Origin of the sequence: Flavihumibacter sp. (assembly GCF_036676075.1) — a bacterium.
GTDB lineage: Bacteria > Bacteroidota > Bacteroidia > Chitinophagales > Chitinophagaceae > Flavihumibacter.
The window spans coordinates 1-115,343 of record NZ_JAKFDQ010000006.1 but is presented as its reverse complement, the minus strand read 5'-3'; the positions used below and the strand labels follow the sequence as shown (position 1 = coordinate 115,343).

The window sequence follows — 115,343 nt, the reverse complement described above, 5'->3', positions numbered from 1 at the left end:
CCCGCAGGAGCTGGAAGAGATGCGAGCTAATTATAAGACCGCAGAAAATCCATCCCCCCAATATGATAACAGGCTGCGAACAAAAATGCGCAACTCCCTTTCACTGGATGCAGCAACCGTGCAGCGGTTGATTGCGGATGGAACGCCTTATGTGATCAGGATAAAGATGCCGGAAAATGAGACCATCAGCTTCACGGATATGATTCGTGGTGAGGTGAGTTTCAATACCGGAAATGTGGATGATAAAGTGCTGTTGAAACATGATGGCATGCCAACCTATCATCTCGCTGTTGTGGTAGATGATCATGCCATGGAGATAACGCATGCATTCAGGGGTGAGGAATGGTTGCCGAGTGCACCGGTACACCTGATGTTATGGCGATGGCTTGGATGGCAAGATAGCATGCCGCAATGGGCGCATCTGCCGCTGATCCTCAAGCCTGATGGAAATGGCAAACTCAGCAAGCGCGATGGAGACCGTTTGGGCTTTCCTGTATTTGCCATGAACTGGACCGACCCGCGCACCAATGAATTCACCCAGGGATTCCGGGAGAGAGGATTTCTACCCGAGGCTTTCGTGAATATGCTGGCGATGCTGGGATGGAATGATGGAACCGAGCAGGAGATCTATTCTATGGATGAGCTGATAAGTGCATTCTCCATGAACAGGGTTCATAAGGGAGGAGCCAAGTTTGATTTCGAGAAGTCGAAGTGGTTCAACCATGAGTGGATAAAGCGATCGGGCGAAGAGAGACTATTACCCGATGTGAAGGCTGTGCTGGAGCGCTCGGGAATTACGGGTGCAGATGACAGTTATATCAAGAAGGTGATCGGCATGGTAAAGGAGCGTTGTACACTGCTGGGCGATTTTGCCGAGCAGGGCAGGTTCTTCTTTATTGCGCCAGCCGTACATGATATAGATGCCATCAGGGCCAAGTGGAATGGCGACAAGGAGAATTTCTTTGCCGAGCTGCAGGGGGTACTGGGCGACCTGGAAGATTGGTCTTCTGCGTCTATTGAAGCAGCGTTTAAAGAGCTTGCAACCACGCTAAGTATTAAGCCAGGCGAGTTGCAATTGCCTTTTAGGATAATGCTGGTTGGTGGGAAGTTCGGTCCTACTGTCTTTGATATAGCCGAGGCGATTGGTAAGGAGGATACGTTGAAGAGGATAGCGGCCTTGCCGGCGGTGGTGTGATTACCTAATCTACTCCCAAGTCGGTTGTAAAGGATTTATCAGGAGTAATTTCATAATAGTCTACGCCTATTTTGTCAACTGTTATTGCAGTTACAATTATATATATTTCGTATAATTCTTTGATCTGCTTTTTATCTATTAGTTCTTCATAATTATTAGCGCAGATGGCTGTTACGAATATTTAAATGCCTTCCAACGATATCAACCAATGCTTGAACTGTATAGGCGTTTTCTGCCTCCCGATCTGGAATAGATATTTGAAAGCAATTCTCTACTTCCATTATTAATTCTACGCTATCAAGCCCCATAATGGTAATCTTTTTTACTCTGATTCTTCCTATTTATGTCGAACGAATTTTATATTTCTACCAATACTTTACCTTTCAAATCAACTTTAAATAATTCTGAACTAAGGGATTGTTTATTGATAGATGTTGCTTCTACTACTTTTAAAACTGGTATATCAATTGTGTACTTTAAAATGATATGTCCGGATAATGGGAAAATAAAATTGGCACCGTACGTTAACCAATATTAACGAACATTTTTAAGCCGGATATTTAATCTGTTATTCCAATTCTGATTATATTCTAATTCAGAGAGAGGGCCAATACGAAATATTTTTTCGTGGGCGAAATCAGAGTCCTTTGTCATATCGATGACATAAAAGGAAGTGCTACTATCATCGGGTTCCAGCGTGTTTGCTACTAAAAATCTATCATTAAAGCCATATTGTAAAAGTTTCCCCGGGGCTTTACCAATGTATTCACCTGATGCCAATTTGTAACTTAATCCTACATCTTCTTTTGTGTCAACACCTACAATGAAATATTTACCAGTTACGTGTTGCACATAAGCAAAGCCGCAGGAATATAAATTAAGTAATAAAAATAGCCCGAATAGCATTAACCCCTTTCCTGCCCTCTTTGTCTTGTTTAACATTTTAGTGCGGGTTTCAATTAGTCCAGTTCTCAATTTTCCAATTGTCTTCAATCCAAATTTCAATATAGATGTCTTCGGAAATAGGCTTCCCTTTATCTTTAAGAATGTCAAACTTCAATGATTTAAATGCATTGAACACTTTATTTATACAATAATTATATTCTTCTGGCTCGTAATAGGCCTGAATCTCTTTCTCAGAATAAAGCATCCTAAATTTTGATACATTTCCATTTTCATCAATCGTTACTGAATACTTTTCACCACAATCATATTCCTGTTTGTTTTTCCATTTAGTCCTTTTTAGCCTTTTGAATAATAGGTCAGGAACTTTATTCTTATCACGTCTGTCTAGTCTATTCGGGTCGTCATAATAATTGCTAACATCTTCCACCTTCCTAATAAGACCATTATAAATTGTAATTACTTTTTCCCGTTCAAATATTTTATAAAAAACGCCGTCCCACCTTAACACATTATTATTTAATGGAAAATTTAAATGCCCATCAAACCAATTAATATGGACTTTTTCATTTTTAATTCGCTCTTTAAAGATTGATTTAATTTTATTGATTGTTTGAACCTTGTCAATTTTGCCAGTTCTTAATTCACCGCAATTAATGATATCGGCAAGAAATAAGCTGTCGTTTTCTATTTTATAAATTGCCTGATAACCTCTCCAACAAGAAAAAGAGGATCCCGTCCTGAAACTTAATCCAAATAATTTATTTGACTCGCTTGAGTCTAGTCTTTGTAAATAACGTTCAAGTATAAGATTGTACGTTGCAATAGTATCTTTACCATAGATCAGATAATCTGGTAGTTGAGGACTTGCGAATAGGCCTGTTGCCCAAACTGTCGATAGAAATATGACTATCCATTTAATGGACTTCAACATAATCAAATTTACTCTGTGTCTGCATGTCATTGTTGCCTTATTACTCTCCCCAAATATGATTAATCCTTAATTCTGTGCCAGCTGAATTTATTAATGCGAAACCATTTTCAAATGTTTCGCGATTATTTCCGGGCTCAACTGCCAGCCAGGTAGTTTTAAATACATACACTTTATAGGATCCAGAATCGATATTTGGTATAATTTCTTGCTTTAATAGCTCAAGTGAATAATCTTCATTTCTTAGCGCAGAAATCCTTTTGAGAGTAACTGTATTTGCTGAAATCGTAATGGTGTCAACTAATTTCCAGTCATTCTTTTTTGCAAACTCAATTAATTCCCTGGCAGTAAAAGTAGGATTGGTGGCAAGCGTCACTCCATTGAAAAGTCAAAATAATACTTTGCTGGATTATTTGAATCTATGAATAAGTCAATGCCCTTTTGGCTATCAATGTAGCGTTTAACATCATAAGCATCCATTGTAGTTGCCTCACTGATAAATTTGTACATCTTGCCATTATATTCTTTCATAAAAAGAATATATGTCTGGATAACCTCTTCTGTTTTGTAGTTTCGATTGCTGTTATTCAATCCCTCAATCAATTCTATGCTTGACGGTAAACCTTCCTTTACGATTTCCTGCAAATAGCTTCTGCTCTTTATCTCTGCATTTTCGAGAGTTACCCTGATTTTATCACCTGTTTCTTTGAGTAGAGCAATTTCTGCCAATCGGGAATTATTTGATATGTTTTGCTGATTGGATCTTTCCTTCAATTTGTACTTCGCAAAGAAGTAAGCACCTCCAATCATCAAAAAGAAGCTCAAAACAAACCAAAGTTCTTTAAAAGGAATAGCTGTTCCATTATAGCTCAAAAAGAAAACAAAACCAAGAAGTCCCACTCCCAAAAAAACATATCCTAAAAGTCTGTCCATTTTATTGCATAGCTGATGTCCCGCTGATCCGGCAGCCTGATTATTTATCATTAAATAAATGTTTTTATTTCCAATTTGAACTGAAACTGTGACAAGCCTGGAGGATTTATTTCCTTGCGTGAATATGTCAGTAGGGCCAAGCTAATGAAAGAAAGTGCAATTATTAACAGTTTCATGTAACCTCGAAATTAGGACGGACCTAATTGGGTTGCTGCCAACGTGAAGGGCTTGGCGAAGGCGGCCGCCAGATACTTTTTGTTCATTTGAGTGTTGACAGCCCAGTTTTACCAATAATGTTATGCATGCTATATTTTAATCTACTCATCTGCAATAAATAAATTGCATAATTCTCAAGTTTTGCCAAGTTAAGAATTCGACTCCATCGAAAAATTATATAAAAAGTTGTAGAGCCTAATATTATCATTGGTAAAGCCTTTCCTATTGGTACTAATAAGAATGAAAACATAATCCAAATGGAAAGTACAGTTATCATAAACCAAATGGAATATTTAGGTAACAAATTGCTTGCTATTTTATAAGTTATTATTGAACTGGTATTAACGCCATTGTCAATAATTTCAATACTTATTGTGCCATTTGGAGCAAATGGATCAAAATTGTGTCTCTTGAATTCTATTGTTGCATGTCCGCTAACAAATGACTTTTTTATAACTTTCTCCAATCTGTCAATTATGTCCGTTGATTTTCCTTCTACCAAAAAGGATTTACACGAGGACTGTTTTACCATTAAAAAATGATTTTTCATCGAGAAGGATGCTGTATTATTTTGTAATTGCACATAACGTGAAGGGATTGGCGATGTGGCGGTATTCTGTGGTCCGTTTACCCGGTGCCGCTGCTGATTTAAGACACAATAGCCTCATTGTTTATTCTGTTGCTTGGCAGTATTCGTCTGCCGAAACCGAAGTTGAGTGGCGATATGCATCCGATTGTTCTTCAGTTGCCCCGCCATATTCGCCAATGCAATGTTAGCGGAAGAGCTTCTTATTGGCTTGTCAGATAGAAGCAATAAAATAATTTATGCTTTATGGGTATGAGGTTATTTTAAAAAAGTGGATGTCTTAAAAGTTTGAAACATCCGCTTTGGATCTTATCGCCGTATACTTAGCAATTTAGCTGACCATGTTTTACCGTCAAACACCTGTATATTATACACATCGGTTCGAAGTAATGAAACGTTGAGTGAAGCTATTTTTGTATTGTCTGGATATTTTGATAAAAATTTTACATTGCCCATTTTATCAATGATACGAATTTCTCGTATACTGGTTTCAGAAATTGATTCTACTCTCAAATCTGAACTGCTTGGATTTGGAGATACAACAAACCATCCGCCAGAACAATCAAAATCTTCTTTATACTTTAGGGAAGTACCGCATCCAGTCTTTATTACTTCTAACTCAATCCTTGTGAAGTTCGTTGGGAAAGTGCCCTGTAATTTATACCCATGAAATGAATTAAGCACTCCATTAATATACCAGTTATACGAAATGCCCGGCCCTGAATTATTAGCACTTGCAATGACTTCATAACTATTGCCTGCACAATATCCATTTGGTGCATAAGTGCTGAATGATGGTGTATTCAAGCCAAGCTGAATTGTTTTGGTTAATATAAGATTCGTGCAGGAGTTAGTTAATGTAACCGAAAGCTGATTTGTTCCAATTGCCTTCTTGGTGATAGTAATAGTCTTTGTTCCCTGTCCCGATGTTATAGCCGCTGTATTATTTTGCAGCGACCAATTCACGATAATTCCATTAGGAAAATCACTTATGGCATATGTTGCGGTTGTGCCGCAAATCATATCAGGTCCGCTTATTGTCGGATTGTAATTGCATAAATTATTGCTGCCACCACATCCAACTGGCTGAGCATTCAAAACATTTCGTTCAATGAAAGTGGCAAATTGAGATGTGATATCAGCGTTATGGTAAATGTTCCAGTCATACGTTGGAACTTCGGTTAATACGCTGTCACGCCAGCGTTCCCGCGTGATGTTCCCGGTATCGATCACTTCCAAATTGTTTTGGCTAAAAGAATTCAGTGTCGCAATGACTGCGACAAGTAGGGTTGTAATTTTCTTCATTAGTAGTATGGGATTAGATTAAGAAATCAATTGCTGCATTTGCAGGCGTTGAATTTGAAATCGAAGCGGCCGTCTTTAAGAGTAATTTCCCGGCCACTGCCGTTTTGTTCAAGAAGAACAAATTCAAATTCGCCGGAGATGATTTGATTTTGATGGTCAATTTTGGTAATAATAAATTTGCTGTTTCTGCCAGGGCGTGAGCCTAAATACTCGCCATCAGTTCCATTGGAATTTTCTCCTGCATATTCAACTCCAATAGAATCAATTTTACTCCCGATCGTTGTAATTGAATTTGTTTGTAAAGTATATATAGTTAACGAAGACGATTTATTATTCCTAAATCGAGCAAACTGGAAACCAATTCCATTTTGTGCTGCAAATGGATAACTATAATTTGCGGATATTTCACCACATGGGTCAGCCCCAAATCTGCATTTTGCATAAGGCATCCAAGCCTCTCCATTAATGGTAAAACCAACGGTGTTTTTGCCTTCCTGGGTGGCTGGTGGCAACACTGCACTTTTTGTGGGGTCGATATTTTTTTTGCATCCGGAAGAAATCCATATAGTTGCTAAAAACAATCCGCTCAGTGCTTTAAATAGTAGTGTCATAGTTAATGGTTAATATTGTTATGTCAAGATTGTAAAAAGTTCGTTTCAAATAAAATCGCTGCAACAATTAAACCTCATTTATTATTAAATCGTTAGCTGTTCGATTTAATAGGGACTGCCGCCATAGCTTTTCCGCTAACGGCCAGGTATTTGCGAAGGCATGGAATTGTTGATTGTCCAGCCGATAATAAATGATCGATTGAAAATATAATATTGAAGTTCATTTTTTAGGTGAAAGTTAAAAGTCAGCGCGAAGAACTGATGATAGCGATAAAAAGCTGAAGCTAAGATTGTCCAGCTATGCTTTTGCAAATACCCATGTTGTAAGCCGCGATGGCTCCTAATCAAGGTATAGATGTCTGTTAAACGTCCTCTCCATGAACTTAAGAAACTTCGTCATTTTAGCATTATAACCAAAGTTGTCATTCTGTAAATTTGGCGAATGATAAGAAATTAATTTGTAGTAGTCCTTAGTCGAAAGTTCAATTGAATAAGAAAAACCATCAGCGACGCGATCAACAAAATCAGGGATATCCTTTTGGGAAGGGATTGCCTTCAATTGATAATGCTTTAGAGTGTCTAAAATATTGGGAAATGGAATTGATGGCACTATTCTGTAGGTATAAGAACTATCAACAATTGTATGCAATCCTTGGTAAGGATATTTTTGATTCATATAACCCTTCTCTCCTCGTTCAGGTACTCTTTGCCAATAATCAATAACAGTCGCAAACCAAGTACTGTCTACACATTTTATAATGTATAAACTCGATGGGTCTATCATTCCACCAAACCATAATCGAAACTCGAAACTGTCAACGCCATTATTTATTCGATATAGGTTTAGTTCATTGTTCAAGTTTAATGCGGCATTATAATAATCGTATCTGGTGGTTGAGGTATCAGGAAGCAGCTTTTGAAATTTTGAAGCCGATGAAATACTCGTTTCGTCACAAGAGCAAAATGAAAGAATAAGAGTGAGGTATAAACAGAGGTGTCTCATAACATTGCTTACGAGAAAGTATGGGCAAAGGAGGGCGCCAGTTACTTATTCATTCATTTGAGAATTGGAACCTCGCATTTGCCAATACAATGTTCGCTGTAACTATTTTATATTAGACCATATTTTTGTCCATACCGCTTCACTGTTTCCAAAAAATGAATATTTGAACAATTCGATAATAAATAGTCATATTCTAATCTGGCATTGTTATTCATTTTTAATTCACCAAATACAATAAGCCTATTTAAAGGTTCAACCAACAATTTATCCGACTGAATAGCATTTACCAAATTCTCTCTTGAAGACAATTATTCGAAAAATGGTAAAATATATTTATTGATATTTATATTCATTTCATTGACAAGGGAAGATTCATCAGTTTCAATATCTACATCATACCAGGTATCATTTTGGTTCCTGAGCCTTCCAATTCTCCTTCTAATCAGGCATTCAATTTCTGGAGGAAAGTTGGGGAGGTCTTTGCCTTGATTATAATATAACCCAAGCCAATGTTCAGGCAGAAAAACGCCTACGTTAATTGTAAAGTGGATATGACTTTTAGAATACCAAATGCTTTTTTGAATATTAATTATCTGCCCTAATTCAGCCTTTTGCAAATAAAAGTTGTTACCTCTCTTTCTGAATCCAATCGGCTTAAGGATTTCATGAAATCCTTTCTTTATTATTCGGTCAAATTTATCTTCGGTAAAAGTTTTCATTCTATTACAGCTAAGGGGCACGGCTTGCTGTAGGGCTGGAATTCATTGCTCGTCTGCCCGGAACCGCTGCTGATTAAAGATATAATAGAAGAGGTTAACAAACTAAATCCTAATAATGTACGTCCAGCCCAGATGAAGCACAAAAGCGATAAAATGACAATTGCTCCAACGTCGAGCCAGACTTGCAGCAAACCTGATGTTAGCGGTTTTTTTTTAGCTCATCAAGAAACTCCCTTGCAGTATCTCTGCCAACTTTACATTGAAATTCGCCAAATCGATTTGCAAACTGAATCTCAGGGTGAGCTTCTTCAACCTTGAAGTATAGGATCTGTCTCTCGTTCTTTGAGAGTTTTTCAGCTGATGAAATTAAGGAGTCACCAATTATTGAAATGGGTTTACTTGCAAAATAATCAAGAAGTTTTTGGTTAATTTTTAGAAAGCCAAACCCAATATCTTTTAAGCTTATATCTCTTGCATATTTAGAATGAAGTTTTAATGCGTTGCTTCTAATGTTTTTTTTGACTGAATCAATCTTAGAGTCAGAATTTAATAAGTGCAACGATTCCGAATATTTTGTATATTGAATTGATTCGGAAATTTCTTGAAATCTTTTAATGTCAGTTTTTATTGCAGTGTAATGTGGTGTGATTCCAGTGGCATTATCTTGAACTGCTTGCTTGAAAAATATTTCGATTGCATGAAAGAGTTCTTTACTTAATCTAGATTCAAGTGAATTGAAATTTTCTCGGGTTGAATACTTAGGGTTGACAAATGGTATACCGGCCTGGCTCGAATAAAAGAAGTCACTAAAGAAATTGAGCAAGCTATTATATTGTGATGCAAGGAATCTTCGATCTTCCTCATGGTCGAAATTATCTTTAAGCAAGTCAAAAGCTTTAGCTAACGACTTAACTGATAAGTCTTCATCAACATCAATGAGTTTTTTATTCCAAAATGGATTGTTTAATATTTTCTCGGGGAGTAGTGATTTGTTAACTTGAATGAAGTCGACACCACTCTGATAAAGTGTTGAAAACACCACAAAGTGATGATCTATCGGTTGTAAATGCTCTAGTATCTTCTCATTGTTACTGAGATTTGAAATTGCATTTATTCCTGAAAGGATGTAATCACCTAGATATATTACTTTGTTCAATGTTAGATTTTTAGAGTTGGAAATAACCGCTCACATGCCGAGGACTGGTGAAGGTGCAATATTTGGAAAACTGCCGCTTCATTCATCCTTCTGCTGATTTTAATTTTGTGATCGAAAGATAGTAGTTCAGCCGCTAGTTTACCAATCCTGTGTTAGCCGATATTACTTCTGGTACTGCGGAAATTCTTTCAATTTTTCTTCCAAGTTGTCAACTGAAAGGAGAGTTTCATAGCAGCTTTGGCACACCCAATCATAGCCGTCGAAAAAGCCCTCTGTTTGCGTGAACTGGTTTTCATGTTCACCAATGCTCACAAAACAAATCTGGCAGTGGTCATGCGTCCAACCGTCTTCTATGAGGTCCGTGTAGGTAGGGTCAAACTTCTGTCCTGTGTAAAGCCTTGTCGTTTTCCCGTTCTTGTCAACCAAAGCAGGTCTTGGTTTCCAATTCATGTGCTGAAAAGTTGTGCCTTTCAGGTCTTCATACATTTCCCTGATGTGGTCAATTTCTATATCTCCAGAAGCAAGTTTGACAAAAGTGTTGCTCATGTTATAGTGAAAGTTGCACTGTTTCGGCTAACGTTAAGGTATTGGCGAAGGCGGGGATTTTTAGCACAGAAGTTCAATCGAAGAAAGAATGTTGAACCTTGCACAAATGCCCAATCGAAGCCGTTCAGCCCCGCTTTTGGCAATACCTTGTTATGCACCTTTTTTATTGTTATTCTAATGGTTTCCAATTTTCTTCTCGTTGTTCGTCTTTTGTTGGTTGTCTTACGTTTTTAATCATCTCTCTTTCGCAAGCACCATATTCAATAAAATTCCTTTGTCCCTGTCTTAGTGAAACTCGGTTTGCTCCTCCTTCATAGTTCGGGTCGTCAAGTTGTATTGGGTCATCTTCCCAAAAGCAGACTTGGCAAATGTCATAAGTTCCATTTGGTTGTTCTCTAAATGTCTTGTAACCGCAACAAGGGCAAGCAAACTTTTCTGTTACCATAATTTCCACCAAGGTTTTTTGTTGTCGTATCTGTGGTAACTACTGCCTGTTAAAACTTTTGCATTAATGTCATAAGAAAAGGGAACCCACTCGTCTGCATCGTGCATTGGGTCATAAGAAAGTCCTGTTATTATACTTTTCTCAACCTTAATTTCTTTAAGTCCGTCCCACGAAATTCTTACTGTATGCCAATGATTTCCGTCTGGTTCAATAATTGTCAAGTCTGTTTGGTCTTGTAAAACAAGTCTGTCATTACTTGCACTAAAAATGTCACTATAACCAACTCCAAAAACTTGAATTGGTTTTGTTTCGTTTTGGTTCATTATGTAACAAGTCCCACAAGCTATAATCAACAAGTTCTGAGTTTTGTCAAACTCTATTATTTTTTTTAAGTCTGTCCAACCCGGTTGAAAGTTAGCAACCCATTCAGTTCCATCTGTCCTGTAAAAGCGAACAGGAAATCCTTCGGAATAGAAGGGTTCTCCATTGTCGGTTACAGGAACATACATCGGTCCATATGTCGGCAAAGCGTTTAATATTTCGTATCGTTTTTTTGTCGTCACTTTGTCTTGCGTAGGGTTGTCCTAAAATGGTGCATAACGATTGTATTTATGAAATATACGTAATCTAGAAATTCTCAAACTACAAATTTCCCTACTGGTAATTACATTACCGGAAGGTGCAAATCCAACAATTCATGGATTAACATATCAGAATTACTCAGGAAGAAAATAAAACCAAGAAGTCATATGCCTAAAAAACATACCCTAAAAGTCTGTACATTTTATTGGGGATTAATAACAATCACTAATCTACTTTATTAATAATATTCAGCATGGTATTTAATTGCTCCTTACGCATGGGAATATAATTTACGTCCCAACGGTTAATTAATACTGGCAATAACTGCCTCTTAATTGCTATTACAACCAGGGATTTAAGTTTTTGATCTAACTCTCCTTCCAATACAAATTGAGCAAAACCAGTTGCTATAATCGCATTATCAATCCCAACAAGAAAGCTGGCACCCATGCTTTGTGAGGATAATATAATTATTTCCCGGAACTGATTATCATTCATTGACTGCATTGAGGTATCACCGGCATTCTTCATGGCCTCTTTCATAGTTTCCATTTGCTGCCGGATTTCCGTCTCAGATTTCAAAGCAGGAGCACTCAAATACAAACTTATTTTTGCAGTATCCAGTTCATCCAACTCAAACTTAGGATAACCCCACCGATCAATCAGCTGGTCAAGATAAACCGTAGGAGAAATATTCTTATTGTAAACCCGCCATAATCTAAATCCATATGCAGCGTCGCTTCCATCATCATTACCGAAGGGAGCGGTTTCCTCTATAGCACTCCATAAAAATTCTTCATTCATCAACGCTTTGGCCTTAACATGGGCATCCTTATACGAAAATCTAAAGGTATCTGGCATATCCGGAAAACTAGTTAGCTGAAAAATATTCCGATTAAAGGAATTTGCATTATCTGCGGAATTGCTGCATCCAAGGGATACAAGAATCACAAATATGCAATTGAAAATACTAAGTCTCATACTCTGGTAAGTATAACATTTATTATTGCAGGCCGGCCCATTTGATTTACCGTATCCTTTAATTTAATCGATTACTTGAGCATAAACTTGACATTAATATTTGACGCTACTTTTATTTTCTCAAACTCTATTTTTGGCAATTCTGCACCCGAATTTTTTTTAATACCATATGCCACTACAACAACTTCATCAAGTCGGCCCCGTAGTTGATTAGAATTACTATATACTTCATTGTCTGCGATATGAATAGCAGGGCCAACTGTTTGCTTTAAAGGTTCTGTCAATGCTATAGCTCTGGTCCTAGCGTTTTCAACGGCCTTTGAGCGTAATAAATTTCTGATGCTCTCTAAATCCGAATGGTCTACCCTTTCTATTGAAGTATTGGAAATGCCAAGATTTTCGAGCTCAATGAATACCTTACTGACAGTAACAGCATCACTTACTCTTAAAATGTACTGTTTGGATTTCATCACATCCTTACTCCTTAATAAATAAAACTTAAAGTTGCTGGACATGTCGCTTGTCGTTAAGTTCTTTTCCACATCAATACCAAGTGATTTTAAAGCATTATACATTTTCAATTCCTGGTCTTCTACTGAAATTCTATCCCTGGTATCTTTTTCTGTTATGATGATTTTGATGTAAATCTCGTTAGGTGTCAGTAAAGTGTCCGCATTTCCTGCTACTTCTAAATAAGGTTGGTCAAGAAAGTTCTTAGTTTGAGACTGACCCGCAAGGAATGTTAGAATAAATAAGGTTGTTAGTTTAAGTCTTCTCATAAAGTGTAAGGTTTTTAGGATTTAAACAGTGCGATTTGATATAACAATGATGATTATTCCAATAAAGGCTCCTCCGATAATTGAATTAAGTATCCAGTCTGTATCCTCTAGTAGACGACTATATGAACCTTTGAATCCTCGAAACAACCATCTTATAAAAGCACCAGGCAACACAAGAAATGTCTTAACCAAAATTTCGAATAACAAATCAGCCATTTAATTTCTTTATTATCCCGCTGCCTTATTCCCCCCGCAGCTTCGCCACCTCACCCACATCGTTTAGGCATGGGGGTAAGTGAAGGGTTAATTTTAACTTTTAACTTTGCGGTGGTAATATATTACCATCCATGTTCTTATGCAATACCACATTCAGGTAATTTATTGGAGACCCTCAAGACGAAACATTGAACTTTAGGGAGCAATCACACATTCAACGGTATTTTTCACTTATGGGTGGTGGTGATTTCTCCGAAACTTGCATTAATTTGAAGTATGCATCCCACCAACCCGCGCTGGAAGATCATATTGCCGCTGGCAATCCTGAAATTTTTATTGCCATTCATCGGTATCCACGCCGTCTATGAACTGCAACGCGATGAATACCTTTATTACCAACAGGGCCTCCATCCCGCCTGGGGCTATCTCGAAAATCCACCCCTGCTTTCGTGGATGGCTACCATCTCATCATGGCTCGGTGGATCGGAATGGAGCATCAAAATATGGCCCGCATTACTGGGCGCACTCACCCTCATCATGGCATGCCTGCTCGCGGCACGATGGGGTGGCAAAGCATGGGCACAAGCTGTTACTGCTCTGGTTTTCATCCTCGCTGCCTTCGCCCGCGTTCACCTGCTTTTCCAACCTAATATCATCGATATCTTCGCGTGGACGGCCTGTATCCTGATGCTCGTGCTTTTTCAGCAGACGGGGCAAAAGCGCTACTGGTACGGCTTCGCAGCAGCGGCCACGGTTGGGTTCTATGGCAAATACACCATCCTCTTTCTCCTCGCTGCCATAGCCATCGGATGGCTCTTCACCAGCCAACGCAAACTGTTTTTATCGCGCCATCTGTATATCGCCCTTGGCATCGCCCTGCTACTGGCACTTCCTAATATTTACTGGCAGTACCAGCAGAACTGGCCCCTGCTTCACCATATGCAGGAACTGCAGGAAACACAACTGAAATTCCTGAGTCCGCTTAACTTCATCGCAGAACAATTTCTTTACCTGCTGCCCTTCCTGCCGATCTGGCTGGCGGGCGCAGCCTGGTTCTTCTTCAACGCCCCCTGGCGATGGATGGGCATCACCTTTATCGCGCTGCTTACCCTACTCATGCTCGGTAGCGCAAAAGGATATTATGCTCTCGGCATCTACCCATCCCTCATTGCGGCCGGCGCTGCATTCTGGCAAAAACGTTCAGCCACCATCAAATGGCTGCAACCCGCTATCCTCACCGTGGTGATCTTACTGAGCCTGCCAATGATCCCCTTCCTCCTACCCTTCGCAGCACCCGCAACCATGGCCAATATTTTCAGGACCATGCAGTTTGAAAAAACCGGACTGCTAAGATGGGAAGACCAGAAAGATCATCCCCTCCCGCAGGACTATGCCGATATGATCGGCTGGAAGGCAATTGCCGATAAGGCAGAGAAAGCATTTCATCAACTTCCCGATTCTGTTAAGCAACATACTGTTGTTTACTGCCGTCATTACGGACAGGCGGGGGCTCTGAAATTTTATAGCCGGGATAAGGATTTCCAGGATCGTGTGATCAGTGATAATGGCAGCTTCCTGCTATGGATAAAACCGGAAATGGATTTTCGCCACTTGCTCTTTATTGGCCGTAACAATCCCGATGCCGACGATGAGGTTTTTAATCATTTCGCCAGCCGGCAGCTCCTTGATTCCGTCAACATGCCACTGAGCAGGCAGCATGGTGATAAGGTGATCCTCTTCAGGGATGCCGATAGTGTGGCCTCCAGTCTGGCGCGGACGGGCCTTGGAGAAATGAAGCGTCGCTTCCAGCGCTAGCTCCCATTTCCCCTATCTTTGTGCAGCCATATGAACACAATCAACAGACCCATACGCGTACTGGTTGCCAAGGTTGGCCTCGATGGTCACGACCGCGGCGCCAAGGTCATAGCATCGGCATTGCGCGATGCAGGCATGGAAGTGATCTATACCGGTCTCCGGCAAACACCAGAAATGGTGGTGAACGCCGCCCTCCAGGAAGATGTTGATGCCATCGGGATCAGCATCCTCAGCGGTGCACACATGACCGTTTTCCCCAAACTCCTGCAACTGATGAAGGAAAAAAAGATGGATGATGTTCTCCTCACCGGCGGCGGTATCATTCCCGATGACGATATGAAACAACTGTCTGACATGGGCGTTGGAAAACTTTTCGCCCCGGGCACAACCACCACCGAGATCTCCGGTTATATAAGCCAGTGGGTGAAGACACACCGGCAGTTCTGATTCATTTCTTCCCAATAAAAATATTCTCACATGTACCAGACCATCCTCACCGAATTAGCTGAAGGCATACTAACGATCACCGTTAACCGTCCCGATAAACTCAATGCTCTCAACCGCATCGTTATCGAAGAGCTGGCAGAGGTGATCGGCACCGTGTATGATAACCCTGAAGTGAAGGGAGCCATCCTAACCGGGGCCGGATCAAAGAGTTTTGTCGCGGGTGCCGATATCAGTGAGTTCCTGGAGCTCGACGGCTACGGCGGAATGGAGCTGGCAAAAAAGGGACAGGATATGGTGTTCAGCCGGATTGAACATTCCAGCAAGCCCATCCTGGCTGCCGTCAACGGATTTGCGCTGGGGGGTGGCTGTGAGCTTGCGATGGCCTGCCATTTCCGACTTGCTTCTGATAACGCCCGCTTCGGACAGCCCGAAGTGAACCTCGGACTGGTTCCCGGCTATGGCGGTACCCAGCGGCTCACGCAACTGGTGGGTAAAGGAAAGGCCATGGAACTGATGATGACAGGCGCCATGCTCAACGCTTCCGAAGCGCTTCAACTGGGTCTTGTAAACCATGTAACCACTGCTGAAGAGCTGATGCCTAAAACGCGGACTATCCTGCAAAGCATTATCACCAAGGCACCTATTGCTATTGCCAAGGTTATTGAGCTTACCAACCTGGCCGCTATCGGCGATCCCAACGGACTCACCAAAGAGATCCATGCCTTCGGCGAGCTCTTCAATACCACCGATGCCAAAGAAGGCGCCAAAGCTTTCCTCGAAAAAAGACCCGCGGTATTCACCGGCAACTAATGGCTGAGGCTGGCTCATAAACTGATAAAAATCATCTGCTTTCCGGCGCCCCGGAATTACCTTTGCGGCAGATTTCTAAATCAACCGAATATGGAATACAGAATAGAGAAAGACACAATGGGTGAAGTGCAGGTGCCTGTTGATGCCTACTATGGAGCACAAACCCAGCGTAGCATTGATAACTTCCGCATCGCGCAGGATATCAACCGGATGCCCAAAGAGATCATCCGTGCTTTTGCCTACCTCAAGAAGGCCGCGGCCCTCACCAACCTCGATGCAGGGATATTGCCGCAGGAAAAATCTGATATGATCGGAAAGGTATGTGATGAGATCCTCGAGGGTAAGCTCGATGAATATTTCCCGCTGGTGGTATGGCAAACCGGTTCGGGAACGCAGAGCAATATGAATGTGAATGAGGTGGTTGCCTACCGCGGACATGTCCTGCATGGTGGCGCCCTGGCCGATAAGGATAAATTCCTCCATCCCAATGATGATGTAAATAAGTCGCAGTCCTCCAACGATACTTTCCCCACCGCCATGCATATTGCTGCCTACAAAATGCTGGTGGAAACAACCATTCCCGGCATTGAAAAACTTCGCAATACACTTGCCGCCAAGAGTAAGGAATTCATGCAGGTGGTGAAGATCGGGAGAACGCATTTTATGGATGCAACGCCGTTAACGGTGGGCCAGGAATTCAGCGGTTATGTGTCGCAGTTAGACCATGGTCTGCGGGCAATAAAAAATTGTCTGCCGCATCTTGCTGAGCTTGCCCTTGGCGGAACAGCTGTGGGTACCGGCATCAACACGCCCGATAATTATGATGTTAATGTGGCGAAGCATATTGCGGCGTTGACGGGACTTCCATTTGTGACTGCCGAAAATAAATTTGAAGCCCTCGCGGCGCATGATGCCATCGTGGAAGCGCATGGTGCATTAAAGACTGTTGCGGTGAGCCTGATGAAGATCGCCAATGATATAAGGATGCTGTCAAGCGGTCCACGGTCAGGTATAGGCGAACTTTTTATTCCTGATAATGAACCCGGATCATCCATCATGCCCGGCAAGGTGAACCCTACGCAATGCGAGGCCCTCACTATGATTGCGGCCCAGGTGTTAGGCAATGATGTGTCCATCAATATTGGCGGTGCAAGCGGACATTTTGAACTGAATGTGTTCAAGCCGATGATGATCTATAATTTTCTTCACAGCGCCCGGCTTATTGGAGATGGCTGTGTGAGCTTCAATGATAAATGTGCGATCGGTATTGCGCCGATTGAGGCCAATATCAAAAAGCATGTGGACAATTCGCTGATGCTGGTTACGGCGCTTAATCCGAAGATCGGATATTATAAGGCGGCGGAAATAGCCCAGAAAGCGCATAAGGAGGGCACTACTTTAAAGGAGATGGCCGTGAAACTTGGCTACCTTACTGCCGATGAATTTGACCAGTGGGTAGACCCCTCCAAAATGGTCGGAAAGATCAACTAAGTGTAATTCTGTAGTTGATAAACAATAATTTAGAAGGGGAACAATTTGTTCCCCTTTGCTGTCGTTAAGACTTCTGTCAAATATATTTCAGCAGACCTGATCATATTCTCATGTTCTGTTTTGGTCCGTGCCTTATATCGATGTGACGACCAATATCCACTGAAAAACCAAAGGCATTTGGTTAAAAGGAAATGTTGTCTATTAGAAAATATAGGGTTTTAACGCCCCCGCCTTTTCAGGTGGGGGTTTTATTTACCGGGTGCCGATTCTATAATGAGCATGGCCTCAGCTTTATTCCGTGGACGATCGAAGGCATTCACGACAATCATCGTGCCCTCATCCATTTTATGATCCTTGAAAATAATATAAGACCATTCCTCATCCCTGACGGTGGGGGTGGCATTTCCTGTTTCGATCTCCACGCCAGTTGGACCAATAATAGTGCAGGTCACTTCCGTAACCCGGATATTGTCGGTTGCCATGATCAGAATTTGCTGGCCGGCGAGGCCGCAGTAGTCGCTTGAATCGATGTATTTAATAACGGGAGAAATCATTTTGTCGGCCTGCGCCAGGAGATATTCCGTCATAACGCCCTCACGATAAGGGGTGTAAAATGCTTTGGCTTCAGGGTTTTTTGTTACCTGGCTGCCATACATCTGGGCCAGCTTAAACCTGTGCTGGTTGGCTGCCTCCGCCTCGGTTTTCTTATGACCCTCCCGGTTGGGGCAGCGGATCATGTACTGCCTTCCGCCATAGTTTTTCAGGTAAACAGAATCACCCAGGTTGCCACTGAACTTGTTCAGTAAGATGTTGCCGCTGTTCTTTGCCATTTTTATGAGGTTTTGGTTTTGAATTTTGGATATAGGCTACCGTCGGCCGCTTTGAAATCGTGTTGATCTCTCCATCCGTGGTCCCCATCTGGTCGCTATCTGGTCCCCATCTGGTCCCCATCAGATATGCATATCCATCTGCGGAAATTCAGGTTTAATATACAGATTTATTTGAATATATGGGAATGGCGGGCGGTATTTTCTGAATTATTCCCGAAAACGAGGTTCATATAAAATGCGTGCCTGTTTACCCGTCTTGCAGAAAGGCAGGTATTGAACGAGGCATGGAGAATAGATTCCAAACGTGAAAGGCCTAAAGCGCAGCGGGTAGTTGTAAAGCGGTTGAAGCAAGGAAAACTAACTTTGAAACTCTAAATGACACTGGCACTAAAATAAGGGGAGATTACACGAGGAATGCATTTAATATAGGTTGCTCAGATTTATTGAAAAAAATCTTATTCCAGGTATATAATTAGAAGACTAAATATTGATATGCTTTATATATTTAATATAAAATATTAGTGTGGTAATTGACAGATATTACAACCAGTTTTTTACTTTATCGCGTTACTCTTGCAAATTCCCTTTTAGACCTTCGGTTGCCCATTAAACTATCATATTCCTTCTTTAAAAGTACGCTTCGTAACAATAAAGCCCAGCTGCACCGGGCTCCATTTTTAGCTTTATTATTTGCAAGGATTAGAAAATGATCGCTCCCCATAAAAGTATTATGGGTAATAGCATTGAGATTAGGAAATAAACAAGAAATAGTTTGCCATTATAATAAGGGTACCTTTTTAAAAGCTTTTCGTACTTTCTTTTTTGGAAAATTAGCAAGTAGTTAATAACAACACATGGCAAAATAAAAAGAACTAAATAGCTTATTACGTTATTTATACGAACTGGTAAAAAGGTTAAGTCAACCTTGTAAAAATAATTTTTAAAAACATGCTCTTCTAAAATTGTCATAGCCAGAATAAAATTAAATGCCATTGGGAGAGTCATAAATATCATGCAGCCAACCTGCCAGCTCTGTCTACTATCGGGCTGTCGCCTTGCTCTTATTATACAATCTACCCAAATTCGATAATACAATCCTATCATATAACTACCTATTTTAACACTCAATATTATATGGTCTATTGGCTAAAGCCAATCATCGGTCAAAATAGCCGGTCCAGTTATAAATTCCGTTATCATATTCATTCTGCATTATTATATCATTTTGAGTATTCCCAGTTGAAGGTCGCCAATTATTTACACCAGTATTATTGTATATAAAGTCAAGCATCATAAAGTAGTTCTGAAAAGCTGCAAGTGCTAAACTACCTCTGCCGGCAATTGTTGAAACTGTAGACATAGTTTGGGGAGCAAATCCAAAATAGGATAGACCGTTTGCTGTTAATCCTGCTGTTCCCATTGTTAATCCTGCCGCATCCACAGGATTTACATTTTTTATTCCGTCTTTCAAATGTTGATCTCGTACTTCAATTGCTGTCAACAAATTTGCTAAGAGTGAAACACCGAAACCTGTACTTTTAACTACATTAGACCGTCGTCTAAACATTTTGGCCTGCTGTGATATATGCTTGCCTGTTGGAAGGAGTCTCACCTGCCCTTTAGTCGTCGTATAATTTTTATGATCATAATTACTTTCCCAAATGCTATAATAAGTATCTATCATGCCTGCCCCTATGAATAACATTCCTGCGAAAGGTTTTGATGACTCGGAGCGAACGGTAACATTTTCCAGCGTTTGAGATTTCACCCATCCGTCTTCAGCATCATAAATAGCCTCTTGACCTTTTTTGTTAATCCAGACGTCCCCGGGTTTCGGATCGTAATCTTTCGGAAGTTTTCCTCTTACTGTATCAAGACCGTAAGGGTCACTAAATAAGATGGGATTATTTTGAGCAAAGGCATACGTTGACCAATTTAAATTTAAATCTGATAAAGGGTCAATTTGATGGAACCGTCCTATTTGTGAATCATAGCTTCGATATGCCGTTTCATATAATTCAAGGCCACTGCCATCCGAAAAATCTTTACTTGATAATTCAACTCCATTAAATTTCCTCTTGTTCTCAGGACCTCCAAAAACAAGTGCTTTACTACTGATTCCCGCCATGATAAGCCCGAACGGATAATAATGCGTTTCCTCCAGCACCGGTCCTCTTTCGTGGGTCAGGTTAAAGTTATCAAAATATACCAGCTCATTGGATTCGTTGCTAAAATATACATAGGCATAACCGTTCTTTTTAACCGTTACTGCATTTGCACCTATCCGGGACAAGGTACCCCAACTGTTGACGGTATAGGGCACTGGGATCACCTTGCTATTAACGGCATCGAACTTGAACTGGTCATTGAACAGCAACACATGCAGGTAGGCCTTGGGGGCCTGGTTGCTGCCGCTGGCAGTGTTGGCCGTATTCAGCAGGTTGGCAAGGGCCGTCTGTGATGAGAGGCTGCTGCCCAGGCTGCTCACCCCGCTCTTGATCACCTCACTGGGCGATACCGAGTTTGCGATCAGTTGGGTGATATTGGCCACCAGGCTGTTGATGCCACTGGCACTGCTGTTGTTGGCATTGGTGGCTGTATAGTGGAACTGTACACTGGTCTGGATCTTATCGCCGCTCATCACCTTCAAGAGCTTGGCGGCCCCGATGGCCCCCAGGTCCTTGCGCGTCAGCATGGCATTGGTACCCGTGCTGTGCATGGTGCGTACCCCCGCTACATTGATGGACTGCCCCGCCTTGTTCTCCCAGTAGCGGTCCTGGTTCTGCAGCTCTACCGAGCCGGCCGCTCCTTCAAAACTCAATGCCGGATAGGTCTCTGAGCTGGCCTCCTCTGTCAGTACCATCCGGGTATTGCCGAGATGGTCTTTCAGGAAGTAATCATAACTAAACCTGGCCGGTACCGCCCCGCTGAGAGGGGTGAAGCGCACCCTGCCCTCTTCATGGGCAATGAACTGCAGCCGGTGGGTATAGTCGGGCTGGTTGGCATCGATTGGTGATGTGGTGCGCGATTCGAAGACCATCCCACCGATATAGTTGGTGGTGGTGGTAATGGTTTTACCGGTAGTGCTAACGTCCACCGTTACCTTGCTCAGCTTTGTTCCGGCAGCATCGTAGGTATAGGTGATGGTGCCTTTACTGGTTGTCGTATTCTTGCGCACCGTGATCTGTGAAGGCAGGTTCAGGTGGTTATAGGTGATGCCGGTACCCCCCGCCGTGGTGGCGATGCCTTTGTTGAGATCCTTGATCATATTGCCATTGGCATCATAGGTATAGTCGATGGTGGCACTGGTTTTTGCCTGGGTGTGCTGGGCCGCTGTTTTAAAATCTCCCAGCAGGCTGGTGGTATCATTGCGGCGGTCGTAGACATTCTGCAGCCGGTTGGTATTGGTGGCGTAGGTGTAGAGCAGGCTGTCCAGCACAAAGCTGGCATCGGGTTTCCAGGCCAGGTGGGTCATGGTAAGGATATTGCCGTTGGCGTCATAGCTGAGCCCACGCGTGGTGAAGTCCAGTGTGGAGGCCTGGTTCTGGCTATAGGTGCCCGTTAGCAGGCGGTTAACCTTATCATAGCTGAAGTTCTGCTTTCTGATCACGTCCTCATCGCCCGCCGTTTTCCAGTTGGTGGCTGCAATATTACCATTGTACTGGTTGGACTGTGGACTAATCCTTTGACTTGAAATTGAGCAGTCATGTTAAAACCAATTCTTATAATGATAGAATATACACACTGATTTCATGGAACAACTTATTCCAATTGAATCAATGGCATTGCATCTGGCGGACATGCATAATCGTTAGTCGAAAATATGCTGATTAGGAATAGAAAAAATACCTCAAAGCGGGTATTCTTAATATCAGAAAATTGCATTATATACAACTATGATCCATAGACTGAGATGAAACTATATTAACATGAAGCGAAATAAAGGTTATTGTCCAATGGATAGTGCGTTCATCAGGGCCGCTTGTATTTTTGCTTAATTACTTCCCAGGCTTGTAGCTCTCCCTTATGCCGCATCACCAGACGTAAGGTTTGAACCGGTTAATAAGTTTACCGCGCAGTTTTAAGCACCATCGCTCAATTCAGACAATCGTTTGCAGATCTTAGTTGGTAATCCTTTTCTTATATTAATAGGATGCAACCAACTGTCAACCCAACCCCACCTGCTTCCCTCCTGCCTTCAAACCGACTTAAGTCGCTGGATGTACTGCGCGGCCTCATCATGCTTCTCCTGGCGGCTGAAAGCTGTCATCTCTATATTGCCATGAACGAAGAGTTTGCAACGGGCATCCCCAATGCTGTTGTTGAACAGTTCTTTCATCACCCATGGCATGGACTCCGGTTCTGGGACCTGGTACAACCTGCTTTCATGACAATGGCAGGGGCCGCATTGTATATCTCCTTTTATAACAAATCCAAAAAAGGCATAACATGGGAAACCAATTTTCGTCATGTTGCTATCCGCTGTTTTAAACTCTTTCTGTTTGGTACTGCCCTTCATTGTATATATGCCGGCAAAATGGTTTGGGAGCTCTGGAACGTGCTTACACAGCTCGCTTTCACCACTTTAATTGCCTATGCCATCATCCGTAAATCATCCCTGTTCCAGATCATATTCTCGGTCGCTTTACTGATACTCACAGAATTGCTGTACCGCTTTGTTCTGATGCCCGGATTCGACAAACCTTTTACCCACTCAGAAAACTTCGGTGCATGGTTCGATACCATCGTGATGGGAAAAATCAACAGCGATGGATGGGTGGCTATCAATATTATCCCAACCGCTGCACATACCATCTGGGGTGTGCTTGCAGGGAAACTGATTATTTCAAAGGAGTCATCCGCTAAAAAGCTGAAGACGCTTGTAATTGCCGGCCTGGTTGCCCTTGCGGCCGGATACGCACTTGATTTGTCTGGTATAACGCCCATAATTAAACGCATCAGCACTTCCTCTTTCACGCTGGCATCAGGGGGATGGATACTGCTGATGATGGCATTACTCTATTATATAATTGATCTGAGAGGCTGGAACCGTTTTGCCTGGGTATTTGAAGTGATGGGCATGAACGCCATCTTTATATATCTCTTCTTTGAAACAGTAGGGGTGCAATGGCTTAATGGTGCAGTAGCCATATTCACCAATGGATTCACCGGATTATTCAATACTCCCGCAGGCATACAGGCAATCTTTGCTGCCCTTATGACCCTTTTTGTAGAATGGTATTTGTGCTATTGGCTATATAAGAGGAGAATCTTTTTAAAACTATGATGCATTCTAAAAAGTCGCCTTAAAACTTCCTTCCGTCACATTGCGATCAACGCCATCTTCTTTAACCAGCCCGGAGAAGGTTCCACTTACAGAGGTAGTGCTGAACTGCGTAATGCCGATGGTGAATCCTGGCGTTGCAGGATCTGTTTCATATTTGAAAGCGCCGTTCTCAATATAGAATAACGCCGATAAGGGAGAGGGATAATTGCCCACCCCTACAGGGTCGCCCACCAGCAGCAGCGCTATATTTCCCTGGGTTCCGGAAGTGGCCGTTCCCTCTATGGTAAGCACCTCAGTGCCATTGATGAGTTCGATAAAGGCAGTGTCTACCACCCCCCTGTATTCTGTTCCCCCTTCCACAAAACGCCAGGAATTGTTCTGGTCTTCAACGATAGGCATCTCTTCAATGCTCTCCTCCTTGGTGCAGCCGGTAAAAGCCAGCACCACCATTGCCAGGATCGGTAAAAGTATCTTACGCATAGAGTAGGTTTTATCAGGATACCTGAACATCGTCATTTACCCTGGTATTTGTTTCAATCGTTTTCCTTGTCGTATCAGCTTCGGGCTCCAGGAATCGTTTCTGGAAGACCAGTAATGCTATCACCCCCGCTGAAATGGAGGCATCGGCGATATTGAAAACCGGACTGAAGAATTCAAAATCATCTCCGCCAACTATCGGAAACCAGCTTGGATAATGCGAGCGGATGATCGGGAAATAGAACATATCCACCACCTTGCCATGCAGGAAGCCGGCATAGCCTTTCTCCGGGAACATCTTTGCCACCGATGTATAGGTACTCTCCTCAAAAATCAGTCCATAGAACATGCTGTCGATCAGGTTGCCAAAGGCCCCGGCAAAGATCAGCGCCACGCAAACGATGAAGCCGGTACTATGCTTCTTCCGAAGTATCTCGCGGATATACCAGACCCCGAAGATCACTGCCAGCATGCGGAAAAGGGTAAGGGCCATCTTGCCCCACTCGCCACCAAACTTCCATCCCCAGGCCATGCCCTCGTTCTCAACGAAATAGATCTGAGCCCACTCGGCATTCTCGCCAAAGGGCCTGATACCGCGGTCGTAGGGGGTAATGGGTACATGTGTGGCATCCCAGTGATAACTCAGGGGCATATTCGTCTTCACCCAGATCTTAAGCACCTGGTCAACTACCAGGATCAGTACAATCAGTAAAATAACATTTCTCGCCTTTGCCATATTCTTTGCTAAAGGGACAAAGATAACCGTTGCCGTGCATCCCGCACAATTGCAGCAGCTAACTAGTCCAGGTAATAAATTCTTTTAACTCTTTGGGAAACCCCCGTCATGATCTCATAGGGGATGGTGCCCGCAGCGGCCGCCAGCTCGGCCACCGGCAAGCCTTTGCCGAATACGATCACCTCATCCCCTTCTTCTATTCCGTCGATGCCCGTGATATCGATCATGGTCATGTCCATACAAATACTGCCTATCACCGGTGCCAGTTGATTGCCCACCAGCATGCTGCCCCTGCCATTGCCCAGCACGCGGGGATAGCCATCGGCATAGCCAATGCGCACCGTGGCTATGCGCGTTTGCGTTTCCGCAACACCTCTCCTGCCATAGCCCACTGTTTCTCCGGGTGCCAGTTCTTTTATCTGCGCGATGGTGGTCCGGAGGGTGGATACTTCTTCCAGCCTCATGGCTGATGATGCAGAAGGATCTACGCCATAAAGGCCGATGCCCAGCCGCACCATATCCATCTGCCATTGGGGGTGACGGAATATGGCTGCCGTGTTTTCTATATGCCTCAGGAAGCTGTGATCCAGCACCGCTGCAATACGTTTTGTGGCTGCCTCAAAGAGCTCCACCTGCCGGCGCGTGAATCCATCATGTTGCGGATCCTCACTGGCGGCGAGGTGACTGAATACGGATTGGATCTTGAACCATGGTTGCACAAGCAGGTTTTCAAGTTCGGCCCTGTCGGCTTCAGCAAATCCAAGCCTGTTCATCCCTGTTTCCATTTCGAGGTGAACGGGATAACGGGTGATGGCCTGCTGGCGGATATAGGCGGCAAATCGCTTGTATAACTGTAATGAGTAGAGTACGGGCTCGAGGTTGAATTCCACCAGCGCATCAAAGGCTGAGGGCGATGCATTCATCACCATGATGGGCATATCGACCCCTGCCTTGCGAAGGGCCACGCCCTCATCGGTATAGGCCACCGCCAGGTAATCGACACCATGGAATTGCAGCAGACTCGCGATCTCATAACTCCCGCTGCCATAACTGAAAGCCTTTACCATGGCCATCAGCCGGGTTGAGGGCTGTAGCAGTTGCTGGTATTGCTTAAGGTTCTGCAGCATGGCATTGAGATTGATCTCCAGGACCGTCTGGTGTACCTGCATCTCCAGCAGCGCAGAGATATCTTCAAAGGAAAACCGCCTCGCACCTTTGATCAGGATGGTCTCATCCCGGAAATGGATCTCAGGTGCATGGGCAATGAAGGAGGCTGTTTCAGGGTAGCTGTGAATGTCTAATGCCGCTGCTTCAAATACCGCTTTATGGGCGCTTATCCTGGGTCCGATCGCAAACAGTCTTTTGACGCCATGATGCTGCAGGAGCATGGCAACTCTCTGATATAATTCTTCTTCCGGCATTCCTGTTTCAGGGATATCGGATAGTATAACGGTTTTGGTCAGGTGCTGTTTCTGCTGTGCTAAGAAATCGAGTGCAATGATCAGTGAACTGAGGTCGGCGGAATAACTGTCATTGATAACCGAACAATGATTGATGCCTTCCTTCATCTCAAGGCGCATACCCACGCTATGTAGTTGCGCTATCCTTTTGGTGATCAGGTCGGCAGGGAGACCCATGTACAGCAGGCAGGCGGTGCATGTGAGTGCATTCTCAATGGAGGCTTCATCGGTAAAGGGAATCTTTAATGCAAAGGTCTGATCGCCATACCTGATGGCACAATCAACACCATTATCATCCGCGCCGGTTCTGCTCACCCGCATGGTTGCATCCCCTTCAAAGGACCAGCTGAAATAGAGGCAGTCATCCCGCCTTATCTCCTTAACATATTCATCTGTTAATCCATGATCGCGCTTGTATATAATGACACCTGCACTATGAAACAGCTTCCATTTTTCTTCCAGCTTTTGGCGGAGGGAGCTAAATCCCTCGTTATGCGCCGCACCTATATTCGTTAAGATACCTATAGTTGGCTGGATGATATTTTGCAGTGCCAACATCTCTCCTGTCCTGGAAATACCGGCTTCGAAAATACCCAGACTATGCAGGCTCTCCATCTGCCAAACGCTGAGTGGAACACCGATCTGCGAGTTGTAGCTGCGTGGACTTCTTACAATATTATGATCTTCTTCCAGCAGCTGGTTCAGCCACTCTTTTACTATGGTCTTGCCATTGCTTCCGGTGATGCCAATTACAGGATAGCTAAACTTTTTGCGATGTGCTGCTGCCAGTGTTTGTAATGCAATGAGTGTATTCTCTACTAAGAGTAAACTCGCGCCGGGAAAGGATTTCGGATCCATCTCTTCACTCACTACAAAACAGCGGACGCCCTGCTGGTACAGCCTCCCGATGAACTGGTGGCCATTCCTGCTTTCTGTTTTCAGGGCAAAAAAAGCAGTGCTCTGTGGGAACAGCAACTTGCGACTATCGATCAGCAAATGTGAAATGGTAGCGCTCTCTGCCTGCTGCTGCCAGCGGGCACCAATTATAGCAGCGATATCAGGGATGGTATACTGCACGGTAGCGTTATTCCTTCTTGTTATCGGCTAACTCATTCTCAAGTGCCTTATTGGCCACACTCATGGAGTAAACGATTGAAGTGCCGATACAAAGCACGATCACCAGTAAGGAAATATATACCGGCACCTTGATATGGAAGATCTCGGCCAGCATTTTAAGTCCGATGAATACAAGCACTACGGCAATTCCCTGCTGCAGGTAAGCGAATTTGTTCACGGCTCCTTTTAGGAGGAAGAAAAGTGATCTTAGTCCAAGTACCGCGAAAATATTAGAGGTATACACCACCAGCCTGTTCTGCGAAATTGCAAATACGGCGGGGATGGAATCGAGTGCGAAGATGATATCGGTGGTGGCCAGCATGATCACCACTACAAACATGCTGGTATAATAGCGTTTGCCATCCTGCACGATGGAATACTTACCCCCACCATCATGCGCTACAAGTGGCAGCACGCGTTGCAGGAACTTGTAAACGGTATTATCAGACATATCGGAGTCTTCATCCTGCTTTGCCGTGAACATCTTGATACCCGTGTATAATAGCAGCGCGCCAAATACATAGAGCAGCCAGTGGAAGCGTTCTATCAGCACGATACCAACGGAAATGAAGATGATCCTGAATACGATTGCCAGGATGATACCGATCAGCAATACCCTTGGCACATATTGTTGCTTCACGCCAAAGAATCCGAAGATGAGAATGAACACGAAGATATTATCGATACTGAGCGACCATTCCATCAGGTAGGCACTAACGTATTCAAGTGCAATGGTCTTGCCGTCCTCAAACCAGAGAAATACAAAAAATCCAAGCGCCAGCGATACCCAGAAGATGGTCTGGTAGAGCGCTTTTTTCATCGTGATCTCGGTGGTGGATTTACTCATCAGTCCCAGGTCAAAAACAAGGGCTATCAACACTACCACGCCAAATACAATGTAACTAATTTGTTCAGGTGTCATTCTTATCGGTTTCTATTCTCTTATCGGATATTCTATTTATGCTGGAACTGTTTTTTGCGCAGCCACTGGAACCCTATCCCGAACAGCAATATTAATACCACCGGAACGATGATATTGATGAGTTGCCATTTTGTTTTGCCGGCTTCCAGTTTCTTTTGATCCAGGAGTCGGAGGGTAAAATCCTTACTCCTTGTTTCCAGTATGCCCGATTCGTCCACAAGATACTCTATACAATTCTGGATGAAGTCACGGTTCGCATATTGTTGTTTTGTATATGCGTTCATGCCCATGGGCAGTGGACCTTCATTTTGTGTAACGGCATTGAGGGCGATATCTCCATCGGAAATAACGATCATTTTATTTTCGGGGGAAGAGGCGCGGATTGGTTGTCCCGCCGCTTCAAATGCCTGCCGCTCTGCTGCGCCCACGCGGTTGGAATAGAGCGAGCTGAAACTCCCTTCCAGCAATACCGCCACGGGTTGGTTTCCCATGTTAAAGGTCTTGAGATCGTTCTCAGTTTCGATGCTCTGCCAGCTTACTTTGGCGGGCGTTGCAAGCAGGCGGGTATCGATGGAACTGGCCAGCAGTATGGTTTTGCGGATGCCTTTGGCTTCCACCGTGTCTATTGAATTCGGGAACTGTGATAGTACATAATCCATGTTGCGGGCGATCGGGTGACCGCTATAATTACTCAGCAGCGGAAAATAGGGCCATGGCAATAACTGTATCTGTGGCTTACCGCCAACCGAACCTATTACGGATGGGATCTTATCGGCGTTAAGGTCCTGCAGCAGGTCCTGGTTGATGCGCACGCCATAACGGAAGAGCTGGTCTTCCAGTTGAAGGCCGCGGTCGAAGGCGATGAATTCATTCTGCACCCGCTGCAGACTATCCATTTCTGCATAGAGGTTATCGATCATCCAGAGCAGCTTACCACCCTGCATCACGTACTGGTCTATTTTTAGTTTCTGCTCGTCGCTGAAGGCTGTTGTTGGCTTGGCGATTATCAGGGCCTGGAATACAGGCGGGATGATGGGTACGCTGTCGACAGGCAGGATGCGGAAGGCATAATTTTTCTTGAGGATATTTTCTATCAAATCATATACCTGGTATGATTCGGGCTGGCCGTTACCAACGAGATATCCGATGAGCGGAACAGTATCCTGTTTGAGTTGTCGGATGGCATTGGCGAATTTATATTCCATCAATGCATCGGCGCGGTTAAGGGTACCGAGCGGGTCGCCCGATGGGTCTGATCCCACTCCCTGCAACAGATCGATCGCTGTACTTCTGCCTTTATGGGTGATAACGGCACCGGGTAGTACGAGCCGCTCTTCCTGTCCCTCCCCTTCTTTCGTTTGCGCCTTGATGTTAGTTGGGTTCAATCCCATTTTACTCAGTGAATCATAGAGCAGGTTTTTCTGTTCATCATTGAGTCCCTCTCCTGGTTTCACGAAACGGAAACGGATATTGCGGCCACCCGCGGCTTTGAATTCCTGAAGCAGGTCGTTGGTGCTGGCGGAAAGTTTCTTGAAGCCTGCGGGCATTTCACCACTGAGGAGAACGTCGATGTTAACGGGCTCTTCAAGGGTGGTGAGGAGTTTGCGCGTGGGCTTGGACAGTGTGTATCGCCCTTCTGATGTGAGGTCTATCCTTACCGGCCAGAGGCCCGCGATGATATTGACGAGCACGAGCAGCAGCAACAGGAATATCCAGTAAAATTTTGATTGCGATAGTTTCTTCATGGGTAATGTTATCGAATGGCGATTTTCCTGTTGGTGATCAGTAAAAAGAAAGCGATGATGCTTCCGAAATAAACGAGGTTGCGGCTATCGAGTACACCGCGACTGATGCTGCGGTAATGAAAATCGATGCCGAGCATCTCGAGTGCATAATCGAGGCTGCCCTGGAAGGCTGGTAATTTGCTGATGGCGCTGAATCCGATATAGAGGAGGAAGCACATGAATGCACTCAGCAGGAAGGCCACCACGCTGTTGGGGGTGAGACTGCTGCACCAGGTTCCGATGGCCGTGAATACCGCCGCCAGCAGGAAGAGCCCGATATAGGAGCCGATGGTGCCGCCCATGTCGATGCCTTTGTCGGCACTGAGTGCCTGCACACTGATGGCGTAGATGATGGTTGGCAGAAGGGCTATAAAAACGATGGCGAGGGCGCCGAGGTATTTACCAGTAACCAGTTGGGAGGCGCTGAGTGGTTTGGTCTGCAGGATCTCGAAGGTGCCGCCTTTGAATTCATCTGACCAGCTGCGCATGGTTATGGCGGGTACGAGGAACATCAGGATCCATGGCGCGAGGTCAAAGAATTTTTCGAGGGTGGCATAGCCGTAGTCGAGGATGCTGGAATCGGGGAACACGAAAAGGAAGAGACCATTCAGCAGCAGGAAGGCGACGATTGCTACCAGTCCGGTTAAGCTGGCAAAAAACTGCCGGAATTCTTTTTTACAAATAGACCACATAGCTTCAAAAATAACGGAAAAACAAATCCCGCCACGAGGCGGGAGAGAAAGATGGGAGTTTAGGTGTCTGACAGATGTACGTGGAGCGTTCGAACGTTTGTTCGAACATGTTGTGAACATATGTCAGACACCTTTCCCGCCGGATTACACAGCAAAGCTTTCACCGCAGGCGCAGGAGCGGCTCGCATTGGGATTGCTGAAGTAGAATCCTTTACCATTCAATCCATCGGAAAAATCGAGGGTTGTATTCACCAGGTAGAGGAAACTCTTGAGATCGGTAACAACCTTGATCCCATTGTCCTCGAATACCTGGTCCATGGGCTTGGGCTCATTGTCGAAGTCGAGCTTGTAGCTCAGTCCTGAGCATCCGCCCCCTACCACACTCACACGGAGGAAGTACTCTGCCTCGTCGCCCACACGGGCTTCCTGCAAAAGCTTTGCAACTTTTTCCCGGGCTTTATCGCTTACATAAATCATTTTCAATCAGTTTTTATTGGTGTTAATGAACACCTTTCTCTTCAAAAACAATCTCCTCTAAACCATTCTTCTTACGGTAATCATTGATGGCGGCCTTGATGGCATCTTCTGCCAGCACAGAGCAATGGATCTTTACCGGGGGGAGCGCCAGTTCTTCCACGATCGCCATATTATCGATCTTGAGCGCGTCGTCTACCGATTTGCCCTTCAGCCATTCTGTTGCCAGTGATGAAGAAGCGATAGCAGATCCGCATCCGAAAGTTTTGAACTTCGCATCAGTGATCATTCCCGTTGCATCATCCACCTCTATCTGAAGACGCATCACATCACCGCATTCCGGTGCGCCAACAAGACCAGTTCCCACGGTCTTCTTTGATTTATCTAGTGTTCCCACGTTCTTGGGATTCTGGTAATGATCAATGAGTTTCTCTGAATATGCCATATATCAATTGTTATTTAAATTTTTACTTCAATTCTTACCTCTTACCTCTTAATTCTTACCTCAGTGATGGGCCCACTCTATACTATCCATATCCACCCCGTCCTTAAACATCTCCCACAGCGGACTCATTTCGCGGAGCTTTAATACTGTCTCCGAAACATGCTTGATAGTATAATCGATCTGCTCTTCTGTGGTGAAACGTCCCAATCCAAAACGAAGCGAAGAATGTGCCAGGTCATCACCCAGTCCGAGTGCCTTCAGCACATAAGACGGTTCCAGGGATGCTGAAGTGCAGGCACTGCCCGAGGAAAGTGCAATATTCTTGTTAAAGCCCATCATGAGACCCTCCCCTTCCACGTATTTGAAAGAGATATTGGCTACATGCGGCAGACGGTGTTCTTTGCTGCCGTTCACATAGGCTTCTTCCAGCTGGAGAAGGGCGGTTTCGAGTTTATCGCGAAGGGCGCTGAGACGAACAGCTTCTGCTTCCATTTCGTTCATTGCGAGTTCACAGGCCTTACCGAAACCCACGATGCCCGTAACGTTGAGGGTGCCGGAACGCATGCCGCGCTCATGACCACCACCATCCATCTGGGCGGTTACTTTCACCCGGGGGTTCTTGCGGCGAACATAAAGAGCGCCCACGCCTTTTGGACCATACATCTTGTGCGCGGTGAAGGTGCAGAGGTCGATGCCATCCTGCAAAACATTCACGGGAACCTTACCAACCGCCTGTGTGGCATCGGTAAAAAACAGCACCCCGTGCTTGCGGGCAATAGCGCTGATCTCTCTCACCGGCATGATGGTGCCGGTTTCATTATTGGCATACATGATGGCGATCAGGATGGTATTGGGCTTGATGGCTGCTTCCAGCTCGGCAAGGTCAATAAGTCCTTCGCCGTTCACGGGGAGGTAGGTAACCTCACCTCCCATTTTCTCGATATGCTTACAGGTATCCAGTACCGCCTTATGCTCGGTTACACAGGTGATGATATGGTTGCCTTTGCTGGCGTACATGTCAAAAACTCCCTTGATTGCCAGGTTATCGCCTTCTGTGGCGCCGGAGGTGAAGATGATCTCCTTGGGATCAGAACCGATGAGTTTGGCTACCTGCTCGCGGGCATAGTCAACCGCTTCTTCTGCTGCCCATCCGAAAGGGTGATTTCTGCTGGCAGCATTTCCGAAATGCTCGGTGAAATAAGGGAGCATGGCCTCTACCACCCGTGGATCACAAGGAGTTGTGGCATTATTATCAAGATAGATGGGAAGTTTCAACATACTAAAAATTGCTATTTAACTAAAACGCAAAATTAGCCCAATTGGTTGAGATTAACCAGCGGCAGAAAATGGGCCCTCTTCATAATTCCGGAAATCGTAAACATGAGTGGAGCCTTTAGTTGCTGGGCTGGGTGGGATGTTCGAATACATGTTCGAACATCCCCTTAACATGTGTCAGACACCTAAAATCGCTAGCTTTGGGGATGCTTAAAATCGAACATATCGGCATAGCGGTGAAGAGCCTGGCGGATTCTATTCCGCTGTTTGAGAAATTGCTGAACAGCGCCTGCTACAAAACGGAGATCGTTGAATCGGAGAAGGTGCGGACGGCTTTCTTCGCGACGGGGGAAAACAAGGTGGAATTGCTGGAAAGCACTGATCCGGAGGGTATTATAGCCAAATATATTGAGCGGAAGGGGGAGGGTATCCACCATATCGCGTTTGATGTTGCCGATATTGAAGCGGAAATGAAAAGATTGCAGGCAGAAGGATTTGAGCTTTTGAATACGATCCCCAAACCGGGGGCTGATAATAAGCGGGTTTGCTTCCTGCACCCGAAGGGTACCAATGGCGTGCTGATCGAGCTTTGTGAAGAGAGGAAATTATAACTCTCCCTCTATCTTCCCTAGCCCGAGTTTATCCACCGCAACCTGCGCGGCTACCTGGCTGGCGTCTTTTTTATTATAGGCCTTACCCTGGGCAATCAGCTCGCCATCCACCACGGCGCCAACCGTGAAGAGTCTTCTTCCCCCTTCAAATTTCTCTTCGAGGGTTTCGAACTCGAGGTTCTTACCGTTTTTATTGGCCCAGCCATAGAGCTTGTTCTTGTGGTTGATCTCCAGCAGTTCGAGGTCGTCCATGAACATATAAGGCAGGATGATCCTTTCCAGCACCCAGGTGCGGGTTTTCTTGAAGCCCTTATCGAGGTACACGGCTCCCACCACGGCCTCCAGGGTATTACCGAAAATCTGGCTCACCTTCAGCGAGTTATCGAACTTATTAAAGTAAACGATCTTCTTGAGACCCATTTTGATGGCCACATCATTGAGGGTAACGCGGTTCACCATTTTGGAGCGCATCTCGGTGAGGAAGCCCTCCTCGCGGTAGGGATATTTTTTAAAGAGGAAATCGGCGACGATGCCACTCAGGATGGCATCCCCCAGGTATTCCAGTCGCTCATTATTATCGGCAGCGCCATCTTTTACAGAGCGGTGGGTGAGCGCTGTTTTATAAAGCTCCGTATTACCGGGCGAAAAGCCCAGCACATTCTTCAATTGCTTTTTGAATGCGACGGTTTCAGGGGAACCTTTTAGAATACTGTCAAATAGACCCACAGGATGATTGGTTGATTATACCTTGGTCAAGTTAAGGGATTGGCCGCAAAATCTGACATCATCCCTGAAATTTCTTCACGATAACACAGGCATTATGTCCACCGAAGCCGAAGGTATTGCTGAGTGCAGCCCTCACGGTTCTTTGTTGCGACTTGTTAAAGGTGAAGTTGAGACGTGGATCCAGTTCAGGGTCATCTGTAAAGTGGTTGATGGTAGGCGGAACCATATCATGCACCACCGCCTTGATGGCTGCGATTGCTTCTATGACGCCGGCAGCTCCCAGGCAGTGACCGGTCATGGATTTGGTTGCAGAAATGTTGAGGTTATAGGCATGCTCTCCAAATACATCGAGGATAGCTTTCACTTCGGCAACATCACCCAGCGGGGTGGAGGTTCCATGGGTATTGATATAATCGATATCGGATGGCTGCATACCCGCATCTTCAAGTGCCGCCAGCATTACATTGCGTGCACCCAGTCCCTCAGGATGCGGCGCGGTAATATGATGTGCATCGGCAGTAGCGCCACCACCGGCGATCTCGCAGATGATTCTTGCTCCACGTGCAAGGGCATGGTCGAGTGATTCGAGGATGAGGGCACCACCAGCTTCTCCCATTACAAAACCATCGCGGTCTTTGTCGTAAGGGCGACTGGCAGTAGCCGGTTCGTCATTGCGCTCGCTCATGGCCTTCATAGCGTTGAATCCGCCCAGGCCGGCTTCGCTGATAACGGCTTCTGATCCACCGCTCACAATGATATCGGCCTTACCGAGTTTGATGAGATTAGCGGCTTCAATGATGGCATTGGTAGAGCTGGCGCAGGCGCTTACCACTGCGAAATTGGGACCGCGGAGATTGTGGCGCATGGAGATATGTCCCGCCGCAATATCAAGGATCATTTTGGGAATGAAGAAGGGACTGAAACGAGGTGTTCCATCGCCCTTGGCAAATTCCATCACCTCATTCTGGAAGGTGATCAATCCACCGATACCGCTTCCCCAAACAACGCCAACACGATCGGGGTTGATATTGTCGGCATTGAGTCCGGCATCCGCCATTGCTTCATCAGATACTACAAGGGCGAACTGTGCAAAGCGGTCGATCTTTCGGGAGTCTTTTTTATCGAGATAGCGGGTAGGGTCGAAATCTTTAACCTCGCAGGCGAAACGCGTCTTGAATTTGGCAGCATCAAATAAGGTAACCGGTACTGCACCGGACACACCATTAATAAGTCCGTTCCAATATTCTTCGACGGTATTGCCCACAGGGGTAAGTGCGCCCATACCTGTTACTACAACTCTTTTAAGTTCCATGTAGATTGCCGGATTTTAAACGTGATAAATCCGCCTTCTTAGGCAAAATTGCTTTCGAAAGGCGGATTGAAAAATATGCCTGTAACGGGGGTTCCGTTTACTTAGCGTGCTCTTCTAAATAAGAAACAGCCTGTCCAACAGTGGTAATGGTCTCAGCCTGCTCATCCGGGATAGAGATATTGAATTCTTTTTCAAATTCCATGATCAGTTCCACTGTATCCAGAGAGTCAGCTCCCAGGTCATTGGTGAATGAAGCCTCGTTGGTTACTTCAGCTTCGTCTACTCCTAATTTGTCAACAATGATCTTTTTAACTCTTGTTGCGATGTCTGACATTGTAGTAAAGTTTAGTTACGGCTGCAAAAATATACTTTTTGGGTAAATAACAATTTTTGCTGCTTTTTTTAATTCCTGAGCCGAATATAGCTATATCCGGCAGTTCTGCTAACAATTGTAAGTAAAACATTCGGAAAGCGTTCGCTGTCAGCCTGATTTTTGTAATTTAGGCATCCTGAACAACCAAATACTAGGCGAATGGCACTGAAAATTATTGATCACGGCTCCCCGGAATACAAGCAAATGGTACAGTTACGCCTCGATATTTTGCGTAAACCCCTTGGCCTTGGCTTTACTCCCGAAGAGTTGGAGAAGGAAAAGAACGAGATCCTGATCGGTGCCTTTGAGGAAGAAAAAATGCTGGCCTGCTGTATGCTCATCAAGGAGGCGCCGGGTGTTGCGCGCTTAAGGCAGATGGCCGTATTGAATAATCTGCAGGGTAAAGGCATTGGCCGAACCATGATGAACTTCGCTGAAAATATTGCGCGCGACAGGGGCTTTAAAAAAGTGACCATGCACGCACGTAAAACCGCTATCGGTTTCTATGAACACCTCGGTTACCAGGTGATAGGTGATGAATTCACCGAAGTAACTATTCCGCATTATGTGATGGAGAAGAAACTTCGCTAACCTCTTCCTTTTCCTTAAGAACATGCTTATGCATGCGCTGCAGGAATTCAAGGATCACTTTCATTCCCTTCATTTCATCCACCACCAGCAGGAAGTTTTTACCTGTCTGTTTCAATCGCGCCTTATTGGTATTTGTTTGCAGGTAAGATAAAATATCATGGAATAATGCCGATTCGAAATAAGGGGAATCATGCTTGTTGACGAAGAAGCATTTCAGGATATTATCCCGCAACAATAGTTTCTCAAATCCAAGATCCACTGCCAGCCGGCGAACCCTTACTGTATCAAAAAGATCTTCCACCTGTGGCGGGATTGGACCAAACCTGTCGGCCATTTCAGTATGAAAATCGAGCAGCTCTTTTTCTGATTCACAGTTATCGAGCCTTGTATATAATGATAATCTTTCTGTGATACTTTCCACATAATCATCGGGTATCATGATCTCAAGATCTGTATCGATCGTACAGTCCTGCACATAATCTTCCTGCTTCGCTATCTCTTCTTTAAACAGATCGCGGAACGATGTTCGTTTCAGTTCACGGATGGCTTCATCCAATATTTTCTGGTACATTTCAAAGCCGATCTCTGCCATGAATCCACTCTGTTCACCACCCAGCATATTACCAGCACCACGTATATCAAGATCACGCATCGCGATCTGGAACCCGCTACCCAGCTCACTATGCTGCTCCAGGGTTTGTAATCTCTTCTTTGAATCGGAGGGCAGCACGCTCAAGGGTGGCGCCAGCAGGTAACAGAATGCTTTCTTGTTACTCCTTCCCACTCTTCCTCTTAACTGGTGCAGATCACTGAGTCCGAACTGGTGTGCATTATTAACGATGATGGTATTCACATTGGCGATGTCAACACCACTCTCAACAATATTGGTACAAACAAGCACATCATATTTTTTGTCGATGAAATCCATGATGCGCTCTTCAAGAATATGCCCTTCCATTTGTCCATGTGCATAGCCAATACTCAAATCCGGGCAATGACTCTGGATGATGGAAGCCATCTCTGCCAGTCCGGCGATCCGGTTATGAATGAAGAACACCTGTCCTCCCCTTTCCGTTTCATAATAGATTGCATCCCGGATAAAATCTTCATTGTACACCTGCACTTCCGTTTGTATGGGCTGGCGGTTTGGCGGTGGTGTATTGATGATGCTGAGATCACGCGCGCCCATCAAACTGAACTGAAGTGTTCTTGGGATAGGCGTTGCAGTTAGGGTGAGACAATCCACATGTGTTCTCAGTGTTTTGATCTTCTCCTTATGCGCCACACCGAACTTCTGTTCTTCATCAATGATCAGTATGCCGAGGTCTTTAAACTTCACTTCCTTACCCAGCAATCCATGGGTACCAATGATGATATCTATCTTTCCCTCCTCCAGTTTCTTCATGGTCTCTTTTTTCTCCTTGCTGCTTTTGAAGCGATTGATATAATCAACCGTTACCGGGAAATCTTTCAAGCGGTCGGAGAATGTCTTGTAGTGCTGGAAGGCGAGGATGGTTGTAGGAACCAGCACGGCGGCCTGTTTGCCATCCACCACTGATTTGAAGGCAGCCCTGATGGCTATCTCTGTTTTACCGAATCCCACATCACCACAAACCAGGCGGTCCATGGGCGATGGTGATTCCATATCTTTCTTTACATCTGCTGCTGCCTTACTCTGGTCGGGCGTATCCTCATAAATAAAGGATGCCTCCAATTCGGTTTGCAGATAGGTATCGGGTGCATGCTGAAAGCCGGTCTGTGCCTTGCGTTGCGCATATAACTTAATAAGATCGAAGGCGATCTCTTTAACCCTTGTCTTGGTTTTTTCTTTCAGCTTAGCCCATGCATCACTACCCAGTTTATTCACTTTGGGTACCGTGCCTTCCTTGCCGGTGTACTTGCTGATCTTGTGCAGCGAGTTGATATTCACATAGAGGATATCGCTATCCTTATAAATAATTCGGACGGCTTCCTGCAGTTTACCATTTACATCAAGTTTCTGCAGACCACTGTAAACACCAACCCCATGGTCGATATGTGAAACAAAATCACCGGGCTGTAACTCACGCAGGGTGCGGAGTGTGAGCGCCTTGTTTTTATTGTAAGCCTGCTTGACCTTGTATTTATGATAACGCTGGAAGATCTGGTGGTCGGTATAGCAAACCAGTTTAAGATCTTCATCAATGAATCCACCATGGATGGCAAGTGGGATAGGCGTAAAATGTATTTCGGCTTTCAGGTCTTCAAAAACGCTGTGCAATCTTTCCAGTTGCTTGGGATTTTCAGCGAACAGGAATAGGCTGAAACCCTTCTTCTCCCACTGCTGGAAATCTTTGATCAGCAGTTCAAACTGTCGGTTGAAAGATGGCTGTGGCTTTGTATGAAAACTGATCTCGTGACTCACTGCCCCGGGGAAACTATGATGACCTTCCAGTTCAACGATATGGTGCTGCTTTAGCTGGCCTTCGAGGTCGGCGGCGCTGATAAATTCAGTAGCGCTCACAGATTTTTTTACGAGCTTATCTTCCTCTTCTTCTTCTTTGTGAACCACGCCCTCATTGCGTTCCAGGAAAAGATGCAGGTCTTCTTCCTGCTGTTCGATACGCTCTTTTACGAACTGCCAGTCGTTCATCCATACAACGGTATTGGGAGGAAGGAAGTCAAAGAGAGATACCGTTGCGTTTTCCGGCATTTCGGTCTGGAGGTTGGGAATGATATTGACCTGCAGCAGCTTTCTTTCACTGAGCTGTGTTTCGGGGTCAAAGAGGCGGATAGAATCCACATCATTGCCAAAGAGTTCAATACGGTAGGGCTTTTCGTTGCCGAAGGAGTAGATATCCACGATACCACCGCGCACGGCGAACTGTCCGGGTTCATAAACAAAATCGGTGCGGGTAAATCCGGCATCGGTTAATTGTTCGTATAGTTTAACGGTGTCGAGTACATCGTTGACCTTTATCCGGATGATATTACCACTGAGGGTTTCGGGCGGTACCATCCTTTCGAATAGGGCTTCGGGATAGGTGACCAGTAATTTTTTATTACCGCCACCGCTAAGCCGGGTAAGGGTTTCGGTACGAAGCATCACGTGGCTGCTGTTGAGCAGTCGGTAGTTCTTCTTGTTTCGGAAAGAGGATGGGAAATAGAAGAGGTCGAGCGCGCCCGAGAGGTTCTCCAGGGTATTATGGAAATAGGCTGCTTCTTCTGCATCGCTCAATACGATAACATGGTTGAGGCTTGCGCTCACCGGGTGTTTAAAAATTGCGGTAACTAAAAACTCCGGGGAGCTGCCAGCAAGATTTTTAAGGACAATATGCTGGGGTTGTGACAATGTGAGCTTGTCCGCCAGTTGAAAAAGGCGGGTATCTTTGAGATATTGCTCCAGTAAATGTTCGAGGTTCATCAGAGGCGCAAAGATACTGGAATTGCTGATTGTTGTATTCTGATTTAAGATAATCGGGTTAACGCAATAATTATTAATTTGTGACAACCAGTATCCCGTCTCATTCGTTTCTATACAATATATGCCCCGTATGAATAAAACTTCGGTGATACTGCCTGTTACCCTGATTTGTCTGGCCCTTGCTGGTTATTTCCTCTATAAAGCTCCACAATCTTCTTCTGTTGCGCTGGAAGTGAATGCTGGTAAAAAGAAAAAAAAGTCGAAAGAAGTGAAGGCCATGTTTCACGACCAGCGTGTTCGCTATGAATATGAAATGATCCGTGATGGTGCAACGGGTAAAATCCCCAAAGGCATTCATGACCGTGAATTGCAGCAGGCATACAGGATCCCTTTGCGTGAGCGGGGGGGTAATCTCTTTCTGTCACCTTTTGTGGATAATAGTTATACGGCGGCGGGACCCAATAATATTGGTGGAAGAACCCGCGCGGTGGTTTTCGATAAAAGATTTGGAACGGGCAGCAATCGCGTGATCATTGCCGGAGCGGTGAGTGGTGGTATATTTCGTTCTGCAGATGGTGGCTCTACCTGGAACCTGGTTACACCGCTGAATAATATTCATAATGTTACTGCTCTTGCCCAGGATCCCAGGCCGGGGAAAGAAAATATCTGGTATGCCGGCGGCGGTGAACCCTATGGTAACTCCGCTTCTGCCATTGGCGCATTTTACCTGGGTTATGGCCTGTTGAAATCAGTGGACAATGGACTTACCTGGAGCCGTGTGAGCAGTACATTCAACGGCGACCTCGAGCGATTTGATGATGCTTATGATATAGTTCATGAGATCATTGTGAACCCAACTAATGGGCATGTATATATTGCAGCGCACAGGCGACTGATCAGGAGTACCGATGAGGGTGCCTCTTTCAGCACCGTCTTTATTGGCAGCCAGCCTTCAGCAGCAGATAATGGCCAGATGGATATTGTTTGCACCAACACCGGGCGGTTATACCTTTCCGTTAATGGCGGATTACCCGACCAGGACAGGCGAGGTGTATGGACCTCCCCCACGGGTAATTCAGGAAGCTGGAGCCGCTTTGCAGGAGGACAAACCATAGGCACCGATTCAATCACCGGCTGGAGAGGAAACTCCTATGGGGCTGGTGGCGCTCTCTCTGATGTATCCAAGAGGATAATCCTTGCATTGGCACCTTCAAATAATAATATTCTCTATGCTTTTTATGAGAACGGACTTTTGGGAGAAGGCAGTAGTGCCAAGCCCGAAGCCGATCTCTTTAAATTTGATTTTGGCGCCAATACAGTGGCTAATCTTTCAGCCAATATGCCCGACTTTAACCTGCAGCAGGATGGCATTGACCCCATCGCATTACAGGGAGGATATAATATGCTGGTGGCGGTGAAGCCCGACAATCCAAATGTTGTATTTGTTGGAGGAACCAATCTTTACCGATCTACCAATGGGTTTACCAGTACCACGGCAACCAGCTGGATCGGGGGTTACCAATACTGGGGAACTGGAGCCTCCAGTGCATCCATCGAGATATACCCTGAGAATCACCCTGATATCCATAACCTGGTTTTTGATCCCACCAATGCAAACCGGGCACTTTGTGCTACTGATGGCGGATTGCACCTCACCGATAATATAATGGCGACAAATAGTACAACCGAACCGGTTGCCTGGAACACCATAAATAATTATCAGACTACACAGTACTACCACGCCAATCTCCAGCATAACACTACACAGTTCAATTTTATTGGTGGTATGCAGGATAACAGTTGCTTCATAAGGGTGAATGATGACAATGAACATATACGCCTGAGTTTTGGAGATGGCGGCTCAACGGCTATCGCCAAACTGAATTCAGGAAGTGATTTCACTTTTTATGTGACCTCGCAGTTGGGAACATTGGTAAGGTCTGTTCCGAATGATGCCATAGAGATAACACCAACCGGCCTCACAGATAATGAAGCAGGAGGTTTTGGCGATTTCGTTACTTATTTCGGAATTGATAATGACAATCCAACTGATCTCTATTATGTGAATTTCAATAGGGTATTCAGGACAACGAATGCGCAAACGGCAACTTCAACAACGGGCTGGACGGAGCTTACCGGCATAGCAAGCCAGGTTAATCCTTCCAATCCATCAGGAGATGATATCAGTATTCGTTCCATTGAACTGAGCAGGGGGCCTTATATTTCTACCCATGCCATGTATTTCGGTACAACCAAGGGCAATGTATTCAGGCTGAATGATCCGCGCAATGCCGCTGCTACAGCCACTCCTGTTGATATTACGCCACCACAGATCAAGACATGGATCGCCGACCAGAATACCTTTCTGAATGTATCAGATATAGCGGTGAACCCCAATAATGATGATGAGATCATGGTGGTGTATTCCAATTACACGGTCACCACTTCGGGAGGAGAGCAAACAGCCTTTAATATATGGTGGACCAATAATGCCAAGAGCGCCACACCTACCTGGAAATTAATTGAAGGGAACCTAACGCTGCCCTCTATACGCAGTTGTGCCATTGTTGCCAGGAAAGATGCTGCGGGCAAAGCCTATTCAGATTATTATGTAGGAACTTCGGTTGGACTTTACAGTTCATTTGGGGTGAAGGATACTCTTGATGCCAACAAACCCATTAACTGGAAGCGCGAAGGCGGTGCCACCCTCAATTATGCAGTGGTGAATTCACTGGCTTACCGTCCACAGGACAATACCCTCCTGCTGGGCACCCATGGTAACGGTATGTACTATACGCAGATACCAACTGCCAATTTCCTTCCCAATGCCAATACGGGTGTTGATGATCCGGTGCGGAATGATAAGAATTTCATCCAGTATTCATGGCCGGGTATCGCCACCAACAGCCTTCAATTCCGCATCGGCAATATGTTTGAAGTAAGAAGGCTGGTTATAATGGTGCATAACCTGAATGGTCAGCTTGTTTACCGCAATGAGACGGGCTACCAGAATGGAACCATTGATGTAAGCAGGTTTGCAAAAGGCGCATACGTGCTAAGCATCAGCAGCGGCGATTACAAGCAGCAGTTTGTGCGGAAGTTTGTGAAGCAATAAATTCACCTTTAAAACCCTGAAATGGTTCCAGCATGGCAAACAGGCAAAGTAATACGCATTGAAGATGAGACCCCCAGTACAAGGCGGTTTTGGATTGAGATACAGGAAACAGCGCGTTTTGATTTTAAGCCCGGACAATTTGTGACACTTGATCTTCCTATTCATGAGCAGCGCAATAAACGGTGGCGAAGTTATTCCATTGCCTCCTGGCCCGATGGTACCAATGTGATAGAACTGATCATCGTTCAATTGGAAGGCGGCCTGGGCACTGAATATCTTTTTAAGGAAGTAAAGGTAGGATCAGCGTTAAGCCTCAGGGGGCCTCAGGGTGTTTTCGTTTTACCGGAAACAATAGACAGGGATCTGTTTTTTATATGCACAGGTACAGGCATTGCTCCATTCAGGTCAATGGTGCATCATATCCTGATCAATAATATCGCTCACAACAATATATACCTGCTGTTTGGGTGTCGGAAAATCGAAGACCTTTTATATGGAGATGAGTTGAGGGAGTTGGAGGAGAAAGTGAGTTCGTTCAGATACCTGCCAACCTTTTCGAGGGAAACACCTGGGGAACATTTGGTTCGCACAGGTTATGTGCATGCTATTTATGAAGAGATCATCAATGCCAGGAAACAGGAAGCCGGCATGCATCTGCACCCGGCAAAGTTTTATTTGTGTGGCTGGAAAAATATGATCGATGAGGCCAAAAGGCGCATCCTTGCGTTTGGTTACGATAAAAAAGACATCCACTTAGAACTCTACGGCTAAGTTTATGCTTTGGCTTTGGCTTTAGGGCTGGCAGATGCTTCTCCTACCGGCATGCTGATTACAGGCACTTTACCTGAACTGGCTTTCTTTTCGGCCTGGTATTTATGCAACCGGAGGATCTCGGCATGGTTGTCAACCATCTCGGTTTCCAGTTCAAGAATACGTCTCTTAGATTTTGAAATCTGTCGGCTCCGGAATGAAAAGCCTATCAGGGTCCCGAATGCAAAGGCTGCTGTGACCCAAAGCAGTACGGCGATATTGATGTTGGCAGACATCATAGAAATTGGTTTGAATGGTAAACGAACCATTCAAAAGAATATTGCACAGGCTGCCCCGAAACGGGTAATTTTAGTGGGAGGCGCGGTAGTTCTTGCCTGCATCAGGCTGACCCGAGTCTTTATCCATAATAGGTACCACGGGAGTTGAGACGGATGGGTTGGAAGGTTTGTTTTGCAGATCGGCCAGCTGCTTCTGGAGCTGGAGGATCTCGGCATGATCATCCATCTTTTCTTTTTCAAGCTCCAGAACCTGTTTCCTGAGGATATTAACCTGTACCATCCTGATCATTAATCCGAGGATAAATGATCCTGCCATGGCCAAAACAATCAATCCAGGGTGTAGCGTAATATGCATGCGTTTATATATATACCCGTTCCATGGGGAACGGGTTGTTCAGGGTGTAAACAAATATATAATTACTATAATTATTGAATAGCTTTTTCTACCAATTCTTTTACATCCCTTATAGAAATTCTTTCCTGTAACATACTGTCGCGGTGACGGATAGTTACAGTACCATCTTCTTTTGACTGGTGGTCGATGGTTACACAGAAAGGTGTGCCGATGGCATCCTGCCTCCTGTAACGCTTACCAATAGTGTCTTTTTCCTCATAGAAGCACCTGAAAGACGCTTTACACTCGTCCATTAGTTGCCTGGCGATCTCGGGAAGGCCATCTTTTTTCATAAGTGGCAGGATGGCCAGCTTCACCGGACTCAGTTTTGGCGGAAACTTTAACACAACCCTGCTATCCTGCTTTTCAGGGCTGCTCAGGTCCTGCTCTTCATAGGCTTCACTCAAAATCATCATCACCGTGCGGTCCAGTCCAATGGATGTTTCAATTACATACGGAATATAGTTGCCATATGGTTTTCCTGCCTCATCCATTTCGTTATCGAAATACTGCATTTTCTTTTTGCTGTATTCCTGGTGGTTCCTGAGGTCAAAATCGGTGCGGGAGTGAATTCCTTCCACTTCCTTGAATCCAATCGGGAAATCATATTCAATATCACAGGCCGCATCGGCATAGTGCGCCAGCTTAACATGGTCATGAAAACGATAGCGGCTGGCCGGGATTCCCAGGCTCAGGTGCCATTTCATACGCTCTTCCTTCCAATATTCATACCACTGCTTTTGTGTGCCGGGACGAATGAAGAACTGCATCTCCATCTGCTCAAATTCCCGCATGCGGAAGATGAACTGCCGGGCCACGATCTCATTGCGGAAGGCCTTTCCTACCTGGGCTATACCAAAGGGGATCTTCATCCTGCCGGTTTTCTGCACATTGAGAAAGTTCACGAATATTCCCTGTGCTGTTTCAGGACGCAGGTATACCATATTGTCATCGCCCTCACCACTTACTGCTCCAAACTCGGTTGAGAACATCAGGTTGAACTGGCGAACATCCGTCCAGTTGCAGGTTCCGCTCACAGAACACTTTATCTTATTCTCTTCAATGAATGATTTAAGTCCGGCGAAATCTTCCTTGGCAAGAAACTGGTCCATCTTTGCCAGCAGGCCCTCCCCTTCTTCTTTAGGAAGAGTTTCCGCATGTGCCTCAATCAGATGGTCAACGCGATAACGTTTCTTACTGTCTTTGTTATCGATCATCGGGTCACTGAAATTATCGACGTGACCACTTGCTTTCCAGGTGGTGGGATGCATGAAGATAGCCGCATCAATACCAACAATATTCTCATGAAGCTGGGTCATCCACTTCCACCAATAATCGCGGATATTCTTCTTCAATTCGCTGCCATACTGGCCATAGTCGTACACGGCGCTGAGACCATCATAGATCTCGCTGGAAGGGAATATAAATCCGTACTCCTTACAATGGGAGATGATCGCCTGGAATTTGTTGCTATCGTTTGCCATAAGTCCGCAAAGATAAGGGCGGGCGGGGAAAGGGCAAGGGCAGGCGGGGCGGGATTAGCCGTCTAATTTTTCATTGTTCCGATGCCGGTCATGGTCACGCATATTCTTCTTCTCCAGGTTCTTTTCAAGGGCTGAACTGAGGTCCACCCCGGTTTGATTGGCCAGGCAGATCAATACCCAAAGCACATCAGCCATCTCATCGGCAATTTCCTTTCCCTTATCGGATTCCTTGAACGATTGTTCGCCGTATTGCCGAACCATGAGCCGGGAAAGCTCACCTACTTCCTCCATCAGGATACCCAGGTTTGTGAGTTCACTGAAATAGCGCACGCCAACAGTGCGGATCCACTGGTCGACAAGTTGCTGTGATTCCCGGATTGTTATATCAGGCATGAGAGATAATTTAAGTTTGTATTTGGAGGTTCCGGGCCGGTATCATTCCTTCACCTTTGAATCAATAAGGATGGTAACCGGACCATCATTTACAAGGGCAACCTGCATATCGGCGCCGAAACTACCGGTCTTCACGGGCTTGCCGAGGTCGGTTTCCACCTGCCGCACAAATGCTTCATACAGCGGGATGGCAATATCCGGTTTGCTGGCCTTTATATAAGAAGGGCGGTTTCCTTTCCGGGTGCTGGCATGAAGGGTGAACTGGCTGATGATAAGGATCTCACCACAGGTATCTTTAACCGAGCAGTTCATCACGCCCGCCTCGTCACCGAAAATCCTCAACTGTACGAGTTTGGAACTGAGCCATTTTATATCCTCTTCCCCATCAGCATCTTCGATACCAACCAAAACCAGCAAACCATCGTCTATTGAAGACTTAACCGAGCCCCCGATACTAACCGAGGCTTGCTTTACACGTTGTATGACCAGTCTCATTTTTAAGTAACTTCCGCTTGTTTCGTCGAAAATAGGGATACCCTGCGTAAACATGAAATATACAAGACAATCTCCGGCAATTATAAGAACATGTTCAGCGTTAGCTATCTCAGTGTGAACTGATGCGAAAGTCCATTTACATATTATCCATACTGGGAGCGGTATTAATAACAGCCACCAACCTTTCCTGTAACCGTAATAACGGTGATCCATCATCGCCGGAACCACTGCAATTTCCGCTGCCGGAAGGCTGGCCGCAGCCTCAATACAATTTCAGTGCAAACCCCTTAACGCAGGAGGGTTTTGAATTAGGGAGGAAACTCTTCTTTGATGGCCGCCTTTCTAAGGATGGCAATTTCCCCTGTGCCAGTTGCCATCAGCCTATTGCTGCCTTTGGAACTTACGACCATGACCTTAGCCATGGATTCGATGACCAGCATACACTTCGCAATGCACCGCCATTATTTAACCTGGCATGGCATCGTGAGATGCAGCATGATGGTGGGATAGCCAATCTTGATGAACAACCACCGGCACATATAACAGCAGCAAATGAGATGGCTGAGACAATTCCGGGTGTGCTCTCCAAACTCAATGCCGACCCAACGTATAAGACTGCTTTCAGAAATGTGTTCGGGAAAGAGGAGATCACCACAGAGATGATGACCAGGGCCTTGTCTCAATACATGCTCATGCTGGTATCATCACAATCAAAATATGACAAGGTGAAACAATCCAAAGATCAGTTTGATGTGAACGAGGCGGCGGGATATGAGATCTTTAAACAAAACTGCAATAGCTGTCACAAGGAACCATTGTTCACCGATCTTCAATTCAGGAATAATGGATTGCCCGTTAATCCCGATCTCAATGATCATGGTCGTATGCGCATTACCGGTAGCAGTTCGGATTCATTAAAATTTAAGGTGCCAAGTCTGCGGAATATTGCTGTCAGTTTCCCCTATATGCATGATGGGCGATTTAGCGATCTCAGTCATGTACTTGAACATTATAACAGTGGCATAATAAATGGAGTAACCACAGATCCATTACTTAAAAATAAAATTCCCCTCTCCGAAGTGGAAAGGGGATTGTTGGTGGAGTTTCTAAAAACATTGACCGACGAAGCTTTTCTAAACAACCAAAGCCTGGTTGAACCACAATAACAGGGCTGAATTACTGACCCCGTCTTGCTTTCAGGGCTTCAAATACCTCGCGCATCTTTCCTAATGTATCACTCTGTTGCTTTACTGCATTCTCATTTTCCAGGATCTCTTCTTCCAATTTCTGTTTGCGTTTACGGAGATTCTCCCCCTCCTTTAGAAGGGATTCATGTTTCTTTTCTATCTTCTTTATCTGCTCATCCTGGGCTATGATCTCCAGGTTAAGATTATATGCTTCCAGGTATGGGGTGAATTCATTCAGATATTGTTTTGCATCTGAAATACCATGACGATCGTCGGCTGTGCGGGATGTCAGCAACTCATTAGAGCGTGCCATCACCATATACACGACGGAAGCTTCCTTCTCCTTACGACTTTTACGCTCTGCCTTAACATATACATCATAGAGATTATTATCCGGGCCCATTGTTACCTTCCGATAAAGCTGGTAATCTTTCACCTTTGTGGCTTTAAAACCCTTCTGTGCAAAATTCTCTTCAATTGCTTTCTCCACGATCTCGGCTGCATAAGGCAATTCAATAACTGCAGCGGGCAATTTCTTTTTCTGGTATTCTGCCATACCATCCATGGCTACCGGTTGAGCATATGTGAATATGGCCATAAGCAAAACAACAGCCAGTGTAGATATTCTTTTCATAAACAAAGATTTATGGGGTTTAAGAACAAAGGTACAAAATAGGAACGCAGACCATAATTCCGACTATTTTTGCCAAAACCCGGAATTAGTTTTGAGTGAGATAAAAAAACTGGCTGGTCAAACACTCTGGTATGGCGTACCCACCATCGTTAGCCGCTTCCTCGGCTACCTGATGAATATGGCCCTGCCCTTTCTGTTTTTGCAACCGGCAAAAACAGCCGATATAACCCAGGTTTATGCTATCATCCCTTTCCTGAATGTGCTCTTCACCTATGGAATGGAAACAGCTTATTTCCGATTCTCGCAGGAAAAGGACAAGCAACATCTATATAACACATTATCTGTTTCACTGTTCGTTACCAGCATCATCTTCACACTGGCGCTATGGCTGAACAGGGGTGTACTGGCAGAAGCGGCGAGCCTTACAGAACATCCTGAATATATTACCCTGATGTGTGGTATCATCCTTTTTGACACTCTGGCAACCCTGCCATTTGCCAGGCTGCGGCAGGAAAGCCGGCCAAGGCGTTATGCTTTTGTAAGGGTGGCAGGTATCATTGTGAACCTGCTCATCGTCTTCTTCTTCCTTGGTTTCCTGCCTGGTTATGTAGAGCGTAATCCTGATAGTCCGCTGCGACTTATCCTCAACCTCGATATCGGCATTGGCTGGTACCTGATCGGCAATTTGCTGGGAAGTATCGCCACTTTCCTTTTGCTGATTCCTGAATTACGTTCGGTTCGATGGGAGTTTGATACCGCCCTGTGGAAAGAAGTAATGAAATACAGTTACCCCCTCATCATCGTTGGATTGGGTGGTATGATCAATGATATGTTGAGCCGGCTGGTATACCAGCATGTGGTTGACCTTCCTGCGGAGGAGGCAAAGCACCAGCTGGGTATTTTCGCCAATGTGTACCGGCTTGCTGTTCTTGTCACCATAATGATACAGGCCTTCCGCATGGCGGCAGAGCCCTTTTTCTTTAACCAAAGCAAGCAGGAAGGCGCCCAGAAATCCTATGCCCGCGTGATGAAATTCTTCGTGATCGCCTGTTGCTTTATGTTCCTGATGATAGGTCTTTATCTCGACCTGCTTAAATGGATCATAACACTGAAATCGGAAGCATGGGGCGAAGCCATGTATATCGTTCCCATTCTTGCGATGGGTAATATTTTCCTTGGCATATATTATAATCTGAGCATCTGGTACAAACTCACCGGCAAGAATTTATATGGCGCATATATAACAATTGGCGGGGCCATCCTTACCATTATTCTCAATATCATTCTTATTCCTAAACTCCAATACCTCGGCGCAGCACTTGCTACTTTCAGTTGTTACCTGCTGATGATGGTGGCCAGCTATGTATCCGGACAAAAATTTTACCCGGTACCCTATGCCACCAAAAAACTGGTTTCTTACCTGGCGCTGGTAACGATCATATTGCTGGTTCATCGTGGAATCCTGTATTTCTACAACCCGCTATGGTTTAGCATACTGACAGGAAGTATTTTACTACTGGCTTTCCTGCTGTTTGTGGCAAGAGTGGAAAAAAAAGAATTAGCCTCCTTTGGCGCATTTGGTCAATGGGCAGGAAGAGTGATCGGGTGATCGTAAATGATTTTCAGGTCAAAAACGGGTTACCACGTTTCTCCTCTCCTATAGTTGTCGGTTCTCCATGACCGGGATATACTTTCACCGCATCCGGAAGGGTGAACAATTGCGTACGTATACTGTTCAATAATTGCTGGTGGTTACCTCCGGGTAAATCGGTACGGCCAATGCTCCTTCGGAAAAGGACATCGCCGCCAATGACAAATTGCTGTGACGATGAATAAAAGCATATATGTCCGGGTGAATGCCCGGGTGCTTCCAGAATCGAAAGCTGGTCGGCACCGAGGGAGATCATTTCCCCCCCTTTAATAAAATGAAGGGGACCATCATAATTGCGGAAAGGCAGATTCCATCGACTACCCGCTTCCGGCGCATAATCCAGCACGATTTTTTCTGCGGGATGAAGGTGGAGTTCCAGTTTCCAGGTCTGGTGAACAAAATGGTTGCCGAAAACATGATCGAGATGGCAATGTGTATTGAGTAGAAGTTTCGGTGTGAGTTTATGTTTGGTGATGAATGACCGAAGTTCAGACTCCTCCTGCTGGTCGTAACAGCCGGGGTCAATGATTATACATTCACCCGTTTCATTATAGAGCACATATGTGTTTTCCATAATGGGACTAAAGACAAAAGACTGTATTGTTAACATAGCTCTATTATTTTAAGTGGATTAGGGGGATAAGCCTGAAAACCATAATTTTAGACCACAATCATTGGGTATGCAATTTCCGAAGAATCTTGCTCTGATCATCATCCTTTCCCTGCTGAATACTTTCAACCTGGCCTATTCCCAGGTGAACACGGTAGAATTTGGAAAAAACAGGGTTCAATACAAAAATTTCAAATGGCAGTTTTATCAAACTGACAACTTTAATACATATTATAGCCAGAACGGTGAGCCATTAGCCAAGTCTGTAGCTCAACTCGCAGAGATAGAGCTTCCCGAAATGGAGACCTTCATGGAATATGGTCTCCAGCGACGCACCAATATTGTTGTCTACAATAGCTTCAATGACTTCCAGCAAACAAATATCGGTCTAAAGACTGACGTGGCAGTGAATGGAGGAAATACCCAACTGGTGAATAATAAGATGGTTATTTATTATAACAGCGATCATCTTCATTTACGCAAACAGGTACGCCAGGGTATTGCCCGTGTGTTGCTCGACAATATTTTATTCGGAGATGACCTTGGTGAATTTGCAGCAAACCAGGCCCTCCTTGATCTGCCAAAGTGGCTTACCGATGGATTTGTTTCCTATGCAGCGGAGAACTGGAGCACCGAACTGGATGACCAGTTGAAATCAGCCATGCTATCAGGAAAGTATCGCAACTTTTACCAGTTTGCTTATGAGCAGCCTAATCTTGCGGGACATGCATTCTGGCGATATATAGAAGAAGTTTATAAAAAGGAGAATACCAAATACTTCCTCTACCTCGCAAGGTTATACCGCAATCTGAACGGTGCTTCCAACCGCATTGCCAAGATGAAATTCAAGGCATTGCTCAATGAAGTAATGACCTATAACGAGTCGAAATATTCAAAGGATATCAGGGGCAGGCGTAATAATCCGAAGGGGTCTATGTCTGTTGTGGAAGAGATAGACAAGAATACTGATTTCTACAACTTCACTCCCAATCCGGCCCCGCGCAGCCAGAGCTATGCCGTTGTTGAATACAAGAAAGGCCAGCAATGTGTGATCTACTATGAAGATTATACAACTAAGAAAGTGCTGCTCCGCAATGGAGTGAGAAACCTGGAAGCCCGCCAGGATCCGCATCTGCCGCTGCTTGCCTGGAATGGAAAAGGTAATAAGCTTCTTGTGGTGTATAGTTTTGAAGGGAAGCTCAGGATGTTTACCTATGACATTTATTCGAGGATCAAGGCTGATAAACTGGTGCTTGATTTTGAACAGATACAGGACGTTAAATACATGATTGATGATAACACTTTGTTGCTGAGTGCAGTAAAGAATGGTCAGTCTGATATCTATACCTTCAAGATCGATCGGGAACGTGCAGAGCAGATCACCAATGATATTTATGATGATCTCGATCCTTCCTTTGTGGCATTTCCCAATAAAGCTGGTATACTCTATTCATCAAACCGGCCATCGGTAAATGCGGTAAGTACAGATACAGTGCTGCCATCCAACTACCGGTATAATATTTTCCTGATCGATAATTTCAACAAGTCTGAATTCAAGCAGATCTCGCAGATGAGCAACCTGAAATATGGCAATGCGAGATATCCCACGCAATACAATACGTCCCACTTCACATTTGTTGCAGATGAGAATGGGATCAATAACCGTTTTGCAGGATTCTTTTCAACGGAAAGGGTTGGTGTAGATACTATTTACCGCATCGGTGATGATGTACTCCGCAACCCTGAATACCGCGACATAGATTCATTGCTGAAGTTCTATGACAAGGTTGAACCTGATACAATATTCACGCTTTCCATCACCAATGATTCGGCCTATGTATTCCCGATCACCAATTACCAGAGTGGTTTAGTGGAAACAAAATCTGCCGGTGATATGGACCAGGTAAGTGAGGTGCGCCAGGAAGGAGATTTGAAATTCCTCTACAAGCTGAAGGTGGATGAGAACACATTACGCAAGCGGAATATCAACCCGAGGCCAACAGATTTTCGCCGCCGAACAATTGATGAGGCCAGGCTTGCCGCAGGTAATGCATTGCAGTTCCAACAACCTGAAGTTGCTGACACAAGTAATAAGGTGATCTTCGATACTGAATTTGATAATGAGCCGGTTGATACCAGTGCGGCAGCCCGTGCTGCGCTTGAGGCAGAAGAACAGCAGCCATCCATACTTAAGAAGGCAGGAAGGTTTCAATATCGACTGAAGTTTTCAGTAGACCAGGTAACCGGTTCACTGTTTAATAATGATGTGCTGGTAACCAGGTATGAGTCTTATACAGGTTCCCTGCCTGTAACCAACAGTTCCAATAATGGCTTCAATGGAATGTTCAAGGTGACGGTTTATGACCTGATGGAAGATATTCGCTTTACAGGAATGCTGCGTTCACCTTTGATCAATACAGCCGGACAGGGTATTCCTGTACAGGTTGGTGATCCCAATATATTTATACCCGGATCACAGTCGCTGTTCAATTCCGGTTCGGAGTATATGGCAAGGTTTGATTACCTGAAGAAGCGGGTGGATTATTCGGCAATGTATTATCGCCGTACGGATGTGGGTTCAACGCCTTTCCAGAACACAACACTTGCAGTGCCGGCCAAGCTCTTTACAAACCTCTACCAGTTAGGAATGCGTTATCCGCTCGACAGGGTAAGGAGTATACGCCTTAATACAGGTGTTCGTCTGGACAAGGTAGTTACCAAATCAATTGTTGAACTACCGCAAACCGTAGGTGTGCCTGATAGCAAAAGGACCTATGGATTGGTACGTCTTGAATATGTACATGATAATGCTGTTGAGAAAGCCACCAATATCTGGAACGGACTTCGTTACAAGGTATATGGAGATTTCAACATGCAGATCAGCAAGCTTGCAACATCAGATGGACGCAATACATTTAATGTTGGTTTTGATGCACGATACTACTACCCTATCTTCCAGAACTTCATCTGGGCAGGTAGAGCAGCGGGAGATTTCTCCTGGGGTAATCGCAAAATATTGTATTACCTGGGTGGACAGGATGGATGGCTGTTTCCAAAGGCCAATACGGATGAATTGCCACAGGATCCTACGTATGCATTCCAGGCACTTGCCGTTAATATGAGAGGCTTTAACCAGAATATTGCCAATGGTAATAATGCGGTTGTGCTTAACAGTGAATTCAGGTTCCCTGTGTTCACCACTTTGCTGAAGCGTCCAATCAACAATGCTTTCCTGCGTAATTTCCAGTTGGTACAGTTTATCGATTTGGGGTCTGCCTGGAATGGTTCCTATAATGGTATCAAGCGACCCGACAGGATCTACCGCGATAATCCATCTGATCCCATTTCTGTGCGCATAAAGGCTGGTGGTATCGGACCTTTTGTAGGCGGTTATGGCTTTGGTGCAAGAAGTACTTTACTGGGATATTTTATGCGGCTTGATACCGGATGGGAGATGAACGGCATATTTAAAGGGAAGCCGATCTTTCATTTCGCACTGGGAGTAGACTTCTAGAATCAACCAATAGATCTGATCATTTTCTCAAGGGCGTCAAGGTGAAGTTTAAAAGCCTTTTCGCCTGCTTTTGTTATACTATACATGGTATTGGTCTTCCTACCTATAAATCCTTTCTGCACTTTAATATAGGCGTTCTCTTCCAGGGTTTTGAGATGGGTGGCAAGGTTACCATCGGTCACTTCGATCAGTTCTTTCAGCTCGTTGAAATTCACGGAATCATTAACCATGAGTGCACTCATGATACCCAGCCTTATACGGCTGTCAAATATTTTATTCAGATGCTCAATGGGATTCTTCATTATCCTTACTTATTCCTTTCGTATTTCCACCACATTGCGATACCATAAATGATGTGTAACAGTCCAAATCCGATTGCCCAGAAGATGATTGCATACTCCGTAAACCAGAGGCTGATGATGCCTGTCAATAATTGTGCATAGCCCAGGAAACGGATCTCTCCAAGGGTATATTTACTTCCATTAAGCAAGCCGAGACCATAGAATATAAGGGATGCAGAAGCCACAAGTTGATACTCTTCCAGTTGTATCAATCGCAGGATAAATGCCCCACCCACTGCCATGGGAACCAATGTGCTCCAAAGAAGTTTCCTGGCGGAGTTGCCCCAAATGGCAACACCATCCCGCTTACTACGGATATAGGTAAAAATAAATGCTGCAAAAACAGCGGCAGCAAAAACGCCGGCAGCTATCCAGATAAGATTATTGCGAAGGCATTCAACACATTGGGCAACTTCACTATTTCCATTTGAATGGTAGTCGCCCATTGCCTCATATCCAAGCCAGGCGCCAATTATAGCGCAGAGGCCGGCAGCAATTCCACTCCAGCCGCTGAGGCTGATGAAGCGGCTGCTCCTCTCCATTATTTTGCGTATATCCTCTAGGGTTTCAATGCCACTGTGAGTACTGGTCATAAAAGCACTTTGAAAATCAAAGTAATAGAAACTATTTCACATCTCAAAATATTCCCCATTAACACAACTGTTAAAGTAATATTGACGTTATCCAACTTGTATTATTTTTGCATTTCTATGAATTTTAGTCCCAAAAGCCGCCGTGTATTTGGGGTGCTGCTTACTTTGCTGATAACCTTATTCGCCAATGCGCAAACCAAAACCATTCGGGGATATGTAAAGGATAAATTGAGCGATGAACGCATCCCTTTCGCCTCATTGAAATTCATCCGGTCTCAACAGGGGCGGTTGACTGACTCTGCCGGCAGTTTTATTTTTCGATTTGATGAATGGCCTGTCGATAGCCTTGAAATTACATATGTAGGATACCAGGATGTGCGGATCGGTATAAGTCCGGAGATCGCCCACGCCCTCTCAAAGGGAGATGAAAATTCCATTGAACTTATCGTGAATATGGAAAGGGGTAAGTTTACAAGTGAGGTGGTGGTGAAGAGAAAGATCGACCGTGGATACCTTATGTGGAAGAGGATCGTGAAGCGAAAACCAATGAATGACCGCTATCGTTTCAATTCTTTTGCCTACGAATTATATAACAAACTGGAGCTGGATATAAACCGCATCAACAAAGACAAGATGAAGGACTTTGGTCCGCTGCGTCCATTCGGTTTCATTCTTGATAATATTGATACTTCTGAGGGTCAACCCTTTCTGCCCGTTTATCTTACTGAAACCTTATCAGAATACTACTACCAGAAATCACCTCGTCGTACACGTGAATGGATAAAGGCGGTAAATACCAAGGGCGTTAATAATGAAAGTGTGAGCAAGTTCCTGGGTGGTACAGACCAGGTCATCAACTTCTATAATAATTTCATCCCCGTATTTGATAAGGAATTTGTTAGTCCGATCAGCGACAATGGCGACGCATATTACAATTACAAAGTACTCGATACACAATATGTTGCCGGGCAACGACTGATACATATGGTATTTAGTCCAAAGCGTAAAGGGGAGAATACTTTTGAAGGCGATTGCTGGGTGCATGATCCAACCTGGGCAATACAGAAGATGACCCTGCATCTTCGTCGCGATGCCAATATTAATTTCATTGATAAGCTCAGCCTGATCCAGGAGTTTAAAATGATCAATGACAGTACCTGGTTTCTGGTGAAGGATAAATTCGTTGCAGATATAGCCCCTATCGGAAAAACAAGATTTGGTGTCATAGGCCGGAAAACCGCAACCTATAAAGACATTGTGGTAAATGAGCAATATATAAGGGATACGATAGCCCGTAATAAGGTACAGAGTGAGGTGCATTTCCTACCTGGTGCGCAACAGAAAGCAGATAGTTTCTGGGCAGGCTCGCGGCATGAAGAACTCAGTAAAAATGAGAAGGCAATTTATGCCATGATAGATACCCTGCAGAAGATGCCACTCTTTAAAAGATATGTGAGTACTATCAACTTCCTCGCCACTGGTTATAAGAATGTTGGGAATTATGAGATAGGTCCGTGGTTTAACTGGGCTACTGCCAATGCATGGGAAGGATTCAGGATGCGCTTTGACCTGGGAACAAATCCAAAGTTCAATAAGGACCTGTTCCTGCATGGCTATCTGGCATATGGATTCGGCGACCAGCAATTCAAATATAAGCTGGAAGGAAAATATCTTTTCAGCAGATCGCCGCGTTCATATATCCATGCCAGTTATACCAAGGATCTTGATAACGGCCAGGTTTATTATGATGAGATCAGCACCGACAACATCTTTGCACTGGCGATCCGGAAGCAGGGAATTCCTATCAAGTTCATGCAGATCCAGGAAGCCAAGCTGGAATACTTCAAGGAGTGGACACCTGGCATTTCGGCAACCATAACTGCTACACAGAAAAATTTTGACCCACTGCAGAATCTCCCGCCAAAATCATTATTCATCAATAATGGTGGCAAGGGCCAGGCACTTCATAATTTTGAAATGGGCTTACGACTAAGGTTTGCCTACAATGAGCAGTTCTTTGAAACAAATTTCAACCGCTACAGTTTAGGAAGCGCCTTCCCTATTCTTGAATTACAATATGCCAGGGGATTACCTAATGTTTTCAATAGCAATTACAGCTATGACAGGCTCTATGCAAGTGTTTCAGATTATATGAAGATAGCTCCCTATGGAAGTCTGTACTATAACGTATTTGCAGGCAAGACCAATGGCACCCTGCCCTATATGTTATTGAATGTTATGCCCGGCAACGAGATCTACTATTACAACAAATATGCTTTCAACCTGATGGCGAGGTTTGAATATATCAGTGATCGGTATGCGGGATTTAATGTGGAGCATAATTTTGGCAACGGGATATTCCGGTATATACCCCTCACACGGAAATTGAAGTTCAGGCAATTCTGGAGTGCGAAAGCTATTACGGGAGGCATCAGCGATGCCAATAAAGCGCTCAACTTCAACAATACTTATAACCAGTTCAAGGATCTTGATGGTAAAGTTTACATGGAGTTAGGAACAGGTGTAGATAATATCTTCAAGGTATTCAGGCTCGACTTTGTATGGAGAGTATTACCAAGGCCACTTCCTGTTGAGTCGGTTAGCCGCTTTGGCATCTTCGGCAGTTTCAGGCTCGCATTCTGATATTCTCATGTGTTTTTTGCTTATCTTATTCTGCCAAAACACATTTGCATGCCGGAGAAGTTTATCATCTCGCTCGACCAGGGAACTACCAGTTCAAGGGCCATTCTTTTTGACAAGAATGGAATGATCTGCCAGGTAGCACAGAAAGAATTTACGCAGCTATACCCACAGCCGGGATGGGTTGAGCATGATGCAGAAGAAATCTGGGCATCACAGTTTTCTGTACTGGCGGAGATCATTGCAAAAGCATCCCTCACCACAAGTGATATTGCTGCTCTTGGCATAACCAATCAAAGGGAGACAACGGTAGTTTGGGATCGAGCAACATCAAGACCATTATATAATGCGATAGTTTGGCAAGACCGCAGAACCGCTGCTTACTGTGACCAGTTAAAAGCAGACGGACTTGAACCGATGATTCAGGAAAAAACAGGGCTTGTTCTGGACGCTTACTTTTCGGCTACAAAACTCAAATGGATACTCGATAATATCAGCGGAGCAAGGGAAAAAGCCGTTAAAGGAGAGCTCGCGTTTGGCACAATAGACAGCTGGCTTTCCTGGAAACTTACCAATGGCAAGGTACACGTCACCGATGTTTCAAATGCATCCAGAACAATGCTCATGAACATCAATACCTGTGAATGGGATGATGAACTGTTAAAACTTTTTGATATACCCGCATCGGTCTTACCTGAAATTATACAGAGCAGCAGGATATATGCGGTAAGTGAGGCCGTTGTTAAAAACGCCAATATCCCATTAGCAGGAATCGCCGGCGACCAGCAGGCTGCCCTGTTCGGACAGCAGTGCACTCAACCCGGAATGGTTAAGAATACTTACGGCACAGGATGCTTCATGCTAATGCATACGGGGGAAAAAATTGTAAGGTCGACCAATAATCTTCTTACAACTGTTGCATGGAAAATCAATAACAGGGTTGAGTATGCAGTGGAAGGAAGCATATTTATTGGAGGTGCCGTGGTACAATGGCTAAGAGATGGACTGCATCTGATCAGGTCCTCCGCTGATATAGAAGAACTTGCGGGAAGGGTAAAAGATACTGATGGAGTTTATATTGTTCCGGCTTTTGCCGGACTGGGCGCACCACACTGGAACCAGCATGCACGTGGTACTGTATTCGGTCTTACAAGAGGCACAGGCAAAGCTCATATAGCAAGGGCATGCCTGGAAAGCATTGCCTACCAGACCATGGACGTGCTTAAGGCGATGGAGTCAGATGCAGGGCTACCTATCCGCGAACTTCGCGTTGATGGTGGAGCCACAATAAATAACCTGCTTATGCAATTCCAATGTGATCTCCTGCAGGTTCCGGTAGTACGTCCGGAGGTATATGAAACAACGGCGCTGGGAGCAGCCTATCTCGCCGGCCTCGGGGTAGGCTACTGGGAAAGCGTAGCCGATATACAGCAGCAATGGAAAGCCGATAAAACATTTATTCCTGAACATAGTGCTGCTGAAATGGAAGGGGGAATCAATCAATGGAAACGTGCCATTCGTGCCAGTATAGCATGGGCCGATGATGGTACAGGAATCCGATAAAACAAAAACATTTCTCTCCATGCTTCGTGCGAAAATGATCAGTGAAATGAAAGCAATATCCCAATGGGATATATGCATAATTGGTGGCGGTGCAACAGGATTGGGCATAGCCATTGATGCAGCTTCAAGAGGATATAAGACAATTCTCGTAGAGCAGTATGATTTTGCGAAAGGCACATCATCAAGATCAACCAAACTGGTGCATGGCGGCGTCAGGTATCTCCAGCAGGGCAATGTAAAACTGGTACTGGAAGCGCTTAAAGAAAGGGGGCTACTTCATAAGAATGCTCCCCACCTTGTAAAGGACCAGTCATTTCTTATTCCCAATTACAAATGGTGGGAAGGTCCTTTCTATGGACTGGGCTTAAAAATATATGATTGGATGGCAGGTAAGCTGGGGCTTGGTCCATCCGTGATATTATCACGCGAGGAAGCATTGCAACATGCACCAACACTTGACCAGGAAGGATTAAGAGGTGGTGTGCTATACCATGATGGACAGTTTGATGATGCCCGCCTTGCCATCAATATGGCGCAAACGGCCGTTGAACAAAATGCCGTTGTGATCAACTATATGAAGGCCGGGCAGCTGATAAAAAAAGATGGAAAGATTGAAGGCATTAGAATTACGGATCAGCTGAACGGTGATGAATATACGCTGATGGCAGGCACTGTCATAAATGCGACCGGCGTTTTTACAGATATACTTCGAAAGTCGGATGATGCTTCCAAATCAGCAGTCCTTTCCTTAAGCCAGGGAACACACCTGGTTGTTGATAAACATTTCTTACCGGGTGATACTGCAATCCTGATTCCGGAGACTTCTGACGGCAGGGTATTATTTGCAGTACCCTGGCATAATAAGCTCATCATCGGTACTACTGATATACCCGTATCCTCCCCTTCTGCAGAGCCCATTCCCAAAGAAGAGGAGATCAATTTCATCCTCGACAATATTGGTAATTACCTCGAGCATGAGCCAAAACTAAGTGATGTGAGATCTGTATTTTCAGGACTAAGGCCACTTGTAAAAGGGGATGCTGAAAATACTGCAGCATTATCGCGCGACCATTATATTGAGCTCAGCGAAAGCGGACTTATTAGTATTACAGGAGGCAAATGGACCACCTACCGAAAAATGGCGGAAGATGCATTGAAGGTTGCCATAGAGGCAAAGATGATCCCGGACAGGCCATGCAAAACGGAATTACTCCCAATACATGGGGCTCTCAAAAAGGTAGATTATTCAGATGCTGCCTATTATTATGGTACTGATCTGGAGAAGATCCGAGCAATAGAAAACGATCAGCCCCTGATGGCAGAAAAGATCCATGAAAATCTGCCTTACACGAAGGCGCAGATAGCCTGGGCGGCACAAGAAGAAATGTGCATGACTGTTGAAGATGCCCTCAGCAGGCGAACAAGAGCCCTCTTGCTTGATGCGCAGGCAGCCATTGAGGCCGCGCCTTTGGTGGCATCTATTCTGGCTTCTGAATATGGTTATTCCAATGCATGGATAGAAGATCAGATCCATCAATTCAATCAAACAGCTTCACATTATTTACCAAACCCGGTACCAACCAATTCAAACTAATATGATGCATCCTTACCTGGCAGAATTCATTGGCACAGCTATCCTCATTGCTTTCGGAAATGGTGTTGTTGCGAACGTGCTTTTAAATAAATCGAAAGGACAGAATGGGGGATGGATCGTGATAACCTTCGGTTGGGCCATGGCGGTATTCGCGGCGGTGTTTGCCGTATCGAAATATAGCGGAGCACACCTGAATCCTGCTGTTTCTATCTGCCTTGCCATGACCGGAAAATTCAGCTGGAATGATCTGCCTTTCTATGTACTCGCACAGGTTGCTGGTGCATTTACAGGCTCGGTGCTGGTTTGGCTCTCCTACCGTAACCATTTTGAAATAACTGAAGATACGGGTGCCAAACTTGCGATCTTCTCCACCGGCCCGGCAATAAGGCATCCCTTAAATAATCTGATCTCAGAAACAATAGCTACAACAATCTTCCTTTTTCTGGTACTGCTTATCATCTCCCCCACCAATAGTCTGGGCGCGCTGGATGCACTTCCCGTGGCATTGGTAGTACTCGCCATCGGTCTTTCACTGGGTGGCACAACAGGTTATGCCATTAATCCGGCGCGGGATCTTGGCCCGCGTATAGCACATGCAGTATTACCAATAGGAGTTAAAGGAAGCAGCGACTGGCGATATGCGTGGGTGCCCATTACCGGCCCGGTACTTGGTGCCGCATTAGCGTCTTTATTATATATGGCCATCGGTTTGAAATAGAAAAACAGCCTCATTTAAAAACACTCGGTATGAAACGGATCCTCTTATTCATTCTGCTGCCCGCATCATTGATTGCATCAGCACAAACGCCGGAAGAAAATCTGAAAAAAGCAGGTGTTACTTTACAGGCGCCTAAAAAACCAGCAGGTAATTATGTAAATATCGTTCAGACCGGTAAGCTTCTATACCTGGCAGGGAAAGGCCCTACCAGAGATGATGAGAGTTTGATCACTGGTAAACTGGGCAAAGATCTAAGTATAGAACAAGGATATGATGCTGCAAAACTTGTAGCGATAAATCATATTGCGGTGCTTAAAGATTATCTCGGTGACCTAAGTAAAGTGAAACGCATCGTGAAAGTTTTGGGGATGGTGAATTCTGCCGGAGAGTTTTATGACCAGCCGAAAGTAATGAATGGTTATTCAGATTTCATGGTGACCATTTTTGGTGAAAAAGGGAAACATGCCCGGTCATCTGTTGGCATGAATTCACTACCCAATAATATTGCGGTTGAAGTGGAGGTGATCGTGGAGGTGGAATGATCAGTTTTCCATCTCATCCAAAACAGAGAGAATAATACTGCATGCTTTTGCGATCTGTTTTTTTGATATAGTCAGCGGAGGTGCTATACGCAGGCAATCAGGTGCAAAAAGGAACCAGTCGCTCAATAAACCCTTGTCGAGGCATTTATCGATTACCCTTTTATTGGTTTCGAAGCTGTCAAATACCACGGCCATCAGGAGTCCACGAGACCTTACTTCTATTATCCGGCGATGATGCAGAAGTTCACGGAACAATATCTCTTTTTCATACACCTTTTCTATCAGTTTGTTATCCAGCAACACCTTCATGGCTGCCATCCCCGCCGCACAACAAACAGGATGCCCCCCGAATGTGGTGATATGCCCAAGTACGGGGTTCAGCGTAAACATATCCATCATTGCTTTATCGGCCACGAATGCACCTAAAGGCATCCCGCCTCCAAGCGCTTTTCCCAGTAATATTATATCAGGCACAATATCGAAATGCTGGAATCCCCACAACATACCTGTGCGACCGAAACCGGTTTGAATTTCATCCATGATAAGCAGTGCACCGGTTTCAGAACAGCGTTTGCGGATTGCCGTTAACCAGGCATTCAAAGGAGCATTGATGCCAGCCTCTGCCTGGATGGATTCCATAATAACGCAGGCAGTTTGTTCATTGATCTGGTCTATCACGGAAACATCATTATAAACCAGATGCTGTATTCCCGGTAATAAGGGACGGTAGGCATTGCGCCAGTATTCATCGCCCATTACGCTCAAGGCACCCTGTGTGGAACCATGATAGGAATTCTTAAAGGAAATGATATTGGTACGCCCGGTAACTCTTTTGGCAAGTTTCATAGCGCCCTCAGTAGCTTCTGCCCCTGAATTGGTGAAATAAATACTATTGAGTGAAGGTGGAAGATTATCTGCCAGTAGTTTAGCATATTGAACCTGGGGCGATTCTACAAATTCGCCATAAACAAGCAGGTGAAGATAATCGGCCGATTGCCTCCGAATGGCTTTAATCACTTTTGGATGACAATGCCCTACATTACAAACACTGATTCCTGATATAAGATCTATATATTTTTTTCCCGCCCTGTCTTTCAATATCACCCCCTTTGCTTTGACTATCTCCAGTGCCATGGGTGCAGGAGATGTTTGTGCAACATGCTTCAGGAATACCTCGCGCTGATTCATAATAATTCTATTAAGCAAAGATCATGATATTTGTAGATCATAAATCTTACTTCTTACCTCTTAAATCTTAAATCTCCCTTATGGCTTTAATATTACATGTAGAAGGGATTTATCCCAAATTTGGTTCCGACTGTTTCATTGCACCCAATGCAACCATTGTGGGCGATGTTGTAACCGGTGATCAATGTAGTTTCTGGTTCAACTCGGTAGTGCGTGGGGATGTCAACAGCATTCGCATGGGCAATAAGGTTAATGTACAGGACGGTGCAGTGATCCATGCAACATTTCAGAAAACAAAAGCGATCATCGGCAATAATGTTTCCATTGGACACAATGCTATTGTTCATGGCTGCACCATCCATGATAATGTATTGGTTGGAATGGGATCCATTGTAATGGATAATGCGGTTGTTCATAGCAATACTATTATAGCTGCAGGTGCCGTGGTATTAGAGGGCACCATTTGTGATGCGGGTAGCATTTACGCCGGAGTGCCAGCCAAAAAAGTGAAGGATATCTCCCAGGACCTGATACATGGCGAAATTGACCGTATCGCCAACAACTATATAAGGTATTCAGGATGGTTCCGCAACCAGGTGGAAGGATTGGAAGGAGTTTAACAATCAGCACCAACTCTGGCATACTATTTTCAATCTACTAACGTTATTAAATAAAAGTGATATGAGATCTGTCCGTTCAGGTTTATTCCTTCTTTCAGCTGTTTTGGTGCTGGGTATGGCATCCTGCAGTGTTTTCAAGCCCAAAACCGGGTGTCCGGCCAATGGGAAAGCAGTTGGTGCCGAGCGTTTGATGAGTGGGGAGAAGGTACCAAAGGCTAAAAAGTTTAAAGCCTGAGGATTGCCGCCCCCTTAAAACCGTTACCTAAATCCTACTATATGTGCCCCGTACTCCACACTCACGACGGCTTCACGGAAGCCGTGATCGATGAAGATGGCGGACTGAAACGATTTTACGAAGTTGCCAACCTGCTCGCAGAAGAACTTAAAATCAGGTTCATCAACAAACTTGATGACTTCGATTCACTGATCTGGGACTTCAGCTATAAAGGTCATCCACTTAGTCTCCACTACAATATTTACACTGGCATTTGCCTTTATCCAAAACAGGCTCAAAAGGCGATAGCGAAAGAAAACAAGGCAGTTGCCGAGGTGGCAAGTTTCCTGGAGTCAAAACTCTGGGTTAACACTGCTAAGAAATATATATCCTGATATTGATTCGGGCTCTGCCAGGGCACTGCTTTTGCATTGATTCATAATTACTGAACAGCAATATTGATTAATTGTTAAGTTTACACCTGTAACCAATTGTCAACAATTATAGTGATTATGAATAAGATAGCATTTATGCTTGCTACGGGTATAACCCTGATAGCATCAGCCTGTAGTTCCCAAACCGGTACCACCACGCCCACAGTTACCACAGGAGGTGATACTATTCTGGCACCGGTTGAAACAAAATCCCCCAATACCAATTACAAACCAGCCTTTGCCGGGCAAACACGTATAGCGGGAGTTAAAACAAAAACCGCCTATGAAGGCAAGGTCATAGGAAGCGGACTTAAAAGTCCCTGGGCAGTAATCAGCCTCCCCGATGGAAGATTACTGATCAATGAAAAAAGTGGCACCATGCGGATTGCCACTACCGCTGGCGAAATCAGTCCGGCTATTACAGGCCTTCCCGCCGTCAACTCAAAGGGACAAGGCGGATTACTGGGACTTGTTCTTGACCCATCATTTGCTACAAACAGAACGATATTCTGGACTTTTTCTGAAGACACTGAGGGAGGCTCACTTACATCAGTGGCTAAGGGCCGGTTGTCAGATGATGAAAAAACGATTGAGAATGCTACCGTAATTTATCGTGCAGCGCCGGCATATAAAGGAACCCTCCATTATGGATCGCGAATCCTTTTTGATAAAACAGGAAATATCATTTTTAGCACAGGAGAAAGAAGCGACAAAGAAACCAGGCCGCAGGCACAGGACCTCAAATCGGGATTGGGAAAAATCATCCGTATTACTCCTGATGGTAAGCCAGCTCCCGGTAATCCTTTCCTCGATAATGCCAACGCAAGGCCGGAAATTTATTCCTATGGCCATCGCAATGTTCAAAGTCTTGCTTTCCATCCCGTAACCGGTGATCTCTGGGAAGCCGAATTCGGACCAAGGGGGGGTGATGAACTGAATCTTATCCAACCAGGAAAAAATTATGGATGGCCAGTTATAACTTATGGTATTGAATATTCTGGTGGCTCCATCGGTGATGTGATCCAGCAAAAAGAAGGAATGGAACAGCCTGTTTATTATTGGGATCCTGTTCTATCTCCAGGGGGTATGACCTTCTACACAGGTGATGCGATTCCGGAGTGGAAGAATAATCTTTTCATAGGTGGCCTCAGCAGTACACATATTGCCCGCCTTGTGATTGAAAATAATAAAGTAGTTGGTGAAGAAAGAATTTTGCCAGGTGTGGGAGAAAGATTCAGGGATGTTACACAGGGAAAGGATGGTGCACTCTATGCAGTTACTGATGGTGGAAAACTATACAGGATTGGAAAATAAAATAGAAAATAAACTATAAGGATTTCATACAACAGAGACCTGTACCTTAAATGGTACAGGTTTTTTTATCAGTAATTCTTATCATCAATGCTATCAAGAATGGTGCAATAACTAACGTAGCGATCAATGCTAATCTCGCCTTTATTAACTGCTTCTTTCACTGCACAGCCAGGCTCATTCATATGCAGGCAATTGTTGAACTGGCAATCATTTATAAGCTTTCGCATTTCAGGGAAATAGTGAGAGAGTTCCTGGCGGGCAATCCCAACCAGTCCCAGTTCGCGTATACCGGGAGTATCGATTATGCTACCTCCTCCCGGTATGTCAAACATTTCTGCGAATGTGGTAGTATGAAGACCTTTACCACTCCAGCCACTCACCTCCTGGGTGCGGAGTGCCATATCAGGAAACACTGCATTTATAAAAGTTGATTTACCCACACCGGAATGTCCGCTGATAAGGGTTGTTTTATTATGAAGCAAATCTCGCAGGTCTTCTGTACCTATGCCATCTTTCACACTTATAAGAAGCGTCTTGTAGCCAATGGCAGTATACACTTCCTCGAGTTCTGCATACTTTTCCATTTCTTTATCGCGGTAAATATCCGCTTTATTGAATACGATGATAGCCGGGATATGATAGGCCTCAGCGGTGATCAGGAAACGATCGATAAAACCCTGGGATGTTCTGGGTTCGCGTAAAGTGGCAAATAGTAATGCCTGGTCGAGATTGGAAGAAATGATATGATGCTGCACTTTCCGATGGGGTGAAACCCGGGCAATATAGTTTACACGGTCATGTATAGCCGTAATAGTGACAGTCTTCTCCCCTTCATTTTCATGCTCAACATCTACCCAGTCGCCCACTGCAATAGGATTGGTGGAAGTGATGCCATCGATCTTAAGAATACCCTTGATACGGCCATTATATTGATTGCCGGCCTCATCTTTGAGGATATACCAGGATCCCGTACTCTTATACACTCTAGCCTTCATGATAAAAATTCTCTGCGAATGTACTTCAATCCACTTAAGGAAACTTACGCAGGATGGTAAGGCGGAGCAACCACTCCAGAAACAGGAAAACAATGGCCGCCAGTGCCAATGGCAAAAACTTCTCTGTATAGCGTCGCATAGCGCTAACTTCTATCGTAGATTTTTCAAGCTGGTCAATTTCCTCATAGATATTTTCAAGACTTTCATTGTCCTGCGCCCTGAAATAGCGCCCTCCCGTTTCATTAGCGATCTGTGTAAGCAGCTTTTCATCAATATTTACTTTCTCCCTTTGCATCTGTACGCTGCCATCGTCGGCCTGAACAGGTATGGGTGCATACCCGTCGGTTCCAACTCCAATTGTATAGACCCTGATACCAAGTCTTTTGGCGATCTCTTTAGCAGTTACGGGAGGTATTTGTCCGCCATTGTTCTCTCCATCAGTAAGCAGGATCACCACCTTGCTCTTTGCCTTGCTGGTTCGTAACCTGTCTGAACTTGTAGCCAGTCCCGACCCAATGGCTGTACCATCTTCAAGTAGTCCACTTTGGATACCATATATCTGGCTTTTAAGCACTGCCTTATCTGTAGTAATTGGACAAATAGTAAAACTTTCACCAGAAAATATAACCACTCCCACCCTGTCGGTTTTACGTGAGTCAACAAACTCCGCAGCAACCTGCTTGGCAGCTTCGAGGCGATTTGGCGAAAAATCCTGGGCCAGCATACTTCCGCTTACATCAATACAAAGAATGATATCCACTCCTTCACCGCTTACCTGTTCTTCATCAAACCGCGTTTGTGGCCTCGCCAGTGCGAGAATAATGCAGGCCAGTGTCAGTAGTCTCAGAATAAAAGGGAGATGGTAAAATTTTCTTTTCCATCCGCTACGTGATTTTTCCAATACACTAGTAGAAGATACCACCATTGCCGCACGGCGATTGGCCTGCTTTTTCCAGTACCATAATACAAGTAAGGGCAATAGCAGGAGCAACCATAACATCCATGGCCAGGCAAAATTGATACTATCGAAATACCTTGTTATCAAGTATCCTAATTTTTATTTTGTTTTAATTGTTCCTGACGAATGGCTTCCTGTCTTTTTAAGGCCTCTTCCTGCAGGAAAGACTCTTCCACTATCCTGATGGTTGAATGTATATCATCATACACTTTATGCGTCTCCTGAACATCAGGAAGATATTTTGCAAACTTAACCGCATCAGCCAGCCTTAGCGATTGCGCAAGACGATAAACAGTCTCTACATCCAACCGCTGTTTAACTGCAACAACAAGCTTTTCATTAGAACTATCCGGAGAATTTACAAGGTTGCGTTCACGGAAATAATCACGAAGTATGTCGTTAATCCGGATATAATAATTTTTTAAACCAGGGGCATCAAGGGGATCAGAACCCCTCATTGCTGAAAGCGCTGCCATGGCCTTTTCAAAGGGCGAGATCGTAACAGATGGAGCTGTATCACCCTGCTTTGAATTTCTACGGCGCCGCAAATACCAGATCAGGGCCGCTATTGCCAGTATGGTAGCTACGGCAATTATATAATTAATGTACATGGGCTCTACCTCGGGTACATCTATTATATCCTTGATGTCATGATAGGGTTGGTTAGCTTCTACAGGAGTATAGCCAACTTCGATACTGATCGAATCGGTGAGGTAGCGACTATTGTTAACCGTTAGGGACATTCTAGGGATTACCAGGCTGCCGGAATCGAAGGAAGTAATAATAAGCATCTGGCGGTAGAGATTACCAGATACACCGGTTGTTGTATCAACAGGTGCACGGTCAACATATTCAAACGATGGAATGGAATCGGTCCGGAACCATTTCAACTCAGAACCCGCAGGAACCTCGGCTTCTAATTGCAGCACTATATGTTCACCTATGAGTATCCTATCCTTATTTACAGATGCCTTCACGCGAATATCCTGCGCCTGTAAGGGTATACAGGCAACCACTACTAACAGGAATCCAATTGTTGCAATAGCTTTTTTAAACATCTTGTTCTAACTTCTTCCTATAAAGAATTTCTGCAGCACTTTCACATAATCTTCCTTAGTAGATATATGAAGCAGATCACATCCCGCACGCAGGAATACCTGCTTGCACCATTCGGTATGACGGAAGAATTCTTCCTGGTAGGATTTTCTTACTAAATAATCATTACTGTCAATACGCACAAGTTTGCCGGTCTCCGCATCTTCAACATCCAATAGCCCAACTTCAGGGAGTTGAACATCCATGGGATCATATACTTTGATTCCAATTACATCATGCTTCTTTCCGGCAACTCTTAAGGCATCTGAAAATCCCGGGTCTAAAAAATCACTCAATACAAAGAGGATCGACTTCTGCCGGGTTGTGTTGTTGAAATAACGAAGGGCTGAAGCAATATCAGTTCCCTTCTTCTTGCCTTCCAGTGTCAGTAATTCACGCACAATGAAGAGCCCATGATCACGACCTTTTTTTGGAGGGATATATTTTTCGATGCCATCACTAAATAGAACAGCTCCTGCCTTGTCATTATTACTAATTGCAGAAAATGCAAGTATGGCACCAATCTCAGTTACCAGGTCCTTTTTTCTTGCATGAACTGTTCCAAATAAGGAGCTGGCGCTAATATCCACCAGTAACATCATGGTGAGCTCGCGTTCTTCTTCAAAGAGCTTACTGAATGTAGTATTGAATCGTGCAGACACATTCCAGTCTATAAAGCGTACATCATCACCGGCATGATATTCCCTCACTTCTTTGAACGACATACCCCTACCCTTAAACGCACTATGGTACTCGCCCGTAAAAAGGTGACGCGTCAGTCGCTTGCTTTTGATCTCAAGCTCCTTTACTTTCTTTAATATTTCTGTAGTAGTCAACATAATTCTTACCTCTTACCTCTTACCTCCTATGGCACCTGTATAGCTCCCAATATATCTTCGATTATCTGTTCTACATCTACATTTTCGGCTTCAGCTTCATAGGTAAGTCCAATTCGGTGACGCAATACATCTTTCGAGATCGCCTTCACATCATCAGGAATCACAAAAGCACGCTTCGACAAATATGCATAGGCTTTTGATGCAAGTGCGAGATTAATACTGGCACGCGGCGACCCGCCATATGATATCAGTGGCTTTAACTTGGCAAGTCCATACTCATCTGGCTGTCTTGTTGCAAAAACGATATCCAGGATATATTGCTCGATCTTTTCGTCCATATATATCTTGCGGGTCAATTCTCTTGCCTCAAGAAGTTCGCTGACGGTAACTACCTGTTGAACTTTGGGAGTTTTCAAACCCTGCACATTCTGGCGGATAATCATTTGCTCCTCTGCCTTGGTAGGATAACCAACGATTACTTTCATTATGAATCGATCCACCTGTGCTTCAGGTAATGGATATGTTCCTTCCTGCTCTAAGGGGTTCTGAGTAGCAAGCACCAGGAAGGGCTCCTCAAGTGGATAGGTACTATCGCCGATGGTTACCTGTCTTTCCTGCATTGCCTCCAGAAGCGCACTCTGCACTTTTGCAGGGGCCCGGTTGATTTCATCAGCCAGGATGAAATTGGCGAAGATCGGACCCTTCCTCACAACAAATTCATTCCTCTGTTGGTGATAGATCATCGTACCGATCACATCGGCGGGCAGAAGATCAGGGGTGAACTGGATCCTGCTGAAATGCGCATGCACTGCCTGTGCCAGTGATTTAATGGTTAGGGTCTTAGCAAGTCCGGGTACACCTTCCAGCAGAACGTGTCCATTGCTAAGGAGGCCAATTAACAGGCGGTCTAACATGTGCTGCTGACCAACAATGACCCTGCCCACTTCATCTCGAAGGCGATCAATAAATACTGCCTGGTATTGGATTTTCTCATTTAATTGACGGATGTCTTCCGAAGTAGGCAACATAGCTGAAATTTATTTATGCAAAATACGAACTCTAAATAAGCAATTCCTCTGCCAAGATGTGCAAAACAGATGCCAGTGGTAATATTTATCTTTAATCACAATAAAACCTCTGAATTTATGTTATTAGTATCAAAATCCACCCTTATGATCAAAAGCATACGGAACCCGTTGCTTTTATTGGCTTGCCTTGTGTCCTTTGCCCTGCTCTCCTGCAGCAAGAACGACGATGGTCCCTCCAAATCAAGGACCGAACTACTAACGGTAAGCGCCTGGAAAATCGCCAGTGTAGGGATTGATTTAGATAAGAATGGCACTATTGACCTGCCCTATACACTGGAAGCCTGCGAAAAAGACAATACTTACAGCTTTCATACAGATGGTCATGGCGAAGCAAATGAAGGTGCTGCCAAATGCGACCCGGATGACCCGCAAACATCAGCCTTTAGCTGGTCATTCAAAGACAATGAAAAAATACTTAGCATCACATACCCTGGTTCTGTGTTATCCGGCGATACCAATATCAAAAGTCTGAGTAGTTCAAAGATGGAAATATTCCTGGATACTACAGATCCTGATTCAGGATTTGCAGTGAGACTATACGTTACACTAACGCATTAATATAATAGCAACGCTATATCTTTTTTTATCTGCTGATTTCATAAACAAGCCCCTGCATTTCTATGCGGGGGCTAAATTTTTTGCCGACTAACTTAAATACTTGCCTACAATGGGCATTCGTCTTCCTACTCCAAATGCTTTTGAACTCACCCGAATAATGGGACAAAACTGGTTGCGCTTATACTCATTGGTATTGACCATCTTTAAAACCCGGTTCACGAGGGCTTCATCAATACCCATTGCAATAAGCTCCTGCGGACCATTTCTCCTTTCTATATACTGATACAATACTTTATCTAATATTTCATATGGGGGAAGACTATCGCTATCCACCTGCCCGGGTCTCAACTCTGCTGAAGGAGGCTTTACAAGTATATTATTTGGGATGACCTCCCGCTCACGATTGATGTACTTTGCAAGAGCAAATACCTGCATTTTATACACATCTCCCAACACGCTGAGTCCACCTGCCATATCTCCATAAAGCGTTCCATAACCTGTTGCCAGTTCGCTCTTGTTGGAAGTATTAAGCAATATATATCCAAACTTATTTGAAATTGCCATCACGAGGTTACCCCTTGTTCTGCTTTGAATATTTTCTTCTGCAACACTGAAAGGCAAATCGTTAAAAACTGGTTTAAGCGATTCAATAAATGCCTCGAATACAGGAGCTATGGGGATGATATCATATGGATTATTGAGGTTCTTACTCAGTTTTACAGCATCGTCTACTGAATGACCTGTAGAGAATTGAGAAGGCATCAGAATTGCTCTTACATTTTCTGCACCAAGGGCCTCACAGGCAAGCGCAAGAGTTACGGCACTGTCAATGCCCCCACTGCTTCCAAGTATCGCTTTGCTGAAACCCATCTTATTGAAGTAATCGCGGATGCCCAGCACCAGCGCTGTATGGATTTGCCTGATATTATTTTCATCACAGAGATAATCAATGATCCTCGTAAAATCATTAACCTTTGAAACACGCATCTCCTTATCCAGCTTTCTCATTGATTTTTCGGTGCCTTCAGCCCGGGGTGCTGACTTTGATATGTCAATCACAGCAAAATCTTCTTCAAAATATTTCATCTCCCTGATCAGTTCTCCGGATGAATCGTAAACAAGGCTGCCGCCGTCAAAGACTATCTCTGTTTGCGATCCCACACAATTACAATAAACCATCGGCATCTTGTATTTGAGAACATTTGCCCTCACTACTTCCTTTCTGTCTTCATCATGATCATAATCAAATGGGGATGCTGATATATTGATCATCAGGTCGGGATGCTGAGGCATTAGCTGGTCCATGGGAGAAATCCGGTATAATGGATTTTCACTCAATGCCCATATATCTTCACAAATGGTCAAGGCTATTCGCCTGCCTTTAAATGGGATAACATTCCATTCATAACCAGGTTCAAAATAGCGGTACTCATCAAACACATCATAGGTTGGAAGGCAGGTTTTATGTGCCACGCCCTTAACCTCGGTTTCATGAATGAGCCATGCCGCATTAAAGAGATCCTTTCCCTCCCGAACCGGATTGATGGCGGGTGAACCAATGATCACTCCAATATTATTTGTGTGAGGCTTTATATCTTCTATGGCAGAATGACATTTATTGATAAAGTCTTCGAACTCAAGGAAGTCGCGGGGCGGATATCCACAGATACTGAGTTCCGAAAATACAACAAGGTCAGCTCCCTCCTGCTCAGCCTTTTTGATTGCATTAATGATCTTCTCTGTATTAGCGGAGAAATTTCCGATATGATAATTCTGTTGTGCCAGTGCGATTCTCATCTATTAAATTTACACAACAAAACTACTTATCAAACGTTTCTTGCGCATGAAATACAGCAGCATAATTTTCATATTCACATTATTCCTGTATTCCTGTGGTGGCGCGGGTTCCAGGAACCCGGATGTATCAGGCATCAAAGTCAACACTAAAATAGAAAGATTCGATAAAGATTATTTTGCCCTTGATTCTAATTCCCTGGAGGCAGGCATGAAGGGGCTTGCATCCAAATACCCGCTGTTCATTAATGATTTCACGCAAAATATCCTTGGAGCAGGTCCCATGGTCGATTCAAATGCGTTATGGCCGGTAGCAAACAGACTTTTCTTTACATCCTACCACGGTGTTTATGAATCTATCCAAAATGAATTCACAAACATGGATGAAACGGAAGATGAACTAAACAACGCTTTCAGGTATGTAAAATATTATTTCCCTGATTATGCGGTTCCGAAATTTATCAGCTATCTGGGTCCTTTTGATGCACCCGGTGTGGCAATAACACAGAATGCCATCGCTATCGGACTGCAGTTGTATGCCGGCAAAGATTTTCCCTTCTACACTTCAACTATGGGTCAGGAAATATTTCCTGCTTATATATCGCGTCGGTTTGAAAAACAATATATCGCTACCAATACTATTAAAGCAGTTATAGAAGATTTGTACCCCGACAAAAGCCAGGGACTACCACTGGTTGAGCAAATGGTTGAGAAAGGTAAATACTGGTGGTTGCAGGACAAACTCCTTCCAGAAACTGCAGACAGTATCAAAACAGGGTTTACTGCCAAACAGGTTGAATGGGTTATGGACAATGAGGGTGTGGTATGGAACCTTATTTTACAAAACGACCATCTTTATTCAATGGAACCTGGCATTATCCAGATGTATATTGGAGATGCTCCGGGAATTCAGGGTTTCCCTCCTGCAGCACCAGGCAATGTGGGACAATGGATCGGCAAAAAGATAGTCGAAAATTATGTCGAAAAAAATCCCGCCATCAGCCCTGCTGAGTTGATGAAAAAAACTTCGCGTGAAATTCTGGATGGCGCAAAATACAAACCCCGCTAATCACGGTTTCTCACCAAGGGCCTTCATCATCCTAAAATGGCTCATAAGGGATTCCGTCATAGTTGGATAACTATTATAGGGAAGGCCATATTCCTTACATGTCTTCTCTACTATCGGACTTATGGCTTGATAATGAACATGACTGATGCGGGGAAACAGATGATGCTCTACCTGGTAATTCAATCCCCCCACATACCAATTAATGAAACGGTTACGAGGAGCAAAATTTGCAGTGGAGCGGACCTGGTGTTCGGCCCAGGCATTTTCAATTTGAGTGTGTTCACCCGATACCATTTCAAATTCAGCATGTTCAACAACATGTGCTAATTGAAAAACAAGGGCAAGTGTAAGTCCCAGGAAAACATGCATAGTGGCAAATCCTATTGCCCAGGCACCCCACCCGTAAACCGAAACTGGGATGGCAATATAAAAAATTGCATAGAGTAATTTGCTCACCCAGAAAACAATATGATCAGCAACGCTCATCTTCTGCAATGGGGTATTAATAACCCGCTGTTTAAGATACTTGTTGAAGTCCATCATAAACACCCAAGCAAAGGATGAAATGGCGTAAACGCCAAGTACATAAATATGTTGAAAGCGGTGTGCCGGTACCCATTTTTGAGTGCGGCATTGACGCATCAGGGGACTCTTAGCGATATCATCATCCATACCATCCACATTGGTATAGGTGTGGTGCAGGATATTGTGTTTGAATTTCCAGATAAAAGCGTTTCCACCAAGCCCGTTCAACGACAAACCAAGCAGGTCATTCACCCATTTTTTGGAAGAATAACAACCATGACAGGCGTCATGCATAACATTGAATCCGATACTTGCGAGTATGGCGCCCAACAATATGCACAAGGTAATCAATACAAATACTGGTAGGGTTGGAAACAAAACCAATGCAAGGTATATCAGTACGGCAGAAGGTATCAGCACAAGCGTCTTAATATATAAACTTGCGTTGCCGGTTTTCGGAATGTTATTCTCTTTGAAATAATTGTCAACGTTTACTTTCAGGGAATTAAAAAACGAGTTGTTCTTGTTGTTGAAGCTTACTTTAGCCATAAAGTGATCAGAAATCTTAATTTGGCAATTTAAGGTTTTCTCCTGTCAAAACAATTCCTTGTGCCCGCATATCATCCTTTTTGCACTCATCTTACCAAGAAATTGTGATACAAATTGGCATCAGGCCGACTTGCCGATCTTATTCCTGATCAGTTCCCTGGTTGCCTGCTGGTCAGGGATATTATCAAATGCATCTTTGGGCACCAGAAAAAAAGATCGGTTATCGAAATAAAGATGAAAGAAATAGGGTGTTTCAACAAACTTGCTAAACCTCTGCCATGGCCAGCTTTGGTTCCCCCTTTCCGTTTGTAAAACAACTTCCTCCTCATTAAATGATAGGAAGAATGAATCCCTGAAAGTATGGGAACGCTTATAGATACTGTTTGGGAGTATTATCCAAACCACCAGCATTAACGTCAACCATAGCGTTGAAAAAATCAGGAAGGAAAAGGGATGGATCTTTTTAAGATAAAGCAGCACGGCAGCAGCAATGGTGAAAACGTTTATGAGGATCACAAGGATCCGGATTTCAGGGCGCGTCATAAAATGGTAGCGAAGCGCCTGAATCACCTGCTTTTTATCATAAGAAAAAGATACCGTCATGTCTTATTGATTGGATTGCCTTAATTCCTTTTCGGTAACCGACCATTTACCAAATTCTTCTCCTTTAAGACCACGGAAGGAAATTGATAATTTCCGCTCTCCCCTAATACCCGTCACTGAGATCCTGCCATAGTTCTGTTTCTGATCTAGTCCGAATATACGGAAAGGATTGTCGCGTTCCTCTTTTCCGAATACATGGGTTCCGGATGTGAGGGGAGAAACGGTAATATCATAAAGGGGATAATTACCCTGGCGATTCACTCGGATAATCTCTGAATGATGGCGGTCACCTGTCATGAATAAAACTCCATTTACCTTCTCTTTTTCAAGGAATTCCATCAGCTCATTGTAATCGGCGGGGTAGTCAAGCAATTTATCAAATGGTGAAACCGGATTCAGCACCTGGCTTCCCACCACAATGATCTTAAAACTGGCCCTGCTAAATCGCAAAGCCTGCTTGAGCCAGTTAAGCTGTTCTCTGCCTAGCATGGTTTTCTCACTATTCGGTTGACCGTTTACGGTAGAAGGTGTTCTGTCTTCACTTCTCCAACTGCGATCATCCAGTAAAAACAGGTCCACATCGCTGTAGGATACCATGGTATAGATTCCTTTCTCTCCGTTTCCATAAGTGGGATTGGCCCAGTAGTTTTTGAAGATCTCCCGACTTAAATTATTGTAGATAAAGCTTGCGCCCATATCGTTGGGACCAAAATCATGATCATCCCAGATCGCATAATGTGGCATTGCCTTAAGGAATGGTTGTAGGATTTCATGGCTGCGATCTCGGCTGGCCCGGTACCAAAGTCCCCATTCACTTGAATAATCAACTTCACGGGTATACCAGTTATCGCCCAGCCAAAGCATGAAATCAGCCTGTTCTCCTGCCATCGTTTTAAATATGCTGGAATCCTGTCCATAGGGTTTACCCGGTCGGTCATATTTTGGCTCATTGAAATAGGTGCATGAACCCGCCAGGAAATGAACATCGGGGGCTGGTTTTCTCCACTGCCATAATTCCTTTGTTTTGAAGCTGCCCCCTCTTCCTGATTCAGCTCCATTAAAAAGGATACTGTAATCATATTTTGTATCGGGCTCCAGTCCGCCGATCTCTACCTGAAAGGGCTTGAAATCCCTATTGATATCGCCATTTACTGATTTTGTTCGTGCGCCTGCTTTATCACCCTGTTTCCAGTATCGAATTGCTACGCTCTTTACATCTTCACCAGCTTCCAGCCAGATGCGTGCAGTACGAATTTCCACCTGACCGAGCATCGGACCTGCCAGAATTCCTTTCTTATCCTGGGAGAAAACGAGTGAGCTGACAAGCATTAAAGTAATTAGGGCAAAACAGCGATTCATTGGGGCGATTTAGCCTGCAAAGTAGTAAATGCCTTAAAACAAAACATCCCGATCCTTTCGGAATCGGGAGGAATTGTCAATTCATTTAACCAATCAGGCTAGCGAATGGGTCTGCAATACCTGAATTTTGAGCTGGCTGCCTCAGAAGGCGATACAGCTCTACAGGATGCAAACAACATAGCCAGCACAATAACAGCCAATAGTTTTTGCATAGACTTGAATTTAGGTGACGGTACGGATTTCAAACGGGTTTGTAACAAGTATAACGCCAGAATTCCTAAAAACGTATAATATCTGGACAAGAAAAGGCCCCAGCCAGATGACCGGGGCCGTGGTTTTATTAAAAAAACCGTCCATGTTTATTTCTTAGCTGCAACCCAGGCTGTTACCACAGTTGAGGCATTTATAGCAGGTACCGCTCCTGATGGTCAGATGACCACAAACATTACAGGCTGGTGCATCGCTTTGCATTGATTTGTTTGCCTTACTCATAGCGTCAAAAGCATTACTTCCTTCCACCTTTAGCGCCTTAACAGCTTTTACCGGTTCCGTTGGCTTTTGCGACTCCGCTGTTGGTCGGGGCTGAGCAGATGCCACTATTCTTACATCACTCAGTTCAGGTGTTTTTTTTTCAAGCTCCTGCGCAACAGCTGGCTCATCCCAGCTATTAGTTCCTGTATTCATCACCTCAGGCTTATCCAGAACATGTACCAGGTCAGTACGATCGAGGTATTCATATGCCAGGGAGCGGAAAATGAAGTCCACGATAGAAGTAGCGCTCTTGATATTCGGGTGATCTACCATTCCGGCTGGCTCAAACCTGGTGAATACAAACTTCTCAACAAATTCCTCCAGCGGAACACCATATTGTAATCCTATTGATACCGCAATAGCAAAACAGTTCAGCATACTACGCATTGTTGCGCCTTCCTTGGCCATATCAATAAAGATTTCTCCAAGTGTTCCATCACCATATTCACCAGTCCGCACAAATAAAGCCTGCCCATTGATCTTTGCCTTCTGGGTGTAACCACGGCGTTTGGCTGGTAATGTTCTTCTTTCTACTATATGGGCGAGTTCGCGTTTTAGTTTTGTATCAGGCGAAGATTGAACACGCTTCTGCACTTCCTCCAGCAACTCAGTGACGGTGAGCTTGCTCATATCGATGATATTGGAAGTTTCTGCCATCACAGGTATTTCTGCTGCTGCAGCTTCCTCTTCTTTACCATCTTCAGACTTTTTCTTTTTATCGCTTTTATTGCTCAGAGGCTGGCTCAGCTTAGATCCGTCGCGGTAAAGAGCATTTGCCTTCAATCCCAGCTTCCAGCTTAGCATATAGCAATCAGCGATCTCTTCTACAGAGGCTTCATTAGGCAGGTTGATGGTTTTGGAGATGGCTCCACTGATAAAGGGTTGTACGGCACCCATCATCCGGATATGTCCATGCGCATGAATAAAGCGCTCTCCTTTTTTACCACACCTGTTGGCACAGTCAAAAACGGGCAGGTGTTCAGGCTTCAGCAGTGGCGCACCCTCTACGGTCATAGTTCCACAAACGTAGTCATTGGCTGCATCGATCTGCTCCTCTGTAAAGCCAAGGGCCTCCAGCAGGTTGAAGTTCCAGTCATTATACTGGTCGGCGGAAAATCCAAGCCTTTCGAGGCATGCTTCTCCGAGGTTGAACTTATTGAATATGAAACCGATCTCAAATGCACTCTTCACTGAATCATCAAGCTTCTTGATCTCCTCTGCAATAAAACCTTTCTCACTAAGGGTCTGGTGATTAATGAATGGAGCACCGGCGAAACTTGCGGAACCTACTGCATATTTAATAATGGCATCGATCTCTTTTTCAGAATACTTCAAATTCCGCAGGGCAACAGGAACAGACTGGTTGATGATCTTGAAATATCCTCCACCACTCAATTTTTTAAACTTCACCAGCGCGAAATCAGGCTCAACCCCTGTTGTATCGCAATCCATCACCAGTCCAATTGTTCCGGTTGGTGCAATTACAGTAGTTTGTGCATTTCTGTAACCATATTTCTCACCCATTTGAACGGCATCATCCCATGCTGCGGTAGCTGCTTTGAGGAGGTAGTCCGGACAATATTTGGCCTGTATACCAAGGGGTTTGATACTCAGCCCTTCATAGGCTTCCGATGCATCATAAGCGGCGGCACGATGGTTACGCATTACGCGAAGCATATGCTCTTTATTCTCTTCATACTTGGCGAATGGTCCGAGTATCTGTGCAAGCTCTGCTGAAGTCTTATACGCTATGCCGGTCATAATGGCGGAGATAGCTCCTGCAATACCCCGTGCCTCTTCACTATCATAAGGAATTCCACTAACCATCAACATAGTACCCAGGTTAGCATAACCCAATCCAAGTGTACGGTAATCGAAGGAGAGTTGGGCAACATCTTTTGATGGGAATTGCGCCATCAATACCGATATCTCAAGTACTACTGTCCAGAGCCTGCAGCTGTAGGCATATCCTTCAACATCAAAAATATTGGTATCGGTATCGAAGAATTTCATGAGGTTGGCCGATGCCAGGTTACATGCCGTGTTATCAAGGAACATGTATTCCGAACAAGGGTTAGAGGCATTGATGCGACCTCCTTCCGGACAGGTATGCCATTCATTGATGGTAGTATCGTATTGTGCACCCGGATCAGCACAACGCCAAGCGGCATAAGAAATCTTATTCCAGAGTTCGCGGGCAGGAATCTTCTTCATCACACGGCCATCACTACGCGCTTTCAATTCCCAATCTTCATTGTTCTCCAGTTTATCAAAAAAGCTGTTTGGAATACGAACAGAGTTGTTGGAGTTCTGCCCACTTACTGTACGGTAAGCCTCGCCTTCATAATCGCTGGCATAACCTGCAGCAATAAGCGCACCCACTTTTTTCTCCTCCTCCACTTTCCAGTCTACAAACTGGATGATCTCCGGATGGTCGAGGTCAAGACAAACCATTTTAGCAGCCCTGCGCGTTGTTCCACCACTCTTTATAGCTCCTGCCGCACGGTCTCCGATCTTTAGAAAACTCATCAGTCCGGAGGAAGTTCCACCACCACTCAGTTTCTCCCCTTCTCCACGGATCTGGGAGAAGTTTGTACCAACACCTGATCCATATTTGAAAATACGAGCCTCACGAACCCAGAGGTCCATGATACCGCCATCATTTACCAGGTCATCTTCCACACTTAGAATAAAGCAGGCATGCGGCTGTGGGCGCTCATAGGCAGAAGTGGATTTCTTAAGCTCTCCATCAGCCTGGTCAACATAATAATGACCCTGGGGCTTACCCTTGATACCATAACACTCATACAAACCGGTATTGAACCACTGGGGACTATTGGGAACACAGGCCTGGTTAAGGATGGAGTAAACCAGCTCCTCATAGAACACCTGTGCATCCTGCTCCGTTGCAAAATAACCATAACGCTCGCCCCACACACGCCAGCAATGCGCCATGCGGTGAGCCACCTGGCGGGAGGATGTTTCTCTTCCCAAACTGCCATCAGGCTGAGGTATGCCCGCCTTACGGAAATACTTCTGGGCGAGAATATCAGTAGCGATCTGGCTCCATCCCTTTGGCACTTCTACATTATTCATTTCAAATACAACCTCTCCACTGGGGTTGCGGATGATAGATGTGCGGTAATCGTATTCGAACTGGTCGAATACAGAAATATCATCTCTGGTGAAGCGACGGGGGAACTGCAGCCCTTTGCTAGCTGATTTTTTACTGGCCATACAATATTTTGATTTGAGTGCTGGTTAAGAAATTATGAAATCCGTATCCAAGTGTGAAAACGAAAATAGGCGGCTCACTTAAAAAATCATACCCGGAAATATGCACAGGTGTGGATAAAGGATGGGGAAAATCACAAGGCTCCCGATGGGGTTGAGTTTGATGAAAAATCCACATGCTGAAATTCTTTTTTTTGGTAGATAGCCTTCTTTTCTTTAACATTTTAAGATAGATGGTTGCCTGCCCTTTTTACAACAACAGCTAAAGTGCGCTGGTTCTGATGTTAAAGAGATTTTAACATCCTAAAACAGTTATTGGGACTAGATTTGACGCTTCAACATCAAATTACATGAAGTATTGGCTATTATTTTTTGCACTCTTTTTTTCGTTCGCAAACTCAGCTTTTTCCCAAAAGATCAACACCGCGTGGGTAGGTTCTTTTAACAGTTTCACTATTGGTAAAAAAACAAGCATTCATTTTGATGCCCAATGGCGTTCTGACGATGATTTCAGGCACATGCAAACGCTGTTGATAAGGCCTGGTATTAATTATAAGGCCAACGATCGGCTTCTGGCTACTGCAGGCTATGCGTATATCAGCAACCGACGTTTATTCACCGGTGATGCTGATCAGGTGGTAACAGGCTACTCTCCGGAACATCGCATCTGGGAGCAATTGATTTATACACATCCGCTGGCGAAAACCAGCCTGGCTCATCGTTTCCGGCTTGAGCAGCGTTTTATAAGTAAAACTTATACAGAAGGCGATAAAGTTGTGAATGACGGTAATGTATATGCCAACCGCTTCCGTTATTTTCTGCGTACTGTGATCCCGATAAATGGCCAGAAACCTTTCGTCAAAGGTGTTTTCACCGCCTTACAGAATGAGGTTATGTTCAATATAGGGAATAACTCACATGTGAATGGACGGAGCTTCGACCAGAACCGTGCTTACCTTGCCCTGGGATACAGGGTGAGCAAGGAATTTGACATTGAAGCTGGTTATCTCAATCAATACGTCAAAGGCCGTAATGATGCTTTCACCAATAACCATGTAACACAATTAGCTTTCTATTGCCGATTCTAATCCGGATTGGCATTACCAGCTATTTTTTGCATTTTTGTGACCAGCCATTACCTATTGAATGCAGCAAGGTATCTATCAACACATCCAGAAACAGAAATCAGCCCGACAGAAATCATTTGCGGTACTAGTAGACCCCGACAAGGTCAGGCCTGGTCAATTGGAACAACTTACCCAGCTGGCAAACGATGCAGATGTGGACTATTTCCTGGTTGGTGGAAGCCTGGTTATTTCAAACCATCTTGATGAATGTATTCTGGCAATAAAAGAACAATCCGACATCCCGGTAATACTTTTTCCGGGCAGTCCATCCCAGATATCAAGGCATGCGGATGCCTTACTCTATCTCTCACTTATTTCCGGTAGAAATCCAGAATTACTTATTGGCCAGCATGTGATCAGTGCACCTTTTGTGAAACAGAGCGGCCTGGAGATCATGAGCACCGGGTACATGGTGATTGATGGCGGTGCCCCTACTACCGTTTCTTATATAAGCAATGCAGCTCCTATTCCAGCCGATAAAAATGAAATTGCATTATGTACAGCGCTGGCGGGTGAGATGCTTGGAATGAAACTTATTTACATGGATGCCGGTAGTGGCGCCAGGAAAGCTATATCAGAAGAAATGATTTCAATAGTGGCCTCCCAGATATCAATTCCCCTTGTAGTAGGCGGTGGAATTACTGACCCTGAAAAAGCTTACCGCAACTGCAGGGCCGGTGCCGATATTATTGTTGTGGGAAACGCCATTGAAAAAGATCCATTCCTGATCCGTGAAATGAGTGCTGCAATTCATGCGGTAGGGGTCATCAGGGAATAATTCTGGAAGGTGTATCTCGACCCGAAACAATGGTGGAGATCCCAGTGATAAGTGCTTCTACCAGCCTGGCCATATTTTCCGTATCCATCCGCTTCAGTTCATCACATGGACTGTGATAACATTTCTCCGTATCATCGCTTGCCATAAAGGAATGGGCCGGAACACCTTTCACAGCAAATGCATAATTATCTGACCTTTCAAACAGGTCCTCACCCCTTTCCTTACGCAACCTGAATTCACTGCCTTTTAAATTTTTCTGCATGATGTCAGGCAATCCCGATCTTTTCATACCTGTAACAACGATATTATTTTTTCCAAACTGGGGTACACCAAGCATCTCAAGGTTAATTCCTGCAACAATACTATCCGGATGAATGGTGGACGCAAAATCAAATGAACCCAGCAATCCGCTTTCTTCTGCATTAAAGGCACAGAAAAGCAAACTTCGCTCATTGGTTCGCGTTAGTGCATAATAGTTGGCCATGGCGAGCATGGCGGCAGTACCCGATGCATTATCATTGGCGCCGTTATAGATCTTGTCACCTTTTGAAGGTCGGCCAGCCTGAACATGATCGAAATGAGCGGAAATCATAATAATCTCACCAGGCTTCGACCTTCCAGGCAACCAGGCTATTACATTACTGTGAGTTATGGTTGAATCATTTCGGTCAACATAAAAAGTATTTTTAAAACTGTTACTCCTGAAAGGCTGCAATCCCATCTGCTGAAATTGCCCGGCGATGTATGCAGTGGCGATCAGGTTCTCCCTGGTACCGGCCATCCTTCCATTCAGGCTATCGTGTGCCAGAAATGAAAGTGTGGTATAGATATGCATTGGAGAAACAGGGTGAGCGGCCAGTGGGCTGATTGGATTTGTTACAGTTGTAGCCTGGGGCCTTGGCGCACAGCCTATAAACAAAAGCGGTACACCGATAAGGAATATTATCCTTCTTGAAATGGTAAGCAATAATCGCATTACCCGAAACTAATACATCCGATCGAAAAGAAAACAGTCCTTACCCCACTTCTACCCTTAATGCTTTTAGTCCGCGCACACCCTGCAATTCCTCCAATTCAAGATTCTCCATACCTGGCCTTATAACACCCTTATTCTGTAAGAAACTGATGTATTCGATATATTCCTGGGCATCTTTTGGATTACTGTAAACAATCGCGATCTTACCCGGCTGTGTAAGTCTTTCGGCAGTTTCCCTGATCCTTACTTTATCGAGTCTTTTCTTCATCACCTCATAACGAATGTTATAGGAACCTTCCACATCAAAACGCCGTTCGTCGCGCCGGAAGCTGATGGCAATAGATTGGTTATGTACCAGGATCAGCTGCGTGGTTTCCAGGGGCACTTTTAGCGATGGGAGTAATTTCGCTGTTGCTCTTGTGATCTCTGCCATTGAACGCAATTGCCAGAGTCTTATATTTTTCAGGTATAGCATATCAAATGGTGCGGCGGGCGCTATCGACTGACCTATATAAATATTATACTCCACCCCATCCGTTCTGTATTTCTCGAAATAATGGGGATAGGTTTGTTGAATTTCTGCTTCACCAATTGTAAGAAGATCCATAACTGTATCATTGATTACTGTAATGGATTGCTCATATTCTCGCCGATGGTGATAGAGATATCCGTTGTAATTACCAACTGCCTCATAGTACCTGTTTGTAACTTCCCTGATCTGGGCATCTCCCATATTCAAATGCCGTAGCACCGGTTCAAGCTCATTATTCAGGAAATCATTGATGACTACTTCGTCCTCTGCCAGCATACTTTCTTCAATGGAACTCCTGATCTGCTGGTTCTTGAATTGTAGCCCTTCAAGAAGTGTCAGACTTAGCCTGCTCTGCAATAATTCAAGCGTTTGGTCCACAAGGCTTAATTGCCTTTTCAGATCCTTCTGAATGGCTTGATTTCTTTGTACTGATGAATCGCGGATATCTATCGCGCCATATAAGGGATATACATCCTCAAAAACCACATTACAATCATCGCCGGCTTCCTGGTTCATGAACTTCCAGGCAACATTGGCAAACTTCCACTCAACAGAAGGCTGAAGGGCCGTGAATTTATCTTTTATAAGTTTCTCAATTCTGGTATTGAAACTTTCACGATTCTTAAGTAGCGCAAGTGATAGCAGCGGCATTGCTGGTTCCAACCGCATTAGGGCTTCATGAGTAAGTAGATGGGGGATGGTTGAACCAATTTCAAGTAATCCAAGTAAGCCATCATTATTCTGAATAGGGTAAAGAATATAACTTCTTATCCCTTCATTGTATAAGCGTTTAAATATTGGAATTGCTTCTATAATTCCTTCGTCAATTACAGAAACCGATGTTGGTTCATGATCCTCGCTGATAAATCCGATAAAGGAATGAAATGCATTTAAGCTTTCCGGATCCGAATTCTTCCAGTGCCGGCCTATCAAGCTATGCCCTGCACATGTTTCATCAAGAATAAACTGGTCATTGATCTTCATGAATGGCATGATACCAACTTCAAGGTCCTGGAACCCTACCAATGCATGAACAGCTTGTTTAAGATCATGCATAATGCCGGTATCGCAATCTCCATGGCGTAACAGGATGCGGCGGATGGTTTCAACTGACTGCCTAACTGTAACATCATCTGCCATCCATACGCCAAAGCCTTCCAGACGAAACAGATCGAGTGGCATTGTCTCCAGTTGCTTTTCAAGATCAAGGATGCGAAAAGTGTTCAGGCAAACTGCACAATTCCTGATAGGGGGCAATTCTCCTTTTAGATATACCTCAATGAACCTGCGGTCATAACGCAACCTGTAAAATCGCTTGAGTCCGGTTTCCTTATCAGTGAGTGGATAGATAAGGGCTGGTTTGTCGGCCAGTTCAATCTGGTAAAATTTCTCCAGTATATGTTCATAAATGGAGGTACAGAAAGCTGATTTAAGTGCTGCTGCCGGCACATTCATTGGCATCTGCAGAAGTTGCTTTCTCTCATCCGCGAATAAGTTGCTGAAGTTCTCTGAATAACAGAAACTGCTGAATTGGAAGGGCGCTGAAAAGCCAAATATATACTGTTCCTCCTCACCAATTACGGGAAATATGCCTGCTGCGAGCAATTCCATCAGGTCGGCATTAGAGCTGATCAGGTCAGGGTCATCGATAGGCTTTAGCAGTGCCGGCACCGCATTAAATCTTTCGATCAACCGCTGGTAATATTCTGCTCGGATACCTGATGCTTTAACCTGCTTGTTCTGGATAAAGTTTACAAAGGGTTGAAAGGATATATGGTTATCAATTCGGGGCAGGCTGCTAATGCGATCGGGCTCCGCTTCCAGCATCTTTACCGTCATTCCGGCACCGATAGCAGGATAAATTTCCTGGAGCATGTTGGTTATTTGAGCTTTTCTAAAGTTACGAAATCATAAGTGCCTGGAGACTGGGAAATTACCCGTATAAAAAGCAAAAACCGGAGAAGCAGGCGCCATTTGGAACCGCTTCTCCGGCAGAAAGGAAGGTTTAAGGGTTAAGACAGGCTGGCTGTATAGTGGCATTTGATCAGGACGTGAATTTATAGATTCTATTAGTATAATAATATGCCAGTTCACGAATGGCAGCATCCAACGTGTAAACGGTAAGCAATGAACTTTTATCGGTTTCGCTTCACCAACGGCGGCTTTGATTGAGTATTCGGTTACTGCCGAAAATCTGCTTCCATGAAGCTCAAAATTGAGTAGATTTAATTCATGCGCCTTCTCCTTTCCATGATACTGATGGTAATTTCATTATCCATTAAGGGACAGGAATTTCTTTTTGAAAACTATTCTTCCGAACAGGGCCTCTCCCAAAATTCATGTTATACCATTGCGCAGGACGATCTTGGATTTATGTGGTTTGGCACGCAGGATGGTCTGAACAGGTATGATGGTAAAGAATTCAAAGTATATCATCCCCAGAATACCGAAGGCAATAAACTCCCTTCAAACTATATTTCTGCACTACATTTTGATCAAACGAACAAGCAGTTGTGGATCGGTACCATTCGTGGAACATGCTTGTATGATACAGCGGGAGACTCACTACTTCTTATAACCGAAAAATATCCCTATGCTTCATTATTGTTGGGTGTTGCCCCAAAGAAAATATCATCATTCAACGAAGATGAATTCTGGATAGTGAGCTTCAATAATGGATTGCTACACATAAATACAAAAACAAAAAAAATAACTTCCTATTTCAATGACGTCAGCAACAGGGCACGCGTAACAAGCATAACCATGCTGAATGGAAAGATCATTGTGAGTTTATTGAATAAATTATTCTGGTTTGAACCGCAAACAAGCGGATACAAACCTATCCCGGTTATGGAATCACATAAATTTCCGGAGATACGTGAATTGTATGCTACTGATTCTACTCTATGGATCGGCACTATAACTGCAGGCTGTTTTTCAGTGAATGATCCATTGAGAAAAGATGCGGTGCCATTGGCTTTTAGCATGGAACCTGTTGGTGTCGGTTCTTTCATTACAGATGCAAACAAAAAACTTTGGATCGGTACACGTGGCAGCGGAATTTTGCATTACGATCCTGTTACCCGCAAAACTACCAGGTCATCACATAACAAATATGATAAACGAACACCAGGAAAAAATTTTGTTTTATCGATGTATGCCGACCGGCAGGGCATTATCTGGTGTGGGCTTAGTGGAAGCGGAATAGCAAAATACGATCCGCTTAAGTACCAGTTTCAGATTATTAGTAATGAACCTACCAATGAATTCTCCCTGCCTGATAATATGATATTTGAAATTTATAAAAGCCGTGAAGGAGAGTACTACGTGGGCTCTCAGGGTAGTGGGATGCTGAAATGGGATATTACTTCAAACAGGTTCATCTCATTCCCGGGCTTTCAAAAGCCCGGAGCAGCTATCAATACTGTATACGATATCGATGAAGATGATGAAGGAAATTTATGGATAGCAAGTTGGGGGGGATTGATAAAATTCAACAGAAAGTTAAACCAGCTTCAATTTGATACAGAACAGGATTTATTACAGGCAAGAAAACTATACAGTATCATTAAATTACAAAATAAGGATAGTCTCTTTATTACGGGCGAAAACGGACCCATCTTCTATGACCTTAAAGAAAAGCAATGGAAACCCTGCCCAACCAATCCCATGCAGGAAAATACTTACATCGGCAGATATGTTTATGAAGACGAGAAAAATATTCTCTGGATTTGCACGGTGGGTGGCGGTTTAATCAGATATGATCCGAAACAATCCCAATTTCGGGTGCTGGAGTCAGTCAGGAAACACACTTTCTATGTCAGACATTTATTTCCCAATGGGTCATTGCAATGGCTCTCCACTGACAATGGAATTTTAATTTATGATCCTCGGAAAGACAGCGTGTTGCAAACTATAAAACCTAATCCATCAACAAATTCAAATGTTTGTTATGCAGTGTTGGAGGATAATAATGGCCAATTCTGGACAAGTACCAATACGGGTCTTTATAAAATAAACAGAAAGAGTAACAATATTCAACATTATAATCTGGGCAATGGCTTATCATTCCTTGAATACAACACTGCCTGTTGTTATCGTGACACTGATGGTTCATTACTTTTTGGAGGTGTTGGTGGAATTACACGTTTCAATCCAACACAAATAAAACCCAACAATTTCAGTCCTCCGCCTCTCCTCACATCAATAAGGGTCAATGAAAAGCCACTTCGCACTGAGCGATCACTTTACTTCACCGAAAACTTATCTTTTAAATACAATCAGAATTTCATCACCATTTATTTTGCAGTTAATAATTTTTCGAATCATACCAATAATCGTTTTACCTACAGGTTAAAAGGCTTAACCGATAACTGGTCAGAACCAGATAATGAAAATATTGCAACATACACCAGTCTCCCGCCGGGTGAATATACCTTTGAACTCCGCTCCAGTAATAGTGATGGAAAATGGAGTAATGAGATGACAAGACTAGGCATAATGATTCATCCTCCATGGTGGAAGACATGGTGGTTCTGGTTGGCAGCACTAATAATATTGGGAACTCTCATTAGTTATTTCGTAGTGAAAAGAATCAAAAAGATTCGTAATGAAGCTACCTTAAAACAAAAGATAACTGAAACAGAAATGATGGCATTACGCTCGCAGATGAATCCACATTTTGTTTTCAACAGCCTGAATAGTATTCAGGAAATGATCCTTAACAATGAGAACCAGGAAGCAAGCAGGTACCTCAGTAAGTTTGCTCAGTTGATTCGCATAACGCTGGATCAATCATCCCACTCATTCGTATCATTGAGAAATACTATTGATTACCTTGAAAGGTATATTGAAATGGAAAAGATCCGTAACCGTCACTTTTCCAGCCATATAACCGTTGATCAGGAACTTGATCTTGATGATACTTTATTGCCACCTATGCTTATCCAGCCATTTATTGAGAATGCGATCTGGCATGGCATAACCCAGCATTCAAAAGAGATAACCGTAAATGTTCATTTCAAAAAAGAAGGAGCTCATTTTGTTTCAACTATTGAAGATGATGGCATTGGTTTCATCAGATCAATGGAAGAAAAGAAAAATATGCAGCGCCTTCATCAATCAGTGGGAATAGAAAATGTTAAGGAAAGAATACGATTACTCAATGAAAAATATAATATTCAAAGCAATATCCTGATAGCCGATAAGAGTATGATACCTGCTGCTAAAAGCAGCGGAACAATAGTAACTATTCGTTTACCTCTACAAATACCTGAAATATGAACCCCATTAAAACCATACTGGTGGATGATGAACCGCGTGGACTTAACTCTCTGCAAAAACTTTTGCAGATGAATTGTCCGGAGGTGGAAATAGCAGGAATGAGCACCAGTGTTATGGATGCACGGGAAAAAATAAACCAGTTGCATCCCCAGCTCGTATTCCTTGATATTGCCATGCCGGGTAAAACAGGTTTTGACCTTTTGAACGAGATGCCTTCAATTGATTTCGAAACGATTTTCGTTACTGCACACAACAATTATATGATCCAGGCATTTCATTTCAGTGCTGTTGATTACCTGTTAAAGCCCGTTGATGCCGACCAGCTTACTGAGGCCGTCAGGCGCGCAGGTAAACGGTTAGATCAAAAGGCCGGTGGCAATCAGATTCAGGCTTTACTACACAACATGCATCAGAAAGGCAATTCGCAACGGATGAAATTATGTATCCCATCCCTTAAAGGATTCCAGGTAGTGGATATTTCGGATGTGATTTATTGTGAGGCTAGCAGCAATTACACCAACTTCTATTTTTCAGATCGAACAGTGATCTGCTCTTCCAAGCCTATCCACGAATATGAAGAACTCCTGGGAGATTGCAATTTTGTACGCATCCATAAATCTTATCTCGCTAACCTGGAACATATCAAAGAGTATGTTCGGGGAGAAGGAGGCAGCATAATACTTTCTAACGGAAGTGAAATAGAAGTATCACGCCGGAAGAAAGACCTGCTGATGGTGCGAATGAAAGAATTCTTCCGTTTTTAATAAATCCTACCTAAGTTCTGAAGTGTTCACCCTGCTTGGTGTATCAGCACCCGATATGATAGTCCTTGAGCTGATTGCTATCGCCTTAATGATCTGTGCCATGTTCTCCATATCGAGTGTTTCAAACTCATCATCAGCCGTATGATAATATGGTTCACTGTCCATTTTGGATGTTGAAATTGTATGGGCCGGAACACCCAGACGGGCAAGAGTGGCATTGTCTGAGCGATAAAATAACTGCTGTGCGGGGTATGGATCAGGGTAAAATTTGAAGCCCGATCCTGCCAGGTTTTTCTCCATGATCTTTCCCATATCCGTTTTCTCATAGCCGGTAATAAAGGCAGAATTCTTCCCCCATTTACTCTCCGTACCTATCATTTCAATATTGAACATGGCCATCACTTTGGATGGTTCAAACTGCTGTGAAAAATAGCGTGAACCAAACCCTCCTGATTCTTCTGCGGTGAAAGCGGCGAAGATGATGGTCCTTTCATTTGCTCCGATCTTTTTGAAATAGTCGGCCAGCATAATAACTGCAGTGATGCCGGCGGCATCATCATTTGCCCCATTAAAAATGGAATCCCCATTCAAAGGTTTTCCAATGCCCAGATGATCATAATGGCCTGAAAAAATCACATACTCATCCTTACGGCTCGTTCCTGGCAATATACCCACCACATTACTTAGTGATGCCTTACTGATGTCATGCCGGGCCGATATGCTAAACTTAGACGGAACAGTTTCCCCCAATATAAAAATGGTACTGGTTACCGAGGGCATCATCTGCCTTTTGAAATTTGTAAGTCGCGGAAAATTTGCAGAATGCGATGGATCCACAATAACGAGCCTGTTCTTGCCTGCATTTACATGCTTTCGGGCTTCATTGAAAAACTCTCCTCCCTTTGGAATGGTCACAACTTCATATCCCGACTGCTCGTTAACAGATAAGTTTTCAGTTGTGGTAATGGCTATAATATCTTTCTGTTCAATTATCTTCTCATCAAGCGTTGCAGTTGCACTTTTGAATGCTGGTCGGATAAGGTCAAACGTCTGCAGGTATCCATTAGCGCTAGCAGGCTTATCAAGGCCTATTCTTTCAAATTCAGATGCAATAAACGAAGCCGCCTTTTCAATACCAGCTGTAAATACTCCCCTCCCCTGCATATCATCTGCAGATAGTACTTTTTCAATACGAGTAACTTCTGCTACAGAAAATTCAGCAGAACTCATCCCGGTACCACTACCCCCTGCCGTAGTTCCAGTGGTGGTATTACCAGTTCTTACAGCGGGTCCGCAGGAGGCAAGTAGGGCAAGGAAAAGAAACGGATATAGGCGCATACACTTATTGTTGTTTGTTGGTAGTTTGTAATTTAATCCTTACAAACTCATCATCTCTTTAAATTTCACTGTCTGGCGACGGCTCACCTCAATTTTTTCGCCTCCTTTTAATTCAAGGAGTAGTCCACCATTAAAATATGGTTCGATTTTCTCGATCAGCCTGAGGTTAACTATATGCTTTCGATTGGCCCTGAAAAAAACCTTTTCGTCCAACCGCTCTTCCAATGCATTTAATGATTTAAGTATAAGAGGCTTATTATTTGCAAAGAATACTTTGGCGTAATTTCCGACACTCTCAAAGAGTCGTATATCACTGAGCTTCACAAACCAGCATCGCTCACCATCTTTTACAAAAACCTGGTCATGCTCACTCAATAAACTCTTGTTAGTGCCAATTGCCGGCGACATGGCCTCTTTTTCCTCTGCGATATGCAGTTTATGGATGGCATCAGCCAGTCGCTTGGAGTCAACGGGCTTTAGTAAATAATCCAGCGCATTTACTTCAAACGCTTTTAGTGCATATTCATCGTAAGCGGTGGTAAATATCACATGGGGTGATTTTTCGAGCTCACTCAACATATCAAACCCGGTTTTTCCGGGCATCTGTATATCAAGGAATACAAGATCAGGTTGCAAATTCTCAATAGACTCCAGCCCTTCTGCAGCATTTGCCGCTTCCCCTACAATCTCGATCTCAGGAAAATCCATCAGCAACTTTCTCAATTCAGTACGGGCCAGCCGCTCATCATCAATTAGTACAGCCTTTATCATAGATATATGTTTTGTGGAAAAACTATAATGCCGTTACAGCAGTAACAGGAATCTTAACCATGGCTTCAACCAGGTTACCATTGGTTTCACGTATACTGAAATCGGCCTTATTGCCGAACAGTAACTGCAATCTGTTGCGTGTACTGCTGATACCGAAACCTTCACCATTCATTTCCCCGTTGAGGCGCCCGGTATTCTGCACCATCAGTTCATGGTAATCGTCTTTGAAGTCAGAACTGATGCGCACCAGCCCGCCCCGCATCTGCTTGCCTATGCCATGTTTTATCGCATTCTCTACAAGAGTCTGTAGCATCATGGGTGGTACCGGCTGGTCGAGCGTGTCTTCATCAACATCAAATTCCACCTGAAGCCGATCTTCAAACCGGATATGCTCCAGGGCCAGGTAATCCCGTACAATATTAAGCTCCCGCTCTAGTGGAACAGTCTCAGATTTCTCCGACTGCATGCTGCTTCTCAGCAGGTTGCTGAGTTCAGTAACAGCATTTCTTGCCCGCTGCGGGTTTTCATCTATTAAGGCCCGGATACTATTAAGGGCATTGAATATGAAATGTGGATTGATATGGGCCTTGATCGTTTTGAGTTCCAACGCTTTAACCAACGCTTCCAGCTTTAGTGTATCCACTTCCTGCTTCCTGCTTTTCGCTACATAATGATATATATAGTAGATCAGGGTCCATGGAATGATAAAAAGACCGATGTCCATTGTTGAAGCAAGCAACTTCGTGCTGAAGTCGATTCTCCTTTGTACATCAGACTGAACTCCTAAAAGGTTTACCAATCCCATATAAAGTAAACTACAGGCGATACTGGTCACAATAATAGCCACCATCATTCGGGGAATCAGTTTCTCCACCGGCAACAGTAGCCATCCTCTGCTCCTTATAAAAGCCCTCAATATATGCGTAGTGAAAATTCCCGCTGAAAAAATAAGGCCAAGACGCATGAAAAAACCCGCATCGATCTTTGAAGGGGTTAATGAATAGGCAAAAAAGAGCATCGACAGAACTACAAAAGTCCAGCCTGATACCTGGCAAAACCAGTAATATTTATAACCACGTGGCAACATAGAGCAAATCTAGCAGTTTGACAGGCACTAATATAATGAATTGTATTAAAGGCCAAATGCCTGTTCTGATGAGGAAGATGGACGGATGGCCGGTTTTTCAGAACCTTATCAGCCTCGGATTGTTAAAATCTTTATCTTGTAAATCAGGAGCGGAACCTGTAGGGTTCCTTATCTTTGACGCTTTATTTTAACTGAATGGAAATCAAACCCGGAGCGCTTTTAAAGGACATAAACTCCCCCGCCGACCTTAAGAAACTAGGGGCAGAACAACTGCACCAGGTCTGCGATGAGCTTAGGCAATACATCATTGATGTAGTAAGCGTTCATGGAGGGCATTTCGCCGCCAGCCTTGGCGTTGTGGAACTTACCACCGCATTGCATTATGTTTACAACACCCCTTACGACCAGCTGGTCTGGGATGTAGGCCACCAGGCATACGGACATAAGATCCTGACCGGCAGGATGCACAATTTTGCGACAAACCGTAAATATGGCGGACTCTCTGGTTTCCCTAAACGCACTGAAAGCGAATACGATACTTTCGGAGTAGGCCATTCCTCCACCTCAATTTCTGCGGCATTGGGCATGGCACTTGCCGCCAAATACAAAGGGGAAAACCGGAAATCTGTTGCCGTTATTGGTGATGGTTCCATGACTGCAGGTATGGCATTTGAGGCTATGAACCATGCAGGAGTTTCCGATGCCGACATGTTGATCATTCTCAATGATAACTGCATGAGCATCGATCCGAATGTAGGCGCTCTTAAAGAATACCTGACCGATATAACCATTTCCCCTGCCTACAATAAACTTAAAGATGATGTTTGGAAGGCCTTGGGAAAATTGCCCGTGGGTAAAAATTTCACCCGCGAAATGGCCAGCAAGCTGGAGCATTCTATCAAAGGAATGGTGAGCAAAAGCAGTAACCTGTTTGAAGCATTGAACCTGCGTTATTTCGGACCCATCGATGGACATAATATCACCAAACTGGTAGACACTCTTCAGGACCTTAAGAATATTCCGGGACCAAAGATTCTACACATCATAACCGTCAAGGGAAAAGGATATGAGCTGGCGGAAAAGGACCAAACAAAATGGCACGCACCTGGCTTATTCGACAAGATCACCGGCGAAATATATAAGAAGAAGTTTGATACCCCACAGCCACCAAAATACCAGGATGTTTTTGGCCATACACTTTTAGAAATGGCAGAAAAAGATGACTCCATTTTTGGCATCACTCCTGCAATGCCATCCGGATCTTCCCTGAAGATCATGATGGATAAAATGCCTGACCGTGCAATTGATGTAGGCATCTGTGAACAACATGCAGTTACTGTAAGTGCCGGATTGGCAACACAGGGTATGAAAGTGTTCTGTAATATCTATTCTTCTTTCATGCAAAGGGCTTATGACCAGGTGATCCATGATGTGGCCATCCAAAAACTTCCGGTAGTCTTTTGTCTTGACCGGGCCGGACTGGTAGGCGAAGATGGTCCCACTCACCATGGTGCCTATGATATCCCTTACATGCGTTGTATTCCCAATCTGATTGTGAGCGCGCCAATGAACGAAAGTGAATTGCGAAACCTGATGTATACATCAGCACTGCCAGCCACCAAACTGCCTTTTGTGATCAGGTATCCACGTGGTGAAGGTGTAATGCCCGAGTGGCGAACACCTTTAAAAGAAATAGAGATCGGTAAAGGCAGAAAGATTCGGGAAGGGGAAGATATCGCGGTACTATCATTCGGACACCCGGGTAATTTTGCAGCCTCGGCTATTCGTGATGTGAAACAATATGGAATCAATGCCGGCCATTATGATATGCGATTTGTGAAACCACTGGATGAAGAATTGCTGCATGAAATTTTCAGCAGGTATTCAAAGATAATTACAGTGGAAGATGGAACAGTTGTTGGCGGATTCGGATCCGCAGTTGTGGAATTCATGGTTGCAAATAACTATCATGCACAGGTTAAAATACTGGGTATACCTGATCGTATTGTTGAACACGGCACTCTAAAGGAACTGCATCGCGAGTGTGGTTATGATGCCAATGCAATTGCTGATGCACTTAAAGAAATGATGGAAGAAAAAGTAAAAGTTACCCTCTTAGGATAATATCTAAAAAAGAAAACCGACATCCTGATGTCGGTTTTCTTTTATCTATTGACTATTGCCTACTCACTATTGCCTATTGCCTTCTCCATCGCTCCACCTCTCCATCTCTCCATTCCATCCCTCCACCTCTCCATCCCTCCACCTCATTCCCTGTCAAAGTCAAACTCAAAATTATCTTCTTCCCGCTCTTCATTCCATTCTACAATAAAGTTATTCCTCCCCTCGCCTGTCATAATGCGCATATATTTCTGCTGAACCAGTTCCAGCATACTCAGGAAAGTAAAGATTGCGTGAATGCGGTTCTCGCATGCATCGAATAATTTCTCAAATGACATTGTTTTCTCCGTACGGCAGCGCACAAGTACATTTTCCCTGCTCTGCTCCATAGTGTAGTTATACTGCACAACGGTATGAACAGGCTTGTTGTTCCGGTCGTAAACCTTTTGCATCACCTTTTCAAATGACTTCATCAATTTGAAAAGCGTGATCTGCTGGATCTCTGTTCCCTCTGATGCTTCTTCCCCTATAGTGCCTAACTCACGGTTAATATTACCCCGCTTAACCATCAGCATCCGAACAGCTTCCATCTCAGCAAGCTCTGCAGAAGCTTGTTTGTATTTTTTATATTCCAGGAGTTTATCGATCAGTTCCTGGCGCGGATCGATCTCGTTTCCGGATGCATCTACTTCCTTGCGTGGAAGAAGCATTCTTGCCTTGATCCGCATCAGGGTTGAAACAAAGAGTATGAATTCACTCGAAAGTTCAATATTCAACTTCTCCTGTCCATGAATAAAATCAAGGAAATCGTTGATGATCTTTGTAATAGGTATATTATAAATATCAAGTTCATCCCGTTCAATAAAAAATAACAAAAGGTCGAAAGGACCTTCAAACTGATCAAGTTTGATCTGGTATGATATCTGATGCGCCGCCATGGGGGCAATTTACGGATTATTTACCCATACATATGTTCGAACGTCTATCGAACATATGTCAGACAGGTTAAAACTTAGCTGTCAGTCCTACACCCAATAAGGAGCGTATCTGTGTTCCGGGTGAATTATTCTCTGGACCGAACTGCTTTACATCATCATCATAAATAAGATCCAGGTTATAGGTCACCGCAAGAAATTTATTCACCTTCATTACAATGGAATTGGTCCAGAACACATCAATATTTTGAGGTTGGGCCTTTAGTTTAACGTCCGTAATGGGGTCACGCTTGCCAACATAATTGGAGAATAGATCGAGGCGGCTCTTATAGCTCACATTCTTGAGAATGTCCTTTATAAAGTTTGCCGACATATACGCGCCTGCTTCAAAGGATACCTTCCTGTTTGGATTTACACCATACAATGCTGCCAGTGGGGTTTCAACACCTCCGTCTGGTAACGGGATATTGCCGTTTTCATAATAGTAGCTGTATGGATCATTGCTAACGATCACCCAACGTGCGGAGATCGGGGAAAGCATCAGGCTGAAAAAAGGAACAGGCTTCCATTCAAGGCCCGGCGACACAAGCATGTAAGCAGGGGCAAACAATCCGGATACTCTTCTACGTATCCCTTTATTCAGATAGTCATAATCATATCCATCGGTCATTTGAGTGCGAAGATTATATACGCCTACTACAGCCCAATGCTCACTGATAAGTTTTCCAACCTTACTGTATAAATCGATCTTATCATCCGTTTTACGGCTACCCTGTGAACTGGTTTTTTGCATGGCATAACCAAGATCGAGTGTATTATCCCAGAAAAAATCACCCCTTTTTTTATTTGCAAACAGCGTGGTGTAACCCGCCAGACTGAAAGAAGATTTCTCTGCTCCGGCAGCCCAGTTGGAACTACTTCCCTGGGCAAGATTTATGCTTAAAGCCCCACCTTTTCGCCAACCTTTTTCATTGTACTTGTAAGTTGTATCGTCGTAGGTTTTACGCTCAGCTGCTTTTTTCATCCCGGAAACTGCTGCATCCTGTGCCATCACAGTGGCTGGGATCATTGCACTTGCCAATACCAACGAAAACAGTGTAGTGGTAGCTTTCATAAACAAGTTTTAGTCTTAAAAAAAAGGCATTTTGAATATTCAAAATGCCCGCGCAAATATAAGTGTAAATATTTATTTCCTTCTCAGTTCATCGCGGATCTCCGTAAGTAAAACATCAGTTGACGAAGGACCAGCAGCCGCATTCGGATCTTTGCGAAGTATCGCTTTAATAAACAAATAACAGACAAATGCGATGATGATGAAATCCAATACCGTTGTAAAGAACATACCATATTGAAATGAAACTGCCGGCGTTACAACAGTTCCGGCCGCATCAACCACCGCAGGCTTGACAACATATTCCATCTTTGAAAAATCTTTACCGCCTGTGAGCAGGCCGATAATAGGCGATACTAACCCAGTGGTAAAACCCGTTACGAGTTTTGTAAAGGCTGTACCCATCAGGAAACCAATTGCGATATCTACAAGATTGCCTTTTGTGGCAAATGTTTTAAAGTCTGATAAAAATCCCATAATAAATGAATTTAGGTGGTTGTTGGATTACATATTATTCCCAAACAATCTACTTATTCATCTGAGTAACATAATATTTATTTTTCCACACAGGTGCATATCATCAATTTAGCAGTTATGCATGCAAATTCAAAATTGGTGAACTGGCTGCTATTTTCTTTGCTTTCCATTATATGGGGTAGTTCATTCATTCTTATGAAGGCCGGGATGACCGCCCTTAGCGCCTACCAGGTAGCGGCAATCAGAATGCTTAGTGCCGGATTAGTATTACTCCCTATAGTTATAAGGCAATTCACACAACCATCATCCCCGAAGAAATCCCCGGCAGATTCACTTATATCACAATCTCTGGTTGAAAAATCTACACTTAGGAAAAAGATGGGATTGATCATTTTGTCTGGATTGCTCGGTAGTTTTTTTCCAGCATTCCTGTTCTGCATAGCAGAAACCAGGATCGATAGTTCCCTTGCCGGCATACTTAATGCCCTCACCCCTCTATTCACCATCATCCTTGGAGCTCTTTTCTTTCAACTGGAGGTTAATTTTCTAAAGATGAGTGGAGTAATAATAGGTTTCGTGGGACTTGTACTTCTATTCATTAGCGGAGGACATATAAATACTCAGGATATCGGCTATGCATCACTGGTACTTATCGCAACCATTCTTTATGGTCTAAACGTAAACATGGTTGGAAAACATCTAAAGGGCGTGGGTTCTGTTACCATTGCTGCATTTGCATTTGCATTCCTGATCCCTCCTTCGCTTGCTATTTTGTGGTACACAGGCTATTTTAAGCTTGCTCTATTTATGGAAAATGTTTTTCTTTCCACTGTTGCATCAGCAGTGCTGGGAATATTTGGAACTGCAATCGCATCCATACTTTTTTATATGCTTGTAAAAAGGGCAGGCACATTGTTTTCTTCCCTGGTTACCTACGGTATCCCCTTCGTGGCCATTGGCTGGGGATTGCTATATGGTGAAACCATCAGCTTCCTGCAGGTGATTTGCCTGGGTGTGATTCTTTCGGGAGTGTGGATGGTAAATAAGGGAAGCAGGCTAGTTAAACAGCCATGATCTCCTTCTCCTTGCTTGCCAGATGTTTCTCAACAAGTGAAATATGTTTGTCGGTAAGTTCCTGAACATCAGCTTCGGCATCTTTGGCGGCATCTTCGCTCAGTCCGTCCTTCTGTAATTTTTTAATATGCTCAATTGCTTCCCTGCGGATGCTGCGGATCGCTACCTTACTGTGTTCTCCTTCTCCGTTACAACGTTTTACAAGTTCCCGGCGTCGCTCTTCTGTCATGGGAGGAAGGAACATACGGATCATTACCCCATCATTCTGCGGGTTGATCCCAATATTTGAATTAATGATGGCTCTTTCGATCGGTTGCAGCATATTTCTTTCCCAGGGCTGCACTGTGATAGTTCGTGCATCGGTTGCTATAATATTAGCTACCTGGCTAATGGGAGTATTAGATCCATAATAATCAACGACGATACCATCCAGCATTTGAGGATTAGCCTTTCCGGCACGTATCTTAACTAATTCTGCCTCAAGGTGACTGATTGCTTTTTTCATGGAATCAGCGGCATCTTCCATGATCATTGATAACTCTTCTGTCATTGGTTTACGATTAATCGTGGCAAAACTAAGGAAATGCCTTTATTTCTGTTGTAAAACAGATTCTTCTGTAAGGGGAACGATCTTGGCCTTCCCGATTTTTCCATTCATCTCCGCCGACTGGGTAACGAAAAGCCTTGGACGACGCTGCCGGGCAATATACATAGCGCCAATAATGGTGAAGAAAATACCAAATAATAGACCCATCAACCAGTTATTTCCAATCTCATGGAAGGCAAATGCCAATCCAACCGTAATGGCGTTCAGGGCCAGGAGTATGATGGCAACGGAGCGGTGAGAGAACCCATTATCCAGAAAAAGATGGTGGATATGGTTTCTGTCGGGTGAAAATGGCGAGCGGCGCTGAAAAATGCGTATGGCGAATACCCTTAATGTATCGAGCAGGGGTACCATCAGGATTCCGAATCCTACTGCCGGGGCAGCGGCTATCGGTAAACTTATATCGGGAGTAGTGGCCACCGTAATGAATCTTATCACTAATATGGCATTTATCAGCCCGATCAGGAGTGAGCCGGTATCGCCCATGAAAATCCTGGCTGGCTGGAAATTGAAAATCAGGAAGGCTAATATGGAGCCGGCCATAGAAAATGCCATCACAGCCTCAGCAACATATCCCACACTTACAAAGTAGATTCCAAAAACACTGGAAGAGAGAAATCCAAGGCTTCCCGCCAATCCATCCACTCCATCAATCAGGTTAAAGGAATTGATTATGACTATAACTGTCAGATAAGTAAATACCAGGCTAAAAAGCTGGGGTAGTCCATGAATACCCAGCAAACCATGCATGCTATCGATCTGGATATTGCCGAAATAAATAACAATAAAAGCTGCCAGCACCTGGCCTATAAATTTCTTCACAGGAGATATAATTATTATATCATCCTTGAGTCCGAGGTAATAAATAACAAGGGAAGCGGCAAGAAAATACTGGAGTTCACGTCCTTGCTGGAAATCAGCAACTAACAAAGTAGAAAATGCGAATCCTGCGAAAATACCCAAACCGCCTAAAGCGGGTATCGGAGCCTGGTGAACCTTCCGCTCGTCGGGTAGATCATATAGTTTTTTCATGGCGGCAACCCTTATTATAACGGGTATCGCCAGAAATGAAATTGCAAAGGATAGAGTCAACGCAAGAATTACATCAAACATGAAAGCTTGTTTGTTGATTAGCAAAAATAGTCATCTAACTACAAACCACTATAAAAAATCGAGCCACATTTATATGAACGTTTTTCGTTTTGTTTTAGTTTCTGCTCTTGCTGAAAGAAGTAAATGGGTTAGATTTGCCGCACAAAATAACGGCATATGGCTAGTTTACAAGAGATTGCCTCGCAAATACGCAGAGATATCGTTAGAATGGTTCATGGGGTTGCCAGCGGGCATCCCGGCGGTTCCCTTGGATGTACGGAATACTTTACCGCACTGTTTTTTAAAGTAATGAAACACGATCCTGCATTCAATATGAATGGCACCAATGAAGACCTCTTTTTTCTCTCTAACGGCCATATATCACCTGTTTATTACTCCACCCTGGCACGTGCCGGGTACTTCGATATAAAGGAATTGGCAACTTTCCGCAAACTGAACAGCCGTCTTCAGGGGCACCCCGCAACGCATGAGCACCTGCCCGGAATCAGGATCGCATCAGGATCACTTGGCCAGGGAATGAGCGTTGCCATCGGCGCCGCGCTGAGCAAAAAACTGAACGGCGAAACAAGCACCACTGTTTTCTCCCTCCATGGTGATGGCGAACTCGATGAGGGCCAGAACTGGGAGGCCGCAATGTTTGCCGCCCACCATAAAGTGGATAATCTCATTTCTACCGTCGACTGGAATGGCCAGCAAATTGATGGTCCCACTTCCAAAGTAATGAACCTGGGTGCCCTCGATAAAAAGTTTGAAGCATTCGGCTGGCATGTGTTGGTCCTCGAAAACGGCAATGACGTAGATGCTGTTGTGGCTAAACTGGAAGAGGCAAAATCACTAACAGGAAAAGGAAAACCCATTGTAATTCTCATGAAAACAGAAATGGGAAAAGGCATCGATTTCATGGAAGGCAGTCACGAATGGCATGGCATCGCGCCCAATGATGAGCAACTCGCCAAAGCCCTTGCCCAGCAGGCAGAAACATTGGGGGACTACTAGTGGAGGGATGGAGAGATGGAGGGAGGGATGGAAGCAGCCAGCCAATATCGGTGATTTCACCCTATGGAGGCGGTGATTAATAATGGAGATTTGATCTGTCATGTTTTTAAATCTCAATCATCGCAGATTAGTTGGGTATTCTTATGCCAGATCATTAGTAAGTGAATGTTATGAATTATCTAACCGATTCCCTCTTCATGAAAAATATGGAATTACCGCTCAGATTCGGAGGGCGGCCGTATCAGTATATTTAAATATTGCGGAAGGAGCATCAAGAAAGTCTGATACTGAACGAAAACGCTATTTTGAAATCGCTCGAGGATCTGTAATGGAAATAGACGCAATACTTGATATTGCGAACGACAATGGATATTTGAAAGACTTAGACCTTACAGAAATGCAGGAAAAATTAGTTAGGTCATTCAAGTTGATCTCAGGTATGATTGCTTCTGATAATCTTTTTTAATTCCACCCCTCCACACCTCCATCCCTCCATCTCTCCATCCCTCCATCCCTCCATCCCTCCTCCATCCCTCCATCTCTCCATCCCTCCATCCCTCCATCCCTCCTCCATCCCTCCATCTCTCCATCTCTCCATCCCTCCAAATCAGCTCCTCAACTCCACCCTCTCCCCCGCCGCCTTCTTCGCCGGATACCAACTGGCCAGAAAAGCCACCACCACTACGGTTCCAAGCACAAGAAGAAAATCACGGGCAAGAAATTTGACGGGATAATAATCGATTACAAAACTTCCGCCCTGTAGCTCTACCAGCTTGAAAGTTACCTGTGCCCAGCATATTATAAATGCCACCAATGTTCCTGCAAGAGCACCCACTGTTGCCAGTAGAAAGCCCTCTGATATAAAGATCGATTGAATTCTGCCATCCGATGCACCCATAGCTTTTAGTACCTGGATATCTTTCTGCTTCTCCAGCACAAGCATCGTAAGTGATCCGATCATGGTGAAAGCCGCCACTACAAGTATTAAGGAAAGTACCCCATAAATCACCCATTTCTCCAGCTGCATTATACTGTAAAGACCCTGGTTCTGCTGGTAACGGGTCAATACTTTATACTCCTTTCCCAACAGACGGGTTATATCTTCCTGAACTTTCTCTTCCTCTCCATCAGCGCTTAAGGCTATCTCAACACCACCATATTCATCAGGTCCCAGGTTAAGCATTCGCTTCATGAAAGCAAGGTTTGTCAGCACGTATTTATTGTCGAAATCCTGCTGCACTGCAAAGGCACCGGAAGTATATAGATTATCGGCACTCAGCGATTGCATTGGGTCCGACACATTAAGATTTGCACCCTTTTTGGGTAGATAAACCGTCAGCGGCAGTAGTGCCCGGTCACTCCAAATGGCAAGTGCATTTTCAATGCCCACCCCCAGTACAGCAAATGGTTTGTTTTCATCCCCCAGCTCATATGCCCCAACTTTTACATTCTCCGCCATACTGGTAACCTGTGTGTAAGCTGAATCAACTCCCTTCAGGTAAACAATGGTCTGGGCTTCCCCATTTTGTAGCAAAGCCTTTTCCTCCATCACCAAAGAGTAAGATCTCACACCCGGGATAGAACCGAGGGTCCGTAGCTGTTCCGCCGATAATTGAATGGTCTTCCCTTTTACAGGAGTTACTTTTAGGTCAGTATAAAAAGTGGCATATAAACTTTTCACAAGGTCTTCAAAACCGTTGAAAACGCTGAGTACCACTATAAGAGAAGCCGTTCCCACTATAACAGCGGAAACACTAACCCAGGCAATGATATTAATGGCATTGGTTGACTTCTTACTCTTGAAATAACGCCAGGCGAAAAGAAAATTCACAGATGGTATTTAGGGTTTATGCTTGCTCGTCTTCTCCGCTCTTTTCCGATTGCTCAGGCTGGTGCAATGTTTGATCCTCCTCTTTTATTTTACGGAAAAGGCTCTCCATCTTATCAACCTGGTCTAGTGTCTCATCAAGATAGAACTGCATTTCAGGAATGCGCCGTACCTGGTGTTTGATGGATTGGGCCAGCTCCCGCTTGATTTCCCAGGCCCTGTCCTCAAGCTTTTTCATGGCAGCTTTTTTATCATTCACCTTGAAAAGGCTGATATAGATACGTGATTCCAATAAATCAGGGGTCATTTTTACCGACGAGATAGATACCATTCCTCCATCTATCATGGTCAGGCCAAGGCGTTGAAAAATTCCATTCAATACTTCCTGAATCTCTCCTGCCACCTGCTTCTGCCTTTTCGACTCTTGTTGCATGACGCTTCTTTTGATTGCTGTAAAATTATGGATTATCCCCCATCTTTAACAGCTTCTAACTCGCCACTGCGGCGAAAAAGCGTAGGTTTGCTGCTTCTTATTACAAAACAGGAATGAAAAATTTCTCTCGAATCCTTAAATACCTGGGCGAAAAAAAAGGAAACATAATCCTTTATTTCATCTTTAACCTGCTTTCAATTCTTTTCTCATTGGCATCTCTCGCAATGCTGGCCCCATTTCTTCAACTGCTCTTCGGGAAAGAAAAACTTACTGATGTACAGCCAGTTTTCGAATGGTCGGCCACCGGACTCATGACCGCTCTTAAATTCCAGTTAAGCCGCCTGATCTCAGATAACGGTCCCGTTTATGCGCTTGCTGCCATCTGTATCACCATTATCATTTCCATATTTCTGAAGAATCTCTTCCTCTATATGGCCTATCGCGTACTGGCACCCATGCGGAATTACGTGATGACAAAACTGAGGGCTGAACTCTACTCAAAGATCCTCGTTTTACCCATCGGGTTTTTCACCGAACAGCGTAAGGGAGATATCATCAGCCGGATGAGTAACGATGTGAATGAAGTGGAATGGAGCGTTATGGCAGCTCTGGAAGCGCTTATCAAAGAACCACTTACAATTATCATTATTCTCGTATCCCTTATATTTTTAAGTCCAACTTTATCCCTCTTTCTCCTCGTGCTTTTACCTGCTACCGGTTTCATTATCGGACGCGTGAGCCGTACCCTGAAAAAACAATCCGGCACCGCCCAGGAACAGCAGGGACTCCTCTTAAGCGTTCTCGATGAAACCCTGGGTGGATTAAGAGTGATCAAAGCATTCAATGCAGAAAAGATACTCGGCAATAAATTTTTTGGGATTAACAAGAACCTGAACCATATCAGGAACATGATGAATTTCCGCCGCGACCTTGCCTCCCCGATGTCTGAATTCCTGGGCGTAATGGTGCTAACGGCTATTCTATGGTTTGGGGGAAGACTGGTACTCAATGGCTCAGCAGGCCTCGAAGCCGATGGCTTCATCACCTATATCGTTTTCTTTACCCAGATCATTAATCCAGCTAAGTCATTCTCAAATGCAATTTACAATGTACAACGGGGAAGCGCAGCCGTAGAACGGATCGAGGCCATCCTTACTGCACCGGTTAAAGTGGAGGATTCTCTCGGCGCTAAAGAGCTGAAAAGTTTTGAACGCAGTATAGAATTCCGCAATGTGTCGTTTGCATATGAGGATGCTATTATTCTCGATGATATAAACCTTGTGATAGAAAAAGGGAAAACAGTAGCCCTTGTTGGATCTTCCGGATCCGGAAAAAGTACCCTGGCCGACCTTGTGCCACGCTTTCATGATGTCACCAAAGGTGAACTGCTGATTGATGGGGTCAACATTAAAGAATATACGGTTCATAGTATCCGAGAACAGCTGAGTATAGTTACCCAGGAACCTATCTTATTCAATGATACTATCGCAGGAAATATAGCACTGGGAAGTCCCGATGCAGCGATCACAGAAATTGAACAGGCTGCAAGGGTTGCCAATGCACACAATTTCATTTCCCAGAAAGAAGAAGGTTATTCAACGAATATAGGTGACCGTGGGGGGAAACTCAGCGGTGGCGAAAGGCAGCGACTTACCATTGCACGAGCCTTGCTGAAAAATCCTCCCATACTTATTCTTGACGAAGCAACCTCTTCACTTGATACTGAAAGTGAGCGCCTTGTACAGGATGCTATTGATAATATGATGCAGCACCGTACAAGCATTGTAATCGCCCACCGCCTGAGTACCATCCGCCATGCAGATGAGATTATAGTACTACAGAAGGGAAAGATCGTTGAACGCGGCAACCATGAACAGCTTATCCACCAGAATGGTTTTTATAAGCGGTTAGTGGATATGCAGGAGGTTAAATAAATTTGGCCTAATCTTGACTAAACACAATAATCACACATGAGAAATTTCTTAATGCTTGCAGGGGCAGTGCTTTGCTTTGGAGTTTTACAAGCCCAGCAAAAATCCGTGACCTGGGAACAGGCCTTCAAAGCTGCGCCTACAAATCTTATGAAACCCCTCCCCACAATTGCGGGATGGGCAGATGCTAAACAATACATCGAATCAAGAAAAGACAAAACTGGTGTCGCGCAATTTGCTGTTGATGTAAAAACCGGAAACGCTGTTCCATATACTGGGAAAACTGTTTCTAAAGATATTGTACCCGATATTAAAATTGAAGGTGCACGTAACTTAACAGCATCTCCTGATGGAAAATTTGTCGCCTATACTAAAACAGACAACAACCTCTATATCACTGAACTCTCCTCAAAAAAAGAAACGAGAATAACTTCCGATGGCAATGATTCTCTCCTGAACGGATACGCATCATGGATCTACTATGAAGAAATTCTCGGCCGTGCAAGTCGCTACAAAGCTTTCTGGTGGAGCAAAGACGGAAAGCAGCTCGCATATATGCGATTTGACGAAAAAGGTATGCCCGTATTTCCTATTTATGTTGCTGACGGTGTTCATGGATCACTTGAAAAAAACCGTTACCCAAAACCAGGCGATAAAAACCCTGACGTTAAAATCGGCATCGTAAACATTGGCGCTATTGCTACAGGTGCAACCCCCACAACAGTTTGGGCCGACTTCAATGAGAAGGATGACCAGTATTTCGGCACCCCGGTTTGGGCTCCGAACGGACAGCTCTGGGTAAGCTGGATGAACCGCGGTCAGGACCAGCTTAAAGTGTATGGTGTTGATCTCGCAACAGGTTCTAAATCCCTTGTTTACGAAGAAAAGCAAGACACGTGGATCGATCTGGATGATACAGATCGTTTCGAGTTTCTTTCTTCAGGAAAAGGATTTATTCTTAAGAGTGATGCAACCGGATGGCGTCATCTCTATCTCCACGATATGAATGGTAAGCGCCTTGCTACACTTACTTCAGGCGATTACACAGTTGGTAACATATTTGAAGTTGATGAAAAAGCAAAGCGTATTTATTTCTCTGCGCGTAAAGAGAACAGTGCCCGCACCGACCTCTACAGTGTTGGTATGGATGGAAAAAATATGCAAAGGCATTCGTTCGGTGATTATAGTTTCACCAACATGATGCTTGCGCCCGATAAGAAATCATTCATAACAACATATTCCAATCTCACAACTCCTCAAACTACGGTTGTTGTTGATATGAAAGGAAAGATTCTCCGTGAAATCGGAAACGCAAAAGGTCCCGAGGCTTCTGCGTATACACTTCCTCGTAAGGAACTGAGACGTGTGAAATCTGCTGACGGATTATTTGATCTGCCAGTATTGATCACCTACCCTATCGGCTTTGATCCCGCGAAGAAATATCCGGTGATGGTTAATATTTATGGTGGACCTAATGCAGGCACCGTTTATGATACCTATCGCATGGGTGCAACCGATATCTGGTGGGCACAGGAAGGAATTATACAGGTAGCTATTGACAACCGCAGCAGTGGACATTTCGGCAAGAAGGGTATGAACTTTATCCATCGCCAGCTGGGTAAATATGAAATTGAGGATTACATGACAGCTGCAAAATGGTTGGGAACCCAGCCATGGGTTGATGCCAGTAAGATGGGTATTACCGGCGGTAGTTTTGGTGGATACCTTACCTGTATGGCCCTTACCTATGGAGCGGATGTATTCACACATGGAATTGCTAATGCCTCGGTAACAGATTGGGCACTCTATGACACCCATTATACAGAGCGTTTTATGGACACGCCGGCCGAGAATCCGGATGGTTACAAAAAAACCGCAGTGATGACCTATGCCGATAAACTCAAAGGCACACTTCGCATTGTTCATGGCACAACAGATGATAATGTTCATATGCAGAACAGTATCCAGCTGATCAACAGGTTGCAGGATCTTGGAAAGCAATTCGAGATGATGGTCTATCCAAATGAGCGTCACGGCATCGGTGCCAATGTTCGCGCTAAACGTGAGCACCTCACACGTGAATCTGTAAGCTTCATGTATAAATACCTGCTTAACAAGCCGGTGCCACCCCAGGTTTGGCAGAGTGTAGAGAAGAAAGCATTTTAATAGTTAACGAACCATTTCTGATCGGTCAGGTAGTTGCAAAATATTTGTAACTACCTGACCGATTTTTTTTCTGAAATTCAGGTCTCGATTGACTATTGCCTATTCCCTTCCACAATGCTGAACATGAAAAAACTGCTCTACGTATTGCTTGGCCTGGTAATTCTTCTGAGTGCCGGATTTTTCTGGATCAAACAGAAGCATTCTCCAACCTATTCCGGAGAATTGAAATTACCCGGACTTACTGCACCCGTTGACGTACGGTTCGACAATTTTGGTGTACCTCATATTGAGGCATCCTCTGCCGAAGATGCCTACCAGGCCCTGGGATATATTCATGCTATGGATAGGCTTTTCCAGATGGAAATGATGCGACGGGTAGGAACCGGTACACTTGCCGAATTACTTGGTCCCGGCCTCGTCAATATTGATAAATTTTTCCGCACCCTTGGTATCCCAGAACATGCCAAATGGAGCACTGAAACCTGGATAAGTAAGGAACAGATAGCCGATAGGGAGACGCTAATTAATAACAGCTCCTTATCGCCCGAACAGATACAGATGCGTAAAAGTGTTGAAGCATATATAACCGGTGTAAATGCATTTATAAAGGCAGGTAAACTTCCATTGGAATATACCCTTCTAGGTACTAAACCACGTGAATTCACTTTGAATGATATGCATGCTATCGTTGGCTATATGAGTTTCACATTTGCATCCGCACTCAAAACAGATCCACTTGTCACTAAGATCGAAAGGCAACTCGGATCTGCCTACCTAAATGCTCTGTCAATCCACACTTCCCCCGAACATTTTAAAATCCCCGTTCATTATCCCTCTAGAAATCAAGTTGACCGTTCCATCCTAACTGATTCTTCCAATGGAATTAATAACTCCCACAGTACCGGAAATTCAGCAGGCATCATCAAGCAGAAAAACTATAATACGACAGCAGCAACCACGAAAAATTTTACTGACAGCGAACGCCTAACCTTTCATACTGATTATGAGAACACAGTATCCGGACTTTTAAAGAATTTACCCGTCCCTCCTTTCCTTGGAAGCAATGCCTGGGTGATTGCTCCTTCACGTACCGCTTCCGGAAAAGTATTGTTCAGCAACGATACCCATATCGGTTTTTCACAGCCCTCAGTATGGTATGAAGCCCATATTGAATATCCCGGTTTTAGCTTTTATGGCAACCACCTTGCGGGTGTACCCTTTGCTTTGGTTGGACATTCACGTCACCACAGTTATGGACTCACCATGTTCATCAATGATGACATGGATCTTTATGAAGAAAAAACAGATCCGGCTGATAGCACAAAACTATTATCCGGCGACAGCAGTATTGCCATTCGTGAAAGAATCGACACCATTCTCGTTAAAGATTCTGCTACTGTTTTCCTCAAAACTCGCGAAACACATCATGGACCGGTCATGAACGAGGTGATGCCTGAACTCGCAGAAATCACCAGCAATCCAGTGAGTTCATGGTGGGTCTATCTCCTTGAGCCAACCCAGGCCCTGGAAGCAACCTGGAAATTATCGCATGCTAAAACTATGCAGGATGTTGAGGCAGCAGCACGCCTTATTCATGCACCCGGACTCAATGTTATGTATGGAGATTCAACAGGAAATATTGCCTGGTGGGCCGCCGCAAAACTGCCCATCAGACCTTCACACGTTAACAGCAAAACCCTGCTCAACGGCTCTTCAGGCAATGATGATATTTTTGGCTGGTATCCCTTTGAGAACAATCCCATGAGCATCAATCCTTCATCCGGATTTGTAATAAGTGCTAACAACCAACCCGACACAATGAATAATGGGGTATTCTTTCCGGGGTACTATTATCCTGGCGATCGCTATGAAAGGATTCGTAAAACACTTAGTGCAAGATCAGACTGGTCGCAGGAAAATATTAAGGACCTGCAAACAGAAACAATAAATGAAAGACATCCGCAACACGCTGCTTATTTATTGGCTGCGGTTGATGCTGGCCGTTATATGAAATATAAACCGGCACTTGATTCATTGAAAAATTGGAAAGGCACACATGAATTGAATGATATCGCTCCCACCCTCTATTATAAATGGGTTTATCATGTATTGAAAGCCATGACAGAAGACGAGTTGGGGGAAGCATCTTTTAAAGGTTTACTGGAAACATTCCTGCTCAAACAAAGCCTTACGAAAATGCTTCGGGAAGAGAATCAACCATGGTGGGATAACAGTAATACTCCGGAAAAAGAAACCCGCACTATTATCATTAATAAAGCACTTGAAATCTCCCTTGAAGAACTCAGCGATCAGTATGGAAGGGATGCCTCAAAATGGTTCTGGAAAGAATCCATATTATCAGAACATCCTCATCCCCTTGGTGCGAAAAAACCACTTGACCTTATCTTCAATGTAAAAACTGATCCGCTGGAAGCAAATGGTGAAGGGGTTAACAAACTGGCCTTTACCATGAACGGTGAAGGAAAATATAAGGTCAGTAGCGGGCCTGCCCTACGCATCCTGCTCGACTTTTCAAATGTTGATGCGTCTGAATCCATATTACCCACCGGACAAAGTGGTAATATTTTCAGTCCGCATTATGATGACCAGGCAGCTCTTTTTGTTCAGGGAAAATACCGCCCTCAATTAATGAATAAAGGGGATATCGAAAAAACAGCAAAGTCAACACTTCGGTTAATACCTTAAGCTGAAACCCTACTTCCAGGGGGGACAGTAAATGATGCCACTATTCTTCCGTTTTATGTCTCGGAAAATAACAGACACTTCCCAGGTGCTTCTTTTGCCCGGGGAATCACGGAGTTTGGATATCAAAACATCTGAACTGAATCCGAATTGCATCTTTCCTTTGCTGAAACCAAGATAGGGAACAATGGCATTCTTACTCCAATACCAGATGCCTGCACTAACACTTGTATTGCTGGCTTCATCAACCACATAACCGAGTCCACCGCCTACTGAAAAATAGCTGGCGGTGGTTTGCCGCTGGTATACACCATTGGTTGTTAACACCAACCCGTTATTCAGGTTACGCTCATAATTTGCATGTACAACCCAACGTGTAGCAAGCCTTTCGTTATCATCTTCCAGGAAAGTTTGTCTTGGTTGGTTCAGATGGAATCCTGCCACACCAAAATCAAAATTAGCCCTGTCACCTCCTACCGAATACGTAAGTCCGGCACTTGATGACAAGTATGGTTTCATTGCTGAAAGAGAGAATTCACCAGTAGGAAGATTTACATCAAAACCACGCCCATTATATTGCTCTCCAAAAACTACGCGGGTCCAGTCCATTCTTTTATGACCATAGATCAGTCCCACTCCGGCTCCCAGATAATGGTTATTATTATACCCTTCGGCGATCTGTACATTGTAAGAAACATTTCCGGATCCATACACACTCTGCAATACACCACCCATTGTTCGGTCGTACATAAACATACCCCCCACAGAAAATCGCTGACCTTCTGGTAATGTCTCCACAAATAGTTTCCTGTCGTGTGATATGGTACCTGTAATATAAGGTGCAGTGGGACCGATCCACTGACTACGGAAGTTCATGATCACTCGCCAATCGCCATTGATATTTCCGGTAAGCGCGGGATTGATATTAAGTGGTGATGCCCAGAATTGGGAGAAGCTTGGATCCTGCGCACGGGCATTTGTTATGAATAAAATCAGTATAATAAGCAAAACCGATAACGGCTTTCTTTTCAATTGCCAACCTGCGCAATAATTATTAATTGCAACCTGCCCGAAATTTTCGTTTAAGCAATGCAGTGAGGATGAATGTATGGGCAGCATGATCACTCCTTCTTCCCCGGGAGGAGTGAATTGAATGCTGTTGTTTATACTATACATTTTACTCATTATTCAAATTTAACGCATCAATGCGGCTAGTCCGGTAAGCCTGAATATTTCACCATTTATACCCACGGCTTCAGCGGTCCATGTATATGTATCAATTGGCTGGATCTTGCCTTTATAGATACCATCCCATCCGGCACCGAGGGTTGATGTTTCGTAAACCAGTTCACCCCAGCGGTTGAAGACGCGGAACCAACGAAGCTCAATAATATTTATAGTGAATGGGAAGAGCCTGTCGTTTCTACCATCACCATTCGGTGTCCATACTGTTGGCACATAAATGGCAGGTTTCAGTCCCGGCTCTGTTGTATTCACTGGTTGTACCACCAGGGTATCAACCGTTACGCATCCTGCCTCAGAACGCATTTCGATCTTATACTCAACACGCTTGTCATAAGTAAATATTGGATCCAGAATATTGTAACGATTCAATCCCAAAGTTGGGGACCAGTTGAACATGTTATAATTAGGACCAATATTTCTTCCCTGAAGCTGCGTAGGTGTATTTGCTGTTGTAAATACAGGTGGCAGACGCACGCCGTCAATCGGGATAGTGATCCAGAGTTGGTGACTGATATTCTCTCCACTTACATCGTTGGTACAATTGCGGTCAGTTACGGATGTGATCGTATAAGTGGTGGTGGTACTTGGACCAACATTCAGGCGATAGGTATTGCCACCAACATTATTGATAGTTCGGCTCTGGCTGCCATCTGTATAAGTGAATGTCCATGGTCCCTGACCGGTGAAACGAACTATCAGGTCAGTGTTCAGACCCAGACAGAGAGAATCAGGTCCTTCAATGGTGATGGTTGGTAATGGGTTGATGACCACACGTACCGGTTGTATATCTTGACAACCATCAGCATTAAGGGCGCGAATAAAGTAAGTACCCGTACGACCTATCGCGCGTGGGTTGTTGAGAGCGTCGGTTGCATTCTCATTGAGCCAGTAAGTAAGTTCCAGGTTAGGATCGCTTCCCGCTGTGATGGCTGGTGAGGTTATATCAACAGTTGCCGGACTACATACTGGTGCCGGATCGGTGGTGCGCAATGTTGCACCCTGGAGTACCGATACCGTAACAGGCTGAATGATTTCACAACCATTTGCATTGGTCGCCTTTATATAATAAGTACCGGCCGCATTAATGCTGTTCGCATTGTTCAGCGGCTGTGATGCTGCAGCATCGCGCCAGTATGTGAATGTAAGTCCGGCATCGCTTCCAGCGGTGATTGCTGCAGCGGTGAGGTTCACATTCAATGGGGGACAAACAGCAGGTGGATCAGTGATCACCAGGTTTGGCTGGGCATTGATGGTAACGTTAACCGGCAGAACAATCTCACATCCCGCACCTGAAACAGCTTTAATATAATAAGTTCCCGGCACCGCTATGGCATTCGCATTTGCCAGAGTTTGTGTTGCATCGGCGTCAGTCCAGTAGCTTAAGGTCAGGTTAGGCTCACTGCCTGCAGTGATTGCCGCAGCAGTAAGGTCAACCGTATTCGGAGCACAGATTGCCGGATCATTGATCACAAGGTTCGGCTGATCGGTAATGGAAACTATAACCGCTGCAATTGTTTCACAACCATTAGCAGCAGTTGCTTTGATATAATAGGTTCCAGCTGAAACGGCAGTAGGATTCGGCAGACTTGTTGTTGCGCTGGCATTGGTCCAGTAGCTCAATGTGAGGTTTGGATCACTGCCAGCTGTGATGGCCGACGTTGTTATATCAACAGTGGCAGGAGCACAAACTGCTGGCGGATTCGTGATCACCAGGGTTGGTGCCAGCTGCTGCGCAATAGTTACATCCGTGGTAACGATACAATCATTGGCATCTCTCACGGTGATGGTATAAGAACCAGCCGCGAGGTTGTTGAATATATTGCTTGACTGGTAATTGGTGCCGCCATTAATGCTGTACTGGATCGGTGCCGTACCATTAGATGCCGTAACAGTGATAGTGCCACTGGCCTGATTACATTCAATAGTTGGTGCAGTAGCCACAGCAGTTAGTGTGCAGCAGATCTCCTGGGTGATGGTGACGGTTGTTTCTGAAGTACAGCCAATTGCATCACGTACTATTATACTATAGTTTCCAGCATTAAGGTCGGTGAATATGTTGCTTGATTGATAATTGGTGCCACCATTAATACTGTATTCATAAGGTGTGGATCCTCCCTCAGCAGTAATGGTGATAGTGCCCGTGTTAGAAGTACATGAAATTTCTGGTGCAAGTACACTAATGCTTACGTCATTCACCGTCAGGATCAGCGTCGCTACACTATCACAGCCGGAGGTCGAGGTCAGCGTCACCTCATAGGTGCCCGCCGCACTGTACTCGG

98 protein-coding genes (1 of these 98 running past the window's edge) are annotated in these 115,343 nt (G+C 44.3%); 35 read left to right on the top strand and 63 right to left on the bottom strand.

What is annotated here, in order from left to right; translation table 11 throughout:
• A protein-coding gene (gene gltX, locus V6M43_RS00545) for a glutamate--tRNA ligase (RefSeq protein ID WP_332732100.1) crosses the window boundary here: on the top strand, positions 1-1,195 show its 3' portion. Its footprint begins 332 nt before the window's first position; the window shows 1,195 of its 1,527 coding nt (coding positions 333-1,527); its start codon lies off the left edge, out of view; the stop codon is at positions 1,193-1,195.
• A gap of 534 nt (positions 1,196-1,729) precedes the next feature.
• Here gltX and V6M43_RS00540 read toward each other — a convergent pair.
• From V6M43_RS00540 to V6M43_RS00480, 13 genes are all read right to left on the bottom strand, one after another.
• A complete protein-coding gene (locus V6M43_RS00540; RefSeq protein WP_332732099.1) occupies positions 1,730-2,137 on the bottom strand; it encodes a hypothetical protein in 408 nt (135 codons plus the stop codon).
• Between the two features lie 13 nt (positions 2,138-2,150).
• Positions 2,151-3,032: a hypothetical protein gene (locus V6M43_RS00535; protein WP_332732098.1), complete on the bottom strand. Its 882-nt coding sequence runs from the start codon at positions 3,030-3,032 to the stop codon at positions 2,151-2,153.
• A 40-nt stretch (positions 3,033-3,072) separates the two neighbouring features.
• Positions 3,073-3,405, bottom strand: a complete 333-nt coding sequence (locus V6M43_RS00530; protein ID WP_332732097.1) for a hypothetical protein — start codon at positions 3,403-3,405, stop codon at positions 3,073-3,075.
• The gene (locus tag V6M43_RS00525) at positions 3,402-4,013 is read right to left on the bottom strand and encodes a hypothetical protein (RefSeq protein ID WP_332732096.1); all 612 of its coding nucleotides are present in this window, start codon (positions 4,011-4,013) and stop codon (positions 3,402-3,404) included. The genes V6M43_RS00530 and V6M43_RS00525 overlap by 4 nt, the downstream gene beginning before the upstream one ends.
• A 1,060-nt stretch (positions 4,014-5,073) precedes the next feature.
• Positions 5,074-6,069, bottom strand: coding sequence for a hypothetical protein (locus V6M43_RS00520; protein WP_332732095.1), 996 nt, complete (start codon positions 6,067-6,069; stop codon positions 5,074-5,076).
• A 26-nt stretch (positions 6,070-6,095) separates the two neighbouring features.
• Complete coding sequence (locus V6M43_RS00515) at positions 6,096-6,680, bottom strand: hypothetical protein (RefSeq protein WP_332732094.1); 585 nt, start codon at positions 6,678-6,680, stop codon at positions 6,096-6,098.
• Positions 6,681-7,991: 1,311 nt separating this feature from the next.
• Positions 7,992-8,402 (bottom strand): DUF4304 domain-containing protein, encoded by a 411-nt coding sequence (locus V6M43_RS00510; RefSeq protein WP_332732093.1) that lies wholly within the window; start codon positions 8,400-8,402, stop codon positions 7,992-7,994.
• A 199-nt stretch (positions 8,403-8,601) separates the two neighbouring features.
• On the bottom strand, positions 8,602-9,558 hold the full coding sequence (locus V6M43_RS00505) for a hypothetical protein (RefSeq protein ID WP_332732092.1): 957 nt from the start codon (positions 9,556-9,558) through the stop codon (positions 8,602-8,604).
• A 162-nt stretch (positions 9,559-9,720) separates the two neighbouring features.
• A complete protein-coding gene (locus V6M43_RS00500; RefSeq protein WP_332732091.1) occupies positions 9,721-10,104 on the bottom strand; it encodes a hypothetical protein in 384 nt (127 codons plus the stop codon).
• A gap of 169 nt (positions 10,105-10,273) precedes the next feature.
• Entirely contained in the window at positions 10,274-10,549 is a 276-nt protein-coding gene (locus V6M43_RS00495; RefSeq protein WP_332732090.1) for a CPCC family cysteine-rich protein, read from the bottom strand.
• Positions 10,543-11,112: a hypothetical protein gene (locus tag V6M43_RS00490; RefSeq protein ID WP_332732089.1), complete on the bottom strand. Its 570-nt coding sequence runs from the start codon at positions 11,110-11,112 to the stop codon at positions 10,543-10,545. The genes V6M43_RS00495 and V6M43_RS00490 overlap by 7 nt, the downstream gene beginning before the upstream one ends.
• 244 nt (positions 11,113-11,356) lie before the next feature.
• Positions 11,357-12,082, bottom strand: coding sequence for a hypothetical protein (locus tag V6M43_RS00485; RefSeq protein WP_332732088.1), 726 nt, complete (start codon positions 12,080-12,082; stop codon positions 11,357-11,359).
• A gap of 101 nt (positions 12,083-12,183) precedes the next feature.
• Complete coding sequence (locus V6M43_RS00480; RefSeq protein WP_332732087.1) at positions 12,184-12,891, bottom strand: SIMPL domain-containing protein; 708 nt, start codon at positions 12,889-12,891, stop codon at positions 12,184-12,186.
• Between the two features lie 492 nt (positions 12,892-13,383).
• Here V6M43_RS00480 and V6M43_RS00475 point away from each other — a divergent pair, with 492 nt between their 5' ends.
• From V6M43_RS00475 to fumC, 4 genes are all read left to right on the top strand, one after another.
• Positions 13,384-14,922 (top strand): ArnT family glycosyltransferase, encoded by a 1,539-nt coding sequence (locus V6M43_RS00475; RefSeq protein ID WP_332732086.1) that lies wholly within the window; start codon positions 13,384-13,386, stop codon positions 14,920-14,922.
• A gap of 30 nt (positions 14,923-14,952) precedes the next feature.
• Positions 14,953-15,369 carry a cobalamin B12-binding domain-containing protein gene (locus V6M43_RS00470; protein WP_039135484.1) on the top strand — a complete coding sequence of 139 codons (417 nt, stop codon included), beginning with the start codon at positions 14,953-14,955 and terminating at the stop codon, positions 15,367-15,369.
• 30 nt (positions 15,370-15,399) lie between these two features.
• Entirely contained in the window at positions 15,400-16,179 is a 780-nt protein-coding gene (locus tag V6M43_RS00465; RefSeq protein WP_332732085.1) for an enoyl-CoA hydratase/isomerase family protein, read from the top strand.
• Between the two features lie 90 nt (positions 16,180-16,269).
• Complete coding sequence (gene fumC, locus V6M43_RS00460) at positions 16,270-17,670, top strand: class II fumarate hydratase (RefSeq protein ID WP_332732084.1); 1,401 nt, start codon at positions 16,270-16,272, stop codon at positions 17,668-17,670.
• Between the two features lie 248 nt (positions 17,671-17,918).
• Here the strand turns inward: fumC and V6M43_RS00455 are convergent, their stop codons facing one another.
• On the bottom strand, positions 17,919-18,500 hold the full coding sequence (locus tag V6M43_RS00455; RefSeq protein ID WP_332732083.1) for a hypothetical protein: 582 nt from the start codon (positions 18,498-18,500) through the stop codon (positions 17,919-17,921).
• A gap of 1,156 nt (positions 18,501-19,656) precedes the next feature.
• Positions 19,657-22,110: an RHS repeat-associated core domain-containing protein gene (locus tag V6M43_RS00450; protein WP_332732082.1), complete on the bottom strand. Its 2,454-nt coding sequence runs from the start codon at positions 22,108-22,110 to the stop codon at positions 19,657-19,659.
• 543 nt (positions 22,111-22,653) lie between these two features.
• Here V6M43_RS00450 and V6M43_RS00445 point away from each other — a divergent pair.
• Complete coding sequence (locus V6M43_RS00445; protein WP_332732081.1) at positions 22,654-23,787, top strand: acyltransferase family protein; 1,134 nt, start codon at positions 22,654-22,656, stop codon at positions 23,785-23,787.
• 6 nt (positions 23,788-23,793) lie between these two features.
• Here the strand turns inward: V6M43_RS00445 and V6M43_RS00440 are convergent, their stop codons facing one another.
• The 9 genes from V6M43_RS00440 to V6M43_RS00400 all read right to left on the bottom strand — a co-directional run bounded on the left by V6M43_RS00440 (position 23,794) and on the right by V6M43_RS00400 (position 33,171).
• Entirely contained in the window at positions 23,794-24,267 is a 474-nt protein-coding gene (locus tag V6M43_RS00440; protein WP_332732080.1) for a hypothetical protein, read from the bottom strand.
• A 13-nt stretch (positions 24,268-24,280) separates the two neighbouring features.
• The gene (locus tag V6M43_RS00435; protein ID WP_039135330.1) at positions 24,281-25,000 is read right to left on the bottom strand and encodes a lipoprotein signal peptidase; all 720 of its coding nucleotides are present in this window, start codon (positions 24,998-25,000) and stop codon (positions 24,281-24,283) included.
• Between the two features lie 62 nt (positions 25,001-25,062).
• Positions 25,063-27,537 (bottom strand): bifunctional UDP-N-acetylmuramoyl-tripeptide:D-alanyl-D-alanine ligase/alanine racemase, encoded by a 2,475-nt coding sequence (locus tag V6M43_RS00430; protein WP_332732079.1) that lies wholly within the window; start codon positions 27,535-27,537, stop codon positions 25,063-25,065.
• 7 nt (positions 27,538-27,544) lie between these two features.
• Positions 27,545-28,498, bottom strand: coding sequence for a TerC/Alx family metal homeostasis membrane protein (locus tag V6M43_RS00425; protein ID WP_332732078.1), 954 nt, complete (start codon positions 28,496-28,498; stop codon positions 27,545-27,547).
• A 32-nt stretch (positions 28,499-28,530) separates the two neighbouring features.
• Positions 28,531-30,243 (bottom strand): gliding motility-associated ABC transporter substrate-binding protein GldG, encoded by a 1,713-nt coding sequence (gldG, locus tag V6M43_RS00420; RefSeq protein WP_332732077.1) that lies wholly within the window; start codon positions 30,241-30,243, stop codon positions 28,531-28,533.
• 8 nt (positions 30,244-30,251) lie between these two features.
• On the bottom strand, positions 30,252-30,974 hold the full coding sequence (gldF, locus tag V6M43_RS00415) for a gliding motility-associated ABC transporter permease subunit GldF (RefSeq protein WP_039135263.1): 723 nt from the start codon (positions 30,972-30,974) through the stop codon (positions 30,252-30,254).
• Positions 30,975-31,118: 144 nt separating this feature from the next.
• A complete protein-coding gene (locus V6M43_RS00410; RefSeq protein ID WP_039135262.1) occupies positions 31,119-31,451 on the bottom strand; it encodes a HesB/IscA family protein in 333 nt (110 codons plus the stop codon).
• A gap of 22 nt (positions 31,452-31,473) precedes the next feature.
• Positions 31,474-31,893, bottom strand: coding sequence for a Fe-S cluster assembly scaffold IscU (gene iscU / locus V6M43_RS00405; RefSeq protein WP_332732076.1), 420 nt, complete (start codon positions 31,891-31,893; stop codon positions 31,474-31,476).
• A 60-nt stretch (positions 31,894-31,953) separates the two neighbouring features.
• Positions 31,954-33,171, bottom strand: a complete 1,218-nt coding sequence (locus V6M43_RS00400; protein ID WP_332732075.1) for an IscS subfamily cysteine desulfurase — start codon at positions 33,169-33,171, stop codon at positions 31,954-31,956.
• 203 nt (positions 33,172-33,374) lie between these two features.
• Between V6M43_RS00400 and mce the strand changes: the two genes are divergently transcribed.
• On the top strand, positions 33,375-33,779 hold the full coding sequence (mce, locus tag V6M43_RS00395; protein WP_332732074.1) for a methylmalonyl-CoA epimerase: 405 nt from the start codon (positions 33,375-33,377) through the stop codon (positions 33,777-33,779).
• On the opposite strand, the gene rnc is transcribed toward mce, so the two are convergent.
• The 3 genes from rnc to V6M43_RS00380 form a co-directional block, all read right to left on the bottom strand.
• A complete protein-coding gene (gene rnc, locus V6M43_RS00390; protein ID WP_052324268.1) occupies positions 33,774-34,505 on the bottom strand; it encodes a ribonuclease III in 732 nt (243 codons plus the stop codon). The two genes, mce and rnc, sit on opposite strands and share 6 nt — an antisense overlap.
• Positions 34,506-34,563: 58 nt before the next feature.
• Entirely contained in the window at positions 34,564-35,817 is a 1,254-nt protein-coding gene (fabF, locus tag V6M43_RS00385; protein ID WP_332732073.1) for a beta-ketoacyl-ACP synthase II, read from the bottom strand.
• 97 nt (positions 35,818-35,914) lie between these two features.
• Entirely contained in the window at positions 35,915-36,151 is a 237-nt protein-coding gene (locus tag V6M43_RS00380) for an acyl carrier protein (RefSeq protein WP_039135252.1), read from the bottom strand.
• A gap of 198 nt (positions 36,152-36,349) precedes the next feature.
• Between V6M43_RS00380 and V6M43_RS00375 the strand changes: the two genes are divergently transcribed.
• Positions 36,350-36,781, top strand: a complete 432-nt coding sequence (locus V6M43_RS00375; RefSeq protein ID WP_332732072.1) for a GNAT family N-acetyltransferase — start codon at positions 36,350-36,352, stop codon at positions 36,779-36,781.
• Here V6M43_RS00375 and mfd read toward each other — a convergent pair.
• On the bottom strand, positions 36,744-40,184 hold the full coding sequence (mfd, locus tag V6M43_RS00370; protein ID WP_332732071.1) for a transcription-repair coupling factor: 3,441 nt from the start codon (positions 40,182-40,184) through the stop codon (positions 36,744-36,746). The two genes, V6M43_RS00375 and mfd, sit on opposite strands and share 38 nt — an antisense overlap.
• 130 nt (positions 40,185-40,314) lie before the next feature.
• Between mfd and V6M43_RS00365 the strand changes: the two genes are divergently transcribed.
• Both V6M43_RS00365 and V6M43_RS00360 read left to right on the top strand, forming a co-directional pair.
• Positions 40,315-43,299 carry a T9SS type A sorting domain-containing protein gene (locus tag V6M43_RS00365; RefSeq protein WP_332732070.1) on the top strand — a complete coding sequence of 995 codons (2,985 nt, stop codon included), beginning with the start codon at positions 40,315-40,317 and terminating at the stop codon, positions 43,297-43,299.
• A gap of 21 nt (positions 43,300-43,320) precedes the next feature.
• Positions 43,321-44,070 carry a ferredoxin--NADP reductase gene (locus tag V6M43_RS00360; protein WP_332732069.1) on the top strand — a complete coding sequence of 250 codons (750 nt, stop codon included), beginning with the start codon at positions 43,321-43,323 and terminating at the stop codon, positions 44,068-44,070.
• Between the two features lie 2 nt (positions 44,071-44,072).
• Here the strand turns inward: V6M43_RS00360 and V6M43_RS00355 are convergent, their stop codons facing one another.
• The 5 genes from V6M43_RS00355 to dtd all read right to left on the bottom strand — a co-directional run bounded on the left by V6M43_RS00355 (position 44,073) and on the right by dtd (position 47,114).
• Positions 44,073-44,348 (bottom strand): hypothetical protein, encoded by a 276-nt coding sequence (locus V6M43_RS00355; protein ID WP_332732068.1) that lies wholly within the window; start codon positions 44,346-44,348, stop codon positions 44,073-44,075.
• Positions 44,349-44,418: 70 nt separating this feature from the next.
• Entirely contained in the window at positions 44,419-44,703 is a 285-nt protein-coding gene (locus tag V6M43_RS00350; RefSeq protein WP_332732067.1) for a hypothetical protein, read from the bottom strand.
• A 71-nt stretch (positions 44,704-44,774) separates the two neighbouring features.
• A complete protein-coding gene (locus V6M43_RS00345; RefSeq protein WP_332732066.1) occupies positions 44,775-46,226 on the bottom strand; it encodes a glycine--tRNA ligase in 1,452 nt (483 codons plus the stop codon).
• A 54-nt stretch (positions 46,227-46,280) separates the two neighbouring features.
• Positions 46,281-46,619, bottom strand: a complete 339-nt coding sequence (locus V6M43_RS00340; protein WP_332732065.1) for a nucleotide pyrophosphohydrolase — start codon at positions 46,617-46,619, stop codon at positions 46,281-46,283.
• 42 nt (positions 46,620-46,661) lie between these two features.
• On the bottom strand, positions 46,662-47,114 hold the full coding sequence (gene dtd, locus V6M43_RS00335) for a D-aminoacyl-tRNA deacylase (protein WP_332732064.1): 453 nt from the start codon (positions 47,112-47,114) through the stop codon (positions 46,662-46,664).
• Positions 47,115-47,236: 122 nt separating this feature from the next.
• Between dtd and V6M43_RS00330 the strand changes: the two genes are divergently transcribed.
• A complete protein-coding gene (locus V6M43_RS00330) occupies positions 47,237-48,280 on the top strand; it encodes a cytochrome-c peroxidase (protein WP_332732063.1) in 1,044 nt (347 codons plus the stop codon).
• A 10-nt stretch (positions 48,281-48,290) separates the two neighbouring features.
• Here V6M43_RS00330 and V6M43_RS00325 read toward each other — a convergent pair whose 3' ends face one another.
• On the bottom strand, positions 48,291-48,935 hold the full coding sequence (locus V6M43_RS00325) for a hypothetical protein (RefSeq protein ID WP_332732062.1): 645 nt from the start codon (positions 48,933-48,935) through the stop codon (positions 48,291-48,293).
• 91 nt (positions 48,936-49,026) lie between these two features.
• Here V6M43_RS00325 and V6M43_RS00320 point away from each other — a divergent pair, with 91 nt between their 5' ends.
• On the top strand, positions 49,027-50,544 hold the full coding sequence (locus V6M43_RS00320; protein WP_332732061.1) for a lipopolysaccharide biosynthesis protein: 1,518 nt from the start codon (positions 49,027-49,029) through the stop codon (positions 50,542-50,544).
• A gap of 13 nt (positions 50,545-50,557) precedes the next feature.
• Here V6M43_RS00320 and V6M43_RS00315 read toward each other — a convergent pair whose 3' ends face one another.
• Positions 50,558-51,196, bottom strand: a complete 639-nt coding sequence (locus V6M43_RS00315) for an MBL fold metallo-hydrolase (RefSeq protein WP_332732060.1) — start codon at positions 51,194-51,196, stop codon at positions 50,558-50,560.
• 70 nt (positions 51,197-51,266) lie between these two features.
• Here V6M43_RS00315 and V6M43_RS00310 point away from each other — a divergent pair, with 70 nt between their 5' ends.
• A complete protein-coding gene (locus tag V6M43_RS00310) occupies positions 51,267-54,710 on the top strand; it encodes a hypothetical protein (protein ID WP_332732059.1) in 3,444 nt (1,147 codons plus the stop codon).
• A 2-nt stretch (positions 54,711-54,712) separates the two neighbouring features.
• Here the strand turns inward: V6M43_RS00310 and V6M43_RS00305 are convergent, their stop codons facing one another.
• Together V6M43_RS00305 and V6M43_RS00300 are read right to left on the bottom strand one after the other, a co-directional pair.
• Positions 54,713-55,012 carry a winged helix-turn-helix domain-containing protein gene (locus V6M43_RS00305; RefSeq protein ID WP_332732058.1) on the bottom strand — a complete coding sequence of 100 codons (300 nt, stop codon included), beginning with the start codon at positions 55,010-55,012 and terminating at the stop codon, positions 54,713-54,715.
• A 5-nt stretch (positions 55,013-55,017) separates the two neighbouring features.
• The gene (locus V6M43_RS00300; RefSeq protein WP_332732057.1) at positions 55,018-55,644 is read right to left on the bottom strand and encodes a hypothetical protein; all 627 of its coding nucleotides are present in this window, start codon (positions 55,642-55,644) and stop codon (positions 55,018-55,020) included.
• A 117-nt stretch (positions 55,645-55,761) separates the two neighbouring features.
• On the opposite strand from V6M43_RS00300, the gene V6M43_RS00295 reads away from it, so the two are divergent.
• Genes V6M43_RS00295 through V6M43_RS00275 form a run of 5 tightly spaced genes read left to right on the top strand, consistent with a single transcriptional unit; the run spans position 55,762 to position 62,701 of the window.
• Positions 55,762-58,287 (top strand): DUF5686 family protein, encoded by a 2,526-nt coding sequence (locus V6M43_RS00295; RefSeq protein WP_332732056.1) that lies wholly within the window; start codon positions 55,762-55,764, stop codon positions 58,285-58,287.
• A gap of 48 nt (positions 58,288-58,335) precedes the next feature.
• Complete coding sequence (glpK, locus tag V6M43_RS00290; protein ID WP_332732055.1) at positions 58,336-59,847, top strand: glycerol kinase GlpK; 1,512 nt, start codon at positions 58,336-58,338, stop codon at positions 59,845-59,847.
• Positions 59,825-61,441, top strand: a complete 1,617-nt coding sequence (locus tag V6M43_RS00285; RefSeq protein ID WP_332732054.1) for a glycerol-3-phosphate dehydrogenase/oxidase — start codon at positions 59,825-59,827, stop codon at positions 61,439-61,441. The genes glpK and V6M43_RS00285 overlap by 23 nt, the downstream gene beginning before the upstream one ends.
• A 1-nt stretch (position 61,442) precedes the next feature.
• Positions 61,443-62,159 carry an MIP/aquaporin family protein gene (locus tag V6M43_RS00280; protein WP_332732053.1) on the top strand — a complete coding sequence of 239 codons (717 nt, stop codon included), beginning with the start codon at positions 61,443-61,445 and terminating at the stop codon, positions 62,157-62,159.
• A gap of 29 nt (positions 62,160-62,188) precedes the next feature.
• Positions 62,189-62,701 carry a RidA family protein gene (locus tag V6M43_RS00275; RefSeq protein WP_332732052.1) on the top strand — a complete coding sequence of 171 codons (513 nt, stop codon included), beginning with the start codon at positions 62,189-62,191 and terminating at the stop codon, positions 62,699-62,701.
• Here V6M43_RS00275 and V6M43_RS00270 read toward each other — a convergent pair whose 3' ends face one another.
• The gene (locus tag V6M43_RS00270) at positions 62,702-63,889 is read right to left on the bottom strand and encodes an aspartate aminotransferase family protein (protein WP_332732051.1); all 1,188 of its coding nucleotides are present in this window, start codon (positions 63,887-63,889) and stop codon (positions 62,702-62,704) included.
• Positions 63,890-63,969: 80 nt separating this feature from the next.
• On the opposite strand from V6M43_RS00270, the gene V6M43_RS00265 reads away from it, so the two are divergent.
• From V6M43_RS00265 to V6M43_RS00250, 4 genes are all read left to right on the top strand, one after another.
• Positions 63,970-64,509 (top strand): gamma carbonic anhydrase family protein, encoded by a 540-nt coding sequence (locus V6M43_RS00265; protein WP_332732050.1) that lies wholly within the window; start codon positions 63,970-63,972, stop codon positions 64,507-64,509.
• Between the two features lie 61 nt (positions 64,510-64,570).
• Positions 64,571-64,744 (top strand): hypothetical protein, encoded by a 174-nt coding sequence (locus V6M43_RS00260; protein WP_332732049.1) that lies wholly within the window; start codon positions 64,571-64,573, stop codon positions 64,742-64,744.
• A 41-nt stretch (positions 64,745-64,785) separates the two neighbouring features.
• On the top strand, positions 64,786-65,118 hold the full coding sequence (locus tag V6M43_RS00255; RefSeq protein ID WP_332732048.1) for a DUF3630 family protein: 333 nt from the start codon (positions 64,786-64,788) through the stop codon (positions 65,116-65,118).
• A gap of 117 nt (positions 65,119-65,235) precedes the next feature.
• Complete coding sequence (locus V6M43_RS00250) at positions 65,236-66,471, top strand: PQQ-dependent sugar dehydrogenase (protein ID WP_332732047.1); 1,236 nt, start codon at positions 65,236-65,238, stop codon at positions 66,469-66,471.
• A gap of 68 nt (positions 66,472-66,539) precedes the next feature.
• Here V6M43_RS00250 and rsgA read toward each other — a convergent pair whose 3' ends face one another.
• The 5 genes from rsgA to V6M43_RS00225 are packed head-to-tail and all read right to left on the bottom strand — an operon-like array spanning position 66,540 to position 71,386.
• Positions 66,540-67,466 (bottom strand): ribosome small subunit-dependent GTPase A, encoded by a 927-nt coding sequence (rsgA, locus tag V6M43_RS00245; protein WP_332732046.1) that lies wholly within the window; start codon positions 67,464-67,466, stop codon positions 66,540-66,542.
• A 34-nt stretch (positions 67,467-67,500) separates the two neighbouring features.
• Positions 67,501-68,511, bottom strand: coding sequence for a vWA domain-containing protein (locus V6M43_RS00240; RefSeq protein WP_332732045.1), 1,011 nt, complete (start codon positions 68,509-68,511; stop codon positions 67,501-67,503).
• Positions 68,512-68,516: 5 nt separating this feature from the next.
• Positions 68,517-69,482 carry a hypothetical protein gene (locus V6M43_RS00235; RefSeq protein WP_332732044.1) on the bottom strand — a complete coding sequence of 322 codons (966 nt, stop codon included), beginning with the start codon at positions 69,480-69,482 and terminating at the stop codon, positions 68,517-68,519.
• A 6-nt stretch (positions 69,483-69,488) separates the two neighbouring features.
• Positions 69,489-70,358: a DUF58 domain-containing protein gene (locus V6M43_RS00230; protein WP_039135180.1), complete on the bottom strand. Its 870-nt coding sequence runs from the start codon at positions 70,356-70,358 to the stop codon at positions 69,489-69,491.
• Positions 70,359-70,384: 26 nt separating this feature from the next.
• Entirely contained in the window at positions 70,385-71,386 is a 1,002-nt protein-coding gene (locus tag V6M43_RS00225) for an AAA family ATPase (protein ID WP_332732043.1), read from the bottom strand.
• 144 nt (positions 71,387-71,530) lie between these two features.
• Here V6M43_RS00225 and V6M43_RS00220 point away from each other — a divergent pair, with 144 nt between their 5' ends.
• Entirely contained in the window at positions 71,531-72,004 is a 474-nt protein-coding gene (locus tag V6M43_RS00220; protein WP_332732042.1) for a lipocalin family protein, read from the top strand.
• 87 nt (positions 72,005-72,091) lie between these two features.
• On the opposite strand, the gene V6M43_RS00215 is transcribed toward V6M43_RS00220, so the two are convergent.
• Positions 72,092-73,801, bottom strand: a complete 1,710-nt coding sequence (locus tag V6M43_RS00215; protein WP_332732041.1) for an NAD+ synthase — start codon at positions 73,799-73,801, stop codon at positions 72,092-72,094.
• A gap of 46 nt (positions 73,802-73,847) precedes the next feature.
• Here V6M43_RS00215 and gldB point away from each other — a divergent pair, with 46 nt between their 5' ends.
• Positions 73,848-74,867: a gliding motility lipoprotein GldB gene (gldB, locus tag V6M43_RS00210; RefSeq protein WP_332732040.1), complete on the top strand. Its 1,020-nt coding sequence runs from the start codon at positions 73,848-73,850 to the stop codon at positions 74,865-74,867.
• Here the strand turns inward: gldB and V6M43_RS00205 are convergent, their stop codons facing one another.
• From V6M43_RS00205 to V6M43_RS00190, 4 genes are all read right to left on the bottom strand, one after another.
• Positions 74,868-75,941: a fatty acid desaturase family protein gene (locus tag V6M43_RS00205; RefSeq protein WP_332732039.1), complete on the bottom strand. Its 1,074-nt coding sequence runs from the start codon at positions 75,939-75,941 to the stop codon at positions 74,868-74,870.
• Positions 75,942-76,061: 120 nt separating this feature from the next.
• Entirely contained in the window at positions 76,062-76,544 is a 483-nt protein-coding gene (locus V6M43_RS00200) for a YcxB family protein (RefSeq protein WP_332732038.1), read from the bottom strand.
• A gap of 3 nt (positions 76,545-76,547) precedes the next feature.
• Positions 76,548-77,903 carry an alkaline phosphatase D family protein gene (locus tag V6M43_RS00195; protein WP_332732037.1) on the bottom strand — a complete coding sequence of 452 codons (1,356 nt, stop codon included), beginning with the start codon at positions 77,901-77,903 and terminating at the stop codon, positions 76,548-76,550.
• A 366-nt stretch (positions 77,904-78,269) separates the two neighbouring features.
• Positions 78,270-81,671, bottom strand: coding sequence for a vitamin B12-dependent ribonucleotide reductase (locus tag V6M43_RS00190; RefSeq protein ID WP_332732036.1), 3,402 nt, complete (start codon positions 81,669-81,671; stop codon positions 78,270-78,272).
• 347 nt (positions 81,672-82,018) lie between these two features.
• On the opposite strand from V6M43_RS00190, the gene V6M43_RS00185 reads away from it, so the two are divergent.
• Together V6M43_RS00185 and V6M43_RS00180 are read left to right on the top strand one after the other, a co-directional pair.
• On the top strand, positions 82,019-82,756 hold the full coding sequence (locus V6M43_RS00185) for a DUF2490 domain-containing protein (RefSeq protein WP_332732035.1): 738 nt from the start codon (positions 82,019-82,021) through the stop codon (positions 82,754-82,756).
• 58 nt (positions 82,757-82,814) lie between these two features.
• On the top strand, positions 82,815-83,573 hold the full coding sequence (locus V6M43_RS00180) for a geranylgeranylglyceryl/heptaprenylglyceryl phosphate synthase (RefSeq protein ID WP_332732034.1): 759 nt from the start codon (positions 82,815-82,817) through the stop codon (positions 83,571-83,573).
• Here V6M43_RS00180 and V6M43_RS00175 read toward each other — a convergent pair.
• Together V6M43_RS00175 and V6M43_RS00170 are read right to left on the bottom strand one after the other, a co-directional pair.
• Complete coding sequence (locus tag V6M43_RS00175; protein ID WP_332732033.1) at positions 83,563-84,549, bottom strand: M28 family peptidase; 987 nt, start codon at positions 84,547-84,549, stop codon at positions 83,563-83,565. The genes V6M43_RS00180 and V6M43_RS00175 overlap by 11 nt on opposite strands.
• Before the next feature lie 40 nt (positions 84,550-84,589).
• On the bottom strand, positions 84,590-86,956 hold the full coding sequence (locus V6M43_RS00170; protein WP_332732032.1) for a hypothetical protein: 2,367 nt from the start codon (positions 86,954-86,956) through the stop codon (positions 84,590-84,592).
• 357 nt (positions 86,957-87,313) lie between these two features.
• Between V6M43_RS00170 and V6M43_RS00165 the strand changes: the two genes are divergently transcribed.
• Together V6M43_RS00165 and V6M43_RS00160 are read left to right on the top strand one after the other, a co-directional pair.
• Positions 87,314-90,364: a ligand-binding sensor domain-containing protein gene (locus V6M43_RS00165; protein ID WP_332732030.1), complete on the top strand. Its 3,051-nt coding sequence runs from the start codon at positions 87,314-87,316 to the stop codon at positions 90,362-90,364.
• Positions 90,361-91,128: a LytR/AlgR family response regulator transcription factor gene (locus V6M43_RS00160; RefSeq protein WP_332732028.1), complete on the top strand. Its 768-nt coding sequence runs from the start codon at positions 90,361-90,363 to the stop codon at positions 91,126-91,128. The genes V6M43_RS00165 and V6M43_RS00160 overlap by 4 nt, the downstream gene beginning before the upstream one ends.
• Before the next feature lie 6 nt (positions 91,129-91,134).
• Here V6M43_RS00160 and V6M43_RS00155 read toward each other — a convergent pair whose 3' ends face one another.
• From V6M43_RS00155 to V6M43_RS00145, 3 genes are read right to left on the bottom strand one after another with little or no spacing between them, the layout of a single operon-like run.
• Positions 91,135-92,466, bottom strand: coding sequence for a M28 family metallopeptidase (locus V6M43_RS00155; protein WP_332732027.1), 1,332 nt, complete (start codon positions 92,464-92,466; stop codon positions 91,135-91,137).
• 39 nt (positions 92,467-92,505) lie between these two features.
• Positions 92,506-93,237 (bottom strand): LytR/AlgR family response regulator transcription factor, encoded by a 732-nt coding sequence (locus tag V6M43_RS00150; protein ID WP_172644679.1) that lies wholly within the window; start codon positions 93,235-93,237, stop codon positions 92,506-92,508.
• Between the two features lie 22 nt (positions 93,238-93,259).
• Positions 93,260-94,324 (bottom strand): sensor histidine kinase, encoded by a 1,065-nt coding sequence (locus tag V6M43_RS00145; protein WP_332732024.1) that lies wholly within the window; start codon positions 94,322-94,324, stop codon positions 93,260-93,262.
• Positions 94,325-94,519: 195 nt separating this feature from the next.
• Here V6M43_RS00145 and dxs point away from each other — a divergent pair, with 195 nt between their 5' ends.
• Positions 94,520-96,448, top strand: coding sequence for a 1-deoxy-D-xylulose-5-phosphate synthase (gene dxs / locus V6M43_RS00140; protein WP_332732022.1), 1,929 nt, complete (start codon positions 94,520-94,522; stop codon positions 96,446-96,448).
• Between the two features lie 143 nt (positions 96,449-96,591).
• On the opposite strand, the gene V6M43_RS00135 is transcribed toward dxs, so the two are convergent.
• From V6M43_RS00135 to mscL, 3 genes are all read right to left on the bottom strand, one after another.
• Positions 96,592-97,383, bottom strand: coding sequence for a segregation and condensation protein A (locus tag V6M43_RS00135; protein ID WP_332732020.1), 792 nt, complete (start codon positions 97,381-97,383; stop codon positions 96,592-96,594).
• Between the two features lie 67 nt (positions 97,384-97,450).
• Positions 97,451-98,494, bottom strand: a complete 1,044-nt coding sequence (locus V6M43_RS00130; protein ID WP_332732018.1) for a DUF3078 domain-containing protein — start codon at positions 98,492-98,494, stop codon at positions 97,451-97,453.
• A gap of 72 nt (positions 98,495-98,566) precedes the next feature.
• The gene (gene mscL, locus V6M43_RS00125; protein WP_332732016.1) at positions 98,567-98,968 is read right to left on the bottom strand and encodes a large conductance mechanosensitive channel protein MscL; all 402 of its coding nucleotides are present in this window, start codon (positions 98,966-98,968) and stop codon (positions 98,567-98,569) included.
• A 117-nt stretch (positions 98,969-99,085) separates the two neighbouring features.
• Here mscL and V6M43_RS00120 point away from each other — a divergent pair, with 117 nt between their 5' ends.
• Positions 99,086-100,042, top strand: a complete 957-nt coding sequence (locus V6M43_RS00120) for a DMT family transporter (RefSeq protein ID WP_332732013.1) — start codon at positions 99,086-99,088, stop codon at positions 100,040-100,042.
• Here V6M43_RS00120 and frr read toward each other — a convergent pair.
• Both frr and V6M43_RS00110 read right to left on the bottom strand, forming a co-directional pair.
• The gene (gene frr, locus V6M43_RS00115; protein ID WP_039135137.1) at positions 100,029-100,592 is read right to left on the bottom strand and encodes a ribosome recycling factor; all 564 of its coding nucleotides are present in this window, start codon (positions 100,590-100,592) and stop codon (positions 100,029-100,031) included. The genes V6M43_RS00120 and frr overlap by 14 nt on opposite strands.
• A 39-nt stretch (positions 100,593-100,631) precedes the next feature.
• Positions 100,632-101,762 carry a glycosyltransferase family 4 protein gene (locus tag V6M43_RS00110; RefSeq protein WP_332732007.1) on the bottom strand — a complete coding sequence of 377 codons (1,131 nt, stop codon included), beginning with the start codon at positions 101,760-101,762 and terminating at the stop codon, positions 100,632-100,634.
• Positions 101,763-101,918: 156 nt separating this feature from the next.
• On the opposite strand from V6M43_RS00110, the gene V6M43_RS00105 reads away from it, so the two are divergent.
• Positions 101,919-102,758 (top strand): transketolase, encoded by an 840-nt coding sequence (locus V6M43_RS00105; RefSeq protein ID WP_332732005.1) that lies wholly within the window; start codon positions 101,919-101,921, stop codon positions 102,756-102,758.
• A 100-nt stretch (positions 102,759-102,858) separates the two neighbouring features.
• On the top strand, positions 102,859-103,224 hold the full coding sequence (locus V6M43_RS00100; protein ID WP_332732004.1) for a four helix bundle protein: 366 nt from the start codon (positions 102,859-102,861) through the stop codon (positions 103,222-103,224).
• Here the strand turns inward: V6M43_RS00100 and V6M43_RS00095 are convergent.
• The 3 genes from V6M43_RS00095 to rbfA are packed head-to-tail and all read right to left on the bottom strand — an operon-like array spanning position 103,221 to position 105,019.
• Entirely contained in the window at positions 103,221-103,364 is a 144-nt protein-coding gene (locus V6M43_RS00095; RefSeq protein ID WP_332732003.1) for a hypothetical protein, read from the bottom strand. The genes V6M43_RS00100 and V6M43_RS00095 overlap by 4 nt on opposite strands.
• A gap of 1 nt (position 103,365) precedes the next feature.
• Positions 103,366-104,589: an FtsX-like permease family protein gene (locus V6M43_RS00090; RefSeq protein ID WP_332732002.1), complete on the bottom strand. Its 1,224-nt coding sequence runs from the start codon at positions 104,587-104,589 to the stop codon at positions 103,366-103,368.
• A 16-nt stretch (positions 104,590-104,605) separates the two neighbouring features.
• Positions 104,606-105,019, bottom strand: a complete 414-nt coding sequence (gene rbfA / locus V6M43_RS00085; RefSeq protein WP_332732000.1) for a 30S ribosome-binding factor RbfA — start codon at positions 105,017-105,019, stop codon at positions 104,606-104,608.
• Positions 105,020-105,132: 113 nt separating this feature from the next.
• Between rbfA and V6M43_RS00080 the strand changes: the two genes are divergently transcribed.
• The 3 genes from V6M43_RS00080 to V6M43_RS00070 all read left to right on the top strand — a co-directional run bounded on the left by V6M43_RS00080 (position 105,133) and on the right by V6M43_RS00070 (position 111,822).
• Positions 105,133-106,953 (top strand): ABC transporter ATP-binding protein, encoded by a 1,821-nt coding sequence (locus tag V6M43_RS00080; protein WP_332731999.1) that lies wholly within the window; start codon positions 105,133-105,135, stop codon positions 106,951-106,953.
• A gap of 36 nt (positions 106,954-106,989) precedes the next feature.
• Positions 106,990-109,116: a S9 family peptidase gene (locus V6M43_RS00075; protein WP_332731998.1), complete on the top strand. Its 2,127-nt coding sequence runs from the start codon at positions 106,990-106,992 to the stop codon at positions 109,114-109,116.
• 123 nt (positions 109,117-109,239) lie between these two features.
• Positions 109,240-111,822, top strand: a complete 2,583-nt coding sequence (locus tag V6M43_RS00070) for a penicillin acylase family protein (RefSeq protein WP_332731997.1) — start codon at positions 109,240-109,242, stop codon at positions 111,820-111,822.
• A gap of 9 nt (positions 111,823-111,831) precedes the next feature.
• On the opposite strand, the gene V6M43_RS00065 is transcribed toward V6M43_RS00070, so the two are convergent.
• Both V6M43_RS00065 and V6M43_RS00060 read right to left on the bottom strand, forming a co-directional pair.
• Positions 111,832-113,004, bottom strand: coding sequence for a PorP/SprF family type IX secretion system membrane protein (locus V6M43_RS00065; RefSeq protein ID WP_332731996.1), 1,173 nt, complete (start codon positions 113,002-113,004; stop codon positions 111,832-111,834).
• Between the two features lie 9 nt (positions 113,005-113,013).
• Positions 113,014-115,343 (bottom strand): T9SS type B sorting domain-containing protein (locus V6M43_RS00060; RefSeq protein ID WP_332731995.1); only part of this gene is annotated, 2,330 nt, incomplete at its 5' end.

Bases quoted from the DNA above. Each gene is read 5' to 3' on its own strand.
- V6M43_RS00145 (WP_332732024.1), bottom strand. From the start codon at position 94,324: ATGTTGCCACGTGGTTATAAATATTACTGGTTTTGCCAGGTATCAGGC.
- V6M43_RS00340 (WP_332732065.1), bottom strand. From the start codon at position 46,619: ATGCCTGATATAACAATCCGGGAATCACAGCAACTTGTCGACCAGTGG.
- V6M43_RS00280 (WP_332732053.1), top strand. From the start codon at position 61,443: ATGATGCATCCTTACCTGGCAGAATTCATTGGCACAGCTATCCTCATT.
- V6M43_RS00365 (WP_332732070.1), top strand. From the start codon at position 40,315: ATGAATAAAACTTCGGTGATACTGCCTGTTACCCTGATTTGTCTGGCC.
- dtd (WP_332732064.1), bottom strand. From the start codon at position 47,114: ATGAGACTGGTCATACAACGTGTAAAGCAAGCCTCGGTTAGTATCGGG.
- V6M43_RS00380 (WP_039135252.1), bottom strand. From the start codon at position 36,151: ATGTCAGACATCGCAACAAGAGTTAAAAAGATCATTGTTGACAAATTA.
- V6M43_RS00110 (WP_332732007.1), bottom strand. From the start codon at position 101,762: ATGTTTGATGTAATTCTTGCGTTGACTCTATCCTTTGCAATTTCATTT.
- V6M43_RS00215 (WP_332732041.1), bottom strand. From the start codon at position 73,801: ATGAGAATCGCACTGGCACAACAGAATTATCATATCGGAAATTTCTCC.
- rbfA (WP_332732000.1), bottom strand. From the start codon at position 105,019: ATGCAACAAGAGTCGAAAAGGCAGAAGCAGGTGGCAGGAGAGATTCAG.
- V6M43_RS00255 (WP_332732048.1), top strand. From the start codon at position 64,786: ATGTGCCCCGTACTCCACACTCACGACGGCTTCACGGAAGCCGTGATC.
- V6M43_RS00455 (WP_332732083.1), bottom strand. From the start codon at position 18,500: ATGGCAAAGAACAGCGGCAACATCTTACTGAACAAGTTCAGTGGCAAC.
- V6M43_RS00445 (WP_332732081.1), top strand. From the start codon at position 22,654: ATGCAACCAACTGTCAACCCAACCCCACCTGCTTCCCTCCTGCCTTCA.
- V6M43_RS00200 (WP_332732038.1), bottom strand. From the start codon at position 76,544: ATGACGGTATCTTTTTCTTATGATAAAAAGCAGGTGATTCAGGCGCTT.
- V6M43_RS00120 (WP_332732013.1), top strand. From the start codon at position 99,086: ATGCATGCAAATTCAAAATTGGTGAACTGGCTGCTATTTTCTTTGCTT.
- V6M43_RS00480 (WP_332732087.1), bottom strand. From the start codon at position 12,891: ATGAGAAGACTTAAACTAACAACCTTATTTATTCTAACATTCCTTGCG.
- V6M43_RS00195 (WP_332732037.1), bottom strand. From the start codon at position 77,903: ATGAATCGCTGTTTTGCCCTAATTACTTTAATGCTTGTCAGCTCACTC.
- V6M43_RS00515 (WP_332732094.1), bottom strand. From the start codon at position 6,680: ATGACACTACTATTTAAAGCACTGAGCGGATTGTTTTTAGCAACTATA.
- gldG (WP_332732077.1), bottom strand. From the start codon at position 30,243: ATGAAGAAACTATCGCAATCAAAATTTTACTGGATATTCCTGTTGCTG.
- rsgA (WP_332732046.1), bottom strand. From the start codon at position 67,466: ATGAAGGCTAGAGTGTATAAGAGTACGGGATCCTGGTATATCCTCAAA.
- V6M43_RS00355 (WP_332732068.1), bottom strand. From the start codon at position 44,348: ATGATGTCTGCCAACATCAATATCGCCGTACTGCTTTGGGTCACAGCA.
- V6M43_RS00130 (WP_332732018.1), bottom strand. From the start codon at position 98,494: ATGAAAGCTACCACTACACTGTTTTCGTTGGTATTGGCAAGTGCAATG.
- fabF (WP_332732073.1), bottom strand. From the start codon at position 35,817: ATGGAACTTAAAAGAGTTGTAGTAACAGGTATGGGCGCACTTACCCCT.
- V6M43_RS00285 (WP_332732054.1), top strand. From the start codon at position 59,825: ATGATGGTACAGGAATCCGATAAAACAAAAACATTTCTCTCCATGCTT.
- V6M43_RS00175 (WP_332732033.1), bottom strand. From the start codon at position 84,549: ATGCGATTATTGCTTACCATTTCAAGAAGGATAATATTCCTTATCGGT.
- V6M43_RS00535 (WP_332732098.1), bottom strand. From the start codon at position 3,032: ATGTTGAAGTCCATTAAATGGATAGTCATATTTCTATCGACAGTTTGG.
- dxs (WP_332732022.1), top strand. From the start codon at position 94,520: ATGGAAATCAAACCCGGAGCGCTTTTAAAGGACATAAACTCCCCCGCC.
- V6M43_RS00135 (WP_332732020.1), bottom strand. From the start codon at position 97,383: ATGGCGGCGCATCAGATATCATACCAGATCAAACTTGATCAGTTTGAA.
- mce (WP_332732074.1), top strand. From the start codon at position 33,375: ATGCTTAAAATCGAACATATCGGCATAGCGGTGAAGAGCCTGGCGGAT.
- V6M43_RS00330 (WP_332732063.1), top strand. From the start codon at position 47,237: ATGCGAAAGTCCATTTACATATTATCCATACTGGGAGCGGTATTAATA.
- V6M43_RS00070 (WP_332731997.1), top strand. From the start codon at position 109,240: ATGAAAAAACTGCTCTACGTATTGCTTGGCCTGGTAATTCTTCTGAGT.
- gldB (WP_332732040.1), top strand. From the start codon at position 73,848: ATGAAATACAGCAGCATAATTTTCATATTCACATTATTCCTGTATTCC.
- V6M43_RS00165 (WP_332732030.1), top strand. From the start codon at position 87,314: ATGCGCCTTCTCCTTTCCATGATACTGATGGTAATTTCATTATCCATT.
- V6M43_RS00105 (WP_332732005.1), top strand. From the start codon at position 101,919: ATGGCTAGTTTACAAGAGATTGCCTCGCAAATACGCAGAGATATCGTT.
- V6M43_RS00360 (WP_332732069.1), top strand. From the start codon at position 43,321: ATGGTTCCAGCATGGCAAACAGGCAAAGTAATACGCATTGAAGATGAG.
- V6M43_RS00500 (WP_332732091.1), bottom strand. From the start codon at position 10,104: ATGAGCAACACTTTTGTCAAACTTGCTTCTGGAGATATAGAAATTGAC.
- V6M43_RS00080 (WP_332731999.1), top strand. From the start codon at position 105,133: ATGAAAAATTTCTCTCGAATCCTTAAATACCTGGGCGAAAAAAAAGGA.
- V6M43_RS00345 (WP_332732066.1), bottom strand. From the start codon at position 46,226: ATGGCAAACGATAGCAACAAATTCCAGGCGATCATCTCCCATTGTAAG.
- V6M43_RS00250 (WP_332732047.1), top strand. From the start codon at position 65,236: ATGAATAAGATAGCATTTATGCTTGCTACGGGTATAACCCTGATAGCA.
- V6M43_RS00475 (WP_332732086.1), top strand. From the start codon at position 13,384: ATGCATCCCACCAACCCGCGCTGGAAGATCATATTGCCGCTGGCAATC.
- V6M43_RS00075 (WP_332731998.1), top strand. From the start codon at position 106,990: ATGAGAAATTTCTTAATGCTTGCAGGGGCAGTGCTTTGCTTTGGAGTT.
- V6M43_RS00470 (WP_039135484.1), top strand. From the start codon at position 14,953: ATGAACACAATCAACAGACCCATACGCGTACTGGTTGCCAAGGTTGGC.
- V6M43_RS00225 (WP_332732043.1), bottom strand. From the start codon at position 71,386: ATGTTGCCTACTTCGGAAGACATCCGTCAATTAAATGAGAAAATCCAA.
- V6M43_RS00510 (WP_332732093.1), bottom strand. From the start codon at position 8,402: ATGAAAACTTTTACCGAAGATAAATTTGACCGAATAATAAAGAAAGGA.
- V6M43_RS00410 (WP_039135262.1), bottom strand. From the start codon at position 31,451: ATGATTTATGTAAGCGATAAAGCCCGGGAAAAAGTTGCAAAGCTTTTG.
- V6M43_RS00155 (WP_332732027.1), bottom strand. From the start codon at position 92,466: ATGCGCCTATATCCGTTTCTTTTCCTTGCCCTACTTGCCTCCTGCGGA.
- V6M43_RS00100 (WP_332732004.1), top strand. From the start codon at position 102,859: ATGTTTTTAAATCTCAATCATCGCAGATTAGTTGGGTATTCTTATGCC.
- V6M43_RS00205 (WP_332732039.1), bottom strand. From the start codon at position 75,941: ATGGCTAAAGTAAGCTTCAACAACAAGAACAACTCGTTTTTTAATTCC.
- V6M43_RS00185 (WP_332732035.1), top strand. From the start codon at position 82,019: ATGAAGTATTGGCTATTATTTTTTGCACTCTTTTTTTCGTTCGCAAAC.
- V6M43_RS00230 (WP_039135180.1), bottom strand. From the start codon at position 70,358: ATGTTGACTACTACAGAAATATTAAAGAAAGTAAAGGAGCTTGAGATC.
- V6M43_RS00520 (WP_332732095.1), bottom strand. From the start codon at position 6,069: ATGAAGAAAATTACAACCCTACTTGTCGCAGTCATTGCGACACTGAAT.
- gldF (WP_039135263.1), bottom strand. From the start codon at position 30,974: ATGTGGTCTATTTGTAAAAAAGAATTCCGGCAGTTTTTTGCCAGCTTA.
- V6M43_RS00440 (WP_332732080.1), bottom strand. From the start codon at position 24,267: ATGCGTAAGATACTTTTACCGATCCTGGCAATGGTGGTGCTGGCTTTT.
- glpK (WP_332732055.1), top strand. From the start codon at position 58,336: ATGCCGGAGAAGTTTATCATCTCGCTCGACCAGGGAACTACCAGTTCA.
- V6M43_RS00310 (WP_332732059.1), top strand. From the start codon at position 51,267: ATGCAATTTCCGAAGAATCTTGCTCTGATCATCATCCTTTCCCTGCTG.
- V6M43_RS00325 (WP_332732062.1), bottom strand. From the start codon at position 48,935: ATGAAAAGAATATCTACACTGGCTGTTGTTTTGCTTATGGCCATATTC.
- V6M43_RS00350 (WP_332732067.1), bottom strand. From the start codon at position 44,703: ATGCATATTACGCTACACCCTGGATTGATTGTTTTGGCCATGGCAGGA.
- V6M43_RS00180 (WP_332732034.1), top strand. From the start codon at position 82,815: ATGCAGCAAGGTATCTATCAACACATCCAGAAACAGAAATCAGCCCGA.
- V6M43_RS00295 (WP_332732056.1), top strand. From the start codon at position 55,762: ATGAATTTTAGTCCCAAAAGCCGCCGTGTATTTGGGGTGCTGCTTACT.
- V6M43_RS00400 (WP_332732075.1), bottom strand. From the start codon at position 33,171: ATGTTGAAACTTCCCATCTATCTTGATAATAATGCCACAACTCCTTGT.
- frr (WP_039135137.1), bottom strand. From the start codon at position 100,592: ATGACAGAAGAGTTATCAATGATCATGGAAGATGCCGCTGATTCCATG.
- V6M43_RS00315 (WP_332732060.1), bottom strand. From the start codon at position 51,196: ATGTTAACAATACAGTCTTTTGTCTTTAGTCCCATTATGGAAAACACA.
- V6M43_RS00265 (WP_332732050.1), top strand. From the start codon at position 63,970: ATGGCTTTAATATTACATGTAGAAGGGATTTATCCCAAATTTGGTTCC.
- V6M43_RS00150 (WP_172644679.1), bottom strand. From the start codon at position 93,237: ATGATAAAGGCTGTACTAATTGATGATGAGCGGCTGGCCCGTACTGAA.
- mscL (WP_332732016.1), bottom strand. From the start codon at position 98,968: ATGGGATTTTTATCAGACTTTAAAACATTTGCCACAAAAGGCAATCTT.
- V6M43_RS00435 (WP_039135330.1), bottom strand. From the start codon at position 25,000: ATGGCAAAGGCGAGAAATGTTATTTTACTGATTGTACTGATCCTGGTA.
- V6M43_RS00190 (WP_332732036.1), bottom strand. From the start codon at position 81,671: ATGGCCAGTAAAAAATCAGCTAGCAAAGGGCTGCAGTTCCCCCGTCGC.
- V6M43_RS00235 (WP_332732044.1), bottom strand. From the start codon at position 69,482: ATGTTTAAAAAAGCTATTGCAACAATTGGATTCCTGTTAGTAGTGGTT.
- mfd (WP_332732071.1), bottom strand. From the start codon at position 40,184: ATGAACCTCGAACATTTACTGGAGCAATATCTCAAAGATACCCGCCTT.
- V6M43_RS00160 (WP_332732028.1), top strand. From the start codon at position 90,361: ATGAACCCCATTAAAACCATACTGGTGGATGATGAACCGCGTGGACTT.
- V6M43_RS00495 (WP_332732090.1), bottom strand. From the start codon at position 10,549: ATGGTAACAGAAAAGTTTGCTTGCCCTTGTTGCGGTTACAAGACATTT.
- V6M43_RS00375 (WP_332732072.1), top strand. From the start codon at position 36,350: ATGGCACTGAAAATTATTGATCACGGCTCCCCGGAATACAAGCAAATG.
- V6M43_RS00540 (WP_332732099.1), bottom strand. From the start codon at position 2,137: ATGTTAAACAAGACAAAGAGGGCAGGAAAGGGGTTAATGCTATTCGGG.
- V6M43_RS00425 (WP_332732078.1), bottom strand. From the start codon at position 28,498: ATGACACCTGAACAAATTAGTTACATTGTATTTGGCGTGGTAGTGTTG.
- V6M43_RS00270 (WP_332732051.1), bottom strand. From the start codon at position 63,889: ATGAATCAGCGCGAGGTATTCCTGAAGCATGTTGCACAAACATCTCCT.
- V6M43_RS00065 (WP_332731996.1), bottom strand. From the start codon at position 113,004: ATGAGTAAAATGTATAGTATAAACAACAGCATTCAATTCACTCCTCCC.
- V6M43_RS00170 (WP_332732032.1), bottom strand. From the start codon at position 86,956: ATGCTCCAGGAAATTTATCCTGCTATCGGTGCCGGAATGACGGTAAAG.
- V6M43_RS00305 (WP_332732058.1), bottom strand. From the start codon at position 55,012: ATGAAGAATCCCATTGAGCATCTGAATAAAATATTTGACAGCCGTATA.
- V6M43_RS00465 (WP_332732085.1), top strand. From the start codon at position 15,400: ATGTACCAGACCATCCTCACCGAATTAGCTGAAGGCATACTAACGATC.
- iscU (WP_332732076.1), bottom strand. From the start codon at position 31,893: ATGGCATATTCAGAGAAACTCATTGATCATTACCAGAATCCCAAGAAC.
- V6M43_RS00275 (WP_332732052.1), top strand. From the start codon at position 62,189: ATGAAACGGATCCTCTTATTCATTCTGCTGCCCGCATCATTGATTGCA.
- fumC (WP_332732084.1), top strand. From the start codon at position 16,270: ATGGAATACAGAATAGAGAAAGACACAATGGGTGAAGTGCAGGTGCCT.
- V6M43_RS00260 (WP_332732049.1), top strand. From the start codon at position 64,571: ATGAGATCTGTCCGTTCAGGTTTATTCCTTCTTTCAGCTGTTTTGGTG.
- V6M43_RS00220 (WP_332732042.1), top strand. From the start codon at position 71,531: ATGATCAAAAGCATACGGAACCCGTTGCTTTTATTGGCTTGCCTTGTG.
- V6M43_RS00525 (WP_332732096.1), bottom strand. From the start codon at position 4,013: ATGATAAATAATCAGGCTGCCGGATCAGCGGGACATCAGCTATGCAAT.
- V6M43_RS00300 (WP_332732057.1), bottom strand. From the start codon at position 55,644: ATGACCAGTACTCACAGTGGCATTGAAACCCTAGAGGATATACGCAAA.